Source organism: Rhizobium mayense, assembly GCF_030272705.1.
GTDB lineage: Bacteria > Pseudomonadota > Alphaproteobacteria > Rhizobiales > Rhizobiaceae > Rhizobium > Rhizobium mayense.
Genome location: NZ_JARFYM010000028.1, coordinates 1 through 89,456 on the forward strand (window position 1 = coordinate 1; position 89,456 = coordinate 89,456).

The 89,456-nt window shown below is 59.9% G+C and carries 84 protein-coding genes, 1 tRNA gene and 1 pseudogene; 45 read left to right on the forward strand and 41 right to left on the reverse strand.

What is annotated here, in order from left to right; genetic code table 11:
• From PY649_RS25630 to PY649_RS25645, 4 genes are all read right to left on the reverse strand, one after another.
• Nucleotides 1-189 (reverse strand): porin (locus PY649_RS25630; RefSeq protein ID WP_285871670.1); only part of this gene is annotated, 189 nt, incomplete at its 3' end.
• 614 nt (nucleotides 190-803) lie between these two features.
• Nucleotides 804-894 (reverse strand) — tRNA-Ser (locus PY649_RS25635).
• Between the two features lie 227 nt (nucleotides 895-1,121).
• The gene (locus PY649_RS25640; protein WP_285871671.1) at nucleotides 1,122-2,339 is read right to left on the reverse strand and encodes an NAD(P)/FAD-dependent oxidoreductase; all 1,218 of its coding nucleotides are present in this window, start codon (nucleotides 2,337-2,339) and stop codon (nucleotides 1,122-1,124) included.
• Between the two features lie 144 nt (nucleotides 2,340-2,483).
• Nucleotides 2,484-3,602: a Gfo/Idh/MocA family protein gene (locus tag PY649_RS25645; protein ID WP_285871672.1), complete on the reverse strand. Its 1,119-nt coding sequence runs from the start codon at nucleotides 3,600-3,602 to the stop codon at nucleotides 2,484-2,486.
• A gap of 236 nt (nucleotides 3,603-3,838) precedes the next feature.
• Here PY649_RS25645 and PY649_RS25650 point away from each other — a divergent pair, with 236 nt between their 5' ends.
• The 5 genes from PY649_RS25650 (at nucleotide 3,839) to iolB (ending at nucleotide 10,597) form a co-directional block, all read left to right on the forward strand.
• Nucleotides 3,839-4,714: a MurR/RpiR family transcriptional regulator gene (locus PY649_RS25650; RefSeq protein ID WP_285871673.1), complete on the forward strand. Its 876-nt coding sequence runs from the start codon at nucleotides 3,839-3,841 to the stop codon at nucleotides 4,712-4,714.
• Between the two features lie 183 nt (nucleotides 4,715-4,897).
• Nucleotides 4,898-6,832 carry a bifunctional 5-dehydro-2-deoxygluconokinase/5-dehydro-2-deoxyphosphogluconate aldolase gene (locus PY649_RS25655; RefSeq protein WP_285871674.1) on the forward strand — a complete coding sequence of 645 codons (1,935 nt, stop codon included), beginning with the start codon at nucleotides 4,898-4,900 and terminating at the stop codon, nucleotides 6,830-6,832.
• A gap of 88 nt (nucleotides 6,833-6,920) precedes the next feature.
• The gene (gene iolD / locus PY649_RS25660) at nucleotides 6,921-8,771 is read left to right on the forward strand and encodes a 3D-(3,5/4)-trihydroxycyclohexane-1,2-dione acylhydrolase (decyclizing) (RefSeq protein WP_285871675.1); all 1,851 of its coding nucleotides are present in this window, start codon (nucleotides 6,921-6,923) and stop codon (nucleotides 8,769-8,771) included.
• 66 nt (nucleotides 8,772-8,837) lie between these two features.
• Nucleotides 8,838-9,755, forward strand: coding sequence for a myo-inosose-2 dehydratase (iolE, locus tag PY649_RS25665; RefSeq protein ID WP_285871676.1), 918 nt, complete (start codon nucleotides 8,838-8,840; stop codon nucleotides 9,753-9,755).
• Nucleotides 9,756-9,799: 44 nt separating this feature from the next.
• On the forward strand, nucleotides 9,800-10,597 hold the full coding sequence (gene iolB / locus PY649_RS25670) for a 5-deoxy-glucuronate isomerase (RefSeq protein WP_285871677.1): 798 nt from the start codon (nucleotides 9,800-9,802) through the stop codon (nucleotides 10,595-10,597).
• A gap of 69 nt (nucleotides 10,598-10,666) precedes the next feature.
• Here the strand turns inward: iolB and PY649_RS25675 are convergent, their stop codons facing one another.
• The 3 genes from PY649_RS25675 to PY649_RS25685 all read right to left on the reverse strand — a co-directional run bounded on the left by PY649_RS25675 (nucleotide 10,667) and on the right by PY649_RS25685 (nucleotide 13,232).
• A complete protein-coding gene (locus tag PY649_RS25675; protein WP_285871678.1) occupies nucleotides 10,667-12,013 on the reverse strand; it encodes an MATE family efflux transporter in 1,347 nt (448 codons plus the stop codon).
• Between the two features lie 69 nt (nucleotides 12,014-12,082).
• On the reverse strand, nucleotides 12,083-12,520 hold the full coding sequence (locus PY649_RS25680; protein ID WP_285871679.1) for a glyoxalase superfamily protein: 438 nt from the start codon (nucleotides 12,518-12,520) through the stop codon (nucleotides 12,083-12,085).
• Between the two features lie 265 nt (nucleotides 12,521-12,785).
• Nucleotides 12,786-13,232, reverse strand: coding sequence for a baeRF12 domain-containing protein (locus tag PY649_RS25685; RefSeq protein WP_285871680.1), 447 nt, complete (start codon nucleotides 13,230-13,232; stop codon nucleotides 12,786-12,788).
• Between the two features lie 226 nt (nucleotides 13,233-13,458).
• Between PY649_RS25685 and PY649_RS25690 the strand changes: the two genes are divergently transcribed.
• The gene (locus PY649_RS25690; RefSeq protein WP_285871681.1) at nucleotides 13,459-13,857 is read left to right on the forward strand and encodes a PilZ domain-containing protein; all 399 of its coding nucleotides are present in this window, start codon (nucleotides 13,459-13,461) and stop codon (nucleotides 13,855-13,857) included.
• Nucleotides 13,858-13,906: 49 nt separating this feature from the next.
• On the opposite strand, the gene PY649_RS25695 is transcribed toward PY649_RS25690, so the two are convergent.
• Both PY649_RS25695 and PY649_RS25700 read right to left on the reverse strand, forming a co-directional pair.
• Complete coding sequence (locus tag PY649_RS25695; RefSeq protein ID WP_285871682.1) at nucleotides 13,907-14,227, reverse strand: DoxX family protein; 321 nt, start codon at nucleotides 14,225-14,227, stop codon at nucleotides 13,907-13,909.
• Between the two features lies 1 nt (nucleotide 14,228).
• On the reverse strand, nucleotides 14,229-14,609 hold the full coding sequence (locus PY649_RS25700; RefSeq protein WP_285871758.1) for a DUF4267 domain-containing protein: 381 nt from the start codon (nucleotides 14,607-14,609) through the stop codon (nucleotides 14,229-14,231).
• 115 nt (nucleotides 14,610-14,724) lie between these two features.
• Here PY649_RS25700 and PY649_RS25705 point away from each other — a divergent pair, with 115 nt between their 5' ends.
• Nucleotides 14,725-15,312: a TetR/AcrR family transcriptional regulator gene (locus tag PY649_RS25705; protein ID WP_285871683.1), complete on the forward strand. Its 588-nt coding sequence runs from the start codon at nucleotides 14,725-14,727 to the stop codon at nucleotides 15,310-15,312.
• Nucleotides 15,313-15,441: 129 nt separating this feature from the next.
• Nucleotides 15,442-16,554: a pyridoxal phosphate-dependent aminotransferase gene (locus PY649_RS25710; protein ID WP_285871684.1), complete on the forward strand. Its 1,113-nt coding sequence runs from the start codon at nucleotides 15,442-15,444 to the stop codon at nucleotides 16,552-16,554.
• Nucleotides 16,555-16,648: 94 nt separating this feature from the next.
• On the opposite strand, the gene PY649_RS25715 is transcribed toward PY649_RS25710, so the two are convergent.
• Both PY649_RS25715 and PY649_RS25720 read right to left on the reverse strand, forming a co-directional pair.
• Entirely contained in the window at nucleotides 16,649-18,388 is a 1,740-nt protein-coding gene (locus PY649_RS25715; protein ID WP_285871685.1) for a rhomboid family intramembrane serine protease, read from the reverse strand.
• 286 nt (nucleotides 18,389-18,674) lie between these two features.
• A complete protein-coding gene (locus PY649_RS25720) occupies nucleotides 18,675-18,938 on the reverse strand; it encodes an SEL1-like repeat protein (protein WP_285871686.1) in 264 nt (87 codons plus the stop codon).
• A gap of 461 nt (nucleotides 18,939-19,399) precedes the next feature.
• On the opposite strand from PY649_RS25720, the gene PY649_RS25725 reads away from it, so the two are divergent.
• The 3 genes from PY649_RS25725 (at nucleotide 19,400) to PY649_RS25735 (ending at nucleotide 21,718) form a co-directional block, all read left to right on the forward strand.
• Entirely contained in the window at nucleotides 19,400-19,738 is a 339-nt protein-coding gene (locus PY649_RS25725) for a DUF2147 domain-containing protein (RefSeq protein WP_285871687.1), read from the forward strand.
• Nucleotides 19,739-19,918: 180 nt separating this feature from the next.
• Nucleotides 19,919-20,095: a hypothetical protein gene (locus PY649_RS25730; RefSeq protein WP_285871688.1), complete on the forward strand. Its 177-nt coding sequence runs from the start codon at nucleotides 19,919-19,921 to the stop codon at nucleotides 20,093-20,095.
• 120 nt (nucleotides 20,096-20,215) lie between these two features.
• A complete protein-coding gene (locus PY649_RS25735) occupies nucleotides 20,216-21,718 on the forward strand; it encodes an AMP nucleosidase (protein WP_285871689.1) in 1,503 nt (500 codons plus the stop codon).
• Between the two features lie 150 nt (nucleotides 21,719-21,868).
• Here the strand turns inward: PY649_RS25735 and PY649_RS25740 are convergent, their stop codons facing one another.
• Together PY649_RS25740 and PY649_RS25745 are read right to left on the reverse strand one after the other, a co-directional pair.
• On the reverse strand, nucleotides 21,869-22,750 hold the full coding sequence (locus tag PY649_RS25740; protein ID WP_285871690.1) for a protein-L-isoaspartate O-methyltransferase family protein: 882 nt from the start codon (nucleotides 22,748-22,750) through the stop codon (nucleotides 21,869-21,871).
• A 294-nt stretch (nucleotides 22,751-23,044) separates the two neighbouring features.
• Entirely contained in the window at nucleotides 23,045-23,275 is a 231-nt protein-coding gene (locus PY649_RS25745) for a hypothetical protein (RefSeq protein WP_285871691.1), read from the reverse strand.
• 155 nt (nucleotides 23,276-23,430) lie between these two features.
• Here PY649_RS25745 and PY649_RS25750 point away from each other — a divergent pair, with 155 nt between their 5' ends.
• The 4 genes from PY649_RS25750 to PY649_RS25765 are packed head-to-tail and all read left to right on the forward strand — an operon-like array spanning nucleotide 23,431 to nucleotide 25,816.
• Complete coding sequence (locus PY649_RS25750) at nucleotides 23,431-23,790, forward strand: YciI family protein (protein WP_285871692.1); 360 nt, start codon at nucleotides 23,431-23,433, stop codon at nucleotides 23,788-23,790.
• A gap of 10 nt (nucleotides 23,791-23,800) precedes the next feature.
• Complete coding sequence (locus PY649_RS25755) at nucleotides 23,801-24,163, forward strand: YciI family protein (RefSeq protein WP_285871694.1); 363 nt, start codon at nucleotides 23,801-23,803, stop codon at nucleotides 24,161-24,163.
• 22 nt (nucleotides 24,164-24,185) lie between these two features.
• Nucleotides 24,186-24,548 (forward strand): YciI family protein, encoded by a 363-nt coding sequence (locus PY649_RS25760; protein ID WP_285871695.1) that lies wholly within the window; start codon nucleotides 24,186-24,188, stop codon nucleotides 24,546-24,548.
• 20 nt (nucleotides 24,549-24,568) lie between these two features.
• Nucleotides 24,569-25,816, forward strand: a complete 1,248-nt coding sequence (locus PY649_RS25765) for an RNA polymerase sigma factor (RefSeq protein ID WP_432761407.1) — start codon at nucleotides 24,569-24,571, stop codon at nucleotides 25,814-25,816.
• Nucleotides 25,817-25,818: 2 nt separating this feature from the next.
• On the opposite strand, the gene PY649_RS25770 is transcribed toward PY649_RS25765, so the two are convergent.
• Entirely contained in the window at nucleotides 25,819-26,781 is a 963-nt protein-coding gene (locus PY649_RS25770) for a lysylphosphatidylglycerol synthase domain-containing protein (RefSeq protein WP_285871696.1), read from the reverse strand.
• 94 nt (nucleotides 26,782-26,875) lie between these two features.
• Between PY649_RS25770 and PY649_RS25775 the strand changes: the two genes are divergently transcribed.
• The 3 genes from PY649_RS25775 (at nucleotide 26,876) to PY649_RS25785 (ending at nucleotide 30,067) form a co-directional block, all read left to right on the forward strand.
• Nucleotides 26,876-27,895 (forward strand): glycosyltransferase family 2 protein, encoded by a 1,020-nt coding sequence (locus PY649_RS25775; protein ID WP_285871697.1) that lies wholly within the window; start codon nucleotides 26,876-26,878, stop codon nucleotides 27,893-27,895.
• Entirely contained in the window at nucleotides 27,888-29,384 is a 1,497-nt protein-coding gene (locus PY649_RS25780) for a glycosyltransferase family 39 protein (RefSeq protein WP_285871698.1), read from the forward strand. Before PY649_RS25775 ends, PY649_RS25780 begins: the two co-directional genes overlap by 8 nt.
• Before the next feature lie 62 nt (nucleotides 29,385-29,446).
• Nucleotides 29,447-30,067, forward strand: coding sequence for an NUDIX hydrolase (locus PY649_RS25785; protein ID WP_285871699.1), 621 nt, complete (start codon nucleotides 29,447-29,449; stop codon nucleotides 30,065-30,067).
• Here the strand turns inward: PY649_RS25785 and PY649_RS25790 are convergent, their stop codons facing one another.
• A complete protein-coding gene (locus PY649_RS25790; protein ID WP_285871700.1) occupies nucleotides 30,068-31,435 on the reverse strand; it encodes an aspartate aminotransferase family protein in 1,368 nt (455 codons plus the stop codon). It lies immediately after the preceding gene.
• 82 nt (nucleotides 31,436-31,517) lie between these two features.
• Between PY649_RS25790 and PY649_RS25795 the strand changes: the two genes are divergently transcribed.
• A complete protein-coding gene (locus PY649_RS25795; RefSeq protein WP_285871701.1) occupies nucleotides 31,518-32,858 on the forward strand; it encodes a glutamine synthetase family protein in 1,341 nt (446 codons plus the stop codon).
• A 6-nt stretch (nucleotides 32,859-32,864) separates the two neighbouring features.
• On the opposite strand, the gene PY649_RS25800 is transcribed toward PY649_RS25795, so the two are convergent.
• Nucleotides 32,865-33,812 (reverse strand): diacylglycerol/lipid kinase family protein, encoded by a 948-nt coding sequence (locus tag PY649_RS25800; RefSeq protein ID WP_285871702.1) that lies wholly within the window; start codon nucleotides 33,810-33,812, stop codon nucleotides 32,865-32,867.
• A gap of 357 nt (nucleotides 33,813-34,169) precedes the next feature.
• Here PY649_RS25800 and PY649_RS25805 point away from each other — a divergent pair, with 357 nt between their 5' ends.
• Complete coding sequence (locus PY649_RS25805; RefSeq protein ID WP_432761408.1) at nucleotides 34,170-35,387, forward strand: MFS transporter; 1,218 nt, start codon at nucleotides 34,170-34,172, stop codon at nucleotides 35,385-35,387.
• Here the strand turns inward: PY649_RS25805 and PY649_RS25810 are convergent.
• On the reverse strand, nucleotides 35,352-35,756 hold the full coding sequence (locus tag PY649_RS25810; protein ID WP_285871703.1) for a winged helix-turn-helix transcriptional regulator: 405 nt from the start codon (nucleotides 35,754-35,756) through the stop codon (nucleotides 35,352-35,354). The two genes, PY649_RS25805 and PY649_RS25810, sit on opposite strands and share 36 nt — an antisense overlap.
• 103 nt (nucleotides 35,757-35,859) lie before the next feature.
• On the opposite strand from PY649_RS25810, the gene PY649_RS25815 reads away from it, so the two are divergent.
• Nucleotides 35,860-36,873, forward strand: coding sequence for a zinc-binding alcohol dehydrogenase family protein (locus PY649_RS25815; protein ID WP_285871704.1), 1,014 nt, complete (start codon nucleotides 35,860-35,862; stop codon nucleotides 36,871-36,873).
• A gap of 352 nt (nucleotides 36,874-37,225) precedes the next feature.
• Nucleotides 37,226-38,599 (forward strand): magnesium transporter, encoded by a 1,374-nt coding sequence (gene mgtE, locus PY649_RS25820; protein ID WP_285871705.1) that lies wholly within the window; start codon nucleotides 37,226-37,228, stop codon nucleotides 38,597-38,599.
• Nucleotides 38,600-38,649: 50 nt separating this feature from the next.
• Here the strand turns inward: mgtE and PY649_RS25825 are convergent, their stop codons facing one another.
• Entirely contained in the window at nucleotides 38,650-39,123 is a 474-nt protein-coding gene (locus tag PY649_RS25825; RefSeq protein ID WP_285871706.1) for an Lrp/AsnC family transcriptional regulator, read from the reverse strand.
• A gap of 145 nt (nucleotides 39,124-39,268) precedes the next feature.
• On the opposite strand from PY649_RS25825, the gene PY649_RS25830 reads away from it, so the two are divergent.
• The 3 genes and pseudogenes from PY649_RS25830 to PY649_RS25840 form a co-directional block, all read left to right on the forward strand.
• Nucleotides 39,269-40,171, forward strand: coding sequence for a DMT family transporter (locus PY649_RS25830; RefSeq protein WP_285871708.1), 903 nt, complete (start codon nucleotides 39,269-39,271; stop codon nucleotides 40,169-40,171).
• Between the two features lie 101 nt (nucleotides 40,172-40,272).
• Nucleotides 40,273-40,470 (forward strand): type II toxin-antitoxin system VapB family antitoxin, encoded by a 198-nt coding sequence (locus PY649_RS25835; RefSeq protein ID WP_285871709.1) that lies wholly within the window; start codon nucleotides 40,273-40,275, stop codon nucleotides 40,468-40,470.
• Nucleotides 40,467-40,793 (forward strand): annotated as a pseudogene (locus PY649_RS25840) (type II toxin-antitoxin system VapC family toxin); the annotation flags it as partial. The gene PY649_RS25835 and the pseudogene PY649_RS25840, both read left to right, overlap by 4 nt.
• Nucleotides 40,794-40,847: 54 nt before the next feature.
• On the opposite strand, the gene PY649_RS25845 reads toward PY649_RS25840, so the two are convergent.
• Nucleotides 40,848-41,381, reverse strand: a complete 534-nt coding sequence (locus tag PY649_RS25845) for a GNAT family N-acetyltransferase (RefSeq protein ID WP_349644446.1) — start codon at nucleotides 41,379-41,381, stop codon at nucleotides 40,848-40,850.
• Nucleotides 41,381-43,045: an electron transfer flavoprotein-ubiquinone oxidoreductase gene (locus tag PY649_RS25850; protein WP_285871710.1), complete on the reverse strand. Its 1,665-nt coding sequence runs from the start codon at nucleotides 43,043-43,045 to the stop codon at nucleotides 41,381-41,383. Before PY649_RS25850 ends, PY649_RS25845 begins: the two co-directional genes overlap by 1 nt.
• A 293-nt stretch (nucleotides 43,046-43,338) precedes the next feature.
• Here PY649_RS25850 and PY649_RS25855 point away from each other — a divergent pair, with 293 nt between their 5' ends.
• From PY649_RS25855 to PY649_RS25885, 7 genes are all read left to right on the forward strand, one after another.
• Nucleotides 43,339-44,127, forward strand: a complete 789-nt coding sequence (locus PY649_RS25855) for an SDR family oxidoreductase (RefSeq protein WP_285871711.1) — start codon at nucleotides 43,339-43,341, stop codon at nucleotides 44,125-44,127.
• Between the two features lie 432 nt (nucleotides 44,128-44,559).
• Nucleotides 44,560-45,798, forward strand: a complete 1,239-nt coding sequence (locus PY649_RS25860) for an efflux RND transporter periplasmic adaptor subunit (RefSeq protein ID WP_285871712.1) — start codon at nucleotides 44,560-44,562, stop codon at nucleotides 45,796-45,798.
• Nucleotides 45,795-48,914 (forward strand): efflux RND transporter permease subunit, encoded by a 3,120-nt coding sequence (locus PY649_RS25865; protein ID WP_285871713.1) that lies wholly within the window; start codon nucleotides 45,795-45,797, stop codon nucleotides 48,912-48,914. Before PY649_RS25860 ends, PY649_RS25865 begins: the two co-directional genes overlap by 4 nt.
• 220 nt (nucleotides 48,915-49,134) lie before the next feature.
• On the forward strand, nucleotides 49,135-50,424 hold the full coding sequence (locus tag PY649_RS25870) for an Hsp70 family protein (protein ID WP_285871714.1): 1,290 nt from the start codon (nucleotides 49,135-49,137) through the stop codon (nucleotides 50,422-50,424).
• Nucleotides 50,425-50,479: 55 nt separating this feature from the next.
• On the forward strand, nucleotides 50,480-51,367 hold the full coding sequence (locus PY649_RS25875) for a uracil-DNA glycosylase (protein ID WP_285871715.1): 888 nt from the start codon (nucleotides 50,480-50,482) through the stop codon (nucleotides 51,365-51,367).
• 141 nt (nucleotides 51,368-51,508) lie between these two features.
• Nucleotides 51,509-51,700, forward strand: coding sequence for a hypothetical protein (locus PY649_RS25880; protein WP_285871716.1), 192 nt, complete (start codon nucleotides 51,509-51,511; stop codon nucleotides 51,698-51,700).
• Between the two features lie 40 nt (nucleotides 51,701-51,740).
• The gene (locus tag PY649_RS25885) at nucleotides 51,741-51,995 is read left to right on the forward strand and encodes a hypothetical protein (RefSeq protein WP_285871717.1); all 255 of its coding nucleotides are present in this window, start codon (nucleotides 51,741-51,743) and stop codon (nucleotides 51,993-51,995) included.
• Nucleotides 51,996-52,104: 109 nt separating this feature from the next.
• On the opposite strand, the gene PY649_RS25890 is transcribed toward PY649_RS25885, so the two are convergent.
• On the reverse strand, nucleotides 52,105-52,977 hold the full coding sequence (locus PY649_RS25890) for a hypothetical protein (RefSeq protein ID WP_285871718.1): 873 nt from the start codon (nucleotides 52,975-52,977) through the stop codon (nucleotides 52,105-52,107).
• 331 nt (nucleotides 52,978-53,308) lie between these two features.
• Between PY649_RS25890 and PY649_RS25895 the strand changes: the two genes are divergently transcribed.
• A complete protein-coding gene (locus tag PY649_RS25895) occupies nucleotides 53,309-54,547 on the forward strand; it encodes an MFS transporter (RefSeq protein ID WP_285871719.1) in 1,239 nt (412 codons plus the stop codon).
• Nucleotides 54,548-54,558: 11 nt separating this feature from the next.
• Here PY649_RS25895 and PY649_RS25900 read toward each other — a convergent pair whose 3' ends face one another.
• Nucleotides 54,559-54,702 (reverse strand): hypothetical protein, encoded by a 144-nt coding sequence (locus PY649_RS25900; protein WP_285871720.1) that lies wholly within the window; start codon nucleotides 54,700-54,702, stop codon nucleotides 54,559-54,561.
• A gap of 33 nt (nucleotides 54,703-54,735) precedes the next feature.
• Between PY649_RS25900 and PY649_RS25905 the strand changes: the two genes are divergently transcribed.
• From PY649_RS25905 to PY649_RS25915, 3 genes are all read left to right on the forward strand, one after another.
• Nucleotides 54,736-55,845, forward strand: coding sequence for a methyl-accepting chemotaxis protein (locus PY649_RS25905; protein ID WP_285871721.1), 1,110 nt, complete (start codon nucleotides 54,736-54,738; stop codon nucleotides 55,843-55,845).
• Between the two features lie 174 nt (nucleotides 55,846-56,019).
• On the forward strand, nucleotides 56,020-58,668 hold the full coding sequence (pepN, locus tag PY649_RS25910; RefSeq protein ID WP_285871722.1) for an aminopeptidase N: 2,649 nt from the start codon (nucleotides 56,020-56,022) through the stop codon (nucleotides 58,666-58,668).
• A 230-nt stretch (nucleotides 58,669-58,898) separates the two neighbouring features.
• Nucleotides 58,899-61,214 (forward strand): PAS domain-containing sensor histidine kinase, encoded by a 2,316-nt coding sequence (locus PY649_RS25915; protein WP_285871723.1) that lies wholly within the window; start codon nucleotides 58,899-58,901, stop codon nucleotides 61,212-61,214.
• Nucleotide 61,215: 1 nt separating this feature from the next.
• On the opposite strand, the gene PY649_RS25920 is transcribed toward PY649_RS25915, so the two are convergent.
• The 13 genes from PY649_RS25920 to PY649_RS25980 all read right to left on the reverse strand — a co-directional run bounded on the left by PY649_RS25920 (nucleotide 61,216) and on the right by PY649_RS25980 (nucleotide 76,303).
• Nucleotides 61,216-64,176: a bifunctional [glutamine synthetase] adenylyltransferase/[glutamine synthetase]-adenylyl-L-tyrosine phosphorylase gene (locus tag PY649_RS25920; protein ID WP_285871724.1), complete on the reverse strand. Its 2,961-nt coding sequence runs from the start codon at nucleotides 64,174-64,176 to the stop codon at nucleotides 61,216-61,218.
• A gap of 149 nt (nucleotides 64,177-64,325) precedes the next feature.
• Complete coding sequence (locus PY649_RS25925) at nucleotides 64,326-65,735, reverse strand: sensor histidine kinase (protein WP_285871725.1); 1,410 nt, start codon at nucleotides 65,733-65,735, stop codon at nucleotides 64,326-64,328.
• Nucleotides 65,732-66,490 (reverse strand): response regulator transcription factor, encoded by a 759-nt coding sequence (locus PY649_RS25930; RefSeq protein ID WP_432761409.1) that lies wholly within the window; start codon nucleotides 66,488-66,490, stop codon nucleotides 65,732-65,734. Before PY649_RS25930 ends, PY649_RS25925 begins: the two co-directional genes overlap by 4 nt.
• Nucleotides 66,491-66,589: 99 nt before the next feature.
• On the reverse strand, nucleotides 66,590-68,146 hold the full coding sequence (locus PY649_RS25935) for a Do family serine endopeptidase (RefSeq protein ID WP_285871727.1): 1,557 nt from the start codon (nucleotides 68,144-68,146) through the stop codon (nucleotides 66,590-66,592).
• Between the two features lie 176 nt (nucleotides 68,147-68,322).
• Entirely contained in the window at nucleotides 68,323-68,778 is a 456-nt protein-coding gene (locus PY649_RS25940) for a cytochrome c-type biogenesis protein (protein ID WP_285871728.1), read from the reverse strand.
• The gene (locus tag PY649_RS25945; protein WP_285871729.1) at nucleotides 68,775-70,763 is read right to left on the reverse strand and encodes a heme lyase CcmF/NrfE family subunit; all 1,989 of its coding nucleotides are present in this window, start codon (nucleotides 70,761-70,763) and stop codon (nucleotides 68,775-68,777) included. The genes PY649_RS25940 and PY649_RS25945 overlap by 4 nt, the downstream gene beginning before the upstream one ends.
• A complete protein-coding gene (gene ccmE / locus PY649_RS25950; protein ID WP_285871730.1) occupies nucleotides 70,760-71,209 on the reverse strand; it encodes a cytochrome c maturation protein CcmE in 450 nt (149 codons plus the stop codon). The genes PY649_RS25945 and ccmE overlap by 4 nt, the downstream gene beginning before the upstream one ends.
• Complete coding sequence (gene ccmI / locus PY649_RS25955) at nucleotides 71,206-72,354, reverse strand: c-type cytochrome biogenesis protein CcmI (RefSeq protein WP_285871731.1); 1,149 nt, start codon at nucleotides 72,352-72,354, stop codon at nucleotides 71,206-71,208. Before ccmI ends, ccmE begins: the two co-directional genes overlap by 4 nt.
• Nucleotides 72,355-72,452: 98 nt before the next feature.
• On the reverse strand, nucleotides 72,453-72,884 hold the full coding sequence (locus PY649_RS25960; protein ID WP_285871732.1) for an RT0821/Lpp0805 family surface protein: 432 nt from the start codon (nucleotides 72,882-72,884) through the stop codon (nucleotides 72,453-72,455).
• Between the two features lie 91 nt (nucleotides 72,885-72,975).
• Entirely contained in the window at nucleotides 72,976-74,373 is a 1,398-nt protein-coding gene (locus PY649_RS25965; protein WP_285871733.1) for a sensor histidine kinase, read from the reverse strand.
• Nucleotides 74,363-75,034 (reverse strand): response regulator transcription factor, encoded by a 672-nt coding sequence (locus PY649_RS25970; RefSeq protein WP_285871734.1) that lies wholly within the window; start codon nucleotides 75,032-75,034, stop codon nucleotides 74,363-74,365. The genes PY649_RS25965 and PY649_RS25970 overlap by 11 nt, the downstream gene beginning before the upstream one ends.
• Before the next feature lie 135 nt (nucleotides 75,035-75,169).
• Nucleotides 75,170-75,418: a hypothetical protein gene (locus tag PY649_RS25975; RefSeq protein ID WP_285871735.1), complete on the reverse strand. Its 249-nt coding sequence runs from the start codon at nucleotides 75,416-75,418 to the stop codon at nucleotides 75,170-75,172.
• Between the two features lie 576 nt (nucleotides 75,419-75,994).
• The gene (locus PY649_RS25980) at nucleotides 75,995-76,303 is read right to left on the reverse strand and encodes a Dabb family protein (protein ID WP_133706777.1); all 309 of its coding nucleotides are present in this window, start codon (nucleotides 76,301-76,303) and stop codon (nucleotides 75,995-75,997) included.
• Nucleotides 76,304-76,459: 156 nt separating this feature from the next.
• On the opposite strand from PY649_RS25980, the gene PY649_RS25985 reads away from it, so the two are divergent.
• On the forward strand, nucleotides 76,460-76,789 hold the full coding sequence (locus PY649_RS25985) for an MmcQ/YjbR family DNA-binding protein (RefSeq protein ID WP_285871738.1): 330 nt from the start codon (nucleotides 76,460-76,462) through the stop codon (nucleotides 76,787-76,789).
• On the opposite strand, the gene PY649_RS25990 is transcribed toward PY649_RS25985, so the two are convergent.
• Entirely contained in the window at nucleotides 76,767-77,252 is a 486-nt protein-coding gene (locus PY649_RS25990; RefSeq protein WP_285871740.1) for a YcgN family cysteine cluster protein, read from the reverse strand. The two genes, PY649_RS25985 and PY649_RS25990, sit on opposite strands and share 23 nt — an antisense overlap.
• Nucleotides 77,253-77,417: 165 nt before the next feature.
• Here PY649_RS25990 and PY649_RS25995 point away from each other — a divergent pair, with 165 nt between their 5' ends.
• From PY649_RS25995 to PY649_RS26005, 3 genes are all read left to right on the forward strand, one after another.
• Nucleotides 77,418-79,613, forward strand: a complete 2,196-nt coding sequence (locus PY649_RS25995; RefSeq protein WP_285871741.1) for a transglycosylase domain-containing protein — start codon at nucleotides 77,418-77,420, stop codon at nucleotides 79,611-79,613.
• Between the two features lie 156 nt (nucleotides 79,614-79,769).
• Nucleotides 79,770-80,357: a DUF1214 domain-containing protein gene (locus PY649_RS26000; protein ID WP_285871743.1), complete on the forward strand. Its 588-nt coding sequence runs from the start codon at nucleotides 79,770-79,772 to the stop codon at nucleotides 80,355-80,357.
• Complete coding sequence (locus PY649_RS26005) at nucleotides 80,350-80,898, forward strand: DUF1254 domain-containing protein (protein ID WP_285871745.1); 549 nt, start codon at nucleotides 80,350-80,352, stop codon at nucleotides 80,896-80,898. Before PY649_RS26000 ends, PY649_RS26005 begins: the two co-directional genes overlap by 8 nt.
• Before the next feature lie 135 nt (nucleotides 80,899-81,033).
• On the opposite strand, the gene PY649_RS26010 is transcribed toward PY649_RS26005, so the two are convergent.
• Nucleotides 81,034-81,201 carry a hypothetical protein gene (locus PY649_RS26010; protein ID WP_285871747.1) on the reverse strand — a complete coding sequence of 56 codons (168 nt, stop codon included), beginning with the start codon at nucleotides 81,199-81,201 and terminating at the stop codon, nucleotides 81,034-81,036.
• A 535-nt stretch (nucleotides 81,202-81,736) separates the two neighbouring features.
• Here PY649_RS26010 and PY649_RS26015 point away from each other — a divergent pair.
• The 3 genes from PY649_RS26015 to PY649_RS26025 all read left to right on the forward strand — a co-directional run bounded on the left by PY649_RS26015 (nucleotide 81,737) and on the right by PY649_RS26025 (nucleotide 83,977).
• Nucleotides 81,737-81,943 carry a hypothetical protein gene (locus PY649_RS26015; RefSeq protein ID WP_285871748.1) on the forward strand — a complete coding sequence of 69 codons (207 nt, stop codon included), beginning with the start codon at nucleotides 81,737-81,739 and terminating at the stop codon, nucleotides 81,941-81,943.
• 383 nt (nucleotides 81,944-82,326) lie between these two features.
• Nucleotides 82,327-83,370 carry a DUF2336 domain-containing protein gene (locus PY649_RS26020; protein WP_432761410.1) on the forward strand — a complete coding sequence of 348 codons (1,044 nt, stop codon included), beginning with the start codon at nucleotides 82,327-82,329 and terminating at the stop codon, nucleotides 83,368-83,370.
• An 85-nt stretch (nucleotides 83,371-83,455) separates the two neighbouring features.
• The gene (locus PY649_RS26025; RefSeq protein WP_285871752.1) at nucleotides 83,456-83,977 is read left to right on the forward strand and encodes a GFA family protein; all 522 of its coding nucleotides are present in this window, start codon (nucleotides 83,456-83,458) and stop codon (nucleotides 83,975-83,977) included.
• 23 nt (nucleotides 83,978-84,000) lie between these two features.
• On the opposite strand, the gene PY649_RS26030 is transcribed toward PY649_RS26025, so the two are convergent.
• The 3 genes from PY649_RS26030 to PY649_RS26040 are packed head-to-tail and all read right to left on the reverse strand — an operon-like array spanning nucleotide 84,001 to nucleotide 86,981.
• Complete coding sequence (locus PY649_RS26030) at nucleotides 84,001-84,357, reverse strand: DUF1491 family protein (RefSeq protein WP_285871754.1); 357 nt, start codon at nucleotides 84,355-84,357, stop codon at nucleotides 84,001-84,003.
• Between the two features lie 49 nt (nucleotides 84,358-84,406).
• Nucleotides 84,407-85,474 carry a peptidoglycan-binding domain-containing protein gene (locus tag PY649_RS26035; RefSeq protein WP_285871755.1) on the reverse strand — a complete coding sequence of 356 codons (1,068 nt, stop codon included), beginning with the start codon at nucleotides 85,472-85,474 and terminating at the stop codon, nucleotides 84,407-84,409.
• Nucleotides 85,446-86,981 (reverse strand): sensor histidine kinase, encoded by a 1,536-nt coding sequence (locus PY649_RS26040; protein WP_285871763.1) that lies wholly within the window; start codon nucleotides 86,979-86,981, stop codon nucleotides 85,446-85,448. The genes PY649_RS26035 and PY649_RS26040 overlap by 29 nt, the downstream gene beginning before the upstream one ends.
• A gap of 471 nt (nucleotides 86,982-87,452) precedes the next feature.
• Between PY649_RS26040 and PY649_RS26045 the strand changes: the two genes are divergently transcribed.
• A complete protein-coding gene (locus tag PY649_RS26045; protein ID WP_285871756.1) occupies nucleotides 87,453-87,926 on the forward strand; it encodes a DUF5330 domain-containing protein in 474 nt (157 codons plus the stop codon).
• Between the two features lie 133 nt (nucleotides 87,927-88,059).
• A complete protein-coding gene (locus PY649_RS26050) occupies nucleotides 88,060-88,482 on the forward strand; it encodes a SufE family protein (RefSeq protein WP_285871757.1) in 423 nt (140 codons plus the stop codon).
• 81 nt (nucleotides 88,483-88,563) lie between these two features.
• On the opposite strand, the gene PY649_RS26055 is transcribed toward PY649_RS26050, so the two are convergent.
• The gene (locus PY649_RS26055; protein WP_104822432.1) at nucleotides 88,564-88,995 is read right to left on the reverse strand and encodes a Ros/MucR family transcriptional regulator; all 432 of its coding nucleotides are present in this window, start codon (nucleotides 88,993-88,995) and stop codon (nucleotides 88,564-88,566) included.
• Between the last annotated feature and the right edge of the window lie 461 nt (nucleotides 88,996-89,456).

The window sequence follows — 89,456 nt, forward strand, 5'->3', positions numbered from 1 at the left end:
AACCTTACCGCCGATCTTGAGGCAGGTTTCGGTTCCCGGAATGAAGAAGTAGCCTGCACCGTATGCGTCGCAGATGCGAACGTATTCGAGCGGCTCCGGCTCAGCGGCAACAACAGCGTCAGCCGCCTGAGCACCGGAAACTGCTGCGAGAGCAGCAGCGGAGCCGAGAAGAAGGCTCTTGATGTTCATTATTGACCTCCAGTCAAAGTTTCAATCGAGAATGAGAACTACCCGAAGGCATTCCCTGCCCCATCCTCGTGTTTCAAGAAGTGGACGATCAATCGCCCTTGCTTCCGAGATTGAAAATACAAGACGCGAACTGTCACGCAATCTACATCTTATCGGAAAGGGGTGTTTACATGAGCCTTCGCTAAGTCCTGTTGCCGAAAGGACACAAGTCCGCCACACGGACCTCGCATTTGTTTATTTTTTGTTAAGAAAGCCGTTACGATACCAGCACTTACCGGCCGGTTTCAATTGATGACGCAGAGGCGGGACCGGCCGTCATAATGGCCGATTCAGGGCAATTTCATGGATTCCGCTAGGTCATGCTCGCCAATTCAGGGGACAACCATCGGCAGAGCTGAGCAAAGTAAATCCACTCTCGTTACTCAGCACGACGTCACCAGCCAGTGATTCTGCTTCGGCCGATTCGACGGAGAATCAGTAGTTACCTACTATCTGCCCGCAAGATTGCAGCGGGATGACAAAAGGGAATCGACAACGGACAGAATTGAGAAATCGTGCAGGATATCAATAGCGGGGGGAATTCGCCGTCCTGCGGGCCGTGACGCAAAGCAGGATGGCGGAGAAGATGGGATTCGAACCCACGATACGCTTTTGACGTATACTCCCTTAGCAGGGGAGCGCCTTCGACCACTCGGCCACCTCTCCGGTGCGGCCCTGATACGGCCAATCATTTATCGACGCAAGCGCTTTTTCGCCTCTCTGCACGTTCTCCCTGCATTAGCTGTGCGCGCATCCTAGAAAGAAGAACACGGCCGCCGGCTTGCGGTTCCCTTAGAGCGGTTCAGCGTTTAACGGAATCGCTTTCCCGCTCTATTCTTTTGTTTTACGCAATTCCGGACGGAAAACCGCTTCGCACTTTTCCTGGAATTGCTTCAGGCCAGCAACTGCTTAAGGTCCGCAGCGGGGTCGGCCAGAATTGCCCTGTCCGGGCTGATGCCGGTTTCCAGCAGCTTCTTGCCGGTCACATAGGCCTTCGCATCATTGATGGCGTCCACCGCAATGAAACGGCCCTTTTTGAAATACCAGACCGAAGCCGATCCCTCACGAGTGCCGGGGCGCAGAAGGGTTTCGTCATAGCCAAGGTTGAAACCGGCGATCTGCAATTTCACCTCATATTGATCCGACCAGAACCATGGCTTCGGATCATAGGCCTCATCGCCGCCAGCGATGATTGCGGCTGCGGCTTCGGCCTGGTCGACGGCGTTCTGTACCGATTCGAGACGAATGCGGCCGCCGTTCCAGGGCAGCTCTGCGCAATCGCCCACTGCGAAGATGGAGGGATCGGAGGTGCGGGCAAACGAATCGACGATGATGCCGTTGCCAACTTCCAGGCCCGCTTCCTTGGCGAGCTGGTCATTCGGGGCAACGCCGATGCCGACGACGACGAAATCAATGTCTATGGTGGAGCCATCCGACAATTCCGCGGCGGCGACATGGCCGTTTTTGCCGACGAGTTGCTTAAGGCCGGTCTTTTCGCGGATGACGACGTCATGTTGTCTGTGAATCGCACGCATGATGTCTGCCGTCTCCTTGGCGGCGACGCGCTGCAGAATTCTGTCGGCCATTTCGATAAGCGTGACTTCGAGGCCGCGATGGCGGGCAACTGCCGCGGCTTCGAGGCCGATATAGCCGCCACCGATGATGAGAACACGGCGGCCCGCGCGCATTTCGTTGGCTAGCTGATCGGCATCACGTTTATCTCTGGCGAGATAAACGCCTTCGAGAGCGCCGCCGACGGAGGGCGGCAGGGGGCGCGGCGCCGCGCCGGTTGCCAATGCCAGCGTGTGATAATCCAGCACCGAACCGTCCTGTGTGACGACCTTCTTTGCGGCCCGGTCGATCTGCTCGACCCAGGTAGACAAGCGAACTTCGACATTGTTGTCGGCGTACCAATGCTCCGTGCGGAACAGCAGGCGATCGAAGGCCATCTCGCCGAGAAGGTATTTCTTGGTAAGCGGCGGTCGCTGATAGGGGAGATTTTCCTCCGCGCCAATGATCGTGATCGGCCTCAAATCTCCGAGCGCCCGCATTTTAGCGGCAAGCGCGAAACCGGCCTGTCCGGCCCCGACAATGACCAATCTGCCCGTCACGATCCTTACTCCATTATTGTTATAGCGGCTCGTCACCCTGATATAGGCGATCGCGCCTGCGGATTTCAGGGGTAACGCCTACTCTTGCAAGCGTCAATCATAGCTGACCTTGCGCCCGAGATCGGGAGAAAATTAGGGCGGAACTCAGGCCGGTATCTCGACCCAGCGGCGCTCATGGAACGATTGCGCCATGGCATGTACCGATCTTTCGATGCGCAGGCCATCCGTGAAACTCACGACCGACGCCGTATCGCCGGAAATGGCGCGAATCAGCTCACGGCACTCGATGATCTTCAGGTCGTTGAAGCCGAGCCCATGGCCGGGCGCCGGGATGAACCGGTCATAGGGTCTATGGGCCGGCGCTGCGAGCACCTTGCGGAATCCCTGTTCGGTGCCCCTACCCTCCGCCTGATAAAGCTCGAATTCGTTCATGCGCTCCTGATCGTAGGTGATCGAGCCTTTCGAGCCGAAGATCTGCAGGGCGATGCGGCCTTTGCGTCCCCAGGCGGTGCGATTCGCCATCAGGATCGCGGAGATGCCACCACTCAGTCGCATCAGTACATTGGCGAGATCGTGATTCTCGACCGCCCGCCGCCCACCTTCTTTCAACGGCCGATCAGCATAGGGCTTGACCATATCGGTGATGACAGCTTCGACATGGCCGAACAGAAACCAGAGCAGCGATAGCGGGTGCACGGCGAAGTCGTCGAGCGCGCCATAGCCGCCGGCCAGTTCGCTCTTCCAATAGAAAAAGCCCTCGGGATCGGCCATGAAGTCTTCATCCATCTCGACGCGGACATGATTGACGTTGCCGATCGCGCCTTCGCCGATCAGCGCCTTGATGTGCCGCATCACCGGGTTTTGAATATAATTATAGCCCAGGACAGCGATCTTGCCCGAGGCTTTGGCGGCGCTGACCATGCGTTCGGCGTCGGCATAGGCGGGCGCCATCGGCTTTTCACACCAGACATGCTTGCCGGCTTCCAGCGCCGCGATCGCCATTTCCGGATGGAATTGATTGGGCGTGGTGACGGAGACGACGTCAACTTGCGGGTCGGCGATCAGTTCGCGCCAGTCGGCCGTCGTCTTTTCGAAACCGAATTCATCGCCACGTTCCCTCGCCAATTCGGGGTTGGCTTCCGCGAGATGCACGAGGCGTGGCCGTTCGACATCACCGAAGACGGTCTTGACCGCATTCCACGCCAGCGCATGGCATTTGCCCATGTAGCCGGTTCCGATCAATCCGACGCCCAATGCCTTCATATGCATTTCCCTCCTCAAGCCTTCTCCCGAAACTCCAATGGATTTTTGGAATATTTGGACCGTTTTGACAAGCGGGCTGACTGATCAATCGCGACGCGGAATCCGAGGAATGAAATTTATCCGCGTAAATTCATTAGCTTAAAAATAATCGTGCCGAACTATTCAAAATCCGTTATCGTGCAAAATATGGAATGTTTGTTTCATTGACGGGCATGGCATCGAAAAAGGGTAAAGGCATGGACAACGAAATCGAAACGCGAACCAAGGTGCCGCGAGATTTTGAAAGTCTGCGCAGCACCATCATCGAGCGCAAGAACGCCATGCCGAAACGTCTGGCCCAGGTCGCCGCTTTCGCGCTCGGGAATCCGGATGAAATCGCCTTCGGCACCACGGCGAGCATTGCCACTGCCGCAGATGTCCAGCCTTCGACCCTCGTGCGTCTCGCCCATCATCTCGGTTATGAGGGGTTCTCCGACCTGCAGAGCATCTTCCGCGAAAGGCTGCGCGATCGAACCCTGAGTTACGAGGAGCGGCTAATCACGCTGGAACAGTCCGGGATCAAGGATGAAGACGCCGGCATTCTCTCAGGATTCCTCGCCGCCGCCAGCCAGTCGGTCAACAAGCTCGCCGCCACGATCGAGACGGATACGTTTGCCAAGGCGGTGGATGTGCTCGCCGCTGCCGAGACGATCTATCTCATCGCCAAGCGCCGTTCCTATCCGCTTTCGGCGCATATGACCTATGCCTTTTCCAAATTGAACATCCGTCATCAGATCGTTGCTTCGCCGAACGGCATCGATGGCGAGCTTGCCCGCTTTGCTACGGAAAGGGATGCTGCGATTGCCGCCAGCTTCTCCCCCTACGCCGCCGACAGCCTAGCGCAGGCGCAGGATCTCGCTGGACGCAACGTGCCGGTGATCGCCATTACCGATTCGGCCTTTTCACCGCTGACGGCGTGCGCCACGCACTGGTTCGAGGTGGCTGAGGCTGATTTTGCCGGTTTCCGCTCGCTGTCGGCCTCCATGGCACTCATCATGGCCTTCCCCGTCGCGATTGCCGAACGGCGGAGGAAAGATGCCGTTGCAAAATCTCATAAAACCAAAATGGAATAAATATTCCGAATTGACAAAATGACGGAACCTATGTTTCATAATGTCCATGATCGCGGTCACGGAACACGGCCGCAAAATCTACCGGAGCCCGGACGAAACGAAGACGGGCCGGCACTTTCAATGACGCATGACCCCAGTGAAAACTGAAGGGTTATCGGGATCATGCCTGGACGGGAGGACATCATGGCACACGACAATCCTGGCGCCCAGCCGGAGCCGACACTCGATGTGATCACCATCGGCCGATCCTCCGTCGACCTTTATGGCCAGCAGATCGGCTCGCGGCTGGAGGATATTGCGTCCTTTGCAAAATCGGTCGGCGGCTGCCCGGCCAATATCGCCATCGGCACGGCGCGGCTCGGCCTGAAATCCGGCTTGATTACCCGCGTCGGCGACGAGCAAATGGGCCGTTTCATCCGCGAACAGACGGCACGCGAAGGCGTCGCGACGGAAGGGATCGCCACCGACAAGGAACGCCTGACGGCACTGGTGTTGCTTGCGGTCGAGGCCGAAGGTGTCTCGCCGATGATCTTCTATCGGTCCGACTGCGCCGACATGGCGCTCAACGAGGGTGACATCGACGAGAATTTCATCCGCTCGTCCCGTGCCGTGCTCGTTTCCGGCACGCATTTCTCCAAGCCGAACACGGAGGCCGCGCAACGCAAGGCAATCCGCATCGCCAAAGCGAACGGCCGCAAGGTGATCTTCGACATCGATTACCGGCCAAATCTCTGGGGCCTAGCCGGCCATGCCGAAGGTTTCGAGCGCTACGTGAAATCCGATCGTGTTTCCGCGAAAATGAAGGAGACGCTGGCGGATTGCGACCTGATCGTCGGCACGGAAGAGGAGATCATGATCGGCGCGGGCGTCGACGACGTGCTCGGCGCGATCAAGGAAATCCGCCGCCTTTCCAAGGCAACCATCGTGCTGAAGCGCGGCGCCATGGGCTGCATCGTTTATGACGGGCCGATCTCCGACGACCTCGAGGCCGGTATCGTCGGCCAGGGTTTTCCGATCGAAGTGTTCAACGTGCTTGGCGCAGGCGATGCCTTCATGTCAGGTTTCCTGCGCGGCTTTTTGCGCGACGAACCGCTGAAGACCTGCGCCACCTGGGCCAATGCCTGCGGTGCCTTTGCGGTCTCGCGCCTGCTCTGCTCGCCGGAATATCCGACCTGGGCCGAACTCGATTTCTTCCTGAAGACGGGCAGCAAGCATCGGGCGCTGCGCAAGGACGAGGCGATCAACCATATTCATTGGGCGACGACACGGAATGGCGAGATTCCGCTCTTGATGGCGCTTGCGATCGATCATCGTTCGCAGCTTGTCAGCGTCGCCGACGAGCTGGGCGTCGCCCACCACAAAATAGTGTCCTTCAAGCGGCTTGCGGTCGAGGCGGCGGCGCGCGTTTCGGGTGGGCGCACCGGTTATGGCATGCTGATCGACGAGCGCTTCGGCCGCGATGCCTTTTTCGACGCCGCCACGAAGAATTTCTCCTGGATCGGCCGCCCCGTCGAATTGCCGGGCTCGAAGCCGCTGAAATTCGAGTTCAGCCAGGATATCGGCTCGCAGCTCACCGAATGGCCCCTCAATCATTGCATCAAATGCCTCTGCTTCTACCATCCCGACGATCCTGCGGAGTTGAAGGCGGAGCAGCAGGAGAAGCTGCGCACCCTGTTCGAAGCCGCGCGTAAGGTCGGCCGCGAATTGCTGGTCGAGATCATCGCCGGCAAGAACGGACCGTTGACCGACGATACCATCCCGACGGCAATGGAAGAGCTCTATGCGCTCGGCATCAAGCCCGACTGGTGGAAGCTGGAACCGCAGGAATCGACCGCGGCCTGGCAAAAAATCGATGCCGTGATCGCCAAAAATGATCCATTGTGCAGGGGTATCGTGCTGCTTGGCCTGGAGGCGCCGGCGGAGGAGTTGATCCGGAGTTTCGAGGCGACGCTGGCCGCACCCTCCGTCAAGGGTTTCGCCGTCGGACGGACGATCTTTTCCGATGCGGCGCGCGCCTGGATGTCGGGCGGCATGAACGACGAGGAAGCGATCAGCGAAATGGCCGGACGCTTCCGACAATTGACTCAGGCGTGGCTGAAAACCCGCGGACTGGAATAGCTCGGCGCATCGCTCCGAAAAATCGATACCGGTTTTCGGGGAAAACGATGCGCAAACAATGGACTAAAATGCATTTGGGAGGCGCCCCATGGGCAAGACGATCCGATTGACGATGGCACAGGCCGTCGCGCATTTCCTCAAAAAGCAGATGACCGTGATCGATGGTCAGAAGCTGCCGATCTTCGGCGGCGTCTGGGCGATCTTCGGCCATGGCAACGTCGCCGGCATGGGGGAAGCGCTCTATCAGGTGCGCGAGGAGCTGCCGACCTTCCGTGCCCATAACGAACAGGGCATGGCGCATGCCGCCATCGCCTATGCGAAGACCAGTTTCCGGCAGCGCTTCATGGCCTGCACGACATCGATCGGTCCCGGCGCGCTGAATATGGTGACCGCCGCCGGCGTGGCGCATGTCAACCGCATCCCCGTGCTCCTCCTCCCCGGCGATGTCTTCGCCAACCGCGCGCCCGATCCGGTGCTGCAGCAGATCGAGGCTTTTGGCGACGGCACGGTGTCGGCCAACGACGCCTTCCGTCCGGTATCGCGCTATTTCGATCGTATCACCCGACCCGAACAGATCATCACGGCGCTGAAACGCGCCATGCAGGTGCTGACCGACCCGCTCGATTGCGGTCCGGTGACACTGTCGCTTTGTCAAGATGTGCAGGCTGAGGCCTTCGACTATCCGGAGAGCTTCTTCGAGGAACATGTCTGGACGCAGCGCCGCCCGAAGCCGGATGCGGACGAACTCGCAAACGCCATTGCGCTGATCCGCAAATCCGAAAAGCCCGTGATCGTTGCCGGTGGCGGCGTGCTCTATTCACAGGCAACGAACGAGCTTACTGCCTTCGCGGAAGCGCACGGTATTCCGGTCGTCGTGACACAGGCGGGTAAATCGGCGATCGACGAGAGGCATCCGCTGGCGCTTGGTTCGGTCGGCGTTACCGGCACATCGGCCGCCAACGCCATTTCCGAGGAAACCGATCTGGTCATCGCTGTGGGCACCCGCTGCCAGGATTTCACCACCGGTTCCTGGGCGCTGTTCAAGAACGAAAAACTGACGATACTCGGCCTCAACATCGCGGCCTATGACGCGTTCAAGCACAATGGTCACCCCTTGGTGACAGATGCGCGCGAAGGGTTGAAAGCCCTGTCCACGGGCCTTTCCGGCTGGAAAGCGCCGGCAGGGCTTGCCGAGAAAACAACACGGGAAAAGAAGATCTGGATGGAGGCTGCCGCCAAGGCGATGACGACGACGAATACCGCCCTGCCCTCCGACGCCCAGGTGATCGGCGCCGTCACCCGCACAATCGGCGGGGAAAAGAGCATCGTGGTTTGCGCCGCGGGCGGGCTGCCCGGCGAGCTGCACAAGCTCTGGCCCGCGACGGTGCCCGGCAGCTATCACATGGAATATGGCTTCTCCTGCATGGGCTACGAGATCGCCGGCGCGCTCGGCGTGAAGATGGCGCGGCCGGACAAAGAGGTCGTCGTCATGGTCGGCGACGGCTCCTACATGATGCTGAATTCCGAACTGGCGACCTCGGTCATGCTCGGCCTGAAGATCACCGTCGTCCTGCTCGACAACAGAGGCTATGGCTGCATCAACCGCCTGCAGATGGCGACCGGCGGCGCGAACTTCAACAATCTCTTGAAGGATGCCCGTCACGAGGTGATGCCGGAGATCGATTTCCGGGCGCATGCAGAGAGCATGGGCGCCGTGGCCGTCAAGGCCGCTTCCCTCGCCGAACTGGAACAGGCGATCGAAGCTTCGAAGAAGAACGACCGCACCTCAGTCATCGTCATCGACACCGACCCGCTGATCACGACGGAAGAAGGCGGGCACTGGTGGGATGTCGCCGTTCCCGAGGTCAGCCCGCGCGCCGAAGTCAACAAGGCCCGCGCCGCCTACGAGCAGGCCCGCGCCTCCCAGCGCATCGGCTGATCGATTTCCGTCATTTTTCGGGAGCCATCCGGCTCCCTCAAAACGATGCCTTTAAGGAGACTATTGATGAAGGCCAAACTCGGCATGTCGCCCATCGCCTGGTGGAACGACGACCTTCCTGAGCTCAGCGACGATGTATCCCTCGAGGAATGCCTGCGCCAGTCGCGCAGCGCTGGTTTCACCGGCATGGAACAGGGGCGGCGCTTCCCCAGCAATCCTGACGAAATGCTGCCCATCCTGCGCGCCGCCGACGTGACGCTTTGCGGCGGCTGGTTCTCGGGAACGTTGGTCAATGAGGAGCTTGCTGCGAACAAGGACCGCATCGCGCCGATGATCGCGCTGTTCAAGGCGGTCAATGCGCCTTGCATCGTCTATGGCGAAGTCGGCCGCTCCATTCAGGGCGACCGCTCCAAGCCGCTCGCCACCAAGCCGCGCCTTTCGGATGACGAGATGAAGGCCTATGCCGGGCGCGTGACCCAATTTGGCGAATGGTGCGCCGAGCAGGGCATGCCGCTCTCCTACCACCATCATATGGCCGCGGTCGTGGAAACCGAACCGGAACTCGAAGCCTTCATGCGCAATTCCGGCGAAGGCATTCCGCTCCTGCTCGATGCCGGTCACCTTGCCTTTGCCGGCGGCGACGTCCTGCGGGCTATCGACAACCACCACGCCCGCATCAACCACGTTCACGTCAAGGATATCCGCAAGCCCGTTATCGATGGGCTGGATCGCAGCCGGCAGTCGTTCCTCGACGCTGTGGCGCTCGGTGCGTTCACAGTACCGGGCGACGGCTCGCTCGATTTCGGCGCCATCGTCCAGCGTCTGGCCGATTACGGCTATGAAGGATGGTTCGTCGTCGAGGCCGAGCAGGATCCGCGCAAGGCTCCGCCGCAGAAAATGGCTGAGATCGGCCATGCCGAATTGATGCGCGTCATGACGGCAGCGGGCTATGCGGTGGAAACCGAGGGCTTTCCCAAGGGGTAGAGGGAGCCGAAGGCCTCTCCTCAAGCAACGAAGGACAAACACCAATGCCAAATCTCAAGGTCAGGCCTGATGGCTCCCATGGTCGCGTCACCCATGTCACGCCCGAAAGCGCCGGGTGGACCTATGTCGGATTCGACCTTCATCGCCTGAAGCCGGGCGAGACGGCTTCGGCGGAAACCGTCGATCGTGAGGTCTGCCTGGTCTGGGTCAGCGGCAAGGGACGCGCCAAGGCAGGCGCGAAGGATTTCGGCTCGCTCGGCGAGCGCATGACCCCTTTTGAGGGCGCGCCCCACGCGCTCTATGTTCCAGCAGGGTCGAACTGGTCGGTGACCGCGGAGACCGAGTTGGAACTGGCCGTCTGCTCGGCACCGGGCGGCGGCTCCTATGAAGCCCGCGCCATCCCGCCGGGCACCCATCCGGCGCTGACGCGCGGCAAGGGCACCAATGTCCGCTACGTCAACAACATCATGCCGGAAGACGATGGCGCGGCGCATTCCTTGCTGGTGGTCGAAGTCATCACGCCGGGCGGCCATACGTCGTCCTACCCGCCGCACAAGCACGATCGGGACAATTTGCCGAACGAGAGCTTTCTGGAGGAGACCTACTACCATCGCCTGAACCCGCGGCAGGGCTTCGGCTTCCAGCGGGTCTATACGGATGATCGCTCGCTGGACGAAGTCATGGTGCTGGAGGACGGCGACGTGACGCTGGTGCCGAAAGGATACCATCCCTGTGCTGCCTGCCATGGCTACGACCTCTACTATCTCAACGTCATGGCCGGTCCGAAACGCACCTGGAAGTTCTACAACGCGCCCGAGCATGAATGGCTTCTCAAGGCCTGATTGCGGCTGAACGGTAAAGGCCGCGCCTCAAGGACGCGGCCTTTATGCTCATGCCGACAACAGACCGTATCACCAACCGCGATCCCTGGCGTTGCGCGACAATACCAGCCAAGCGAGCACGAACATTCCCGCCTCCGCGAATACCGGTACCATCCAAATGCCGGTTTCACCGAACATGAAGGGCAGCAGGAATGTCAGCGGCAGCGTGAAGAAATAAGGCCGTGCTAGGCCGAAAATGGCGCCCCGCTTCGCATCGCCGATCGACTGGAAATAGGAGGACAGCACGATCATCTGTCCGAAGAGGAAATAGGCGCCGACCGTCCACGGCAATATCCGTCCGACCTCTGCAATGATGATGGAATCGCCGACAAAAACGCCACCCAGCCTGCCCGCGAACATTTCGACGACCAGCTCTACCACAGTGCAATAGACCAGCGCCGATACCATCGCGATCTGCAGGCTTCGGCCGACACGGGCGGGAAGTGCCGCGCCGTGATTATGGCCGGCTATCGTCTGCAGGGCGATGCTGAGACCGAGCAGCGGCAGATACGCGAAGGTCATCACCCGGGTGATAATTCCGTAAGCGCCGACGGTCGCGACATAGTCTCCCTGGTGCCAGATCGACAGGTTGAAGAGGATCGATGCCGAACTCAGGGATATGCCGATGAAACCCAGGCTCATCGGCGCACCGAAAGCGACGATCCCACGCCATTCAGCCATCGGAAATGATATTGACGGCCTGAGTGCACCGGGTCGCCGCGAGCGATAGAACAGGACGATCGCCAGGCAAATGAATTGCGCCGCGATCGAACCGGCGGCCGAGCCGATGGCGCCCCAATGCATCACCGCCATCAGGAGCCAGTTGGCGATGATGTTGAGGAGTGTCGAAGCAAGCGTTACCAGCGTCATGAAGCCGATCTTGCCCTCACAACGCAGGGCGTCGATATGCACCGACAAGAGAAAGCTCACTGGTGCGAAACCGACCATGACCCCCATGAAAACAGCGGCATTGCCGGCAACGGCGGCGTTTCCTGCCGCACTTGCGGCGATGACTTGCCGCCCAACTGTCCAGTAGACGGCGTTGACCAGGATCACCACCGCCAGGGCCAGGCCATGGGCGGCGCTGAAGACCTGCCTTGCGCCGGCCCGATCTCCCGCCCCCAGACGCCGCGCCAGGATGCTCGCCATACCGTTGGAGACCAGGGATTGCAGCGCGACCAGCAGCATCAGCGCCGGAAAAATGAGGCTGACTGCCGAGAGAGCATCGGCACCCACATAAATGCCGAGGAAATAAGCATCGACCACGGCAAAGAGGCCGTTGATCGTCGTGATCATAATGATCGGCGCGGCCGTGCGGGCAAAGACGCCCGGCAGCCAGCCGCTCAGGAACATGTTGCTTTCGGAATGATTCGTCATCGAAAAAATCCAGGCAGCGTCGCGCACCGCCAGATGACGGCTGCGATCGATTGATGAAAGGATGAATGCTTAGATGTCCAACACCAGATGCGGCACGCCGTCGGAGGTCTTGCGCGGCGAAATGCCGTTGACGTCGATCTGGGCGTTGATGCGCTGGCGGAAGGCCGAGAAGCTCTCAAAGGTCACCACATCCACCGGATCGTCGAAATGGATGGTGATCCTGTAAAGCCCACCGGACTGCTCCGAAAGCGCCAGCACCCTGCCGGTGAACGGCTGGTTCAGGTAGCGGCCGCGAACTGCATTCCCGACGACAGCCGGCGCGATGGGCATTGCATTCGGTTTTGCCGCAAGTGCCGCCAGCGTATTCCAGTCGCGCAGCCCGTATTGCTTGGCGACCAGTTCCAAGGCGGCGCTGTGAGCCATATCGCCACCGCGCGCGGCTATAGCCTGCCGTAGGCGTTTGGCCTGCTCTTTCAATTCATCAATAGACGGATAGATCGTCGTCACGGAGTCAGCCTCTCAAAAGGCATGCGTTTACGACTGCAGATCGGAGCTCGCGTTACCGCCAGTCAGCATGCGCCAGATGGCTGTGACAATATTCGCGAGGGCTTCACCGTGGATCTTCATCCGCGAGCGGCCGGTGCCCCGAACCGGATTTTCGTATGATCGAAGCCAAGGCCGATGTCAAGACAAGGCGACGGGCCTACAGCAGGCGACGCCGTGCAGGTCCAGGCGTGGAGGGGCAATGCGATTTGCGCGCCTTTCCATCTCTTCAAGCGACAAGATGGCGCTCAATTTGATCGACAGGAAAATTCGTCAGATCCTTGGCGATCTCGGCCACGATGACGGCCTGCGAATGAGCCCTGAGATGAGGCCGCAGAACGCCAAGCGCGCGCGGCGGCGCCACAAGGATGAGGCGGTCGATGCCCTTCGCCTGCACCAGCGCGTCGACCTTCGCTGCAACACCCTTCAAAAACTCCACCGCTGCCTGTTCATGCCATTCCGTTTCTTCCACGGCGCTGCCTGCGAACCCGTCGGCCTGGTGTGTACGCCCCGGCTTGTCTGCGCCGAGTTCTCGATCTGGTGCATGCGGCTGCTCCATGGTTTCGCAGGTTCGCAAATCCGGATGCGGGCCGCCATTCGAACTCTTCAGGATCAGCGCCTTGGCGCCGTCGCAAACCACAACCCAGGTCCCCCGCGAAATTTTGATATCGATCATCGTCCCGTCCTCATTCTGCATGTCTCGGCAAAAAACCGCCGACAAAAGAGAACGTCTCATGACGCGAAGGGTTCAAAAACTGCATGTCTGGCGCGCGATATATCACCCAAACGGGTGAAAAACGCCCGATTCGTTAAAATTCGATCGGCGGAGTTGACGCTTATGCAAAATCTCCGTGCAAGGTTCATGCTGTAACCGAGATGAATTCGGCAGCCTCAAACGGGGAATGACAATGCTTCGCGCAACGCATCTGGCGAAAGTCAAATCCGAAGTCTACGAGCACAGGTGGGAACGATTTTTCGTTCAACGGCCGGCCCGCCTCATTGCCGTGCGCCCATGCCTGACGGGCATTTCGGTGCGTAGCGCCGAGATCGTCGACATCTCGCAGGGCGGCGCCAGTTTCGTGGTCGGCACGACTGTGGGCCTGCCGACACATTACTATCTGAACATCCTCGGCCTTGCCTATCGCATCGGCTGCGCCGAGATCAATCGCATGGACAATCGCGTCAACGTTCGCTTCATCAACCTGATCGAGCCGGAAACGTTGAGACGCGTCGTGCGCGCCGATTTCATGATCGGCAACGCCGAGGCGCTTGCAGCGCGCGGCAAGCGCCAATCGGCATGAATTCGGCGGCGTTTGACCCGAAGCGCACAAACAATCTTGATAGCCGTGCTTAAGATGAAGCTGCGGCGAGAGCGATCAAGGTGATGAAGACGCTCAATGGCGCAAGGTGTGAATACTCGCGGTGGCGTAGAACAGTGAATAGCGCAGCCGCAATGATGACCGCCCCAAGCGCCATGCCGATAATGCGGCTGACAGGAAGCGCGATCAGGACGGCGCTCAATATCTCCAGGCCACCGGTGAAAATGCCCCACCAAAGCGGGTAACCCCATCGAGCGAAATCGCCTTGCGTCCGGGACGCGCCGATCGCGTTGACAAGGCCCGCGCCAGAGAATGCGACAACCAAGAACCAGATTGAAAGAGCCTGAACCATCTCAGTGCGCACCGATTATCATGGGGATGGCAGCCAGGACCATGATCGCCGCCGTGAGGCCGTGAATGCCGAAGGCGCTCTTGGTGGAGCCTTTCGCTGCGAGAATGAGCAGCATGTCGCCGACAGGGATGATCGCTTCGACCAGGAGGACGATGCCGATCTCCCGCTGAGTACCCCACACCATAAACGCAAGTACGAGTAACCCCGCTACGACGTCGCGAACCCCCTTGAGGCGAAGCCACCAAGGGATATTTGGGCCATCTTCAGGAAGCGGCAGGCCAAAGCTGCGCGTTGTGGTCGTTGGGCTTGCGACATAGCTGGTGCCGATTGCGATAATCGCGAGGGCCACAAGCAAACCGATCCCGTTAACAAGCCAGTACATCATGTAATTCTCCTAGCCATGATACATAATCTATCGTCGCTAGCTTATATCTAGCATTGCTAGGTAGTCAAGCATTGCTATAAGTCTGTTGCCTTGTGGGCATGGAGATTTTGGAATGAGTATCGCAGACCGAAAAAGTCGAGAACGGGCCGAACGCGAAGATCGCATCATCGCTGCAGCACGTGTAATCGCGGAAAGCGAAGGGTGGGATGCCGTTACGATCCGCCGCCTGGCTAAAGAAATCGAATATAGCCAGCCTGTCCTCTACTCGCATTTCGTCAACAGAGATGCCATCGTTGCAGCAGTTGCGGTCGAAGGCTTCAACGAGCTCGCAACCGTTCTTCGGGCAGCGGTAGACGGGGCGAAGGGACGCCGAGACGCCCTCATGGATGTTGCCATGGGCTATTTTACCTTCGCGTTAAATCACCCGGCACTCTACGAAGCCATGTTCATCCTGCCGACCCAATTGAGGTTCGCCGAAGCTGAAACGAGATCGGAACTTCGAGCCGGTTTCGAAGCAATCGCGGCCGCGGTGTCTCCGTTCTGCGCTGATGTGGAGATCGTAACCGAGACTTTCTGGGCAGCCCTTCATGGGCTTGCTGAGCTCGAACGTTCGGGCCGCGTTAGACCCGGCATGCGTGACAAACGTATCGCGCTTGTTGTTCAGGCGATCGTGGATGCGGGAAATGCCGGGCCTACCTAAGGCTCATGTCATTCGGTCGAATGACCGCCAATAGCGCAATCCGGAAGCAGAGTTTTTCCGCTCTTGCAACCACCCGCCAAGGGCCTATTGTGCTGCGCCTTGCAACTGTATTCGGGAAACAAAGCCAGCATGTCCGCCTTCTCGCGCTTCACGCCGCTGATCAGCGCCCTGCCCTCCACCGTGCCCTTCGTCGGCCCGGAAGCCCTTGAACGCCAGCGCGGATTGACTGTCCGGGCACGCATCGGCGCCAATGAAAACGGCTTCGGCCCCGCCCCCTCCGTCATCGAGACCATGCGCGAGCAGGCCGGCGATATCTGGATGTATAACGACCCGGAAAATTTCGCGCTGAAAGAGGCGCTCGCCGCCCATCTCGGTGTCAAGCCCGCGAATATCGCCGTCGGCGAAGGCATCGACAGCCTGCTCGGCCTGATCGTGCGCATGGTCGTCGAGCCGGAAGCACCCGTTGTCACCTCGCTCGGCGGCTACCCGACATTCAATTTCCACGTCGCCGGCTTCGGCGGACGATTGGTGACGGTACCCTATGTCGACGATAGCGAGGATCTCGACGGCCTGCTGGAGGCGGTAAAACGCGAGAATGCGCCGCTGGTCTATTTCGCCAACCCCGATAATCCGATGGGGAGCTGGTGGGATGCCGACAGGATCGTCGCCTTTGCCCGCGCTCTGCCGGAGAGCTGCCTGCTCGTTCTCGACGAGGCCTATAGCGAGACTGGGCCAGCCAGTTCGTTGCCCGATATCTCTGCGCTGATCGACCTGCCGCACGTCCTGCGCACCCGCACCTTCTCCAAGGCTTACGGCCTCGCCGGCGCTCGTGTCGGTTACGCCATCGGCGTGCCAGAAACGGTGCTCGCTTTCGACAAAATCCGCAATCATTTCGGCATGAACCGGCTGGCGACGGCCGCCGCACTCGCGGCGCTGAAGGATCAGGCCTACCTCGCCGAAGTCGTCGGCAAGATTCACGCTGCCCGCGACAACATCGGCATGATCGCCCGTGACAACGGGCTTTCGCCGCTTGCCTCCGCTACCAATTTCGTCGCCGTCGATTGCGGCCGCGACGGTGTCTACGCACGCGCCATCGTCGATGGCCTGATCCAGCATGGCGTCTTCATCCGCATGCCGGGCGTGGCGCCGCTCAACCGCTGCATCCGCATCAGCGTCGGCCCGGAACGCGATCTCGATCTTCTGGCCGAAGCACTGCCGAAAGTGTTGAAGGCCATCGGCTGAGTGCAGAGCGTTTAAAAATCTGCAATTTCTGCCGCCGGCACAGCAATTGGCAGCACTTTCGGAGGCCGTACCTGCGTCGATTTGTTTTTGATAATTACTGCGTGCGAAGTCTCTGCAATTCCCCTCGGGCACCGTCATATTCCATGAAGGTCGAGGGACACGACAGCGACGCGGCCTGAAATTGCTGGCGGGCATCCGGAATCTCTTTCCGAAGGAGATGCCATTCGCCGATATAAAAGATTGCTTCGCAGAGAGAGTCGTTGTCAGAGGCTTTAGCAATGACCTCGGCAGGATTCAGTTCGCCGAGCAAGAGCCTATAGACGGGATAGGGCCATTTCGCTTGATCAAGCTTCCCGGCCTCGGCACGAAGGTCGGTCGCTGCCTCGGCGTCTTTGCCCTGCTCTTGAGCAAGATAACGCCAGAGATAATAATAGGGCGCCACCCTCTCGTTCTGCTGAGCCTTAACGGCGAAGTCTTGTGCCGCCAGTTGATATTGTCCCCGGAAATATTGCGAAAATGGGTTCGTGAGAAGGTCGGCGCGGATCTGGCTGATGGGCCAGAGCGAGACGGCTGCGATGACAGCAAACGCGATGCTGATCGTTAACGCCGCAACACTGAAACGGGGACGTGGACGCACGCGAGGCCAGGCAGTCAACAGTATCAGGGCTATCGATCCGCCGGCCACGGCTCCTCCCAGGTGCGCTGCGTAGTCGATGTGCATGCCGTCCTGCGTTCGCGATATGAACGGTATCAAGGACGGTATCAATATTCGGATTGCTCCAACTCGCAGTGACGTCTGCAGCGAACCGGAGCGGAAATGAAAGCTCAGAACGATAATGGCGGCAAACAGGCCGACGATCCCACCGGAGGCCCCAACGGCCACGAGATTGTCGGGATTGATCAGCAAGGACGCTGCGGATCCGCCGAGGGCGCTGATGCAAAACAGGCCAGCGAACCAGCGCCAGCCGATGAGGCGTTCGAGCAGCCTGCCTGCGAACCAAAGAGCGAAGCAGTTAAAGACCAGGTGAAGGAGGTTCGCATGCAGGAAAGGCGCGGTAAAAAGCCTCCACCATTGACCAGCGACGAGAACGCTGTTGCGAAAGGTTCCTCCTAACACCAGCAACGTTTGAACTGTCGGTGAACCCTTGTCCGGAGCGTCGACGCCAAAGACGAGTTCCCCTGCATAAACGATGGCCAGGACGGCAATCAGCGCATACGTGAACAGCGGCTGGCCATGGGTTGCGGCGGCATGCACCGTCTCGTAATCGGTATCGAGCAGCTTGGCGGAGCCGGTATTTGTCGCGGCGGTGCGGTAATCCTCGCGGGCCCGTCTTAGAAAATCCCAGCATTGCTCGAATATCCAGTCCGGATCGCCCTGCAAGATTTTCAGCGAAATTCCCGCCTTCGTCCCTGAGCCCCGAAGCGCTTTGGGGAGCTTGCTTATCAATCCGCGACGGTTCAGAGTGCCCGCGGCGGCCGGATCGAGACGAACCGTAAGGTTATCCGTTCCCCAGCTTTGATACCTCTCGAGGTCTCGTATGGCCAGCCACGGTATCGTTTCGGCAGCGAAGCTCGCGATGTGAATTCCAGTGCCTGAAATCACCAGTCCCGGCTCGTTCTTAAACAGCTTGACCAGCAAACTAAGCGCAGCAAAGCCAACAAGCGCTGCAAACGGCCATAGCAGGATCGGAGCGAAAGCAGAGTGCGCGGCCCTGTCGGGGCGATAGGATATCCATACGCTGCCGACCAAAAAGAACGACAAAATCAAGGAAAATAACAGCAATCTGCCCTTATCGTAGGCAAATTCAAATCTCAGCGACAGTTGGGTGCCCATTTCGACGTCTCAAAGAAAAGGCCGTCAACTGCGGCCTAAACCTACTCTCTTATAGCGAATTCTGAGAGCTTTATCACAACCCATAGCACGTCGACAGATCAATTATTATGTGTTTGCCATTTGCACTAACCGACACGTCCTGAGAGAAAAGGGGTAATCCAAAGCAAGAAACCGCGCCGGCCTTGTTCCCAGCCGGTCGCGGTTTTCTTGATATTGGCAACGGGCAGCAGCCGCGTTGCCAGCCCCCTCTTCCGGGTTGTTATTCTCTCAGATTAATAGGGCAGCTTCAGTGCGTGGTCATCCATTCGCGGGCGGCGCGGAGCGCTGTGGCGAGTTCCATCTTGGTCAGCGAGGCTGCGACGTCGGCGCGAAACTCGGCGGCGCGGTCGCTGCCCTTGATGGCGGCGATGTTCAACCATTTGTGGGCGGCAACAAGGTCGGCCTCGCAACCCCTGCCGGTCGCATAGATCACGCCCAGTTCACAGAGAGCGTCAGCGCTGTTGCCACCCATCATGGCCATTTCGGATGCCGGTATTTCGAAGCGTGCCATCGGTTTAATCCCTGTTTCGGTTTATTCGTTACTGACCCTGTTTTTCCTTCCGGACCTTGCCGTCTATCGCGGCTTGATGATCCTTCCGGTCGGCGGGTTTGCCCCGCTCGTTTGATGGCTCCACTATCGCAGACGGCTTTCAAAAAACGGCTAAAATGCATGCTTAATTCGATGCAAACAAAGTACAAATGCTTGGTAAACTTGGGATTTTGTTAAACATCGCTTCCCTTGCAAATTAAGGATTTTCGAGCGAGTTTTACACATCGTTAAGGTTTGGATTTAAACCCTTCGTTCACCACGAAAGCAGCCGCCGAAACAAGGCGCGTTATTTTTCAGTGGGACGCAGAGGCCTGGGAAGCCATAAATTCGCGCCCCACAAGGAGTATTTACCTTTGCGTTCCCGCTGGATAGTTTCACTGCAGTCCCGGCCCAGCGCCGGAGAACCTTGGGGGAAGAAAGCTATGATCCGTGCCACCATTCTCGCCGCCGCGCTGGTCTTCAGTGCGAGCGCTGCTTTGGCCGACGAGCCAATCGTCGGCAATTGGAAGACCACAGAAGGTGATACCGCCGCGATCGCGCCTTGCGGCAGCAGCTACTGCGTGACGCTGAAGACCGGGAAATATGCCGGCCGGCAGATCGGCAAGATGCAGGGCAAGGGCGGCACCTACTCTGGCCAACTCACAGATCCCGAGGCCAACAAGACCTATGACGGAACCGGTACAGTAAGCGGCAAAACTGTGAAAATGCAGGGCTGCGTATTGAAGGTGTTCTGCAAATCACAAACTTGGACGAAGCTTTAGAAAGTACTTCGCCGGGGGACGCTAGACCAAATCTATACGTCTTTCGCCCGGGGAAGACCTTCGGTTCAAAGTCATACGCGCTAATCTTTCTGAACGCCGGATGAACTGGCATCTCAGCACCTGTTCAGCCTGACCATGGCAAAACAGTGTCCAGTATAGGGCACGGGTAGGGCCAGAAATATGAACAGGATCATCATAGCGCGGCGCTTCGCCATCATCATGCTGTCTGCCGCCATCTTTGCGATCACGTTTTCGATGGCGGTCGACAACACCGGCCGCAGCGGCGCGCAATCGCATTTCGGTGCAAGCTTCACCTGCCTGCAGACAGGCAGCCCCTATTGCACGGCAGTGCAGTAGGGGACGTTTCACCGATCTTCGAGAATCGAACCGCAAAACAGCTTGAAAATAGCTGCGAAAATCCCGGACGGTGTCTTGCAACGTCGTTTGCTTGTTAAGGACGACATTCTATAATAGCTCATGAGCAACAGAATCTCCCCTTTTTCACCCCTCGATATTTCCTCACCCACTCCGTTTCAGCCGCAGAGCTTCGATGACCCGGCCAAGGCAGTCGATGCGCTCACAGAGCTTTATGAGCGCAATACCGCTTTCCTGATCGACAGCTTCACCAAGCTCGCCAAGGGCGCGCCGATCACGGCACGCTACCGCGCTTTCTACCCGCAGGTCTGCATCGAGACGACGAGCTTTGGCCATGTGGACACACGCCTCTCCTACGGCCACGTCACCGCGCCAGGCATCTACACGACCACCATCACCCACCCGCAGCTCTTCCGGCACTATCTGAAAGAGCAATTGGCGCAGCTGATGCGCAGCCATAATGTGCCGGTGCTCGTGTCGGAATCAACGACGCCCATTCCACTGCATTTCGCCTTTGGCGAAGGCGCGCATGTGGAAGCTTCCGCCACTGCTTTCGAAGATATTCCGCTGCGCGATCTCTTCGACGCGCCGGACCTGAATACCACCGACGATGAGATCGCCAATGGCGAATATATCCCGCCGCCGGGCCAGCCATCGCCATTGGCACCGTTTACCGCACAACGCATCGACTATTCGCTCGCGCGCCTCGCTCACTACACGGCAACGAGCGCGACGCATTTCCAGAACTTCGTGCTTTTCACGAACTATCAGTTCTATATCGACGAATTCTGTAACTGGGCGCGCGATCTGATGGCCAAGGGCGGCGACGGCTATACCGCCTTCGTCGAACCGGGCAACATCATCACGCTGCCCGGCTCCAGCCAACCTGAGGGGAACGCGACCCCGCCGCGGCTGCCGCAGATGCCGGCCTATCATCTGAAAAAGAAGGGCCATGCCGGGATCACCATGATCAATATCGGTGTCGGCCCGTCCAACGCCAAGACGATCACCGACCATGTCGCCGTACTGCGCCCACATGCCTGGCTGATGCTCGGCCACTGCGCCGGCCTGCGCAACAGCCAGCGGCTCGGCGACTATGTGCTGGCGCATGCCTATATGCGCGAGGATCACGTTCTCGACGACGACCTGCCGGTGTGGGTGCCGATCCCGGCGCTCGCCGAAGTGCAAGTGGCGCTGGAAGCGGCGGTCGCCGAGATTACCGGCTATGAAGGATTCGAGCTGAAGCGCATCATGCGCACCGGCACGGTCTGCACGATTGACAATCGCAACTGGGAACTGCGCGACCAGGCCGGTCCCGTCAAGCGACTGTCGCAGGCGCGCGCCGTGGCGCTCGACATGGAGTCGGCGACGATTGCCGCCAACGGTTTCCGCTTCCGCGTTCCCTACGGTACGCTGCTCTGCGTTTCGGACAAGCCGCTGCACGGCGAGTTGAAGCTACCTGGCATGGCGACCGCCTTCTATCGGACGCAGGTGAACCAGCATCTGCAGATCGGCATCCGCGCCATCCAGAAACTGGCGGCGATGCCGCCGGAGGCGCTGCATTCACGCAAACTGCGCAGTTTCTTCGAAACGGCGTTTCAATAGAAGTAAGGGCTTCGCCCAGCGTGCCCATTTGAAATATGAATTACTTCCTGTTGCAACCGTCTGTTGCGGGACTCTGACTTTTGCGAGCGGGTTTTGCGACAGGAATTTACCGAAGAACTCAGCGCAGCCGGTTTTCGCGAAATTTAAGAATTATGCAGCAACTGCGATCGGCGTAACGGCCTCATCTGAGAACCAGATGTCGCGGAAAATCGCAATCGCACTCTCGTCCGGGTCTCGATCTTTGGTCAGCCAGACGGAGCGTATGGTTTGCGCGCCGGCGCTATCTGGCACTTTAAGGCCATGGTGAAGGTCGCTTGCACCAATACACGGAATGAACCAAGCCGGCATCAAAGGCCGCGCAGAGAATCCTGTTTGGCCCCGAGTGATCAGCATGGCGAAAGCAACATCCTCGCTCGGGCGCCAAGGAAAGATCATCCGACCACCGGGACGCAGGGATTCCAGCCAATGCACGGGCGGGGCGACCACGCCGGCATTCACGTAGATCAAGTCGGACGGTGGCAGCGCCAGCACAGTAGCATCACCATGCGTAACCGAAACATCTTCAAAAGGGGTGAGGTTCTGGTGTGCCCGCCCAGCAAGGCGCTCATCGATTTCGAAGGCATGCACGCGGCCATCCGGAAGCGTCAGCATCGACAGGATCGCGGTGTAGTAGCCTGTGCCTGCCCCGATGTGGGTTACGACCTCTCCACCCTGCGGATTGACGCTGCCGAGCCAAGCTGCATGCAACATGGGCTCGCCATTGTTGATGCCCTTCGTCCGATCCAGCGCAACCAGCACGTTCTGGTTAACATGCACCGGATTGTCACTCGGCGTTTCTATGTAGCGATGCCGATAGGTTTTCTTCCAGGGATGAACGACGATATGCCAGGGACCGGGACCAAGGAAGGCTTCACGGGGCACAAGCTCGAAAATGCGTTCAAACCGCTCATCCGGCGAGCCGGTGGCCATCGCCATCATCTGTGCGTGAAGCCGACGGACTTCTTCCAGCACTTCACCCGATTTCCTTACCATTGAGCATCTCTCCTTCGCGATCTCGAAACCACAAGGCCAAGCGAGTGTGTCCCCCTGCTTTCCGGTCATGTAGCCGACCCGCGTCTCGCGCGACATCGTGCCGGGAAATTCGGCAAGGGCATAGGTAGTGTTTCAAAAACGGACTTCCAGCGGCAGTTGCGCGCGCAGGATGCTTCACAAAGATATGTCCGGCAAGGAAAATCGCCTTAAAATCCTGCCGCAAGTGGATCAGGCACCAATCTATATCTGGATTCCACATTTCGGTTAGGGGCTGGCGATGCCTCACCCGACCCCTTATTCTTTTGCCTGCGGCATCAACCGCATTTGATCGACGGCGGCTACCTGCGGCCTATTGATCCCAGGATTTGCCGCCCAATTGAGGCAAAGAATCAGAACCGCAAAGGCGGCAAAGCCGATCATGGTACGAAGAACGACCTTCCCGAGCCCAACCGGTTCCATCAGGTCCTTCTCCGACAATGTCTTCCTGCACCAATGATTCACCAGCGCTGCTTCCAAGGTGTGCATCTCGGTCTCTCCTTTGGTGATGACGGAACCTTGTCGAGCGGCCGCGCTCTTTTTCGACAGCGATGAAATTTTTTGTCATGCTGTCGATCGGGATGTCGATTTGCCTATGGCCTGCTCGTCTATGGCTGTCAGCAAATGAAAGAGGAGGCGCTGCGATGAAATATCTTTGCCAGGTCTGGTTCGACGGCACGAAGTTCGAAACCATGACGAAAGAGGAAAAGCACAGGCTCGATTCGGATTCGCTCGCCTACGACCGGGACCTGGGTGCCAGCGGGCATATGATCCACGCCGAAGCGCTGCAATCGCCACGATCAGCCGTGACGGTGCGGGTGCGCGGCGGGGAAACGTCGGTGACGGACGGCCCATTCATCGAAACCAAGGAACATCTTGGCGGCTTCATCCTGATCGAGGCCAAGGACCTGAACGATGCGATCCGCGTGGCGGCCGGTATTCCGATGGCAAAGCTCGGCAGCATCGAGGTGCGGCCGATCTATTCCTTCGGTCCCGAAGCGTAAGGAGACGACGATGAAATTTCTCTGCCAGGTCTGGTTCGAAACCGCCGAGATCATGACCCTCACCGAGGAAGAAGGACGGTGGCTCACGCAAGAGTCCGTCGATAACGACAACAGGCTGCGCGATAGCGGACATATCGTGGTGGCGAACGCGTTGCGAGCACCTGAGACCGCCAGAACGGTTCGAGTGCGCAAAGGCGAGGCCACGGTCACCGACGGCCCATTTGCCGAAATGAAAGAGCATCTCGGCGGCTTCGTGCTGATCGAGGCGAAGGATATCGACGAGGCGACCAGCATCGCGGCCACCTTCCCCGTCGCCCGGTATGGCATGATCGAGGTCCGCGCGGCTTATGACATCCGGTTTCCGAATGAATAGGCAAGAGCGGGAGGACATCGACATGCGGTTTTTATGCTTGATCTACATGCCGGCCGACTTGGAACGCACATTGACCACCAGCGAGGGTGATGCGCTGATCACGGAGCACTTCGCGTATGACGAGGGCCTGAGACGCTCAGGCACGCTGATTCTCTCGGACGCGCTTGAGGCGCCGGACACGGCGATTGTCATCCGCCCGCCCGGATCGGCGCTTGCCACTACAGATGGTCCATTTGTAGAGACGAAGGAACATCTGGCCGGCTTCTATGTTGTCGAGGCGGCCGACATGACCGGTGCAACCGAAATCGCGCGGCGCATCCCCTCGGCCCAATACGGCGCCATCGAAATTCGTCCGATCCGGATACTGACCCTTCCCGGCACCTGACAGGAGAACAGAAGACGGCCGTGTCGCTGAACGAAACCATCGACGATATCTACCGCAGTCAATCGCGCCGCGTGCTTGCGACGCTGATCCGCTTGCTCGGCGATTTCGACCGGGCGGAGGAGGCTCTTCACGACGCCTTTGCGGCAGCGGCACAGCAATGGACGGAAGAGGCTATCCCGGCCAACCCCTATGCCTGGCTGGTTTCAACCGGCCGCTTCCGGGCGATCGACCACATCCGGCGGAGAGCGCGTTTCAACGCCTCCGAGGCCGATATCGTCGACAGCCTGTATCCGGAGGGCGAATTGACCGAGATCGCCGAAAGCGAAGAGATCGAAGACGACATGCTCAGGCTGATCTTCACCTGCTGCCATCCGCTCATCCCTGCGGAGGCGCAGATGGCAATGGCTCTGCGCGAGGTCTGCGGCCTGACGACGGAAGAGATCGCCCATGCTTTCCTCATATCGGCGCCGACTGTCGCCCAACGTATCGTTCGCGCCAAGAACCGCATTCGCGCAGCCCGCATCCCCTATGAAGTTCCGGCAAAGGCGGATCTGCCGGAGCGGCTGGCGCAGGTGCTGCATGTCATCTATCTCGTCTTCAACGAAGGCTATTCCGCCTCGTCCGGCGCCGCCATCGTCCGCGCCGACCTTGCCGCCGAGGCCATTCGTCTCGGCCGGCTCCTTCTGGGGCTGCTGCCCGATCCGGAGGTTGCCGGACTGCTGGCGATGATGCTTTTGCAGGATTCGCGGCGGCTGGCGCGGGCAAGCGCTTCCGGCGATCTCATCCTGCTTGCGGATCAGGATCGCGGGCTCTGGGACATTGGGAGAATCCGTGAGGGATTGGCCTTCGCCGCCGAGGCGAAGGCGGGCGAAAGCGTCGGCAGCTATGCGCTACAAGCGGCAATTGCCGCCGAGCATGCACGCGCGGCAACGGCGGAGCGAACGGACTGGCGGCGGATCGTGACGCTTTACGATCTGCTGCTGGTGGCGCAGCCGTCGCCGGTCATCGAACTGAACCGGGCAGTCGCTGTTTCGATGTGTGATGGGCCTGCGGCCGCACTCGAGATCGTCGACGGGCTTCTGAGCGAAGAGCTGTTGGCCCGATATCATCTGGCCCACGCCGCAAAGGCCGATTTTCTGCGGCAACTCAGCCGTCAAGATGAAGCGCGACTGTCCTATGAGACGGCGCTTTCGCTTTGCCACCAAGCGCCTGAGCAGGCGTTCCTGCGCAAGCGACTGGCGGAGCTTGCCGGCAAGACCGAACGATAAGCCTATCCCTGGCGCTTCCTTGAAATCAGCAGCGCAAGTGCCGTTCCCGTCAGAGCCGAGACGACGATCAGGAGATGCGCGTTGATGCTGGCCTGCGCCAGATTGTCGAGCGCGGCCTTTTGCCCCGGAGCTCCGAAAGCCATGGCGCCGGCGGTGATGCCGGCCGGATAGGTGCCCACTCCTCCGGGCGCATGCACCGGCAGCACAGAAGAAAGCTCGCCGCCGAGCGCGCCACCGAAACTTGCCGACAGCGGTGCGACATTCATAAGGCGGAGCGCCCAGGCAAGCACCACGACCTTCACCAGCCAATTGACCACCGTCGCCAGCCAAGCGCGGGCAAAAGCACCGGCATTCGCCGGCAGGCCGCGTTCCAGTTCATGCACCAATCCCTGCGCCTTCTTCGGCAATGCCTTGGCGGCAAATTTGATTAACGGCCGGCGAAGGGCAAAACCGGCCACCGGCAAAAGCAGGAAAACGAGCCATGTGACCAAGGCAAGAGCGCGATAGGGCGAGGCCAGCGCCAGGCCGATGCCCGCCGCGGCGAGCAGCGCATGCAGGTCGAACAGCCGCATGACGAACAGCGCCGAAGTGCCGCGCGCCAGGGGAATACCGAACTCGGAACGCATCAGCACCGGAAAGCTGGTCTCCCCCGTGCGGAGGGGCATCATGATGTTGAGGAGATTGTGGACCTGCGTCACGCGGAAGAGCGCCGTGAAATGGCCACCGGTCTCCTTCGGGAAATAATCGTAGATGCGCCAGGTGCGCAGGAAATATGTGCTGGTCAGCAGTGCCAGTGCCAGCAGAATGGGCAGGACGCCAACTTGGCCCCATTGCGCCAGGATCGAACTCCAGCCCCAGAACCATTCGATGAAGGCGGCATAGCCAAGAACGACGGCCGATGTCAGCAGCGTCATGCGATTGCGAATAAACCAGTTCTGTCGGCTGGCAACCATCGGAGTCTTCATGTAGTTAAGGCACCCAATGCGAGCGGAGGCTGACGCCGGACATGTCGCTCGTTCCGTCCGGCCGGTTCTGCCGGTCTTTTAGGAGAAAGAAGAGTTGCAGACAACGGCAGAGTCGATCCGCCCCCTGACCGATACAATAAGTACCACTGAGCTTTCGCTGGTCGTACCTGTCTTTAATGAGGAAGAAAGCGTTGGACCGCTGATCGAGCGCATCTGTTCCGCCATGGTGGGTTTCACCAAGCCCTGGGAACTGATTCTGATCGACGACGGCAGCACCGATGCCACGCTTGCCAATGCACGCCGCTCGCTCGGGCGCGAGGGGCTCACGCTGCGCATTGTTGAGCTACAACGCAATTTCGGCCAGACCGCGGCCATGCAGGCTGGCATCGACACCGCCAGCGGTCGGCTGATCGCCACGATGGACGGTGATTTGCAGAACGACCCGAAGGATATCCCTTCGATGGTCGAAGAGTTGGAACGTCGGCATCTCGACCTGCTCGTCGGCTGGCGCAAGAACCGGCAGGACGGGCTTTTCCTGCGCAAGATCCCCTCCTGGTGCGCAAATTATCTCATCGGCCGCATCACCGGCGTCAAGCTGCACGATTACGGCTGCAGCCTGAAAATCTATCGTGCGTCGATCATCAAGCAGGTGAAGCTGATGGGCGAGATGCATCGCTTCATCCCCGCCTGGGTCGCCGGCGTGGTACCGAGCTCGCGAATCGGCGAAGTGGTGGTCACCCATCATGCGCGCGAGCACGGCATATCGAAGTACGGAATTTCGCGCACCTTCCGTGTCATCCTCGATCTGCTGTCGGTCATGTTCTTCATGCGCTACAAGGCGCGGCCGGGCCATTTCTTCGGCTCTCTCGGCCTCGGCCTCGGGGCGCTCGCCGGTCTGATCCTGCTGTGGCTCTTCGTCGACAAGTTCATCTTCGGTGACGATATCGGCAACAGGCCGCTATTGCTGGTCGGGGTCGTGCTTCTGCTGTCGTCGATACAGATGATCACCACGGGCATTTTGGCCGAGATGATCGCGCGCATCTATTATCGCGACGATCTGTCGCCGAACTACATCGTCCGCAAGATATTCGATCGGGATAGTCAGGATGCATAAGCTTCTGGTCCGCCGACCGGATACTGTCATCCTCTTGTTTGCCGGTTACTTCCTCCTCGAATTCCTGGTGCGGCTCGCCATGCCGCACGGCATGCGCTACGACGAGTCACAGCAGGCGCTTTTCTCGCAATGGCTGACACTCGGCTACGATTCGCAGCCGCCGCTCTACAACTGGATGCAGGCGCTGGCGGTATCCGTCTTCGGACTGTCGCTGGCGACGATTTCCATTGTCAAGAACATAGTGCTCTTCCTGGTGTTCCTCAGCTATTACAAGCTGGCAAAGCTGGTCCTGTCCGACAAGGTTTTCGCGGCGATCGCCACGCTGTCGTTGTTCACGATCCCGCAGCTCTTCTGGGAGGCGCAGCGTGACCTGACGCATACGGTCGCGCAGCTTCTGACGATCAATCTCTTCCTCTATGGTGCGATCCGCACGCTGAAGACGCCAAGCACCGGTTCCTATGTGTTCACCGGCATAGCGCTCGGCCTCGGCATGCTGTCGAAATATAATTTCGCTCTGCTTGCCGTCGCGGCTGTCATCGCCGTCATGATGCATCCGCAGGGACGTTCGCGCATCTTCGACTGGCGCTTTCTGCTGACGCTGGTGATCGCGCTGTTGCTGTTTTTGCCGCACGGGCTCTGGCTGATCCACAATCTCGACCTCGCCTCTGGGCGGACCCTGGGTATCATGGAGCAGGACGCACCGGAAAGCGCCTTTGCCAAGCTGGTGCAGGGGCCACTCGAATTCATGAAATTGGTCGTCGTCATCTGCGCGCCGACACTCGTCGTCTACTCGCTGGTCTTCGGCAAGAGTGCCTTAAAAAAAATAGGCCCCTCGAACGAATGGACCCGCTTTTTCGGAATCCTCTTCGCTGCCATCGCCGTGCTCGTGCTGATCCTGATCGTCGCGATCGGCATGACAGCGCTGCGGGACCGGTGGCTGCTGCCCTTCCTGTTCCTGCTGCCGATCTATCTGTGCCTGAAGATGGAAGCGGCCGGTATCAAGGCCGCAGATTTCGGCAAGCGCTTCTTCTATATTCCGCTTGCGATGATGCTGATCATTCCGGCGCTGCTTTTGATCCGTGTCACCTTTCCGACGCTCTTCGGCTCCTATGATCACTACAACACGCCCTACCCCGCCTTCGTGAGCCAGGCCGTGGCAATGGAGGGCAAAACGCCGGGACTGGTGCTGACGGACAACTGGCTGCCGGCCGGCAATCTGCATTTGCAACTACCGCACGTGCCGGCCATGTCGCTGTTCTTCGGAAATCTGAAGACAAACTTTCAATGGAGCGCCGATAAGCCGATCCTCGTCGTCTGGCGGCCGGGCAAGAACGCCGACGGTGTGCCCGCGGCATTGACGAACTGGTTGCAGGAAACGCTCGGCTCGCAATATCGGGCGCCGGATGTCAAGCTTGCGAATGTCCAATACATCCACGGCAACCTCGGCGACATGGCGACCTTCGCCTATTCCTGGATCTATCCGAAATAAACGCCGATCGTGCGATCCGCGGGAACAGCTCTCCACTCCCAATCTCAACGCCGGAACAGCTCATGGACCAGACCGATAAGCTCGCGACAATGTTGCCTGACTCTGCCGATCTCCCGCCATGGCAGGTCAAGAGTTCCACCCACCTGCTTCACGATCGGTGGCTGACAGTTAGAGCAGACACCTGTGTTACGGCGGAGGGCGTGGAGATTGCCCCCTATTATGTGCTGGAATATCCCGATTGGGTCGAAGTAGTGGCGCTCGATGCGGAGGACAATATCTACCTCGTTCAGCAGTATCGTCACGGTCTGGGCGTCGTCGCACTGGAGGTGCCGGGCGGGGCAATGGATGCCAGCGACGCCAACCCGGTCGAGGCGGCCGCGCGCGAACTCAGAGAGGAAACCGGCCTCTCTGCTTCCGAATGGGAGTATGTCGGCGCCCTTGCACCGAATCCGGCAACCCACTCGAACCTTTCCCACATCGTGCTCGCTCGCAATGTCGAGATCACTATGAAGCCCGCCGACGATCCGACGGAACGCACTCGGCTTATCCGCATGCCGATCCGGCAGGCCATCGGACTGGCGCTCGAGGGCAAGATGATCCAGGTCATCCACGTCGCGGCGCTGACCCTTGCCCTGCACAAGGCAGGCAAATGGGATGCGCAATCTCTGGCGGACAAGAGCTGATTACGCTCGCGCTTCCGCCCACACCGCATCAAGCGCCAACCGCGCGATGCGCACCATTGCATCCACCTCTTCATGGCTGATGATCAATGGCGGCGAGGCCAGCATGCGGTCGGCAGTGGCGCGAAGCACGAGACCATTGGTCAAAGCGTCATTGCGCACCGCCGAGCCGATCGCATCCGGCTTCTCGAAGCGGCGGCGCGTGGATTTGTCGGCGGCGAGTTGCAGCGCGCCCATCAGCCCGATACTGACGGCTTCGCCGACCATATCGTGATCGGCAAGGCTGCTCCACGCCTTTGCGAAATAAGGGCCGATATCGTCACGGACGCGCTCGATCAGTCGCTCGTCCTCGATGATCCTCAAATTTTCCAGCGCGGCAGCGGCGCAGACCGGATGGCCCGAATAGGTGAAGCCATGGTTGAATTCGCCAACATCGTTGATCAGCACATCGGCGATGCGGTCGCTGACCAATACACCGCCGATCGGCAGGTAGCCCGACGATAGACCCTTGGCGATCGGCGCGAGATCGGGCTCGACACCGAAATGCTGATAGCCGAACCAGGAGCCGAGCCTTCCGAAGCCGCAGATCACTTCGTCGGAGACCAGGAGAATGTTTCTCGCCTTGCAGATGCGCGCGATTTCCGGCCAATAGGTTAAGGGTGGAATGATGACGCCGCCTGCCCCCTGGACCGGCTCGGCTATGAAGGCGGCGACATTGTCCTCGCCCAGTTCATCGATCTTTTCTTCCAGCTCGCGAGCAGCGTTGACGCCGAACTCTTCCGGGGAGAGATCGCCGCCCTCGGCATACCAATAGGGCTGGCCGATATGGACGACGCCGGGGATCGGCAGATCGCCCTGCTCATGCATATATTTCATGCCGCCCATGCTGGCGCCGGCGACCGTGGAGCCGTGATAGCCATTGCGGCGGGCGATAACGGTCTTCTTGGTCGGCTTGCCTACAGCGCTCCAGTAGACTCGCGCCATTCGGAACCAGGTGTCGTTAGCTTCCGAGCCGGAATTGGTGAAAAAGACATGATTGAAATGCGGTCCGGCATGGGCGCAGACCTTCTCGGACAGAAGCGTAGCCGGCGTCGTCGTCGTGCCGAAAAACGTGTTGTAATAGGGTAGTTCGTTCATCTGGCGGATGGCGGCATCGGCGATTTCCGTTCGCCCATATCCGATATTGACGCACCAGAGGCCGGCAAAGCCATCGAGATATTTCTTGCCGTTGCTGTCGAAGATGTAGACGCCCTCGCCGCGCTGGATGATCCGGGCGCCGTCGGCATTCAACTTCTTCATGTCAGCGAAGGGATGGAGATGATGAGCAGCGTCGACGGCGGCGAGGTTGGAGCGGCTGGAAGTGTCGGACATCGTTTGCAGAATCCCTATCGGATTGAAAGGCTGGCCTCGATCGTTTACGACCATGACGTGAGTATGGGGGATTGACAAGGGCATGGCGGCGGACAGCTCAACCGAAGGTATGGCACGCATCGAAGTGTTGATCGTCGATATGAACGGTCGGCTGCGCGGCAAGCAGATACCCATCGAAGCCGAAAGGAAGGTCTGGTCCGGCGCGGTGCGCTTGCCGACCTCGACGCAATCCCTGGATATCTGGGGCGACGACAATGACGACCTCACTGGACTGTCGCTGACCATCGGCGATCCCGACGGCACCTGCGTCGCTGATCCGCGCACGCTTGCGGACATGCCCTGGGCGCCGCCCGGATCGAAGCAGGTGCTGGCCACCATGCATGAACTCGACGGCAGCCCGAGTTTCCAGGATCCGCGCGCTATTCTGTCAGCCGTCGTCGATCGCTATAAGGCGCTCGGCCTGACGCCAGTCGTTGCGACCGAACAGGAGTTCTATATTCTCGACGGCGACTGGCGCGAGCGCGGCCTCCCTTCGCCGCCGCCGGCATTAATGTATCGCGACGAGCCGAACGGCTATCAGCTCTACGATATGGATGCCGTCGATCTGCTCGGCAACTATCTCGAAACGTTGCGCGCCTATGCCAAGGCGCAGGGCCTGCCCGCGGACGCGACCACGGCAGAATTCGGCCCCGGCCAGTTCGAAGTCAATCTGCTGCACCGCCCGGATGCGCTCGCCGCCGCCGATGACTGCACCGCCTTGAAACGGGTGGCCGAGCAGGCGGCGCGCAAGCACGGCCTCAAATCGACCTGCATGGCGAAACCCTATAGCGATCACGCGGGCTCCGGCCTGCATGTGCACGTCAGTATTATCGACGATCAGGGACGCAATATCTTGGACGCGGCGGGCGGCGAACCAAGGAGCTTGAAATCGATCTGCGCCGGCCTGTTGCAGACCCTGCAGGACGCGCAATTGGTCTTTGCGCCCTATGCCAATTCCTATCGCCGATTCCAGCCGGGCTCATTCGCACCCGTGGACCTCACCTGGGGATACGGTCATCGCGGAACTGCCGTGCGCATCCCTGAAAAGGATGGGCCGGGCGCGCGCATCGAACACCGCGTCGCCGGCGCCGATGCTAATCCATATCTGATGCTGGCGGCAATCCTCGGAGGCATGTTGCTCGGATTGCAGAATGAACTCGATCCCGGCGAAGAGACGACGCCAAGCCATGCGCCGTCCAATGCGCCTCGATTGACGCATGATTTCCTCACCGCCGTCGAACGCTTCCACGCCTCCCCCTTCATCGCCGATATTTTTGGAGAGCGATATCAGAAGCTCTACGGCGATACGAAGCACAAGGAAGCCATCCGCTATCTGCGCACCGTGTCCGATTTCGACTATCGCACGTATCTGCCGCGCCTTTGACGGACTTCAGACGACCGCGCTGCGGGCTGCGTCTTCCTCGGTCGCTCGTGCGGCCGTCCCCTGCTTGATCATCACCTTCAGCTCGCCGGCATGAAGCTTCAGTGCGATGTCGCGTTCCAGCGGCCACAACTCGCCGTCGATGACGCAATTCGCCAAACTACGCAATTTCGGGAAATGTAGATGCACTTCGCGCGCATGCATAACCATGACATCGGCGTTCTCGCGGAATCGGCCGCGCAGCATATCAATGGCGAGCCGCGCCACGTTGAGCGGTCGCAACGGCCCCGCCGTATAGAAGCCAAGCTCGCCGCCGCGCAGATCATCGGCATAAAGCAATGTGTTAAGCCCAAAGGGATTATTGGATATGGAAATTGCCGAGACGTGGCGACGCTCGCGAACTCCTTCGGCTTCGAAATCGACATCGAACTCCGGCGGGTTGAAGACGACGCCCAAGGCGGCGCGGGTGCTGGCCGACATCTTGCCGATACGCGAACGATAGGTGTAGGCGTTGCGGTAACGCACCATACGCGCATGCATGCCGGCGGAAAACTGGTGGATGAAGGGCCGACCATTGGCGCTGCCGATATCCACTTGATCGATCTCGCCTGTCGCCAGCACGTCCAGCACTTGCCAGATATCGAGCGGCAGATGGAGCGAGCGCGCAAAGAGGTTCATGGTGCCAGCCGGAATGACGCCAAGTGCGACGCCGTTTCGCCAGGCGACCGCGGCTGCCGCTGAAATCGTTCCATCACCGCCGCCGGCGACGATGCCATCGATATCGTCGCGCCGCGCCGCGCGCTCCATGGCCGCAACGATTTCGCTACCCGACACGACCAAACCTTCGAAATCATGGCCGGCGTCCCGGAAAACCTGCTCTGCCTTCATTTCGTAGGCGTCCATGTCCGCCGTCTTGAATGTACCGCCATCGCGATTGAAAAAGCCGATCAGTTTCATCGAGGCTCCCGGTGCTCCCGCTGAATACGTCTCAAAAAAGGATCTGATCCCCACACCTGCTCTTCCAGAAATGGTTTCGGCCAAGGCGATTTCAAGCATTTTGACACCGCCCGCGGCAATCAAGGCGGGTGGCGCATCGAGCGACGAGCCTCGTAAAGACTTATGCAGGGAGCGACATGCTGCACTGCAAAAAATGCACGCGACAGCAATATCACCCCGATTCATATTATTAATTGAGGTACCTTCGCGCCTCTCCAGTCTTTCATTTCGTATCCTGTGCCCGAGGCCTGCATGCCGGCTTTTACCCGGTTGCCCGCTCCGCGGCACTTTTTGCATGATCGCCGCCAAGGAGTTTTCGTGAGCGATATCGCCGCCGACGTCATCGATTCCCAATCCATCCTCGAGGCGCCGTCGCGTACCGCGATCGCCCTTGTCACGCTGGCGCTCGCGGTCGGCAGCTTCGGTATCGGTACCGGCGAATTCGTCATCATGGGTTTGTTGCCTGAGGTCGCCGATACTTTCGGCGTCACTACGCCGGAGGCAGGCCACGTTATCAGCGCCTATGCCCTCGGCGTTGTCGTCGGCGCCCCGGTCATCGCCGTTCTCGCCGCCAAGATGGCGCGGCGCACCCTGCTTCTCTTGATGATGGCAATCTTTGCAGCCGGCAACATTTCCAGTGCTCTGGCTCCAACCTTCGAAAGCTTCGCGGCTCTGCGTTTCATCACCGGCCTGCCGCACGGTGCCTATTTCGGCGTCGCCGCTCTTGTGGCCGCCTCGATGGTGCCGGTCCATCGCCGTGTACGTGCTGTCGGCCAGGTCATGCTCGGCCTCACCATCGCTACCCTGGTCGGCACGCCGATCGCCACCTTCCTCGGCCAGCTTCTGAACTGGCGGGCGGCCTTCTTGATGGTCGGCGGCGTCGGCCTCGTGACCATGCTGCTCATTGCCCTGTTCCTCCCCAAAGACAAGGTTGAGGAAGGGGCGAGCATTGCCCGCGAGCTGGGGGCGCTGCGCCGCGTCCAGGTCTGGCTGACGCTCGGCATCGCGGCAGTGGGCTTCGGCGGTATGTTTTCGATCTTCAGCTATGTGGCGACCACGACAACGCAGGTTGCCGGCTTGGGAACGAGCATGGTGCCGGTCGTATTGGCGCTCTTCGGCATCGGCATGAATGTCGGCAATATCGTCGGCTCGCGCCTAGGCGACCTCTCGATCAAGGGTACGATCGGCGGCATGATGGTCTTCAACGTCGTCATCATGACGCTGTTTTCGCTGACGGCTGCCAATCCGGTGATGCTCTGCCTCTGCGTCTTCCTCATCGGCTGCGGTTTTGCCGCCTGCCCTGCTGTGCAGACACGCCTGATGGATGTCGCGGCGGATGCGCAGACGCTGGCTGCCGCCTCCAACCACTCGGCCTTCAACATCGCCAATGCGCTCGGTGCGTGGCTCGGAGGGCTGGTGATCTCCTGGGGCTTCACGGCGGCGTCGACGGGCTATGTCGGCGCGGTGCTCTCCGTTTTCGGCCTGATCGTTTTCGCGATATCAGTTGCTCTCGAGCGCGACGGCCGGCGCGCATGAGGCCGGCAAAGGCCGCACTTCCTGCTTGCCAGTATCGCAGAAGACATTTTGCTCACCCCAGACGGCCATCGCTTTGATGATCGGCTCAAGGCTGGCGCCGAGCGGCGTCAGCGCATAATCGACGCGCGGCGGCACGACCGGGAAGACGGTGCGTGACACCAGGCCAGACTCTTCGAGCTCACGCAGCTGTTTCGTCAGCATGCGCTGCGTCACCGCCGGCAGCCTGCGCCGGATCTCATTGAATCGCAGCGTTCGCTCCATCAGGTGGAACAGGATCACGCCTTTCCATTTGCCGTCGAGCAGGCTTAGCGTCGCCTCGACCGGACAACCCGGGAAATTCTTGACGAGCTTGGCGCGGGGTAGTGACATCGACAGTATCCTTTTGGGTACTACGTACAGAATTTGCGCATTCTTGCGTCATGCGAACATAAGATTCATCTAGTTCCCGTGCAACAAACACCGGAGTTTTCCCATGCGCGCCGTCGCTTACAATATCCCGCAACCCATTTCCGCCGAGACGTCATTGATCGATGTCGACCTGCCGACGCCGGAAGCCAAGGGTCATGATCTCCTGGTGGAAATCAAGGCCGTATCCGTCAATCCCGTCGATGTCAAAGTCCGCGCGAGCGCCAACCCCGCTGAGGGCGAATACAAGGTTCTCGGCTGGGACGCGGCCGGTGTCGTCAAGGCGATCGGTTCCGATGTCACCATGTTCAAGCCCGGAGATGAAGTCTTTTATGCCGGCGCCATCAATCGCGGCGGCTCCAACGCCGAGTTTCACCTGGTGGACGAACGGATCGTCGGCTTGAAGCCGAAAAGCCTCGATTTCGCGGCTGCCGCGGCTTTGCCGCTGACGTCGATCACCGCCTATGAGACGCTGTTCGACCGCCTCAAAGTGCAGGACCCAGTTCCGGGTGCCGCCAACGCCATTCTCATCATCGGCGGCGCCGGCGGCGTCGGCTCGATCGCTATCCAGATCGCCCGGACGCTGACCGACCTGACCGTGATCGCCACTGCCTCGCGGCCAGAAACGCAGGCCTGGGTGAAGGAACTCGGCGCCCACCATGTTATCGATCACTCCAAGCCATTGGCTCCGCAGATCGAAGCTCTCGGCATCGGCGCTCCTGCCTTCATCTTTTCGACCACCAACACCAGCGATCATATTGCCTCGATTGTCGAAGCCATCGCACCGCAGGGCCGTTTTGGATTGATCGACGACCCGAAGGTCCTAGATGTCGCTCCCTTCAAGCGCAAGGCGGTTTCGACCCACTGGGAGCTGATGTTCACCCGCCCGCTGTTCAACACGGCCGACATGATCGAACAGCACAAGCTGCTGAACAAGATTGCCGAACTGGTGGACGCCGGTAAGATCCGCACGACGCTGACCGAAACGCTGGGCACGATCAGTGCCGCGAATTTGAAGAAGGCGCACGCATTGGTCGAGACGGGCAAGATGAAGGGCAAGGTTGTTCTGGCCGGTTTTTGAGCCCATCCATCTTCCAGGTTTGGCCGGGTGTTTACCGCCCGGCCAAACTGCTTATGACATTTTTGCAACAGCGATTGTTGCAACGCATAAGCCTTTAGCCGCCCAACAAAAAAATACCTGCGACATTATGGCATTAACCATGGGCGCCACTTGACTTTTCGCGTCTTCGGAGCGACTTCTCCCGATGTGGGGAACAGTGTTTTCCATACCGATTAACCGGAGCCATCTTACGATGCCTAGCGACAGTAGTAGTCGATTGCCTTTGCCGTCAGTGGCGTTCGTGCTGTAACCGACTCCTGTCGGCTCGCCACGATCTGCCACGACGGCGGATCGACCGGAAAGGCGAGCTATAATGAATATCAACAGCTTTCCCATGCGGGCTGGCAACGCCGCCCGTGCTTTTATCAATAATAATCGCGCCCTTACCATTGCAGAACGCGTTGAGTCGCTGAACGCGATCGAGGCTCGCGAAGCCGCACGCATCCTGGCCAAGATGCCGGAAGAACGCGCCATTCGCATTCTCGACCGGCCGGAGCTTCGTAACGCCCCTGCCATTCTCGAGGTCATGACCAATGCGGACGCCGCACGGCTGCTGCATGGCATGTCCAACGACCGTGTGGCCGACATTCTTCTCGAACTGGACGACGACGCTCGCGCGCGTCTGTTCGCTACCCTTGAGGAGCCGGTTCGCGTAGCGATCCAGGGTCTGATGGGTTATCCGCCGCGCACGGCAGGTGGCATCATGACGACGGAATATGTCAGTGTGTGCGCCAGTTGGACCGTTGCGCAGACGCTCGACCACGTTCGCCAGGTAGAGCGCTCCCGCGAAACCGTCTATGCCATCTATGTGCTGGACGACGACACCCACGAGCTGCTGCGTGTGGTGACACTGCGCCGTCTCATCACCGGTGAGCCCGACGCCTGTATCCTGACGGTGGCGCAGAAGGGTGCTCCGGTCACCGCGCCTGCGCTGATGAAGCAAGAGGATGTTGCCCGCCTGATCCGCCGGCACGACCTGCTCGCCCTGCCGGTTGTCGACGAACACGGCCTCATGCTCGGCATCGTCACGGTCGACGACGTCATCGATACGATGATCGCCGATACGACCGAAGCCGCGCAGAGATTCGGCGGTATGGAGGCCCTCGGCCAGCCTTACATGAAGATCGGCTTCGGCGGGATGATCCGCAAGCGTGCCGGCTGGCTCGCCGCCCTCTTCCTCGGCGAAATGCTGACAGCCAGCGCCATGCAGCATTTCGAAGGTGAGCTGGAAAAGGCAGTCGTGCTGACGCTGTTCATCCCGCTGATCATGAGCTCGGGCGGTAATTCCGGCTCGCAGGCAACCTCGCTGATCATCCGGGCGTTGGCGCTCGGCGAGTTGAAGCTTTCCGACTGGTGGCGGGTCGCGCTCCGCGAATTGCCGACGGGCATTGTGCTCGGCTCGATCCTCGGCCTCGTCGGCTTTGCGCGCGTCGTGCTTTGGCAGACGATTGGCCTTTTCGACTACGGTCCGCACTGGCAACTCGTCGGCGTCACCGTCTTCGCTGCCCTGATCGGTATCGTGACCTTCGGCTCGCTTGCCGGCTCGATGCTTCCGTTCATTCTGCAAAAGCTGCGCCTCGATCCGGCCAGCGCATCGGCCCCCTTCGTCGCAACGCTGGTCGACGTCACCGGGTTGGTGATCTATTTTTCGGTCGCGTTGTTGATCCTCAGCGGCACCTTGCTTTGAGGATAACGAAATCCTGACATGGAAGGGGCCGGCGACGGCCCCTTTTGTTTTCAGTCCGGCTGCGGCAACGTCAGGACGCCGTTGGTCTTGATGCTGCGAATCGCGAAATTCGAGCGCAGGTCAGAGACGCCGGGGAGCGTCAAAAGCTTTTCCGACATCACCCTCTCATAGGCGGCAAGGTCCTCGACGACGACTTCTGCCAGAAAATCCGCAGCCCCCGAAATCAGATGGCAAGCGACGATCTCCGGGATAGCGAGTAACGCTGCCTGCTGCGCTTCGGAATTCTCTTTCGAATGATGGCCGACCTTGAGTTCGACGAAAACCGTCAGCCCGAGGCCTGCTTCCTTGCGGTCGATATCGGCGCGATAGCCGCGCAGCAGACCCGATTTTTCCAGGTTGCGAATGCGCCTCAAACAGGGCGAAGGCGAAAGATTCACCCGCTCGGCAATCTCGACATTAGTGGCCCGCGCATCCTCCTGCAGGCAGTTGAGGATAGCGATGTCGAATTTATCCAATTTTGGCATCTTCGCGAACTTTCCTTGCCAATATTGGCAGATCATTGCTCATAGCATGATTTTCGAGCCATAACTAGCAAGGACATGCCCTGGCCTTTGGCGCTATCTTTTCTTCAGCCGGATGATGATCCGGACGGTTCGAAAGGATACGTCGATGACTGCTTTGACCCTCTCCTCCCGCAAGACAATGCCCGCCACGGTCGGTTATGCCGGCGCCATCGTTACGGTTCTGATCTGGGCAAACTGGATTCTAGCCACCCGCCATACCGCGGAAACGCAGATGGGCACGATCGACCTCGGCTTGATCCGTTACGGCATTCCGGCGCTGGTGCTCTCCCCCGTCTGGCTGCGCACCGGGCTGGTGCCGAAAGGCGTGCCGCCGAAGTTGTTGGCGCTAATGATCTGCGGCTCAGGCGCGCTCTTCTTCCAGTTGACCACCTTCGCCATCCATTCCACACCCGCCGCATCGGCCGGCATTCTGCTCGGTGGCTCGATGCCGCTGGCAACCGCGTTGATCGGCGTGCTGCTGTTTCGCGAGCGGCCGGACATCACCCGTTGGCTCGGTCTCGGCGGTATCGTTGCCGGCGTACTCATCCTTTTGGTGCGTAGCCTGTCCGGCACTGAGATTTCAGGGGTGAGCTTCACGCTGCTACCGCTCGGCGCTTTGCTCTGGGCCGGCTACACACACGCCTTCCGTCGCTCCGGCCTGAACGCCATCCAGTCAAGCGCCATCATCGCCATCTGGTCGTTCCTTATCCATGTCGGTCTGGCTCTGATCTTCGGCAGTTCGCTCGCCTCCGTCCCGCTGCCGGAAATCGGCCTGCAGGTTGTTAGCCAAGGTCTGCTTTCCGGCCTCGCCGCCACGCTCGCCTACGGTCTCGCCGTTCAGGCCCTGGGCGGCACGCAAGCTGCGGCCTTCACCGCCATCACCCCGGTCCTCGCGACCTTCGGCGGCGGACTGCTGCTTGGCGAACCGATCGGCGTCGCTGAAATTGCAGCCGCGGTTGTCACGGGAACGGGCGTCGCGCTTTCGACGGGGGTACTGTCGCGGAAATGAGCAGCGATCAGTGGAGGATAGATCGAAGGCCGCCGTCGGCGGCCTTCCGCATTGAAAGCAGCATCATCTGATGCTAATTTTGATGGCGAAGGAGCATATCAATGCGGACCACAGTAACCATTGATGACAAATTGCTCGCGGATGCGCGCGAAGTCACCGAAATGGCCGAAACCTCGGCGATCGTCCGTGAGGCGTTGAAAGCGCTTATTGAGCGCGAAGCCTTCAGAACACTTATCCGCCTTGGCGGCACGGAACCAGATATTACGGCCCCTCCTCGTCGTCGGTTTGGTGTCGAATGATCTTGGTCGATACGTCGATCTGGATCGATCATTTTCATTCGCTGGACGCTAAACTTCAATCTTTATTGGAGCAGAGACAGGTTCTCATCCATCCCTTCGTGATCGGTGAGATCAGCCTCGGAAACCTGAGGCAATATGACCTTGTGATGAGAAGCCTGAGCCGGTTGTATCAGATTTCAAAAGCGTCAGATGATGACGTTCTCTATTTTATCCGCAGCCACAAATTACAAGGTATGGGCATTGGCTATATCGATGCTCATCTGGCGGCGGCGGCAATGTTGACACCCGGCACCTACCTTTGGACGCGCGACAAGCGGCTGCAGCGCGTTGCGGAAGATCTCAGAATTGCCGCGCCATTATGGCCCGCAAATACCTGCTCAGAACCACGGCGCCATGGCGACCCGTCTTTCGGGATCTGCGCCATGGTCAATCTCGAACTTCAGAGTCTCGAACAGTCCTGCTGGCATCTGACGTTCATCAAGCGCTTGAAACCCAAGCGAGGCGTAAAAAGGCGCGTTGAACGGCACATGGCGGTCCGTCGTCAGGGTGATACCCGATGCGCCGCGCGTCTGCGCCGTCTCGATTATGGCCTGCATCAAGCGCCGCCCGACACCCTTGCGCTGCCAGCGCTGCATGACGTCGATCTCCACGACATAGATCGCCCCATCAAGTTCGGCAGCGGCAAGGAAAGCGAAGGGCTGATCCAAATCGTCCACCGCTACGAGCAACAGTTTCGCATCGAGCGAATGCTGCAGCTTGTCGCGCGGCACGGTCCTGCCTTCGTCCTCCACGCCGAGTACCTGGCGGAGAGTTACGAAGGCATCGGTCTCGATCTCCGCCAAAAAATCCAGGTCAGCGGAACGAGCAAGGCGAATAGTATAAGCGTCTCGCTCCATCTTCCCCATGTGCATCACATATTCGGATAGACCGGTCCCTCACCGCCCTGTGGGGGCACCCAGTTGATGTTCTGGTTGGGGTCCTTGATATCGCAGGTCTTGCAGTGGACGCAGTTCTGGGCGTTGATGACGAAAGTGTCCTTGCCGTCCTTTTCCACCCATTCATAGACACCGGCCGGACAATAGCGGGTCGACGGGCCGGCATAGATGTCGTGCTCGGACGACTTCTGCAGTGCCATGTCCTTGACCTGCAGATGGACCGGCTGGTCCTCCTCATGATTGGTGTTCGACAGAAACACCGATGACAGCCGGTCGAAGGTCAGAACGCCATCCGGCTTCGGATAGGCGATCGGCTTGTGCTTGGCCGCCGGCTCCAGCGATTGGGCATCGGTTTTGCCGTGCTTCAGCGTGCCGAACAAGGAGAAGCCGAAGAGCTGGTTCATCCACATGTCGAAGCCGCCGAGCGCAATGCCGAGGCCAGTGCCGAACTTCGACCAGAGCGGCTTGACGTTGCGCACACGCTTCAGGTCCTTGCCGATATCGGTCGCGCGCCATTCGTTTTCGATCTCGACCACTTCATCATTGGCGCGGCCGGCGGCAATCGCCGCGGCGATCTTGTCGGCTGCCAGCATGCCCGACAGCACCGCATTGTGGCTGCCCTTGATGCGCGGCACGTTGACGAAGCCGGCCGAGCAGCCGATAAGCGCGCCGCCGGGGAAGGTCAGCTTCGGTACCGACTGGTAGCCGCCTTCGGTAATGGCGCGGGCACCATAGGAGAGCCGCTTGCCGCCCTCGAAGGTGGAGCGGATTGCCGGATGCGTCTTGAAGCGCTGGAACTCCTCGAAGGGATAAAGATACGGGTTCTTGTAATTGAGGTGGATGACGAAGCCGACGGCGACGAGATTGTCTTCCAGGTGATAGAGGAAAGAGCCGCCTCCGGTTTTCATGCCCAGCGGCCAGCCGAAGGAATGCTGCACGAGGCCCTGCTTGTGGTGCTCGGGCTTCACCTGCCAGAGTTCCTTGATGCCGATGCCGAATTTCTGCGGCTCGCGGCCCTTCTGCAGGTCGAACTTGGCAATCAGCTGCTTGGCGAGCGAACCGCGCACGCCTTCGCCGATCAGCACATATTTGCCGAGAAGCGCCATGCCGCGCGTATAGTTCGGACCGGGCTCGCCGTTCTTCTCGATGCCCATGTCGCCGGTGGCAACACCGATGACGGCGCCCTTGTCATCATAAAGTACTTCGGTTGCGGCGAAACCGGGATAGATCTCGACGCCGAGCGCCTCGGCCTTTTCGGCGAGCCAGCGACAGACATTACCAAGGGAGACGATATAATTGCCGTGATTGCTCATCAGTGGCGGCATCATGACATTCGGCAGGCGGATCGAACCAGCTGGGCCGAGGAACAGGAAATGGTCGTCCGTCACCTCGGTCTTGAAGGGATGTCCTTCTTCGTCACGCCAGCCCGGAAGCAGGCGATCAATGCCGATCGGGTCAACAACCGCGCCGGATAGAATATGGGCGCCGACCTCCGCTCCCTTCTCGAGCACGACGACGGTGAGATCGGGATTGACCTGTTTCAAGCGGATCGCCGCCGAAAGGCCGGCCGGTCCCGCTCCGACAATCACCACGTCGAATTCCATGCTCTCGCGTTCAGGCAGCTCATTAGCGTCAGTCATTCACTCTCTCCGATCGGCCGGGCTCCGATTGAGTTGGACGCGGCCTTATCCCCCTGGGCGTCTTCCCCATTTCGGCTATCTCCTTGTCAAAACGGGAAGGAATTGTCGAGCCGGGAAACGACAGTTGATCCCCAAATCGCACGGTGCCGTGTGGAAGTTAGATTCCCCTTACGTCAACGTCAATATTTCCAGGTATTTCGCTTGCCGTTTGTCAGCATTCAACTTCCAAAAATGGTTCGCGGCATTCTATAAATGCCCCTTCGAAGTATTCGGCAAGGCGAAGGGTGGAAAACATGGATCTCGGGATCAAGGGAAAGCGGGCATTGGTTTTGGCTTCGTCCAAGGGGCTTGGCCATGGAATAGCCGTTGCGCTGGCGCGCGAGGGGGCGAATGTCCTGCTTTGCGGTCGCAGCGGCGAGAGGCTCGAGAGCAATTGCAAGGCCATCAATGCCGAAGGAAAAGGCCGCGCCGATTGGATCTGGGCGGATCTCAATGACGAGAACTTCGCCGAGGTCGTCGGCAAGGCGGTCGCTGACAAGCTCGGCGGCCTCGACATTCTGGTCAACAACACCGGCGGACCGATACCAGGAACATCGGAGGACATGACCGCCGACCGGCTGGAAACCTATTTCCTGTCGATGGTGGCGCGAATCATAACGCTGACCAATGCGTTGCTGCCCGGCCTGAAGGCACAGGGCTGGGGACGCATCCTGACCGTCGCGTCGTCCGGCGTCATCGAGCCGATCCCCAATCTGGCGCTTTCCAACACGCTGCGGCCCGCGCTTGCCGGCTGGAGCAAGACGCTGGCGACTGAGGTAGCGGCCCATGGCATCACCGTGAACATGCTTCTGCCGGGCAGCATCGCTACCGACCGACTGGCCGACCTTGACAACGCGACCGCCAAACGCAGCGGCAAGAGCCTGGAGGCCATCCAGGCCGAACGACAGCAGCGCATTCCCGCCGGCCGCTATGGCCGGATCGAGGAATTCGCGGCGACGGCCGCCTTTCTCTGCAGCGAACCTGCGAGCTATGTCACAGGCTCTATGGTCCGCTGCGACGGCGGCGCGGCGCGTTCGCTCTGAAGGAAAAGTTCAGCGAATGGGCGGTGCGCCTTTTGAGAAAACGGGCGCACCGAACACAATTGCGTGAGAAGCGAAGAGGCCAACACCGGGGCCGAATCCTACTAATTCGGGATAGCCGGGAGGTATAAGACCGGTATTGCATTGCTTTTGGTGCATAACTGCGACCAAAAAATAGTCATTTCGACTTTCTGTTGCACTGCAAACGGAAATACACCGACAAAGCTTTCCAACTGTTAATTTTTCCCCCTGTCGAACTGTGGTAAGTTGCGGTGAATTGGCGTTCATAAATTCGCGTTATAGGGACAGAATACCGAACGTTAGCGGTAACGGCGATGTGATGAGTTGGGGCGGAATCCGCCTTTGTTGCATCGCAATAAATCCACATCAATTGTCATCGCGTTTCCTGCAACTTGCCTCGACCGGTTCTTAAATATGAAGAAATTTTGGCTTTCCCTCGGCGTTGTCATTGTCGCCGCTCTAGCGGTCTGGAGCTACCGCGACCGCATCCCCTTCATGTCCGCCTTCATCGACAAGGCATCGGCCAAGACCGAGGCTAGCAGCAAGACGGCTAGTGCTGGTGGCCAGGGTAAGCGTCAGGTCGGCCCCATCGCCGTAAAGACGGTCGCCGCTGTCAAAAGCGCGCTTCCGATGGACGTCCCGGCAACCGGCTGGGTCGTGCCGATCGATTCAACGACGATCGCCGCGCAGGAAGCCGGGCTGATCACGCAGATCGCCGTCAAGGACGGCGCCACGGTCAAAGCCGGCGATCTCATCGCCAAGCTCGATCCGCGCACAGCACAGGCTGCCGTCAACAAGGACCAGGCGAACCTCACCAGAGACCAGGCAAACCTTGCCCAGGCCGAGACCGCGCTGACCCGTGCGAATAGCCTGCTCACGAGCAGTGCCGGCACTCAGGCGACCGCTGACGAAGCGCGCGCGACCCGCGATGCCGCCGTTGCCACTGTCAGCGCGGACCAGGCGCAGCTTGCCTCGGATCAGGTCCTGCTCGGAAATACCGATATACGCGCCCCCTATGACGGCCGCCTCGGTGACGTTCAATTGAGCCTGGGGGCCTATGTCAGCGCCGGCACGCCAATCGTGACGATCAGCAAATATGATCCGGCCTATATCAAGTTCACCATGCAGGAAAACAACCTGCGCGAACTGCAGGAGCAATTGGCCGCAGGTCCGGTCCAGGTCACCACCGTCCCTCGTTCCGCACAGGGCAAGCCTCGCACCGGAACGATCACCTTCTATAACAACACGGTTGACCAGGCTTCCGGAACGATCACCGTGAAGGCAACCTTCGAGAATGCCAACGGGGCCTTGTGGCCGGGACGCTCGACAAATGTCATGGTCCACTTTGCCGACAACGAGCAGCTCATCGTCGTGCCGACGGTCGCCGTCAGCCCGGGCCCGGACGGCTACATCGCGTTTGTGGTGAAGGATAACAAGGTCAAGATCACCCCGGTGACCATTGCGCGCGCCAACGGCAGCCGCACGGCCGTCGCCACGGGCCTCTCGGTCGGCGACCATGTCGTTGTCGAGGGCCAGTCGCAGCTTAACAACGGCAGCGAGGTCAAGGAACAGTTCAGCGACAATCCAAACGAGAAGGTCGCCTCGACCGACGATGGCAAGACCGAAACCATCGCAGTTGGAGCTCAACAATGATCCCAAGCTTCTGTATCCAGCGACCGGTCGCCACCACGCTTCTCGCCATCGGCGTGGTTCTAGCCGGTCTCGCCGGCTACCGGCTCATCCCCGTCGCGGCGGTGCCGCAGGTGGATTTCCCGACGATCAACGTTTCGGCCCAGCTGACGGGTGCCTCCCCGCAGACCATGGCCACCTCGGTCGCAACGCCGCTGATCAAGCAGTTCGAAACGATCCCTGGCATCAGCGAGATTTCCTCGACAAACTCGCTTGGCAATACGAGTATCGTGCTGCAGTTCAATCTCGACCGCAGCATCGACGCCGCCGCCGGTGACGTGCAGGCAGCGATCTCGACCGCGCAGAGGAAACTGCCCAACAACTTGACCACCCCGCCGAGCTACAGAAAGACCAACCCGGCCGATGCGCCGGTCATGCTGATCGCCGTTCAGAGCGACACTCTGCAGCGCAGCAAGCTCGACGATATCGCCGAGAACATCATTGCTCCGTCGATCTCGACCCTGCCGGGCGTCGCCGAAGTGACCGTAAACGGCGCGCAGACCTACGCCGTGCGTATCGACGTCGACCCCAACAAGCTTCTCGATCGCGGCATCGGCATCGACACGGTCAATACAGCCGTTGTCAACGCCAACAACCAGGTCCCGGTCGGCACGCTGCAGGACGCCGCGCAGAGCATGACGATCAATGCGGATACGCAGCGCGTCAACGCCGACCAGTTTCGCACTCTTGTGATCGCCAATCCCAACGGCAATCCAATTCACCTCGGCGATGTCGCCGACGTCCAGGACAGCGTCGCAAACCAGAATATCGGTAGCTGGTACGATGGCCAGCGGGCGATCATCCTGGCTATTCAGCGCCAGCCCGATGCCAACACTGTCGACGTCGTCGATGCCGTCAATCAGACGCTGCCGAAGCTGCATGCCGAAATGCCGGCTTCCGTCAAAATGACTGTCATGAACGACTCGGCCCAGCCGATCCGCGAAGCCATTTCTGACGTCAAGTTCACCTTGATGCTGACCATCGGCCTCGTCGTTCTTGTCATCTACATGTTCACGGGCCATGTGACGGCAACGATCATCCCCGGTCTTGCCGTACCTCTTTCGCTGATATCAACCTTCGGCATGATGTATGTGCTCGGCTATAGTGTCGACAACATCTCACTGCTCGGATTGACGATCGCGGTTGGTCTGGTGGTGGACGACGCAATCGTCATGCTGGAGAACATTCTGCGGCATATGGAAGAAGGGATGCCTGTGCTGCAGGCAGCCCTCAAAGGCTCGGCCGAAGTCAGCTATACAATCATCTCCATGTCGATCTCGCTGATCGCCGTGTTCATCCCGATCCTGCTCATGGGCGGCGTCGTTGGCCGTATCTTCAACGAATTCGGCATGGTCGTGGCGATCGCCATCGTCTCGTCGGCCGTGGTCTCGCTGACGGTCACGCCGATGCTCGGCTCGCGCCTTTCCAGCGCCCACAGCCATCCTCCCCTGCCGGTGCGCCTGTTCAACAAGGGCTTCAACTGGACGGAAGCCAATTACGGCAAGGGCGTCGAATGGTGCCTTCGTCACCGCTTTATCGTGCTTGGAAGCTTCCTTGCCTCGGTGGCACTCTCGGCCTACCTTTTCCTGACGCTGCCGGCCAGCTTCTTCCCGCAGGAAGACATCGGCCGACTGCAGATTTCCACGCGCGCGCGCCAGGATATTTCCTATCCGGCCATGCGTGACCTGCAGAACCAGGCTGCCGCCGCGATCGGGGCAAACCCGGCCGTAGAGCATGTGATGTCGGTCGTCGGCGCCAGCGCCCGCCAGACGCTTAACAACGGTACGATCTATGCCCAGCTGAAGGACAAGAAGGATCGCGAACCGCTCGACCAGACGCTGCGCGAAATGCGCGCCGCCGTCGCCAAGATCCCAGGCATTCAGGTCTTCATCAATCCGCAGCAAAGCCTTCGCTTCGGCGGACGCCAGACCGCCAGCCAGTATCAGCTCATCATCCAGGCCCTGAACGCCGATCTGACGAACCAGTGGGCCAACAAGATGCTGCAGGAGATGCGCAAGGATCCGCGCTTCACCGACGTGACCACCGACGCGCAATACAATGCGCTGCAGGCGAATATCGTCGTCGACACGGAGAAGGCCGCCGCCTACGGCATCAACAACAACCTGCTGCGCACCACGCTTGAAGAGGCCTTCAGCGACTACGCCGCCGCCCAGATCCAGTCGACCGGCGATAGCTATGACGTAATCATCGAATATGATGCGAACCAGCCCTGGGACGACCAGAAACTGTCGCGCATCCATGTGACGTCTTCGAAGGGCCAGCAGGTTCCATTGTCGGCCTTCGCGCGCATCGTGCGCAATACCGGCCCAGTGACCATCAACCAGACCGGTCAGCTAGTGTCGACCACCGTGTCCTTCAACCTGCCGGCCGGCGAAGCGCTTGGCGACGCCACCGATCAGATCGACCAGATCAAGAAGGACATCAATATGCCGGCGGACGTCTTCACGTCCTATGGCGGTACTGCTCAGATCTTCCAGCAGTCGCAGGGCAGTACGCCTTACCTGATTCTCGCCGCTGTTCTGACGATCTATGTGGTCCTCGGCGTTCTCTATGAGAGCTTCATCCATCCGCTGACCATTCTCTCCGGCTTGCCGGCCGCCGCCCTCGGCGCCTTGCTCGCCCTGAAGGTCTTCGGCTTCGACCTGTCGATCATCGCGCTCATCGGCTTGCTGATGCTGATCGGTATCGTCAAGAAAAACGCGATCATGATGATCGACGTGGCGCTGGAAACGCTTCGATCGACCCCGGGCATTTCGCCAGCGGAGGCGATCCATGAAGCTTGCGTTCGCCGTTTCCGGCCGATCATGATGACGACCTTCTGCGCCCTGCTCGGCGCGCTGCCGATCGCTGTCGGCGGTGGCGCAAGCTCCGAGCTGCGCCAGCCGCTCGGCATTGCCGTGGTCGGCGGTCTGGTCGTCTCACAGATCCTGACGCTGTTCATCACGCCGGTCATCTTCCTTCAGATGAATTCTCTGAACGATTTCCTGGCTCGCTTCGGCAAGCGCAAGGACAAGCACCAGCACGAAGAAGAAACGCCGACCGCCATTGCGGCCGAATAACTCGACGGGCGCCGTAAGGCGCCCGTTTTGCTTTGGCACGATCCCAGTCCGAAGAAAGCCGCAGCGGTTTTCGGAACATGCCGAAACAAATGCATTCTCACATCTTGCACTTGCAGTGCAGTCATGCCATGACGCGCCCTCTTTACGAAAAGGGCGCGTCTCGCGTTCCACAAGGGGCATTGCCCCATTCCAACAAAATTCAGCAGAAAGGGGTGCGGGCATGGCTCGGGCGCTTGGTTTCGACTTCGGCACAACGAACACGGTTTTGGCTCTGGCCGATGGTTCGGCGACACAATCGGTCGCCTTCACCAGTGCCGCCGGCACTGCCGACAGCATGCGCACGGCACTGTCCTTCATGAAGGATCCCGGACTAGGCGCCGCGGCATTGAAGGTCGAGGCGGGGCACGCCGCCATCCGGCAGTTCATCGACAATCCCGGCGATTGCCGCTTTCTGCAATCGATCAAGACTTTCGCGGCGAGCGCGCTTTTCCAGGGCACGCTGATCTTTGCCAAGCGCCACACCTTCGAGGATCTGATGGAGATCTTCGTGCGCCGGCTGCGCGCCTATGCCGGCGAAGGCTGGCCGGCGGATGTCGGCCGCATCGTCACAGGCCGGCCGGTGCACTTTGCCGGCGCCAGTCCGAACGCATCTCTCGCAACAGAGCGCTATAACGCGGCACTGTCGCGCTTCGGCTTTCCGGAAATCCATTACGTCTACGAACCGGTCGCGGCGGCCTTCTATTTCGCCCAGCATCTGAAAGCGGACGCGACCGTACTTGTCGCCGATTTCGGCGGGGGTACCACCGACTACTCGCTGATCCGCTTCGAGACCCACGGCGGAAAGCTGACGGCGACCCCGATCGGCCATTCAGGCGTTGGCATCGCCGGCGATCATTTCGACTTCCGCATGATCGACAACATCGTCTCGCCGGCGATCGGCAAAGGCAGCCTCTTCAAGAGCTTCGACAAGCTGCTGGAAGTCCCTACCTCCTACTACGCCAATTTCGGCCGCTGGAACCAGCTATCGATCTTCAAGACCTCGCGTGAATATGCCGACCTGAAAGCGCTGGTGCGTAGCAGTCTCGAGCCGGAAAAGCTGGAGACATTTATCGATCTCGTCGAACATGACGAGGGCTACCCGCTCTATCAGGCCGTATCGGCGACGAAGATGGCGCTTTCGGCCAACGAGGAAGCCGAATTCAATTTCCCGCCACTCGGCAAAGCCGGCCGCAAGATCGTGCGCCGCACCGAATTCGAAGGCTGGATCGCCGACGATCTGGCACGCATCGAAGGTGCGCTGGATGACGTGCTGGCGACAACCGATACATCGCCCGAGACCATCGACAAGGTGTTCCTCACCGGCGGCACATCCTTCGTGCCGGCGGTGCGCCGCATCTTCACCGAACGCTTCGGTCAGGAGCGGATCGAAACCGGCGGCGAGTTGCTGTCGATCGCTCATGGTCTCGCCTTGATCGGTGAGCGCGACGACATCAGCCAGTGGACGGCATGAGGGTCGGTAGCACCCTGCCCTTTCGTTCTCCCGCCGCTTTGGCTAGACTTCGCCGATGATCTCCGCCAACGACCTCACTTCGGCCGAACTTGCCGCCCTTCTGCATTTTCATGCGGAGGCCGGCGTCGAATGGCTGCTCGAAGAGGAAGCGGTCGACCGCTTTGCCGAATTCGAGGCGATGAAGGCCAGCCGCCAAGGCGCCCGGGCAGTCCAGCCGCGTGTCGAAGCACCGCCGCCCGCGACGCGGCCGACAATGCAGCCGGAACGTCGCCAGGCCGCACAGCCGGCCGCCCCGATGATGCCGCCACGAAACGCACCGGCCATCCCTGACGAGCAAGCTGTCGAACAGGCCCGGTTCGCCGCCGAAAGCGCCCGGTCGTTAAGCGAACTCAAGACCGCATTGGAGGCCTTCAACGGCTGCAATCTGAAAAACAGCGCACGCTCGACAATCTTCGCCAGCGGCACCGCCGAAGGCCGGGTCATGGTGATCGGCCCGATGCCGAGTGCCGATGACGACCGCGAAGGCACGCCCTTTGCCGGGCGAACTGGGCTGTTGCTCGACAAGATGCTGGCCGCTATCGGTTTGCACCGTGACGGCATTCTACTCACCAATGTCATTCCATGGCGGCCGCCAGGCAATCGTGCACCCTCTGCCCCGGAAATCGAGATATGTCGTCCCTTCATCGAACGGCAGATCGCGCTCGCGGAGCCGAAAGCGCTGTTGTTGCTTGGCAATTTCACCGCACGCCATTTCTTTGAGAGCAACGAAACCATTCATGGTCTGCGCGGACAATGGCGGGACGTAACGATATCCGGCCGCGCGATACCGGCGATTGCCAGCCTCCATCCGCAGGAATTGCTGACCGCTCCAATCAATAAGCGATTGGCCTGGAACGATCTTTTGATGTTCAAGAGTCGGATTGACGTCGAGGCTTCGGGCTAATTTTTCGGCAATATTAACGGAAGATGAAATTTGCTATGCGTCTTTTGCATAGCAGTATTCCAACTGTGCGCATTGCAGAATCAATGCTGCACTGCAATATATGTAGCGTGTCTTGGGAGGAACTTGAAAGGAACCAAGGCCATGACTGCACGCTACCGTCCTATCCATTGCGGGTTTGATACCCTGCGTCGCGCTCTCGAACCTGTGCGCGCCACCAACGGCCACCGTAACCTCGGCATAGCCGCCAATGAACAGATGACTGCTCGCGGCACTGGCATCTCTGCCCGCGTCGGTCGTCCGACCGCCATATTCGCCGATTTTCGCGAGTGCTGAACGACAAAAGCTGAGGCAAATCAAAGCTTGGCTTTGCAATTTGTACAACTCAGCTTTTCCGAATTATCTATTGATTCATCGCGAAATCCGCCACAGCATCGTGCACGATTTTATTTTCAGGGATCATATCGTGTCTACCGGTTTGCGCTCAATTTTCACTCTTCTCGACTCCGTAGGGCACATTGGCTCAGCGGTGCGCGCAGCGGAAGAATTCGAGCGCTCACGCGGCCTGCGTAAGGCTGACAAGAGCGACCTGCGCAACGCGCATTCAGCAGCCGCCGGCATCCCCTTATAGGTTTGGAAAGGGTGGGATCATCGATCCCGCCCTTTTCATTTTGGATTTTCATAAGAGATTTTCATGAAGAGTAGCGCCGGGCCTGACCCGGCGTTTTTTATGCGGTTCACTATGCCGGATTGGCGCTCGTCGCCACGGATTGCGCCCAGGCAAAAGCTTCATCCACGGCAGCGAGCTTCACGGCCTGCCAGCGGCAATATTCATCGAGGAAGTCTCGCGACAGCCACAGGCGCGTCTTCTTCGGTTCGTCATACCAGCCAAGACTGCCGTGATCGGCAGCCTTGCGCAAAAGGCGCTGCAAATGGGTGCGTGACATCATGAATTGCGCAGCGATCGCCCGCGTATCGATGCGGCCGAGATTGACCCGCCCGTCCACTTCGGTGCTCAGATCCAAGCGGGACATGAGATGATCCATCACCAGGCCACCCGCTTCCGTCCAGAGAAATAGGCCGACACGCTCCGGCGGCTCGCGCCAGGCGGCTGCCTCCAGGCAGCGGCGCGCCATACGCGGCTGCGCAAGATCGACCAGCTCCGGATGAGCCGCAAGCGCGACGGCACGGCCACCATTGTCCAGAAAGTCGAGTGCAGCGAGGTTGGCGAGATACCAACTGATCATCGCAGCGTGACTGACCTCGGACGGCTCGTAGCGACGGGGGCGTCGGACAGCGCCAGCGGCGGGAACAATAAAACGATATGTCAGCAGTTCATCGACAAAGCTCAGCACGGTGTTGCGGCTGGCGACACGGTAATCTGTGATGACATCGCGAAGCTTGACGACGGTCAGGCCGGAGCCGGGTATGGCTGGATCGTATTCCAGATGAAGTGCATAGGCCGTTTGGGTCAAAAGCCAGCGCTGATGCGAGGCCAAAAGCCGTGCAATCCTCGGTCCGCTGTCGTAACGGGCCCGCAGCGCCTCTGCCAAAAAACGCAGACAGGATACCAAGTCGGGATGGCGGGTAAGTTGCTCGACGGAAAAGCTCAAGCGGGCCTCCTTATGACGCCCTTCTAAAATACAAAACGGAAAGAATTATTCTAATTTTTTTAGATAAATCTGCCGTCACAGACCACGACCTCGACATCACATAGCATGCTATTGTTGGGTAAAAACACTGGTATCGCAAGAAGTTAAACAAACAATTTAACTTTATAACCATTCTTTCGCCATCATGTTTTCCCATGGCCGTCCGACAGGAGATCGAACGATCACTTGCGTCACATGCCGTCGCGATTGATCGCGCATCGTTGCTGAGTTAGAGCAAGATGCGCTTTCGCGATCCACATCTCCTTCAACCACTCGACCGGATCCCGCTCCAATGCTGGCAAGCCTCGTCTCGATCGCCAGTCTGATGTTGTCAACGCTGTTGATGATGGTCGGATATGGTTTGATGAACTTCGTCGTGCCGATCCGCTCGGTGGCGGAAGGTTGGTCGACCTTCACGATTTCGGTGATTGCTACCGGCTACACCTTCGGCTTCACGATATCCTGCATCATCACGCCGCGTTTCGTGCAGCGGGTGGGACATGTGCGCGTATTCGGCGCTTTGATCTCGCTGCTCAGCATCGGCATTCTGCTTTGCGCATTGATGGTCGATTGGCGCGCCTGGCTGGCTTTCCGCTGCATCAGCGGCTTCGGCATCGCCGGCGCCTATCTCATCATCGAAAGCTGGTTGAACGAGCGGGTCACCAACGACAACCGAGCCACCATCTTCTCGGTCTATATGATCACCTGCCTCGTCGGATCGATCGGCGGGCAATATCTAGTACCGCTCGGCGATCCCAGCAATACCTCCCTTTTCATTCTGTGCGGCGTCATCTTCGCGCTCGCGATGCTGCCGACGGCCCTATCGACCGCCAAGTCGCCGACGCCGATTCACCAGGCAAAGTTCGACCTTCCGAAGCTTTATCGGCTATCGCCGATCGCCTTTATCGGCTCGTTGCTGTCGGGCGCCCTCTCCGGCACCTGGAGCAGCCTTGGCGGCGTCTATACCCAGAATGTCGGCATGAACACTGCGGAGGGCGCGACGCTGCTCGCCTGTGTGCTCGCCGGCGGCGCCGTATCGCAAATGCCGATCGGGCGCATATCGGACCTTATGGACCGCCGCTGGGTGATGATCGTCTGCGGCGTTGTCGGCATTCTCGCCTGCGTCATCATGACATTGTTCAACGCACATGCGCAGTGGATGCTCTATATCGCCGGCTTCTTCATCGGGACCGTGCTCTATCCGATCTACGCGCTCAATGTCGCCCATGCCAACGACCGCGCGGCGCCGGACGAATATGTCACCATTTCCAGCGGCATCATGCTGCTCTACGGACTGGGTACCGTCTCTGGCCCCCTGATCGGAGGAGCGATGATGGAAGTCGCCGGCCCATCCGGCCTCCTCTGGTTCTTGGCTCTTGCCTTCGCATTCTATGCCGGCTACGCCGGTTGGCGCATCGCCATGCGCAAGCCAAATGAGGGGCGCGTCGCAAAAACGGACTTCCAGTCCATACCGCTACCCGTTCGCGGTAGCGAAACCACAGTCCGCGTGGCGCAGTCCACCGCCGATTGATCGCCTGGGATCTATCCGCCAAGACTTTTTTGGGCCAAAAACGGCATAGTTACTTTGTCGTAAGCCGTATTAACCTTTTTACAACCATAGCGTTTCAATTTATTTTCACCGCAGTCAATAAATTCTGCGGCACGCCATGTATTTCCCATAGCCATTTCAGTTCCTACTATTTCCGAGGTCCATATCCAATGACTGCAGCCCAATCGATGGAACGGAGTTCTCAACAGCGCGCCGTGACACCGCGCTCGATGCGGGTCGTTACGGATGGCATCGGCAGAGACCTTGAGCGTTTCAGCACCGACAACACCCATGTCGTCAAGCAGATCAAGCTTCTGGCGATCAATGCGCTCATCGAGGCTGCTCGTGCCGGCGAAACCGGCAAAGGCTTCGCAGTGGTCGCTAACGAGGTACAACGCCTGGCGCAGATCGCCACCGACATCGCGGGCAAATTTCAGGACAACGTGCTCGGCCGCATCGGCGTCAGCCGCGGCATGGCCGAAGCGTTGGTCGAGGAAATGGAGGGTGTTCGCCTGACGGATCTCGCCCAGACGCTGGTCCAGCTCATCGTCCGCAATCTCTTCGAGCGCACTGCCGATGTCCGCTGGTGGGCGACTGACACGGCATTGTGGGAGGCGCTACAGGATCCGCAGCCGCAACGCGTCGCCTTCGCCGCCGAACGGTTGGGCGTCATCAACCGCTTCTATACAGTCTATCTCGATCTTGTCGTGACCGACATGAAGGGACAGGTCATCGCCTCGGCCAATCCCGCCTACCAGCGCAAGCTCGCGGGCGCCAATCTCGCCTCGGATCCTTGGTTCAGGGCAGCGGCCAACTGCCGGTCGGGCGATGATTATATTGTCGACGAGGTCCAGCCCAGCGAGTTTCACGACAGGCGCAATGTGCTCGTCTATGCCACCGGTATTCGCGAAGGCGGACGATCGGATGGCAAGCAGATCGGCACGCTGGGCGTCTATTTCGACTGGCAGAACCAAGGGCAGTCGATCGTCGACAGGGAGGCCAACCTGCCGCCGCAGGTCGCCGAAAAGACCGTGGTGATGCTGCTCGACGGGAAGAAGCGCGTCATTGCCTGCAGCGATCCGAAATTAATGTTCTCGCATTTCGCGCTCGCCAATCCCGAGGGCATGACGCGAGGCAGCTATTACGACAATAACGGCGCCATCGTCGCCTATGCCAAGACGCTCGGCTATGAAGACTATGACGGCCTCGGATGGTATGGTGTTGTCGTACAGCAAACGGAAGCCGACGAAGCGATCAAAGCGGCCTTCAACCTGAAATGAACCGTGGCCTTCTTGACCAAATACTTCCCTCGCCATCACAAATTGTAGTGGCGTGACGATATGACTTTAACTTTGGTTCAGATTTCGATGTAATGATGCGCGCGGATTTCCCGTTCGGAGCGTCGCTCCGGACCAATACCGCCCGCCGCAGTACAAGCCTGATCAGGATAGACCATGCGAACAGACACCGGCCAGATCGTCTATCTGGCAGATTATCGTCCCACCGACTTCGTTCTGGAACGCGTGGACCTCACCTTCGAACTGCACCCGACCGAGACCAAGGTCGACGCGCGGTTGATCTTCCATCGTCGCAAAGGCACCGACAATAAGGCGCCGCTTGTGCTCGACGGTGACGAACTGAGCCTCGCTGGCCTGCTGCTCGATCAGGCGGAAGTTCCAGCCGAGCAATATGAGGCGACGGCGGAAAGCCTGACTGTTCGCGATCTGCCTGAAAGCGCGCCTTTCGAACTGACGATCACGACCATCATCAATCCCGAAGCCAATACGCAATTGATGGGGCTCTACCGCACCGGCAGCATCTATTGCACCCAGTGCGAGGCCGAAGGCTTCCGCCGCATTACCTATTTCCCTGATCGGCCGGACGTACTGGCTCCTTACACAGTCAACATCATCGCCGACAAAGCCGCCAATCCGCTGCTGCTGTCGAATGGCAATTTCCTCGGTGGCGCCGGTTATGGCGAAGGCAAGCATTTTGCCGCCTGGTTCGATCCGCATCCGAAGCCGAGCTATCTCTTCGCGCTCGTCGCCGGCGACCTCGGTGTCGTCGAGGATACGTTCGTCACGATGTCGGGCCGCGAAGTGGCGCTGAAGATCTATGTCGAACACGGCAAGGAGCCGCGTGCGGCCTACGCCATGGATGCGCTCAAGCGCTCAATGAAATGGGATGAGGAGCGCTTCGGCCGCGAATACGATCTCGACATCTTCATGATCGTTGCCGTCTCGGATTTCAACATGGGGGCGATGGAGAACAAGGGCCTCAATATCTTCAACGACAAATACGTTCTTGCCGACCCGGAAATCGCCACCGACGCCGACTATGCCAATATCGAGGCGATCATCGCGCATGAATATTTCCATAACTGGACGGGCAATCGGATCACCTGCCGAGACTGGTTCCAACTCTGCCTCAAGGAAGGCCTGACCGTCTATCGCGACCACGAATTTTCCGCCGACCAGCGTTCGCGGCCGGTCAAGCGCATCGCGGAAGTCCGCCATCTGAAATCGGAGCAGTTCCCAGAGGACGGCGGGCCGCTTGCCCATCCGGTCCGCCCGACAAAATATCGCGAAATCAACAACTTCTATACGACGACGGTCTACGAGAAGGGCAGCGAAGTCACCCGTATGATCGCGACCCTTCTGGGTCGCGATCTGTTCAAGAAGGGCATGGACCTCTATTTCGATCACCATGACGGCCAGGCTGTGACGATCGAAGATTTCATCAAGTGTTTCGAGGATGTGAGCTGCCGCGACCTGACGCAGTTCTCGCTCTGGTACCATCAGGCGGGCACTCCGTTGGTGACTGCTTCCGGCAGCTATGATGCCGGTGACAAGACCTTTACCCTGTCGCTCGAACAGATGGTGCCGGCCACCCCCGGCCAGACGGCCAAGGAGCCGATGCACATTCCGCTGCGCATGGCGCTTTTCGCCGAGGACGGCGCCGTACTGATGCCGACATCGGTGACCGGCGCGGAGCTGACTGACGACGTCCTCCATCTGACCGAGCGGGCACAGAGCGTCGTTTTCCACGGCATTCCTTCGCGACCAGTGCTGTCGTTGAACCGCAGCTTCTCGACGCCGATCAATCTGCAATTCAGCCAGAGCGCGAAGGATCTGGCGCTGATCGCTCGTTATGAGGCCGACCATTTCGCCCGCTGGCAGGCGCTGATCGACCTTGGGCTGCCGAACCTGCTGCAGGCAGCTCGCGACGCACGCCAGGGCATTCCGGTCACTTGCGACGCAGCCTTCGTCGATGCGCTTCTGGCTGCGGCCAACGACGAGAGCCTGGAGCCGGCCTTCCGCGCTCAGGCGCTCGCCCTACCGAGCGAAGCCGATATTGCCCGTGAGCTCGGCGGCAATAACGATCCCGACGCAATCCATGCCGGTCGCCAGGCGATCCTCGCGCTAATCGCCGAAGCCGGAAAAGAGATCTTCGCCGCGCTCTACGACAGCATGCAAACGCCGGGTCCCTTCAGCCCGGATGCGGCCAGTGCTGGGCGGAGAGCGCTGCGTAACGCCGCACTTACGTATCTGTCGCAGTCCGACAATGCGCCGGCTCGCGCCAAGGCGGCCTATGACGCCGCCAACAACATGACCGATCTCAGCGCAGCGTTGACCATCCTCGCCCACCGTTTCCCGGAAACGGTAGAAGCCAAGGCAGCCCTCGAAAACTTCCATGATCGTTTCGCGGAAAACGCGCTGGTCATCGACAAATGGTTTGCCATCCAGGCGGCCATTCCGGGCGCGGCAACCCTGGAGCGCATCCAAGGCCTGATAGAAACGCCGCTTTTCAAGCGCACCAATCCCAACCGCATGCGCGCCCTTGTCGGCACCTTCGCCTTCGCCAACCCGACCGGCTTCGGCCGCGCCGACGGCGCCGGCTATCGCTTCCTCGCGCAGGAGATCCTCGATATCGACCAACGCAACCCGCAGTTGGCGGCGCGCATCCTGACCTCCATGCGTTCCTGGCGCTTGCTGGAGCCTGTTCGCGCCGATCACGCCCGCTCTGCCTTGATGCAAATCGAACGCGCCGGTGCCCTTTCGACCGACGTTCGCGATATTGTGGATCGCATCCTCAAGGAGTGATTTTCTCCTTGCTTATTGGTGATCAAGGCGGGTGATTTGCACCCGTCTTTTCAGCCGCAACGAGTCCCGCGCATCCGTGCGCTTACCATTGCGGGTACAAAAACCCACGAAATCGCATAGGGTTAAGAAAGTTTTACCACTGCCTCTGGACAAGGCGAATCACGAGTGATTCATTAGGGCAGATTCGGGCGAGCGGCGCAGCGAATCACACGAGGGACAAGGCTAGAGCGATGGTGGACGTGCGGCGGGCAACCGCGGCCGATGGACGGCTGCGTGTTAATTTCGACGGTCTGAAATCCTGGCATAGCGGTGTTACCGATCGAGCGGGAATGCGGGCGGAGACGATTTCGCGCCGCTTTCCGCAGGCGGAACATATTCTCAAGAGGGTCATTCCCGTCCTCATCGTCTCCTTTCTGATGGTCGTCGCCGCATCGCATTTCTTCGGGATGATGATGGAGCATGGGCGGATGACCGCGGCTGCGCGGCGCGCAACATCGCTCTCCATTGCCGCCGCTTCCGCTGCCTTTTCCAATGATCCCAGCCTGTTCCAGGCCGGCAACCGAAACGGCGCCGAAAAGAAACTCGCAACTTACCTTCCGCAGGATCGGCTCGATACTGGCGCATTCGTCCTTCTCGTACAGGCGAGCGGCCGCGTCTTTGGCTCATCGGCCGCCGGGTCCGCCTATATCGGCCTGACGATCTCCGATTTCTTCCCCGAGGTTTCCACCATCAGAAATTTCGGAGACCATGCCGGCGTGATCGAGACGATGATCGATGGCGAGCCCTTCTATGCGGCGATTTCCTTGATCGGAGACAAGGGCGATTTCGTCCTCTCCGCCGCCTCGATGGAGCAGATCGACAAACTCTGGCGCGATGAGTTGACGCTCAATGTCACGCTCTTTGCCGGCATATCCTCCATACTTCTCGTCGTTCTCTACGCCTATTACACTCAGGTGAAACGGGCGCGCGATGCCGACGATATCTTCCTCGAATCCAATCTGCGCGTCGAAACTGCGCTGTCGCGCGGCCGCTGCGGTCTCTGGGATTTCGATTTCGCCAGCCGCGAATTCTTCTGGTCGCGATCGATGTACGATATGCTCGGCCTGCCGGCCGCCGATCGGCCGCTATCATTCACCGATGCGGTGCGGATGATGCATCCCGACGACAATAGCCTGCATATGCTGGCCCGTTCGGTCACCCGCGGCAAAGCCGGTCAAGTGGATCAGATCCTGCGCATTCGTCACGCCAAGGGGCACTATGTCTGGATGCGTGCCCGCGCCCAGGTCATCCGCACCAATTCCGGCCGTGTTCATATGATCGGCATTGCCATGGACGTCACCGAGCAGCATCGGCTAGCGCAGCGCTATGCCGAGGCCGACCAGCGCCTGGCGGACGCGATCGAGTGCACGTCGGAAGCTTTCGTGCTCTGGGATAAGAACGACCGCCTGGTGATGTGCAACGGTCATTTCCAGCAGGCCTATGGCCTGCCCGACAAGGTGCTGGTGCCAGGAACCGAACGCGCCGTTGTCAACGCCGCCGCTGCTCGTCCCGTCATTGAGCGACGCATCGTCGACCCTGACCGCTCCAATCACTCGCAGACGACAGAGGTGCAGCTCGCCGACGAGCGCTGGCTGCAGATCAACGAACGCCGTACTCGCGACGGCGGCCTCGTTTCCGTCGGCACCGACATTACCCAGTTGAAGCGCAACCAGGAGCGTCTGCGCGATTCCGAGCGCCGGCTGATGGCGACGATCAACGATCTCTCCGCCTCCCGGCAGATCCTCGAGCGGCAAAAGGCGGAGCTTTCGACTGCCAACACCAATTATCTTGCGGAAAAAGAACGCGCCGAAGCCGCCAACAAGGCAAAGTCGGAATTTCTCGCCAACATGTCGCATGAGCTGCGCACGCCGCTTAACGCCATTCTCGGTTTCTCCGAAATCCTGCAGGACCAGATGTTCGGCCCTCTGGGCTCGGCGAAATACAATGAATACGCCAAGGATATTCACGACAGCGGCAAGCATCTGCTGAACGTCATCAACGACATTCTCGACATGTCGAAGATCGAAGCGGGCCACCTCAAGCTCTCCTGCGAGCGGATCGATCTTGCGCCATTGATCGAGGAATGCCTGCGCTTCACCGCCATTCCGGCGGCCTGCAAGGACATCCTCGTCGACCAGCGCATCTCCTCCGGCATAAAGCTGACGGCCGACCGCCGCGCCATGAAGCAAATCCTGCTCAATCTCCTCTCCAACGCCGTGAAGTTCACCAATGACGGCGGCCGCATCGCGGTGCGCGCGCGCAAGGTCGAGGATGCCGTGATGCTGACGATCGCCGATACGGGCATCGGCATCCCGAAGTCGGCGCTCAGCAAGATCGGTCAGCCCTTCGAGCAGGTGCAAAACCAATATGCCAAGAGCAAGGGAGGCTCAGGCCTCGGGCTTGCCATTTCACGGTCGCTGACGACACTGCATTGCGGCCGCATGCGCATCCGCTCGCGCGAGGGCATCGGCACCGCGATCGCCATTCGCATTCCGGACCTAGGGTGAGCTAGGCTTTCACAACCGACTGAAAGACTTTCCGCACCGCTTTCGAAAGTCGCTTCAGTTCCGCCTCCAGCGTCTTGATGTCGGGGCAATCGCCGGCGCGGCAGACCAGTTCGACCAGCCCGGAGGGGGCCTTGTCCGGATCGAATGGTCCGTCCACACAGAGTCGGACCAACTGCGACAATTCGGTATAGAGATGCAGCGCCTCCTGGCAGAGGTCGAGATCGTTGCGATCCATAAGACTGCCGCCGAGCAGTTTGAGCGCCTCGCCGGTACTGAGGCCATTGGCGTCGATGCCGACGCCTCGGGCCGGCGCGATCAGCCGCAGATATTGCGCAGTAAATTCGATATCGATCAGGCCGCCGGGAATAAGCTTCAGGTCCCAGATGCTTACGGGCGGCTTTTCCTGTTCGATCAGCTCGCGCATCTCGGCGACATCCTTGGTGATCTTGGGAATATCGCGCCGCGTGGAGAGCACCTCGCCGATGATCCGCTCCGCATTCAGCTCCAGCTCCTCATCGCCGCAAATCAGGCGCGCTCGGGAAAGCGCCATATGCTCCCACGTCCAGGCCTCCCCGCGCTGATATTTCTCGAAGGAGTTGATGCGCGTTGCGACCGGCCCCTTGTTGCCGGAAGGACGCAGGCGCATGTCGACCTCGTAGAGCACGCCCTCCGCCGTCGGCGCGGAGAGCGCCGCAATCAGCCGCTGGGTAATGCGGGTAAAATAACGCGTCGCGTCGAGCGGCTTTGGCCCCGTGGATTCGCCGGCTTCATCGTCATAGTCGTAAAGCAGGATGATATCGATATCCGAACCGGCGGTGAGCTCGAAGCTACCGAGCTTTCCCATCCCGACGACGGCGACGCGGCCGCCGGGATAGTCGCCATGTGCAGCCTGTATCTCCTTCAACACGGCATTCAATGCGGCTTCGACGATCAGATCGGCGAGATAGGTGAAGGCGCGGGCGGCCATGGGGCCGCCGATTGCGCCCGTCAACAGACGAATGCCGATCAGAAAGCGCTGCTCCGAGGCGAAGATGCGCAGGCGGTCCAGCACCTCCTCGTAATGCTGTGCCGACGCCAGAAAGCTGTTGATGCGCTCGGCCAGATAATCGCGCGTCGGCAGCTCTGCCATCAGGCCCGGATCCAACATACCGTCGAAGACATGCGGCTTGGCAGCGATGATTTCGGCGAGCCGCGGCGCCGACGACATGATGTTGACGATGAGCGAAAGCAGCGCCGGATTTGTGCTGAGCAGCGAGAATAGCTGGATGCCCGCCGGCAGGCCGGAGATGAAACTGTCGAAACGCAGCAGCGCCTCATCCGCGCGCTTGCTCTCGCCGAATACGCGGAGCAATTCTGGCGTCAATTCGGTCAACCGCTCCCGCGCTTCGATCGATTGTGTGGCGCGGTAGCGACCGTAGTGCCATGTGCGGATGACATGGGAAATAGCGGAGGGACGCTCGAAGCCGAGACGGTGTAAGGTCTTCAATGTGTCGGGGTCGTCACCCTGGCCGGTGAAGACGAGGTTGCCGGTTTCGGTCGAAAGCTTGGTCTCCTGCTCGAACAAACGCCCGTAACGCCGCTCGACCGTCTTCAGCGTTGCGACCAGCGCCTCGGAGAAGGCGGATAGATCGGCGAAGCCCATCATGAACGCAATGCGCTTCAGCTCGGCATCTGTTTCGGGAAGCAGATGCGTCTGCTCGTCGCGCACCATCTGGATGCGATGCTCGACATCGCGCAGAAACCAATAGGCCTCCGTCAGTTCGTCGCGCGTTTCCGCGTCGATCCACTTGGCCTTGGTCAGCTCCGCCAATGTTTCCTCTGTGGCCCGGCAACGCAAGGCCGGCATGCGGCCGCCGGCGATCAGTTGCTGCGTCTGCACGAAGAACTCGATCTCGCGGATACCGCCGCGGCCGAGCTTGACGTTGTGGCCTTTGACCGCAATCGCGCCATGACCCTTGTGCACATGGATCTGCCGCTTGATCGAATGGATATCCGATATCGCTGCATAGTCCAGATATTTGCGGAAGACGAAGGGGACAAGATCGCGAATGAAGGCCTGGCCGGCCGCGATATCACCGCCGACAGCGCGCGCCTTGATGAAAGCGGCGCGCTCCCAATTCTGCCCCCTGCCCTCGTAATAGATCATTGCCGCATCGACGGGGATGGCAAGCGGAGTAGACCCCGGATCGGGACGCAGGCGCAGATCGGTTCGGAAGACGTAGCCGTCGGCGCTGCGCTCCTGCAATATACGCACAAGTCGGCGCATCAATCGCGGGAAGATATCGATCGCATCATCGGGATTGGGAACGATTCCGGCCATCTCGTCGAAGAAAACGACCAGGTCGATATCGGAGGAATAATTCAGCTCTTCGGCGCCGAGCTTGCCCATGCCAAGCACGATAAGGCCGGAGCCGCGGCTCGGCGCGGAAGGGTCGCGGACCGCAATCTTGCCGGCCTCGTGCGACGACAGCAGCAAATGGTCGATCGCTGCCGAAATCGAGGCTTCGGCAAGGGCGCTCAGCCAGCGCGTCGTCGCCCGGCCGTCGAAGATGCGGGCGAGATCGGCAAGCGCAATCAAGAAGGCGGCGCGGCGCTTGGCGATGCGCAATCGGCTCATGACCTCGGATTCCGAGGGCGACGATGCGTTGTCACCCTCCGGCAGCCAGGCACGACGGGCATCGGCGACAAGCACCTCGATTTGCGGCAACAGCGGTTTGCTGACGGCTGCGGCGAGCAGCGCCGGCTCGAGATTGGCGGTCTCGCGGAGATGAGGTGAGAGTGTCAATGCGGCGGCAACAAAATCGCGCTGGGGACTGTCGCTCGCGAGAAGGGCGGCAATTGCCGGTTCCGATGCGGCGATATCCTTGAGATCGGCGAGCGCCGCTTTCAGCTCCGTCTGATTGAGCGGGCGAAGCCGCCCGGGCAAAACATCCCCTAGCAAATCGCTTGCCATTGTCGTCATGCAGTTCTCTCCCACCTGCGTCGCGCGTCCAACTGGACCGGCAAAAGACGCAGTAACATCTTTGAATCGATGTGTGATCCCCAAAATCGGAAGTCGAATTAGAGATGATGTACGGAGCATTCCGATAAAGCAGGATTAATCTATTGTTTCTACGTGGGGAAGATCATGGTTACGGTCAAGCCGCGAGTATCGAGGCTGGCCGGATCGGTATCGCAAAGCTCCAGCCGGCCGCCATGCAGCTCCATGATCGCTTCCACCAGGGCAAGACCAAGGCCGGTGCCCGGTTTGGAGCGGCTCTCGTCCAGGCGGAAGAAGCGTTTGACCACCTCCGTCCGCTGATGCGCAGGGATGCCCGGACCATGATCGGCGACAGCGAGGTTCACCGCGTTGGACTCACGGGACAGTTTCAGCACGACCGCCTGTTTGCCGGGACAGCCGGAGGCATATTTGACGGCATTATCGATCAGATTGAAGATCGCCTGGCCGATCAGCTCGCGATTGCCCTGCACCTCGACATCGGGCTCGATCTCGGTCGTCAGCGTCAGACCCGCCTCTTCGGCGACCGGCTCATAGAGCTCGGCTGTATCCGAGACGATGGAGGAGAGATCGACGCCGGTCATCTCGGCGGCGACGGAACCCGCCTCGACGCGTGAGATCATCAGCAGCGCATTGAAGGTGCGGATCAATTGGTCGGATTCGCCGATAATGCCTTCCAGTGCGACACGCCGGCCTTCGCTATTGGCATTGTCGAGCGCATCAGCCGCCTTGTTGCGCAATCGCGTCAGCGGCGTCTTCAAGTCGTGGGCGATGTTGTCGGAGACCTGCCGCAAGCCTTCGTTCAGTTTCTCGATGCGCTCCAGCATGGCGTTCAGCGATGTCGACATGCGATCGAATTCGTCGCCAGAGCCTCCGACCGGCAGCCGCTGCGACAGATCGCCGGCCATGATCTTGCGGCTGGCATCGGTCATGCGGTCGATGCGTTTCAGCGCGTTGCGGCCGATACCGAACCAGATAACGAGTGCGCCAAGGCCCATGATCGCCAGAGCCAGCATCAGGGCCTGGCGCACCAGCACGCGGAATCGCTCCGGCTCGCCAAGGTCGCGTCCGATCAGGATGCGCAGGCCATTGTCGAGGAGGAAGATATTGGCGATCGCCAGATGCCGCCGTTCGGCGTCGTTAGTGCCCGTGTCGGTGTAGCGCTCATAGCTGAACGGCAATTCCGTCCAACCGGCTTCGCCGAGGACGCCCGGCTGCACCGAAGCGACGTTGCCGGCGAGAATATCGCCGGAGGGGCTGGCGATGACATAGAGATTGGCGCCAGGCTGGCGGGCGCGGCGCTCCATCGTGCGCAGCAACAGGTTCAAGCCGCCGACGTCATAAGCACGCTTGACCTGATTGACCTCTTGCTGCACGGCATCGCGAATCTGCCCGGTCAGCAACCGCTCCGACATGGCCGATACGTAGAAGACGAGGGTCGCGGCGCAGAGCGCAAAAAGTAGGATATAAAGGGCGGACAGGCGGACTGCAGTAGACCTGAAGAGAACGCGAAAGCGGCTCATCCCTCGTCCTTGATCATGTAGCCGGCGCCACGAATCGTCTTCAACAGCGGCTGGCTGAAGTCTTTTTCGATCTTCGAACGCAGGCGTGAGACGTGGACGTCGATAACGTTCGTTTGCGGATCGAAATGGTAGTCCCAGACGTTTTCGAGAAGCATGGTGCGCGTCACCACCTGGCCCGCATTCTTCATCAGATATTCGAGCAGGCGGAACTCGCGCGGTTGCAAAAGTATCTCCTTGCCGCCGCGACGAACCTCGTGCGACAGCCGATCGAGTTCGAGGTCACCGACGCGGTAGAGCACGTCCTGTTCCGGCGTGCCCTTGCGGCGACCAAGAACTTCGACGCGGGCAAGCAATTCGCTAAACGCGTAGGGTTTCGGCAGGTAGTCGTCGCCGCCGGCACGAAGGCCGGTGACGCGATCGTCGACTTGACCGAGGGCGGAGAGAATGAGAACCGGCGTATGCACGCCCTTGCGGCGCAGCTCGGTGATGACGGAAAGACCGTCTCGGCGCGGCAGCATGCGGTCGATGATGGCGACGTCGTAGACGTTCTCGGTTGCCATGAAGAGGCCGCTCTCGCCATCGCTCGCATGGTCGGCAACGATACCGGCCTCGCGAAACGCCTTGGTGAGATAGGCGGCGGCTTCGAGATCGTCTTCGATAATCAAAATCTTCATGTGAGCGACATTACCTGTCGGCGATGCCTCAGCACAACCAGAATCGGAGGAGTTCACAGCATGTTGGCCAGCGGTTGTCATCTTCTATCCGCCATTTGTCGATAGAGTCACGTGGAAGCAAAGGAGCCGCGCAAGCCGTGGCCTGCGCGGCTCCTAATTCACTTCAATTGGCCGAAAAAATCAGCCGTTGGTGATCGGCAGAGCGACGAAGCGGCTGCCGTCGTTGGACTGGATCTGGAACAGCGCGCGGGTGCGGCCGCCCTTCTTTGCCTCCTCGATAACCTTGGCGATGTCGCCGGCGTTGGAGACCTGCTGATTGTTGACCGAGGTGATTTTCTCGCCTTCCTTCACGCCCTTGTCGGCCGCGTCGGAGTCCGGATCGACCGCCGTGATCGCGACACCCTTGCCGTCATCGGACGGACCGACGGTGAGGCCGAGATCGGCAAGCGCCTTTTCCGAGGACGGCTGCGGCGGCTGGGCTGGCTGCGAATTGTCGTCGTTCGAAGCCTGATTCTGGTCGGCCGGCAGCGTGCCGAGTTCGACGGTAACCGACTGAGCTTTGCCGTCACGCCACAGCGAGACATCGACCTTGGTGCCCGGCTGCATCGCGCCAATACGGCGAGCGAGATCGCGCGGATCCTTGACCGGGTCGCCATTGACGGCGGTTACGACGTCACCGTTCTTGATGCCGGCCTTCTGGCCCGGAGAACCGTCCTGCGGGGATACGACGAGCGCGCCGTTCGGCTCGGACAGGCCGAGGGATTCGGCGATATCCTTGGTCACCGGCTGGATCTGCACGCCGAGCCAGCCACGCGACACGGTGCCGCTCTTGATCAGGGTGGCGACGACGTTCTTGGCGGTGTCGGCGGGGATTGCGAAGGCAATGCCGACGCTGCCGCCCGATGGAGAGAAAATGGCCGTGTTGATGCCGACGACCTGGCCGTTGAGGTTGAAGGTCGGGCCGCCCGAGTTGCCACGGTTCACGGCTGCGTCGACCTGGATGAAGTCGTCATAGGGGCCGGAGCCGATATCGCGGCCACGAGCCGAGACGATGCCGGCCGTGACGGTGCCGCCGAGGCCGAACGGATTACCGACCGCAACGACCCAGTCGCCAACACGAACCTTGTTATCGTCGGCCCAATTGACATAGGTGAATTTCTTGCCCTTGCCGTCGACTTTCAATACGGCGAGGTCGGTGCGCGGGTCCTTGCCGATCAGCTTGGCATCAAGTTCGGTGCCGTCATTGAGCACCACGACAAAAGCCGCGCCGTCGGAAACGACGTGATTGTTGGTGACGAGATAGCCGTCTTCGGAAATGAAGAAGCCGGAGCCCTGGGCAACCGGGCGCAGACGACCCTTATTATCCTGCTGGCCTTTCTGCTGGCCTTGCTGTTGCTGGTTATGGCCCTGCTGCTGTTCGAACTGTTTGAAGAACTTCTTCAGCGGATGATCGTCCGGCAGCTCGTCGAAACCGCGCCCAAGGCCGAAGGAATCGTCATCATCGGCGACCGGGTTGACACGGGATTCAACACGAACGGAAACGACTGCCGGAGACACGGCGTCGACGACATTGGCGAAGCTCGGAACCTGCGGAGCCTGTACGTTGACGGCATCGGCATAGGAGCGGCTGATTTGAGCCGGAACGCCGGTGGCGAGGGCAGCGACGGCGAGGCCGGCGACGACAGAAGCTTTCATAGCGGTGCTATGGGACAAAACGTCCTTGATATTCCTGAACATATGCGAGTTACCTTCTCTTCTCTCGTCCGATTTTTCTTCTGCCGGGAAACCGGCAATGGTGGGTTATGGAAAGATATAGGACTTCCGACCTTACAGCGAACTGTCCGACCGATGAAAAATCCGTAATGTAGCGAAATAATGTTTTCGGCCCGATAAAGACGACTTCTCGCGCAACGTCACTTGCCGAGAATATCGTTGAGGCGTGCTTCTTCCTCCGCCGTCAACTGCGTGCCCGTCGGCTTGCCCGCGCCACGTCGGACATAGACGATAAGAGCAAGCCCACCGAGCAGGAAGAGCGCGGCCGGTGTGCCCCAGAGCAACAGCGTCTTTTCGCTGAGCCGCGGCTTCAACAGCACGAACTCGCCGTAGCGGGAAACGATATAGTCGAGCACCTGCTGGTCGCTATCGCCCTGGACGAGGCGCTTGCGCACCAGAAGGCGCAGGTCGCGGGCAAGATCGGCATTGGAATCGTCGATCGACTGGTTCTGGCAGACCATGCAGCGCAGCTCAGCTGAGATCGTTCGTGCGCGCGCTTCGAGGGCCTTGTCGGGCAGCACCTCGTCCGGATTGACGGCGAAGGCCGGCGCGGCAACGAAGAGCAGTGCCAGAGCCAGGAGCAATCGCCGGATCATTCCGCCGGCTCCAAGATTGGGCGGGCGGGCTTTGCTTTGCGGCTCGGCGCGCCGACGCGCAGGCGGCGGTCGCTGAGCGAGACGAAGCCGCCCAGCGCCATGACGATGGCGCCGCCCCAGATGCAGATGATGAAGGGTTTCCACCAGATGCGCACAACCATGCCGCCATCATTGGTGGGATCGCCGAGCGAGACGTAAAGCTGGCTCAGGCCGAGCGTCAGGATGCCCGCTTCGGTCGTAGCGGTGCGGCTGGCGGTGAAGAGTCGTTTGGAAGACGAGACGCTGGCGACGACGGTGCCGCCGCGGCTGACCGTGAAGCGGGCGCGATCCTCGGTGTAATTCGGGCCGACACCCGGCTGAATGCCTTCGAAGCGCAGTGTATAGCCGCCGATATCAGCGGTGCCGCCCGGTTTCATCTCGGTGATGTTTTCAGTCTGGAATGTCGAGACCGCGACGATGCCGAGGACGGTGATGCCGAGCCCGGCATGGGCAAGCGCTGTCCCGAAGGCCGAGCGCGGCAGACCGATCAGCCGCCGCCACGCGACATTGCCCGCCACCTTGCCGATGCCGGCGCGATACCAGAGATCAGCGACCGCACCGAAGACCAGGAAGAATCCAGCGGCCAGGCCGAAAACGGCAAGCACTGGCCCGCCATGACGGACGTAGAAAAAAGTGAGACCAGCGATCAAGGCGAGGCCGGCGGCAACATAGAGCCGCTGCAGCACGCCGAGCAGATCGCCGCGCTTCCAGGCAAGCAGCGGCCCGAAGGGAACGGCGATCAGGATCGGCGTCATCAGCAGGCCGAAGGTCATGTTGAAGAAGGGAGGGCCGACCGAAATCTTGTCGCCGGTCAAGGTCTCCAGCGCCAGCGGATAGAGGGTGCCGGTCAGGACCGTGCCGCAGGCGACCGTCAGGATGAGATTGTTCAGCACCAGCGATCCCTCGCGCGAGATCGGCGCGAACAGGCCGCCGGCTGCGAGCCGTGGTGCGCGAAAGGCAAAGAGCGCCAGGGCACCGCCTATGAAGACGAAGAGGATGCAGAGGATGAAGATGCCGCGCGTTGGGTCGCTGGCGAAGGAATGCACCGAGGTCAGCACGCCGGAGCGCACCAGGAAGGTGCCGAGCAGCGACAGGGAGAAGGTCAGGATCGCTAACAATACTGTCCAGATCTTCAGCGCGTCGCGCTTCTCCATAACGAGCGCAGAATGGAGGAGCGCCGTGCCGGCGAGCCAGGGCATGAAGGAGGCGTTCTCTACTGGATCCCAAAACCACCAGCCGCCCCAGCCGAGTTCGTAATAGGCCCAATAGGAACCCATGGCGATGCCCAGCGTCAGAAAGGTCCAGGCAGCCAGCGTCCAGGGACGAACCCAGCGCGCCCAGGCGGCGTCTATGCGGCCTTCGAGCAAAGCGGCGATAGCGAAGGAGAAGCAGACGGAAAACCCGACATAACCGAGATAGAGCAGCGGCGGGTGGATCGCCAGACCGATATCCTGCAGCACCGGATTAAGGTCCTTGCCCTCCGCCGGGGCGGGATCGAGACGGAGAAACGGATTGGAGGTCAGGAGAATGAAGAGCAGAAAAGCCGACGATATCCAGGACTGCACGGCAAGTACATTTGAGCGCAGCGTGTCCGGCAGATTGCGCCCGAACAGCGCCACCATGGCGCTGAACAGAGCCAGGATCAGCAGCCAGAGCATCATCGATCCCTCATGATTGCCCCAGACGCCGGAGATCTTGAAGATCAGTGGCATCAGCGAATGGGAATTCTCCCAGACGTTCAGTACGGAGAAATCGGAGGCGACATAGGCATAGGTCAAGACGCCGAAGGAAAAGGCGACCAAGGCGAACATGACGACGGCGCCGACCGGTGCGATGTCCATCATCGACACGTCGCCCCGTCGCGCGCCGATCACCGGGATGATGGAGACGATGATCGCCGTCGCGAGCGCCAGCACCAGGGCGTAGTGTCCAAGCTCGATGATCATTGGCCTGCTTCCTCGCCCTTCCACACGCCATCCGCCTTCAGCTTTTCGGCGACTTCCTTCGGCATGTAGCGCTCATCATGCTTGGCAAGCACGCTGTCGGCAACAAAGACATCGTTGCCCTGCTCGAACCTACCTTCGGTGACCACCCCCTGCCCCTCGCGGAAGAGATCGGGCAGGATGCCATTATATTTGACTTTGATCGCATCGGTGCCGTCGGTGACGGAAAATTGAACCTGCGTTCCTTCACCGCGCACCAAACTTCCCTCACCGACGAGACCGCCGAGGCGGATCAGCGTGCCGGCGCTGACCGGGGTCTTGGCGAGATCGGCCGGCATGTAGAAATAGGCCACAGACTGGCTGAAGGCGAAGAGGACAAGCAGCACGGCGGCGGCGATGAAGCCCATGCCGCCGGCAATGACAGCCAGACGTTTCTGCTTGCGGGTCATTGCTGCGTCACCTCCGTCGGCAGTCCCAGCTCCTTCGCCAGCGCCAAAAGCTGCTGCCCTTCGCCGCCGCCAGCGGGGAAAGTCTTCAGGCCACGCTTCAATGCCTCCACCGCGCGGTCCTTGTCATTCAGCACGACGTAGGAGCGGATCAACCGCATCCAGCCCTCGAAATTCCGGGGATCTTCGTTGAGCTTGGCATCCAGGCTCTCGACCATGCCACGGATCATCTGCAGACGGTCGCCATTGTTCATGGCATTTGCGGCCGCAATCTGCTCGGCGGTCGGATTCCCCGGCGCATTGGGGTTTGCCGAACCTTGGGCCATATCAGCCGTGCTGCCGTTCTTGGCGATATGGTCGTTGACGGCGGCCATCCATGGCGCATCGGCGGGCGATCGTTTCGCCAGAGCCTCGAAGGCCGTCTTTGCTTCAGCCGCCTTGCCATCCTGCTCCAGCGCCAAGGCAAGGTAGAACAGCGCGCGGGGGTTATCGGCATCGAGCGCCAGCGATTGCTGCATTGTACTGCGGGCCTCAGCCGTCACGACGCCGTCGGCCTTCATAACCAGAACCTCGCCCAGACTGCCGAGCCGTTCGGCGCTGGTGCCGAGCAGGCGAATGACATTGCGATAGGCAAGTTCGGCATCACCGATGCGGTTGGTCTTGAAGTAGATCGGCGCCAACACTTCCCAACCCTTGCCGTCGTCCGGATGTTGCGCCAGATGCCGCTCGACTTTGACGATCGAGATAGCGAGATCGTTGCCGGGGTGTTCAAGGCGCGCTTCCAGTGGCTGGGAGGGCAAGCCGGGATTGCCCTTGGCGAGATAAAGACAGAGGCCGACGAGCGGCAGCAGGATGATGATGAAGGCCTGCGAGAAGCGGTAGCCGCCTGCCGGCTGTTTTGCCGCGCTCGGTCCGGCATTCGAAACCGCAAGAAGGCGGCGGCCGATTTCGGCACGGGCGTAGCCTGCCTCTTCCGGAGAGATCAGGCCGCCCGCGAGATCGCGGTCCAGCTCGCGAAGCTGGTCGCGATAGACGGCGGCCTCGCCAGCATGACCATCCTCAGCCACCTTTGCTCCGCGCAGAAGGGGATAGAGCAGGACGGCGCCGACAATCGCCGTCAGAACGGCTACTAGAATCCAGAACAGCATAGACGCCCAATACTTTAACGGCGCGCGTATTCCAACCGTCAAAGCCTCATTGACGAAGATTTGAGGCGTTTAGCCGCGTTTTTCAAGTTTGCGGAATTCTAGTTCAATGGCGTCCATGTGCCGTCGTCGTTGCGGCAGGCAGCGCCCCTCGCCTGCGTTGGCTTGCCGTCGACCGTGATCGTGTGGGTATATTGGCGGCAGTTTTGCGAACCGACCTGATAGGGTGCTGCGGCCACGACCTCACCGGTGACGTTCTTGCCGGTCCAGGCGACCGGCTGGCCGAGCGGGGCTGTTTCCAGCGCCCGATATTCCGCTTCCAAGGCTCGTTGCTTATCATTGTCGCTGAGCTTGATGCCGGTGCGGCCGACGATGCCGCCCTCAAGAGCCGCGATATAGCGCGTCGAGGCCGCAGGCTTGCCCGGAGAGAGAAAGCCGGTGACGCCACCTTTGCCACTCGTGGTCGTGCAGGCGGAAAGGACGATGGCGGCAAAAAGGGATGGAGCAATCAGAAAAAAGGTGCGAAGCTTCATACAACCGAACCAGTATCAACGAGTAAAACTAGAGGTACTGCGATGCGGCATCAGCATGGCGCACCGCATCTTTCTGGCATCATGCCGGGCATCACGCAACATCCTTTGTCACCCCCGGTAGAATTAGGCTGGCGCGAAGTCCGCCCCAGGAGCCGCGCGACAATTCGAGCCGCCCCTGATATTCGTTGGTGATTTCGCTGACGATCGACAGACCGAGGCCGGTGCCCGGCTTACTTTCATCCAGCCGGCGGCCGCGCTTCATCGCCTCGCGGATCTGATCCGGCTCCAGGCCCGGGCCGTCGTCCTCCACCACGAGTTCCACCCAGTGACGCCGCGCCGGATCGATGCCCTTCACCTCCGCCGGCGCTTCATTGGCGGCAACGCGCACCTTACGCTCGGCAAAGCGCGCGGCGTTTTCCAGGAGGTTGCCGACCGTTTCCTCCAGATCCTGCTGCTCCATGGCAAGCGACAGGTTCGGTGAAACGGAAAGCTCGAACTCCTTATCGGCATTGAGCCGACGCATGACGCGTACAAGCCGTTCCAGCGCCGGCTCCGCGTCGGTGCGCGCGAGCACGGATTCGCGCTGCGCGGCGATGCGGGCGCGGTTGAGATAGGATTGCACCTGCCCCTGCATGACCTCGGCCTGGTTCTTGACGAGATCGCCGTGGGAGCGCTCCAGCACGCGGGATTCGTTGAGCAGGACCGCAATCGGCGTCTTCAACGAATGGGCGAGATTGCCGACCTGCATGCGCGCCCGCTCGACGATGCGGCGGTTGCTATCGATCAGCGCGTTGACCTCGTTGGCGAGCGGCAGGATTTCACGCGGGAATTCCCCCTGCAATCGCTCGCTCTCGCCGGCGCGGATGCGCTCCAGCGCCGCCCGTGCCTTATCGAGCGGCTTGAGGCCATAGAGAATGGCGAGCGCGTTGACGACAAGGCTGCCGACACCGAAGCCGACGAGCGCGAAATAGAGGCTGTGAGAGAAATTGCGGACATCGTCCTCCACCACGGCGACATTGCCGGTGACGCGGAAGCGTGCGGCGCGGCCGTCAGTGTCAAGCACGACCTCGGTTTCGGCGACTTGCACCCGGTTTCCGAAGGCGTCGGTGACGATGTAGTAACGTTCGTAATTCTTGTCGAAAGGCGCTTCCAGCACCGAAAGAACGGGCAGGCTCGAGGCGCCGAGCGACGGGGAAACCAACGGCGTTGCCGTATAGGTCCCCAGCGGTTCGACCATCCAGTACCAACCCGTCTTCGGCTGGGCGAAACGCAGGTCGCCAAGCTGCGGGCTGCCGGACAGCGCCCCTTGATCGCCGATCGTGACCGAGTTGATGACGTTATAGAGCTGCGCCCTCAAGAGATCCTGAAAACCGCGTTCGGCACTCTTGCGATAGATATTGGAGATGACGAGGCCAATCACCACCAGCGCCACCGCGGACCAGAGTGTGGTCAACAGCAGAACGCGAGCGGTTAGCGACTTAATTCGCATTGGTCGGCGCTTGGATGCGATAGCCGAGACCTCGAACAGTTTCGATCAGGTCGACACCCATCTTCCTGCGCAGACGGCCGACGAAAACCTCGATCGTATTGGAATCGCGGTCGAAATCCTGATCGTACATATGCTCGACCAGCTCCGTGCGCGAGACGACTTCACCCTTGTGATGCATAAGATAGGCAAGCAGCCGATATTCATGCGAGGTAAGCTTCAGCGGTTTGCCGTCGACCGTGGCCTTCGAGCTTTTGGTATCGAGGCGCACCGGCCCGCAGATGATTTCAGACGAAGAATGGCCGGCAGCGCGGCGGATCAACGCCCGGATGCGAGCCAGCACTTCTTCCACGTGGAAAGGCTTGGCGACGTAATCGTCGGCGCCCGCATCGATGCCGGCGACCTTGTCGCTCCAGCGATCGCGAGCAGTCAGGATCAGCACCGGCATTCCCCGGCCCGCGCCGCGCCATTTCTCCAGAACGGTGATCCCGTCCATCTCCGGCAGGCCGATATCGAGGATGATCGCGTCATAGGGCTCGGTTTCGCCGAGGAAATGCCCCTCCTCGCCGTCGAAGGCGGTATCGACCACATAACCCGCTTCTTTCAGGGCTTCTGCGAGCTGGCGGTTCAAATTGATATCGTCTTCGACTATGAGAATGCGCATGTTTCGACCCAATTTCCCCGGTTCGAGAAATAGTACTGCAAATCAGGCCCGAGTGGAATCGCTCGGCCATAAGATTTTGCGTGAGATTCAAAGCGTTAGAGTGTTCCTAGTGTGTCGGTGTGAACGTGTTTCCACCTACATCGGCACTTTCATGGTCACCTTGCGCGGCCGCTGGCCATTGCCCTGGACGAGAACAGTAATGACGCAGCTATCGCCTGACGGCTGTGCGGAAAGGAGCTGCCCCCCGGTCTTGGCAACGACTTCGGCGGCAGCCTCGCTGCAGTCACCGTTCGTACGCGCCACCATGGTCGGCGTTGGCGCCGGCAGAACAGCCGAGCCAGCCATAACGGCGGCCGCTGCTGCTATGCTCAAGAATGATGCCATTATCCAGACTTCCCACGGGGACATTAACTTGAGCGAATATTTACCCAAACGCGTCTGAATGGCAAATGAATGGGCCGCAATTTTCCACGCGCAGAACGTGCGCGCAGGCGTCCATACCCTTTAAGACCCTGCGTTAATTCGACCTGGAGACGACGGTTCGCCAGATGCTCCGAACCTCAGCCGCAAACCGGTCTCGATGACGCGCACGGTGATAGCGATCATTGTCTGTCAGTGACGGTTCGCGCTCGCGCACGACACAGGTTTGCGAGAGCAAGCCAAAAGTCAGTCATTTTTAATCTTTCTTGATTATCATAAACTCATAGGATCGCGACGATCGGCGATGCTTTATGGGCCGTTGCAACTGGCCTTCAAGTGTTTTGCCCACGTAAAACACTGCTATTTCCTTGAGTCTTTTGAATCGTTTGCCGCCAGATTTTCGAGCGTTGAATCGAAGGCGTGAGAAGTTGAGTCAGGAACTTCACGCGATGAATCCCAGTGCGACGAATTTGATTCCGCGAGACTATCCAGTCTTTTGAAAAGATTGCCGAATAGCTGTGCTCGCCGCGACGGATCGCGCTATACCGGCTCCCGCACCGCCGTTGTGCTCTCATAATCCGCTGCAATCCGCATCTCCCGCAGCGGGCGGACCCGTTCGATGGAAAGCTGGTAGTTCGGATGCGCCTTGTAGGCGGCAAGAGCCGCTTCGTCGTCGAATTCGCCGTAGACCACAAGATCAACATCGGTGCCGAGCTGATCGGTCTTCACATTCGTGCCGATCTCCAAGAGGCGCGCATGTGGAATGGCGGTCAGGATCGACAGGCCGGAACGGACCGCCTCAAGATTGGCGCGATCGGGAACGGTGAAGAAGACGATGTGGCGGATCACGCGGAAGCTCCTTGTGCACATGCGAAGGCATGGCGCGATAGCATGCGTGCCTGATTATTTCAACGAGGAGCCGGCCCCGGGCCGCCGTTTCGTCGCGTAAGGCTAAGAGAAGCGGACGCCTACAGCGCTGTTGATTCCTATGCTAGTCTTGCAACCATGACCAACGACGACCTTGTTGCCTTTGCGCTGAGCCTACCGGAAACGGTGGAGAGTTCGCATTTCAAGAACCGGGATTTTCGCATTCGCGGAAAGATTTTCCTGACGCTTCCGACCCTGGAATTCTGCGTTGTCAAGCTGACGCCCGATCAGCAACAGATGGTGCTGGCAACAGTGTCGGAGCATATCCTCGCCGTGCCGGGTGGCTGGGGGCTCAAAGGCTGGACACGGCTTTTCCATCCTATCGTGGATGACGAAACAATACACGCGCTCGTGCGACAAGCGTGGCGCAACGTGGCGCCGAAATCTATGACTTTGCCGGGGGATTAGCTTCCATGTCGTCTTCCACCGTCAACGGCCAATCGACGATGTAGTCTTCGAAATCATTGAGATCGACATCGTTTTCGCTGACCGTGCGACCGCGCGCGGAGACGCCGGCTATATGAACCGTTTCCGGATCGCCCGATATCAGCGGATGCCACCAGTAGAGGTCGCGACCCTCGTTGACGAGGCGATAGGCGCAGGTCGGCGGCAGCCATTCCAGCTCCGGAACTTTTTCCGGCGTCAGCTGCACGCAATCGGGTACGAAATCCCAGCGGTTCGGATAGCTGGTGCAGCGACAACTTTCGCCGTCCATCAATTTGCAGCGGATCGAGGTGAAATAGACGTCGCCTGTATCCCACTCCTCGATCTTGTTGAGACAACAGAGACCGCAGCCATCGCAGAGGCTCTCCCATTCGGGCGTGCTCATCTCCGTCAGTGTCTTATTTTTCCAGAAAGGGGTATCGTCCATCGTCGTCGTCCTCGCAGCTCGCGAGGGAAATGCGGGCCGCGGCATGCATGTCTCTTGTTCTTTTCCCTAAATCAACCAATTATTCAATCCGCCAATCTATGAGAGGATAGGCTTTGCGTATCCTTAGGGAACGCGCGAGGCAGTATTGTGGTCGGGAAGTAGAGCGTGGCAGACCCATCCAACCCAGAGAACGGGCCAGAGACCAAGCCCGATGCGCAGCCGGAAGGCCAAGCGGAGCAGCGGCCGCGCCGGAAGCGACATTTTTTTCTGCGCGTCGATTCCTGGATCGACTCCACTTTATGGAACGCGGGATTTCGCCTCACCGAACTCTGGGAAGACACGACCATTTTCTTCCGCCGCTTTCGCGCCCGCGGCTGGTGGCGCATCCTCTTCGAACTGCTCGGCGAGGGACTGACGCTCGGTACCGCCGGTTCCATCGTCATGCTGATGCTCGCAATGCCGGCATTCGAAGCGACGCAAGGGGACTGGCGCAATCGCGGCAATTTCGCTGTCACTTTCCTCGATCGCTACGGCAATGTCATCGGTCACCGGGGCATCATTCATGAGAATTCAGTGCCGGTGGACCAATTGCCGGACTATTTTATCAAGGCGGTGCTGGCGACCGAGGACCGTCGCTTCTTCGACCATTTCGGCATCGATATCTTCGGCCTGTTTCGGGCACTGACCGTCAATGCGCAGGCTGGCGGCGTCGTCCAGGGCGGCTCGACGCTGACGCAACAGCTCGCCAAGAATATCTTCCTCAGCAACGAGCGCTCGATCGACCGCAAGATCAAGGAAGCGTTCCTCGCGATTTGGCTGGAGGCCAATCTCTCCAAGAAGGAAATCCTCAGCCTCTATCTCGACCGCACCTATATGGGCGGCGGAACCTTCGGCGCGGCGGCAGCAGCGCAGTTCTATTTCGGCAAGAGCATTACCGACGTCAATCTGGCCGAGGCCGCCATGCTGGCCGGCCTGTTCAAGGCGCCCGCGAAATATGCGCCGCATGTCAACCTGCCGGCGGCGCGCGCCCGCGCCAACGACGTCCTGACCAACCTCGTGCAAAGCGGGTTGATGACCGAGGGACAAGTCATCGCCGCCAGGCGCAACCCCGCCTCGGTCGTCGATCGCGCCCAGATCGAGTCACCGGATTTCTTCCTCGACTGGGCGTTCGACGAAGTGCAGCGGCTTGCCACACGTTTCCCGCAGCGATCGCTGATCGTCCGCACGACCATCGACATGGGCCTGCAGAAGGCCTCTGAGGATTCGATCGAATCCAGCCTGATGGAATATGGCGAGCGCTATCACGCCAGCCAGGGCGCGAGCGTCATGATCGAAAACGGCGGCGCGGTGCGCGCGATGGTCGGCGGCAGGGACTACGGCGAAAGCCAGTTCAACCGTGCCACCAAGGCGCTCCGCCAGCCGGGCTCGTCTTTCAAGATCTACACCTATTCGGTCGCCATGGAGAGCGGCATGACGCCGACATCGACCATCGTCGATGCGCCCATCACCTGGGGCAACTGGAGCCCGCACAACTACGAAAACCGCTATGAGGGCAAGGTGACGCTGACGCAGGCGATCGCCCAGTCGATCAATACTGTTCCCGTGCGCCTGGCCAAGGAGAAATTCGGCATCCAGCCGATCCGTGACATGGCGAAAAACTTGGGCGTGGAGACCCCGATCCGCAACGACAAGACTATTCCGATCGGCACCTCGGAAGTAACCGTGCTCGATCAGGCAACGGCCTATTCGGTATTCCCGGCAGACGGCATGCAATCGCGCCGCCACGGCATCGCGCAGATCATGAGCTATGACGGCAAGGTGCTCTATGACTTCAGTCGCGACGAGCCGCCGGCCAAACGAGTGCTCTCCGAAAAAGCCAATTCCTACATGACCCAGATGCTGACGCAGATTCCGATCATCGGCACCGGGCGCAAGGCAGCCCTCGATCACGGCATCGTCATGGGCGGCAAGACCGGCACGACCCAGGCCTATCGCGATGCCTGGTTCATCGGGTTCACCGGCAACTACACCTGCGCCGTCTGGTTCGGCAATGATGACTATACTTCCACCAACAACATGACCGGCGGCACGCTGCCGGCGATGACTTTCAAGAAGATTATGGACTATGCCCACCAGGGCATCGTGCTGAAACCGATCCCCGGCATCGACAACCCCTTCCCGGTGCAAAAGCCGCAGACGGTGGCCGCCAAGAAAACTCAGACGCCCGCCGACAACCCGCTGCCTCCGCTCATCCGGCCGCGCTCGCTATCGGTGGACTCCACGAGGATCCTGCGCGATATCGGCGAGAAACTGAAGGCGGCGGCTCCGCTCGCCGCACAGAAGGTGGCGGAGGCGAAGTAAATTGCGCTGTGTGCGGCTTCATGCTCGCCAGTTCCGAACCAACCTGTTGCCGCTTCTTTTGGTGTGGCAGGGTCCGCAATCAACCGCCCGCACTTCCCCCATCCGTCAGAATCAGGGATAAATCGCCCTCTGATTGGTCATGAGGACGATCTCAAAGTGTTCCGGGTACCCCTTCTTGTCGCGCTGTCGCTTTTGATCGCCTTCGGCGGGGGGATCCTGTTCACGCTTTTTGCGCTGGATGCGACCTCCGGTTTCGGTGCGATCAAGCTCGGTGTGTGGCAGGCATTTCCGGAAATGCACACAGTCGACGCCGATCCCTATGCGAAGTCGCATCGCGCCCGCGCCGGGCGATTGCTCTATGGCAGCGCGGAGGGGCTGGTGTTCACCGCCTCCGATGACGATTCCGGCGCCCCGTTGACCGCGGGCTGTAGCTATCGCATCAGCGGCCAGACACCCCCGGCGCGGCTATGGACCCTGTTCATAGCGGGCAGTGACGGCGAGCCGCTCGATGCATCTCCCGGCCGGCCGGCCGCGCTCAATTCTTGGGTTGTGCTGCGCAATCCGGATTCGAGCTTCAGCATTACAGCTTCGCCCGACGCGCAGGCAGGCAATTGGCTGGCGCTGCCGGCCTCAGGCAGCTTCCGTCTGGTGTGGACGCTGCTGGATTCGCCTGCAGCCGGCAATTCCGGCCTCATCGATCTGTCCATGCCGAAGCTCGTCAAAATCGGATGCGACCATGTTTAGGATCGTCTTCACCATCCTGACCGGCGTACTTGGCGCGGCGCTGCTGCATGTCATCATCATCCTCTCGCTGCCGCATTTTTCCGACCGCGATGCCTATACCCGCGTCGAGGACGAAGGCGACGAAAACCATTTTTACACGCTAGATGACAAGGATGACGATGCGGGGCTTTCCAACAGCGATCCCTATATCCGCACCGCCGTCTGCGCCTTCGACATCGGAAGCCAGCCGATCCGTCTGACAGCCAAGGGAAAGGTACCGTTCTGGTCTCTCTCGGTCTATGACGCGGCGTCGAACGAGGTCTTCAGCATGAGCGACCGAACCTCGGTCGGCGGCGTGCTGGATTTACTGATCGCCTCGCCGATCCAGCTCACGGGGATCCGCAAGGCCTTGCCGCCGTCACTTGCACAATCGATCCTGGTAGAGGCCCCGCGCGCGGAGGGTTACGTCGTGCTGCGTACGATGGCACCCCAGGCAAGTTTTGATGATGCTGCCCGGGATTTCTTGTCGGGAGCCGGATGCGATGAGTTTAGCGGACAGTGAGATTTAGCTGAAAAGCTGGAGGCCAGACCCGGTACGAACAGGCGGGCCGACCTCAGGAGTATCGCGGCGCATGCCACGATACTGAAAACACGTGAACGACATAGCGCCGGCGCATCTCGCCAGCGTCGTGCCGGACTATTTACGCTTCACCCGCTTCGGTCCCGTTCCCGGGCGATGGGAGGTGACGTCAAGGCGCTCGTAGCGCACGCCGGTGAACAGAAGAATCTTCGCCTCGACCGGCTCCTTTTGGGCCCGCGGCGGTAACTGCGACCTTCGGTCCAACAGGGATATGATCTCTGCCATTCTCGTCTCCATTTGCGGCCCGAGACGGATGAACTTGCGACTAATTTCACCCTGCCCGCGATCCAGGCGGGCTGGCGCTCCCTTCAATCTTCACCGCCTCCTGCGGTTCCGACAAAAGGGCATTCACGCCATTCTCACGGCATTCCTCAAACACCGTGACATGGACGCCCAACTGTGGCGACCATGCGAACAATCATGCGACTAAGCTCTGCAAATCGCTGTTTTCACCCGAATTGAGACATACTGTAGTTAACAGAATGTTATTCATTGCCGCACCCGGCTTGAGCTCCCCTCAAGCTTTCGCGGCACCGTGATCATCTAACGCTGAGAGGGCCGATTTGGTTTCATATGCGATGTAAAAATCTTAAGAATCATTTTGGCCATAAAACATCACAAAATCATATTGTTAAGCACAAAAAAGCCACTATCTGCGAATCGTCACTCAAGTCCGCGCGTTGCAGAAAAGTGTCACGCAAATATTATTTGCGACAACGAAAATTTAACGTATTGTATCGGGCGCAACAGAGGGCGGGCAATGTCTGCGACGGCCAACTCCTTCTTCTCCCCGGAGGACATTACTGTCCTGCGCGGTGCGCTGGACAAATGGTGCCTGGAGAAGCGGATAGATATTAAAAGCACCGAGGCCCAGTTTGCGGCAACGGCGGCGATCGGCCTATTTCAATCCGGATACAACACCTCCGACAAGCTGCTGGCGGCCTTGCGCGAGCATAAAGGGCTCTGAGTTCCTGCCCTCGCCCGGAGAATAAACCCTCGAAGCTCCTATAAGTTGAACGTGATCGTTGGCTCGTCGCTGTGAAACAGGTTCGACGGCGGCCGAGTGCCCGTGGACGCAATCAGTCCGACGAAAATTCTCCCGCCCTTCCGACGCAAGCTTAACGCGCAATTTTTATTTGGATTTTAATAAAGTTTTCACGAACCGTTAACCCTGCGCCCCTTACTCTCCCGAAAAAGCCAGATCAGGACGACCGTGTCCACGCCCGTTTCGATAGCCACCGCCGCTTGCGCCCGCATGAACCAGAGCGCGATCCGGCTCGGCCAAAGAAAGACGCAGGGCCGCATGGATTTGCCGATCAGGCTCCCGTCTTTTTTGTTTCGCGTATCAGTATGGGTGTTGGCGTGCGTGACCGGTTTCGAGACCTTGAAGAGCCTGCGACTGTCCGCAAGAAAGATGTGGTTCTGATGGCGACGGTCACCAGCTTCGAGGGCGTGACACATCCGTCGAGATCGGAGCTTCGCCAGTTTGCCGAGCTCTTTACCCCCCTCTTCCAGGCCTCGTCCGACGAGGCGAAACGCCAGGCAGTCGCCGCACTCTCGCAATGCCCGACGGTGCCGCCGGCGGTCTCGCTCTTCATCGGCTGCCAGCCGATTGCCATTGCCGCTCCGTTTCTGGCGACTTCGCAAGCGATCGACGACGACACGCTGATCACCATCGCCCGCACCCAGGGCGCCGCGCATGCGAAAGCGATCGTCCGCCGTCCGTCGCTGTCTCCCAAAGTCATTGACGCCCTTGTCAGCTTGCACCAGGCCGAGCCGGAACGCGGTATGACCCTATCGGAGACCTCAATGGGCGTCTCCGCTCCGACACCAAAACCCGAACCGAGCACAGCGGATGCCGATGCCGAGCGCCTCGCCCGCGAGGAAGCCCTTCGGCAAAAGATCAAACAGATCGCCCGCCATCTCGGCCGCAACGATAGTGACCGTTTGGGTCTGCGCAGCCTTTCGGACGTGCAGGAAGCATTGCTGGTGCGTTTTGCCCGTGAGCGCGAGGCGCAGCAATTTGCCACCACGCTCGCCGACGCCCTCTCCTCCAGCCGCTGGCTTGCCGAGCGCATCATGATCGACACGTCCGGCCAGCAACTCGCGGTAACGCTGGTCAGCCTCGGAATGGGCTTCGCCGACGCCGTCTATGCGTTGGAGCGCTTCTATCCGCACTTGGCCGAACAGCATGGCAGCGTCAGCCGTGCGTGGCTGGTGCTGGACAGCATCGATGCCGAGGAAAGTCAGGCCCGTGTCGAGGCCTGGCGCCGCGCCGACAGCTACACCTATCTGCCGCCTGAACAGAAGCCCGCACCGCGCTCCGGCGCACCGCTTTTCGGCAACAAGGCGAGTCCGATCGGCGAATTGCGTGTCGTCAGCCGGTCACGTTGACTTAGTCCACACGTTCTTGACGTGTCGGCTCATGCCGTTACGTGTTAGGATGGCAGCCTGCCGATTCATGCACGCGGACAAAGACATGAACGATGATGCGACTGCCCATTCGTTGACCGGCGGCTGCCAATGCGGCGCCATTCGCTTTGCCTGCGACCTTCCACCTCAAAATGTGCATGTGTGCCACTGCCGAATGTGCCAGAAAGCGGTCGGCGGGCCGTTTGCCGTGATCTGCCCTGTCATGAAGACCGCGTTTCGGGTGACGCGCGGCGCGTTTTCCTGGTTTCAGAGTTCTGCCCTGGCGCGGCGCGGGTTTTGCAGGGATTGCGGCACGCCCATGATTTTCGAATATCCGGAATTCGAGGACATAGGCATTCTCGTGGGAACCTTCGACCAGCCCGATCGGGCGCCGCCGGTGGCTCAATATGGCAACGAGAGCAGGGTCTCGTGGTATTCCCGCTTGCATGAACTCCCGGGAGATCATCCGACCTACGCGGTTGATCCGAATGGGTACCTGCCCCGCATCATCGCGTCGAACCGGCAGCATCCCGACCATGACACCAGCGCGTGGCCGCCAGGAACAGGCTCAATGGATCGTCTGCCCTGATTGCCGGCGGGGCTATCTCTTCGTCACAGAGGATTGCTGCGCTGTTCGGCCACAGGCACGATATCGCCTATATCGTCTGTCTCCAGCTCGATGATCCAGAGATCGGGATCGAATTTCAGCTCACGGTCGAGCATCTGCCTGACATCTTCAGATTTCCTGCGATCCATGCGGACTTCGAACAGACGCGTCCCGCTTTCCTCTTCGTCGAAGAAGCTTTGCGGAGCGGGGGCATAGAGCGTTTCCAGCCCGTCACGAAAACGCTGGCGGATGAAGATCGCTCCTGCCTCCTCCGCGCCCTTGTGTTCGACGGCAGCGAAATCGCCGCGGGCAAAAAGACGGCGGGTCAAGGCGGAAACGAAGATGTCGCTGCGCAATCTCATGGCAGAGCTATAGCGGCCGGCCGAGGACGAGGCAACCAAGGGGAGAAGGTCAAAGCGCGCCGATGTCCTGCAGTTTCTTCAGGACGGCCATGTCAGGCTCGCCGGTTTCCGGCAGCCGGTAGTGCTTCTGGAACCGGCGGATGGCGGCCTTGGTCTGTTCGCCGGCGACGCCGTCGACGCTGACATTGCTGTAGGCAATATTGCTCAAACCCTTCTGGATCTGCATCACCATGTTGACAGTGTTGACCGCATCGCTTGGCGCGCTCTTGGGCGCAGCGCTCGTCTTGAAATCTTTCTCGGCGCTTCGAATGGCGGCGGCGACGGGGTCAATGGCGGACGCGTTGGCCGAGACATTGACGGGCCGGTCCGCGGGAACCGCCGCGGCGGTTGTTTTATTCGTCGCGTGGGCGCCGGTGCCGGCATCGCTGGCCTTCAGCGCCGCCAGCAGCTCCGGGCTTGCCACGCCGGTCTCTGCCAATCCAGACGCTTCCTGGAAGAACAGGATGGCGGCTGTCGTGCGCGATCCGATGACACCGTCCGCAGTGCCGTCGTAAAGGCCATGGCGGATCAGTTCGGCCTGCACGTCGGCCACCTGCTTCGATGGAGCTGCGGTGGACGCGGCCGGCGCTTGTGTTGCCGGCAGGCTGGCGGTTCGAACCGTTTCGGCGGGGGCGGGCGCCTGCTGGTTGGATGCGGCGGCATTCGCCGCTGCCGAGTCCTGCCGCTCTATGCGGAAGGTGGTGACATTGCCGGCATCGGCTTGCTGCGTATGCAGGAAGGGCTTGCGGCCGGGGATCTGATAGGGAGACTTGGGATCGCGCGTGCGCAGCAGCGGCGACGGGTGCGTGCCCGTCTGATACCAGAGCGCATTGGTCGTAACGAAACCAAAAACCGCGAAAAAGATTGCGACACCGCCGGCAATCGCCGGATGCCGGCCGACAGCGTCGCCGAACACGCCGGCCAGAGCACCCACGCCGCGTACGCCAAGGCCGCCCAGCGCGCCAGCACCGCGCAGACCGAGGCTGCCGATGGCAACCGCCCCTCGGGAAGCAAGGCCGGGCTGCTTGCGCCTGCCCCTACCCTTTCCCTTAGGCGATTTTCGCTTTTGCGGGGCCATTCACCTCTTCCTCTTTTCGCCTCTCGTTCATCTCCAAATTATGTTTCAGACGCGGCGGAAAATCGACCGTGCGGCTGACATCCACAGGCGGCTGGATCGCCACAGCGCCGGAACCGTCGAAGGGGATAAGGATCGTTATGGCCGTGCCCTCGCCCGGCGCGCTGGCGATGGCAAAGCTGCCGCCATGCAGCGCCACCAGCCCCTTGACCAGCGACAGGCCAAGCCCGGTGCCGGCATAGCGGCGGGTGTAATCGTTCTGGATCTGCACGAAAGGCTGACCGAGCGAAGCGAGCCGCTCACTGGCGATGCCGATGCCGGTATCGCTGACCGACAGCTTCAGCATTCCGTCGGTCATTGCGGCATCGATGGTGACGGCGCCGCCGGCATCGGTGAACTTGATGGCATTGCCGACGAGGTTGATCAGAATTTGTTGGATCGCGCGCTGGTCGGCAACGATATCGCCGAGCCCGCGCTGCACGCGGCTCGTCAACGTCAGCCCCTTTTCCTTTGCCTGCAGGGCCAGCATGGCTTCGCAAGCACCGATGGAGGCTTCAATCGGGAAAGGCTCGAGCAGAAGTTCGTAGCGGCCAGCTTCGATCTTGCTCATATCGAGCATCGTGTTGACCACGGAGAGCAGGTGCGCGCCGGACTGGCGGATGAGGCCGACATATTCGCGCTGACGATTGTTCTCCAGCTTGCCGAAATATTCCCCGCTGAGGATATCGGAAAAGCCGAGAATAGCGTTGAGCGGCGTGCGCAGCTCATGGCTGACCGCGGCCAGGAAACGCGACTTGGCGTCATTGGCCGATTCCGCCTCCGCCGCCTTACGGGCAGCTTCCTCGCGAAGCTGCTGATCGTAGGAAATATCGCGCGACTGGCTGACAATCCCCGTCAGGCAACCTTCGCTGTCACGCCGCGCACTCATTTCCATGCGGATATGGACGAACTGGTCGTTGCCCTCCACAACGGCCGACCGCTCCAAACGCAGGTTGACGTCAAGGGCATCGCGGCCCTGGCGAAGCGTATCGACGGCCTGCAGGAAGAGGATGCGGTCGGAGACATGCACCTGCTCGACAAAGCCGCGGCCGGATGGGTCGCGCATCCAGCTCAGGAAGTCGGCGCGGTCGCGGCCACCGGCGGCGGTGACATTACCCTGCGGATCGAACAGGAGCACGAGACCGCAAGCTGCCTCCAGCATCAGATCACGATGTTCGACGACGACAGCCTCGACCGGCCCCGAGGCCGGGCGCTGGCGCGACAGCGCGATGCTGCCTACGGCGGAAAACAGGAAGCCTGCGCAGACAGTGGCAACGCCAACCGGCAGCGCCACGGCGGGACTGGTGATGAAGGAGAGCCCCGTCGGAACGACGACAAGAGCTGCGGACGAGGCGAGCGCGAGCCGGCGAAGGATCGCCAATTCCTGTCCACGGACCTCGCCGTTCCCGCTTGTCCGGGAAAGCCAGCTTCCGCCTGCCCGGTCCACGAAGGCTCCAGCCTTGCCAGCCATGTTACTCAATACGCGCACACCAAAACCCGTACAAACGGTCACTGATTTAACCGCACAATAGGCCTTGGCGACTTAAGGAAAGAATAAAGAACGGGCGCGCGGATCAGTCGAAAAAGCCCGAAAATCTCGTTTTGGCGCACATGGCGAGACCTTTGACTTTTGTGGTTAACGGCGGGTAAGCAGCGGATTTTATTTAGATTTCCGTTGCACGTTAACCTTTGCCTGGCGGTCGACATCCGCAAGTCCCTGGATATCAGGCAGATCGGCCGAGACATACTTAACAGCAATCGCTACAATTCTATGCAAATGCGCCTGAAATGCCGAAAGCTACAATTTGAATGAAATTTGCCGAAAATACATCCAAGTTTTGAAAAGCGCTGTTGTCCTCTGTCGAGGTAGGGTCTGGGCAACATCAAATAGACGAATTCGAATCGGCGGCAAGACCGAGCGACATAGAGGATGGGCAAGGCAATGTGGTTTCTCATTAGAGCAGGGTTCTGGTTTTCGCTGGTTCTCATGTTCCTGCCGATTTTCGCCAAGCCAGAGGGCGCTCCACGATCGGCCGACGAGCCGAAGGTGCAGGTTTCCGATGCGCTGTCAGCAGCGACTGGTGTCGTCCAATATGTCGGAGCCATGTGCTCCGAAAAGCCCGACGTCTGCCTGAAAGGTGGCGAAACGCTCACCGCGCTCAGCTATCAGGCTCGCGACGGCGCCCGCGTCGCCTACGATCTCCTGGGCCAGCATTTCAAGAACGACAAGTCGGGCGAGCAGGCCCAAGCCGTTCAGGCTGCACCGGCCACCGTCAGCCGCGAACAGGCGGCAGCCGAAGCGCAACCGATGCCCACCAAGCGCCCGATCAATACCGAGACCGCCGATGCGGTCGTCACCGGTACGGTTAAGCTGCCATCCTATATTCCAGTGCCGCTGCCGAAGCCCAGAACCTGATCTCCTCTTCCATCGATGCCTCCCCCTTATGCGCCGTGAGCTTGCCATCGCTGACGGCGTTCTTTTTTGCCATGGGTTCAAATCACCGACCATTTCCCCTATATCCAATGAGATAGACAATTGGACCGGCATGATGGCGACGCTTGAGCAGATCATTGATGATTTCTCCTTCCTGGACGACTGGGAGGATCGCTATCGCTATGTGATCGAGCTCGGCAAGGAATTGCCGGATCTGCCTGAAGAGAAACGCACGCTGGAAAACAAAGTACAGGGCTGCGCAAGCCAGGTCTGGCTCGTGACCCACACCGCAGGCGACCCGGAAAATCCGATACTGACCTTCGAAGGTGATTCCGATGCCCATATCGTGCGCGGCCTGGTGGCCATCGTGCTCGCTACTTATTCCGGAAAGCCTGCTTCGGAGATCGCCGCGCTCGATGCGCTCGACGTCTTCGGCAAGATCGGCCTCGTCGAACATCTTTCCTCACAGCGCGCCAACGGTTTGCGCTCGATGATCAAGCGTATTCGCGAAGAGGCAAAAGTGCGGGCGGCGGCATAGATTTTGCCACGCGCAGCTACGACAAAAACCCGGCTCGAAAGCCGGGTTTTTTTGTCGATGGTTTCGACGGGTTCGGGAACTTCAGCGGCTACCGCGCTTGCGGCGCTGGCCGAGGCCCATTTCCTTCGCGAGACGCGAACGGGCCTCGGCGTAGGCGGGCGCAACCATCGGGTAGTCGGCCGCCAGATCCCACTTTTCACGGTATTCTTCAGGCGAAAGACTATGATGAGTCATCAGGTGGCGCTTCAACGACTTGAAGCTACCGCCGCATTCCAGGCAGGTGATCTGATCGTCCTGCACCGATTTACGAACGGATACGGCCGGCTTCTGCTTTTCCACCACGGTGACGGCAGGAGCCGGAGCCGAGGTGTTGCTCAAGGCGGAATGTACGTCGGAAATCAGATTCGGAAGGTCGCTGACCGGGACTACATGATTGCTGACGTAAGCCGCCACGATGTCGGCGGTTAGCTCAACCAGCAAATCCTGGCCATTGCCAAGGGCCGTATCTGTCATTTTGTTCTCCTGTTCATCGGCTTGCCCACTGTGCCACGCCCCCTACAGAGCACGCAACACAGCATTGCTTTAACGTTTTCGCATGACCCTTTTGAAAACTTTTCAGTTTCCAAGGGATATGCGATGGACACTCCGCGTGAACGGTTTTGCCCATATTCGTAGCAGCCATCAGCAAAAAACGGGGCATTTCATGCCATATTGCCCGCGACACAAAATCCACCCCTAGACTTTGTATGACGAAACCCGTTCTTATACCGCCTGATGTAGAATCAGCGATGACGGAGGTAGGTCCGCCAATCCTTAACCGGAAGAAAGTTTTACCCGCCGTTCTTCAAAAGAAAGATCAAAACATTGGGCACTTAAAGCCGGCTGAGACTAACTCAACATCAAAACTCTACTTGAATCTGGATTACCACTCTTTATCCAAATGTCCAGTTTTTAATTCTATCATTTCTTTGTAA

Coding starts and splice junctions, on each gene's coding strand:
- PY649_RS25725 (WP_285871687.1), top strand. CDS start 19,400: ATGATCCGTGCCACCATTCTCGCCGCCGCGCTGGTCTTCAGTGCGAGC.
- PY649_RS25770 (WP_285871696.1), bottom strand. CDS start 26,781: ATGAAGACTCCGATGGTTGCCAGCCGACAGAACTGGTTTATTCGCAAT.
- PY649_RS25810 (WP_285871703.1), bottom strand. CDS start 35,756: ATGTCACTACCCCGCGCCAAGCTCGTCAAGAATTTCCCGGGTTGTCCG.
- PY649_RS25875 (WP_285871715.1), top strand. CDS start 50,480: ATGATCTCCGCCAACGACCTCACTTCGGCCGAACTTGCCGCCCTTCTG.
- PY649_RS25965 (WP_285871733.1), bottom strand. CDS start 74,373: ATGCGAATTAAGTCGCTAACCGCTCGCGTTCTGCTGTTGACCACACTC.
- PY649_RS25850 (WP_285871710.1), bottom strand. CDS start 43,045: ATGACTGACGCTAATGAGCTGCCTGAACGCGAGAGCATGGAATTCGAC.
- PY649_RS26040 (WP_285871763.1), bottom strand. CDS start 86,981: ATGGCTGGCAAGGCTGGAGCCTTCGTGGACCGGGCAGGCGGAAGCTGG.
- PY649_RS25815 (WP_285871704.1), top strand. CDS start 35,860: ATGCGCGCCGTCGCTTACAATATCCCGCAACCCATTTCCGCCGAGACG.
- PY649_RS25895 (WP_285871719.1), top strand. CDS start 53,309: ATGCTGGCAAGCCTCGTCTCGATCGCCAGTCTGATGTTGTCAACGCTG.
- PY649_RS25870 (WP_285871714.1), top strand. CDS start 49,135: ATGGCTCGGGCGCTTGGTTTCGACTTCGGCACAACGAACACGGTTTTG.
- PY649_RS26050 (WP_285871757.1), top strand. CDS start 88,060: ATGGCGACGCTTGAGCAGATCATTGATGATTTCTCCTTCCTGGACGAC.
- mgtE (WP_285871705.1), top strand. CDS start 37,226: ATGAATATCAACAGCTTTCCCATGCGGGCTGGCAACGCCGCCCGTGCT.
- PY649_RS25975 (WP_285871735.1), bottom strand. CDS start 75,418: ATGGCATCATTCTTGAGCATAGCAGCAGCGGCCGCCGTTATGGCTGGC.
- PY649_RS25970 (WP_285871734.1), bottom strand. CDS start 75,034: ATGCGCATTCTCATAGTCGAAGACGATATCAATTTGAACCGCCAGCTC.
- PY649_RS25675 (WP_285871678.1), bottom strand. CDS start 12,013: ATGACGAATCATTCCGAAAGCAACATGTTCCTGAGCGGCTGGCTGCCG.
- PY649_RS25825 (WP_285871706.1), bottom strand. CDS start 39,123: ATGCCAAAATTGGATAAATTCGACATCGCTATCCTCAACTGCCTGCAG.
- PY649_RS25880 (WP_285871716.1), top strand. CDS start 51,509: ATGACTGCACGCTACCGTCCTATCCATTGCGGGTTTGATACCCTGCGT.
- PY649_RS26030 (WP_285871754.1), bottom strand. CDS start 84,357: ATGAGATTGCGCAGCGACATCTTCGTTTCCGCCTTGACCCGCCGTCTT.
- PY649_RS25945 (WP_285871729.1), bottom strand. CDS start 70,763: ATGATCATCGAGCTTGGACACTACGCCCTGGTGCTGGCGCTCGCGACG.
- PY649_RS25800 (WP_285871702.1), bottom strand. CDS start 33,812: ATGAAACTGATCGGCTTTTTCAATCGCGATGGCGGTACATTCAAGACG.
- PY649_RS25735 (WP_285871689.1), top strand. CDS start 20,216: ATGAGCAACAGAATCTCCCCTTTTTCACCCCTCGATATTTCCTCACCC.
- PY649_RS25960 (WP_285871732.1), bottom strand. CDS start 72,884: ATGAAGCTTCGCACCTTTTTTCTGATTGCTCCATCCCTTTTTGCCGCC.
- PY649_RS25715 (WP_285871685.1), bottom strand. CDS start 18,388: ATGGGCACCCAACTGTCGCTGAGATTTGAATTTGCCTACGATAAGGGC.
- PY649_RS25655 (WP_285871674.1), top strand. CDS start 4,898: ATGGCACACGACAATCCTGGCGCCCAGCCGGAGCCGACACTCGATGTG.
- PY649_RS25650 (WP_285871673.1), top strand. CDS start 3,839: ATGGACAACGAAATCGAAACGCGAACCAAGGTGCCGCGAGATTTTGAA.
- PY649_RS25780 (WP_285871698.1), top strand. CDS start 27,888: ATGCATAAGCTTCTGGTCCGCCGACCGGATACTGTCATCCTCTTGTTT.
- PY649_RS25695 (WP_285871682.1), bottom strand. CDS start 14,227: ATGGTTCAGGCTCTTTCAATCTGGTTCTTGGTTGTCGCATTCTCTGGC.
- PY649_RS25865 (WP_285871713.1), top strand. CDS start 45,795: ATGATCCCAAGCTTCTGTATCCAGCGACCGGTCGCCACCACGCTTCTC.
- PY649_RS25860 (WP_285871712.1), top strand. CDS start 44,560: ATGAAGAAATTTTGGCTTTCCCTCGGCGTTGTCATTGTCGCCGCTCTA.
- PY649_RS25750 (WP_285871692.1), top strand. CDS start 23,431: ATGAAATATCTTTGCCAGGTCTGGTTCGACGGCACGAAGTTCGAAACC.
- PY649_RS25730 (WP_285871688.1), top strand. CDS start 19,919: ATGAACAGGATCATCATAGCGCGGCGCTTCGCCATCATCATGCTGTCT.
- PY649_RS25690 (WP_285871681.1), top strand. CDS start 13,459: ATGACAATGCTTCGCGCAACGCATCTGGCGAAAGTCAAATCCGAAGTC.
- PY649_RS25760 (WP_285871695.1), top strand. CDS start 24,186: ATGCGGTTTTTATGCTTGATCTACATGCCGGCCGACTTGGAACGCACA.
- PY649_RS26025 (WP_285871752.1), top strand. CDS start 83,456: ATGAACGATGATGCGACTGCCCATTCGTTGACCGGCGGCTGCCAATGC.
- PY649_RS25905 (WP_285871721.1), top strand. CDS start 54,736: ATGACTGCAGCCCAATCGATGGAACGGAGTTCTCAACAGCGCGCCGTG.
- ccmI (WP_285871731.1), bottom strand. CDS start 72,354: ATGCTGTTCTGGATTCTAGTAGCCGTTCTGACGGCGATTGTCGGCGCC.
- iolE (WP_285871676.1), top strand. CDS start 8,838: ATGAAGGCCAAACTCGGCATGTCGCCCATCGCCTGGTGGAACGACGAC.
- iolD (WP_285871675.1), top strand. CDS start 6,921: ATGGGCAAGACGATCCGATTGACGATGGCACAGGCCGTCGCGCATTTC.
- PY649_RS26015 (WP_285871748.1), top strand. CDS start 81,737: ATGTCTGCGACGGCCAACTCCTTCTTCTCCCCGGAGGACATTACTGTC.
- iolB (WP_285871677.1), top strand. CDS start 9,800: ATGCCAAATCTCAAGGTCAGGCCTGATGGCTCCCATGGTCGCGTCACC.
- PY649_RS25990 (WP_285871740.1), bottom strand. CDS start 77,252: ATGGACGATACCCCTTTCTGGAAAAATAAGACACTGACGGAGATGAGC.
- PY649_RS25930 (WP_432761409.1), bottom strand. CDS start 66,490: ATGACAACCGCTGGCCAACATGCTGTGAACTCCTCCGATTCTGGTTGT.
- PY649_RS26055 (WP_104822432.1), bottom strand. CDS start 88,995: ATGACAGATACGGCCCTTGGCAATGGCCAGGATTTGCTGGTTGAGCTA.
- PY649_RS25785 (WP_285871699.1), top strand. CDS start 29,447: ATGGACCAGACCGATAAGCTCGCGACAATGTTGCCTGACTCTGCCGAT.
- PY649_RS25900 (WP_285871720.1), bottom strand. CDS start 54,702: ATGGCTATGGGAAATACATGGCGTGCCGCAGAATTTATTGACTGCGGT.
- PY649_RS26045 (WP_285871756.1), top strand. CDS start 87,453: ATGTGGTTTCTCATTAGAGCAGGGTTCTGGTTTTCGCTGGTTCTCATG.
- PY649_RS25845 (WP_349644446.1), bottom strand. CDS start 41,381: ATGCACATGGGGAAGATGGAGCGAGACGCTTATACTATTCGCCTTGCT.
- PY649_RS25940 (WP_285871728.1), bottom strand. CDS start 68,778: ATGATCCGGCGATTGCTCCTGGCTCTGGCACTGCTCTTCGTTGCCGCG.
- PY649_RS25985 (WP_285871738.1), top strand. CDS start 76,460: ATGACCAACGACGACCTTGTTGCCTTTGCGCTGAGCCTACCGGAAACG.
- PY649_RS25740 (WP_285871690.1), bottom strand. CDS start 22,750: ATGGTAAGGAAATCGGGTGAAGTGCTGGAAGAAGTCCGTCGGCTTCAC.
- PY649_RS25745 (WP_285871691.1), bottom strand. CDS start 23,275: ATGCACACCTTGGAAGCAGCGCTGGTGAATCATTGGTGCAGGAAGACA.
- pepN (WP_285871722.1), top strand. CDS start 56,020: ATGCGAACAGACACCGGCCAGATCGTCTATCTGGCAGATTATCGTCCC.
- PY649_RS26020 (WP_432761410.1), top strand. CDS start 82,327: ATGGGTGTTGGCGTGCGTGACCGGTTTCGAGACCTTGAAGAGCCTGCG.
- PY649_RS25830 (WP_285871708.1), top strand. CDS start 39,269: ATGACTGCTTTGACCCTCTCCTCCCGCAAGACAATGCCCGCCACGGTC.
- ccmE (WP_285871730.1), bottom strand. CDS start 71,209: ATGACCCGCAAGCAGAAACGTCTGGCTGTCATTGCCGGCGGCATGGGC.
- PY649_RS25790 (WP_285871700.1), bottom strand. CDS start 31,435: ATGTCCGACACTTCCAGCCGCTCCAACCTCGCCGCCGTCGACGCTGCT.
- PY649_RS26005 (WP_285871745.1), top strand. CDS start 80,350: ATGTTTAGGATCGTCTTCACCATCCTGACCGGCGTACTTGGCGCGGCG.
- PY649_RS25935 (WP_285871727.1), bottom strand. CDS start 68,146: ATGTTCAGGAATATCAAGGACGTTTTGTCCCATAGCACCGCTATGAAA.
- PY649_RS25915 (WP_285871723.1), top strand. CDS start 58,899: ATGGTGGACGTGCGGCGGGCAACCGCGGCCGATGGACGGCTGCGTGTT.
- PY649_RS25685 (WP_285871680.1), bottom strand. CDS start 13,232: ATGATCGATATCAAAATTTCGCGGGGGACCTGGGTTGTGGTTTGCGAC.
- PY649_RS25795 (WP_285871701.1), top strand. CDS start 31,518: ATGGCGGCGGACAGCTCAACCGAAGGTATGGCACGCATCGAAGTGTTG.
- PY649_RS25720 (WP_285871686.1), bottom strand. CDS start 18,938: ATGGCACGCTTCGAAATACCGGCATCCGAAATGGCCATGATGGGTGGC.
- PY649_RS25855 (WP_285871711.1), top strand. CDS start 43,339: ATGGATCTCGGGATCAAGGGAAAGCGGGCATTGGTTTTGGCTTCGTCC.
- PY649_RS25710 (WP_285871684.1), top strand. CDS start 15,442: ATGTCCGCCTTCTCGCGCTTCACGCCGCTGATCAGCGCCCTGCCCTCC.
- PY649_RS25700 (WP_285871758.1), bottom strand. CDS start 14,609: ATGTACTGGCTTGTTAACGGGATCGGTTTGCTTGTGGCCCTCGCGATT.
- PY649_RS25925 (WP_285871725.1), bottom strand. CDS start 65,735: ATGAGCCGCTTTCGCGTTCTCTTCAGGTCTACTGCAGTCCGCCTGTCC.
- PY649_RS25835 (WP_285871709.1), top strand. CDS start 40,273: ATGCGGACCACAGTAACCATTGATGACAAATTGCTCGCGGATGCGCGC.
- PY649_RS26010 (WP_285871747.1), bottom strand. CDS start 81,201: ATGGCAGAGATCATATCCCTGTTGGACCGAAGGTCGCAGTTACCGCCG.
- PY649_RS25705 (WP_285871683.1), top strand. CDS start 14,725: ATGAGTATCGCAGACCGAAAAAGTCGAGAACGGGCCGAACGCGAAGAT.
- PY649_RS26035 (WP_285871755.1), bottom strand. CDS start 85,474: ATGGCCCCGCAAAAGCGAAAATCGCCTAAGGGAAAGGGTAGGGGCAGG.
- PY649_RS25920 (WP_285871724.1), bottom strand. CDS start 64,176: ATGACGACAATGGCAAGCGATTTGCTAGGGGATGTTTTGCCCGGGCGG.
- PY649_RS25755 (WP_285871694.1), top strand. CDS start 23,801: ATGAAATTTCTCTGCCAGGTCTGGTTCGAAACCGCCGAGATCATGACC.
- PY649_RS25645 (WP_285871672.1), bottom strand. CDS start 3,602: ATGAAGGCATTGGGCGTCGGATTGATCGGAACCGGCTACATGGGCAAA.